Consider the following 115,343-nt stretch of genomic DNA (forward strand, 5'->3'; position numbering starts at 1 on the left):
CCTACATGTGGATGGAACATTCTCTTTCACCCAAGGTGCAGGGTGACGCCGCCGCCTGGTTCGGTGCCGTCCCGTCGGTCCCCGCCGCCTGCAAGGGCAACGCGCTTCTGACCGACGAAGGATGCGCGACCAACGGCTTCGACAACTTTGAGAAGATCAGGTTCTGGAAGACGCCGATTTCCAAGTGCGAGACCCAAGGCGAATGCGTTCCCTACCATCGCTGGGTTTCCGACTACATCGGCGTCATCGGCGGACGCTGAGCCTTACCTCCCCTCGAGGGGGAGGAGGTCGCGCGAAAGCGCGGGTGTGAGCGACCACAAAAACGAATGAATTGTCGCCCCACCCCGGCCCTTCGGGGCCGACCCTCCCCTCTGGGACGGGTATCGATCCGGCACGCCCGGACGCAAGCAAAGAACCACCTTTGGAGCTACCATGACTTCCGCCGTTCTGTTCGAAAAAGTCTCCCGCCATTTCGGCGCTGTCAGAGCCGTGGACTCGGTCGATCTGGCTGTCACGGAAGGGGAATTCTTTGCCATGCTCGGCCCATCCGGTTCAGGCAAGACGACCTGCCTGCGTCTTATGGCCGGTTTCGAACAGCCAACCTCCGGACACATCGAGATTTTCGGCGAAACAGCGGAGGGCGTGCCGCCCTATCGGCGCAGCGTCAACACCGTGTTTCAGGACTATGCGCTCTTCCCGCATCTCTCCATCCTGGAGAATGTCGCTTACGGGCTCATGGTCAAGGGCGTGGAGAAGACCGCGCGGCTGAAGGCGGCCGAGGACGCGCTCGCCATGGTCAAGCTTCCCGGTTACGGCACGCGTCGTCCGGGCCAGCTGTCCGGCGGCCAGCGTCAGCGCGTGGCGCTCGCCCGTGCGCTCGTCAATCGGCCGAAAGTCCTGCTCCTCGACGAACCCCTCGGGGCGCTCGACCTCAAGCTTCGCGAACAGATGCAGGAGGAACTGAAAAGCCTTCAGAAGGAGCTCGGCATCACCTTCGTCTTCGTGACCCACGATCAAGGCGAGGCGCTGTCGATGGCCGATCGCATCGCGGTCTTCAACGACGGAAAGATCCAGCAGCTCGGCACACCGGAAGAGGTCTACAAGCGGCCGAAGACGCGTTTCGTTGCCGATTTCGTCGGCTCGTCCAACGTATTGCCGCCGGACTTCGTCTCGCGGCTCGGCTACGCCCATAGCTATGCGAGCCTTAGGCCCGAATCCGTCTCCCTCGGCCAGGGGGCAGCCGGCCACAAGGAATTCACCGGGCGGGTCACCGCCGCGAGCTTCCTCGGGGCTGCCAACAGGATCACCGTCGAAGCCTCCGGCGCACGCATCGCGGCCATGGTCCCTGCTTCAACCAGTGTTCCGGCGCAGGGCAGTGCCGTAGTCCTGAGCTTCCTGCCGTCCGATCTGCACATGATGGATGACGCATCATGAGCACGCTTGCCGAAACCACCGTCTTGCCGCGCTCCGAGAGCACCACCCGGCGCCTCTCCGATTTCCTCTGGCGCAGCCCGAAGCTGTTCCTGTTTCTTATGCTGGCGCCACCGCTTTTGTGGCTCGGCATCGTCTATCTCGGATCCCTCTTCGCGCTCCTGTTGCAGAGCTTTTTCTCGATCGACGAGTTTTCGGGCCTCGTGAACTACGAGTTCACGCTGGATACCTATCGCCAACTGCTGATCCCGTCGAACTTCGACATCATCTTGCGCACCATCGTCATGGCAGCGCTCGTGACCCTCGGTTCCGCGGTGATCGCCTTCCCGATCGCCTACTATGCCGCACGCTATGCCCGCGGCAAATGGAAGGTGCTCTTCTACCTCGGCGTCATGCTGCCGCTCTGGTCGAGCTACCTGGTGAAGATCTACGCCTGGAAGCTGATCCTGGCGAAGGAAGGGATCGTCACCTGGTTCGTCGCCAAGCTCCACCTGACCTGGCTGCTCGATGCCTGGCTGTCGCTGCCTGTCGTTGGCGGAAACTCGCTGTCCGTCAGCTACACCGGCACGTTCATCGTCTTCATCTACGTCTGGATGCCGTTCATGATCTTGCCGATACAGGCGTCGCTTGAGCGTGTGCCCGGCAATCTCATCGAGGCTTCCGCCGATCTCGGCGGCAACCCGGCGCAGACCTTCCGCTACGTCCTCTTTCCGCTGGCGCTTCCGGGCATCATCGCGGGGTCGATCTTCACCTTCTCGCTGACGCTCGGCGACTACATCATCCCGCAGATCATCGGCTCGTCTCGCCTGTTCATCGGGCAGGCCGTTTATGCCCAGCAGGGTACTGCAGGCAACATTCCGCTCGCGGCAGCCTTCACCGTCGTGCCGATCGTGATCATGGGCTTCTATCTCTGGATGGCCAAGAAACAGGGAGCCTTCGATGCGCTCTGACCGCAACAACTCGGCCCCCCTGGGCCTCAAGATCGCAGCCGGCGGCGGGCTCCTGTTTCTGCATGTGCCGATCCTGCTGATCTTCCTCTACGCCTTCACGACGGAGGAGAAGAGCTACCAGTTCCCGCCCCCGGGCTACACGCTGCAATGGCTGGCGGTAACTTGGAACCGCCCGGATGTCTGGGACGCGCTGGGGCTCTCCGTTCGCGTGGCCTCCATCTCGACGGCGATCGCACTGGTGCTCGGAACACTCTGCGCCGCCGCCGTCAGCCAGACGAAATTCTTCGGCCGCGAGACGATCTCCCTGTTGGTGATCCTCCCGATCGCCCTGCCCGGCATCATCACAGGCATCGCGCTGCGTTCGGCCTTTTCCTTTGCCGAGATCCCATTCTCGTTCTGGACGATCGTGCTCGGACACGCGACGTTCTGCATCGTCGTGGTCTACAACAATGCGGTTGCCCGCTTCCGTCGGATCTCCGGCTCGCTGATCGAAGCCTCGATGGACCTCGGCGCCGATGGCTTCCAGACTTTCCGCCACATCATCCTGCCCAACATCGGCACCGCCCTTCTGGCGGGTGGCATGCTGGCGTTCGCACTGTCCTTCGACGAAGTGATCGTCACCACCTTTACTGCCGGCCAGCAGTCGACCCTGCCGATCTGGATGCTTGAGGAACTGGTACGCCCGCGCCAGCGCCCCGTGACGAACGTCGTCGCCATGGTCGTGGTGCTCGTGACGTTCCTGCCGATCCTCGCCGCCTACTATCTCACGCGCGATGGCGACCAGGTCGCCGGCGCAGGCAAATGAAAACAGAAAAATGACCAAGGGAGAACGTCATATGGATACTCAAATGCTGATCGGTTCGCGCTTCGAAGCGGGCACGGAAGCGGAGGAGCATATCCTCAATCCCCGGACCGGAGCGAAGGTCATCGATCTCGCCGAGGCGTCGCACGCGCAGATCGACGCAGCTGTCGATGCGGCTGAGCGAGCCTTTGCCTCGTGGTCGATGACGACTCCCGGCGAACGCTCGAACTATCTCCTGAAGATTGCCGATGCGATCGAGCGCAATGCCGACGAATTCGCGACGCTCGAGGCGCTTAACTGCGGCAAGCCGATCAACGCCGTGCGCAATGACGAACTTCCCGCAATCGTCGATTGCTGGCGCTTCTTCGCGGGCGCCATCCGCTCAATGCACGCGCCGGTCGCCGGGGAATATCTGCCCGGCCTCACCTCGATGATCCGCCGCGACCCGGTCGGCATCATCGGCTCGATCGCGCCCTGGAACTATCCGTTGATGATGATGGCCTGGAAGCTCGCGCCCGCGATCGCGGGAGGCAACACGGTCGTCTTCAAGCCGTCCGAGCAGACGCCGCTCACGGCGCTCAAGCTTGCCCGGCTCATGGCGGATATCCTGCCCGAAGGCGTCGTGAACATCATTCTCGGCCGCGGAGAAACGGTCGGCAACGCCCTGATCAACCATGCGAAGATCAACATGGTCTCCATCACCGGCGACGTGGCGACCGGCAAGAAGGTGCTTGCCGCAGCCTCCAAGACCGTGAAGCGCACCCATCTCGAACTCGGTGGAAAGGCCCCGGTCATCGTCTATGACGACGCCGACCTGGAGGCCGTCGTCAATGGCATCCGGACCTTCGGCTACTACAACGCGGGACAGGACTGCACCGCCGCGTGCCGCATCTACGCCCAGGATGGCATCTACGAAAAGCTGGTAGCCGATCTTTCGGCCGCCGTCTCCACGATCCGCTACAACCAGGCCGACGACACCGAGAACGAGATCGGCCCGCTGATCTCGAAGCGCCAGCGCGATCGCGTCGCGAGCTTCGTGGAACGCGCAGCCGACGTGAAGCACATAGAGATCACCACCGGCGGACAGGTCGGCAGCGAACAGGGCTTCTTCTTCCAGCCGACGGTCGTCGCGGGCGCTACTCAGGAGGACGAGATCGTGCGGCGCGAGGTCTTCGGTCCTGTTGTCTCCGTCACCCGCTTCTCGGACAACGACCAGGCGCTTTCCTGGGCGAACGACAGCGACTATGGCCTCGCGTCCTCCGTCTGGACGAAGGATATCTCAAAGGCCATGAAAGCTGCTGCCCGCCTTCAGTATGGCTGCACATGGATCAACACCCACTTCATGCTGGCGAACGAAATGCCGCACGGCGGCGTCAAGCAATCGGGTTACGGCAAGGACATGTCGATCTATGCGCTCGAGGACTACACCGCAGTCCGGCACATCATGATCAACCACGGCTGATAAAGCTCGGAACATTCCTGCCCTCGGCTGATCCGGGGGCGGGAAAAGGACTCTAATTCAAGAGGGTGCAGGAGCCTGCTGCCATCCTAATTGAGGACGAGGGCCAGCGTACTTGGATGCGCAACATCGGCTGCGAGGCAGTTCCCTCGCCACAATTCCCTCTCCGCCGGGGGAACCTTTTGCCGCGTTCGGCGTCAATACGTCGTCAACTGCAAAGGATAGACCATGCTGAAGTGGGCCCTTATCTTTCTCGTCATCTCGCTCGTCACCGGCTTTCTCGGCTTCTCGGGAGTTTCGGCCGCAACGGCGACGATCGCGCGCGTACTCTTCGCCATCGCGCTGATCATCTTCCTGGTCTTCGTGGTGCTCGCATTCATGGCCGGGAGTGCGGTCGTCTAGAAGCATACCGGACAGGTCACCGGTTCCGGGACCAGGTCACGCGCAAATAGAGAAGGCCACGGAGTGGGCGGCCGATCCGGAGGATCTCGGCTTGCTGCCATGCTGCTGCCGGCAGTCATCGTTTGCCCGGCAGGAGTTGGAGCGCCCGTATGACGGGCGCTCCCTTGCTTCCTACTTTTGGATGCACGTATCGACAGTGTCCTTGGTGCATTCATCGAGGCCCGTGAAGACCGGATCCTCGACCGCCTTGCCGGCGATTAGATCGAGCATCACGCCGGGCGCCTTGTAGCCCATCTCGAACGGCCGCTGGCCGACGAGAGCCGTTACGAGACCTTCGCGGGCGATCGCTACTTCGTCGCCGATCGTGTCGGCGGCCGAAACGACGAAGTCACCGCTTGCGATCCGGTCAGCAAAGGGCTTGAACAGGTCACGGTAGGGCTGCGGTGCACCGAAAAGCGGCCAGCCGCCCTCGATCGCAAAGGCATCAAGCTTCGGATTGGCGGCAAGGATATCGGTCATTGCCTGCACGCCCTTGGCGCCGTCGTCATTGGTAAAGACCGGGCACCCCGCAACTTCGGTCCAGCCGCCCTCTCCCGCGAGCGTGGTCAGTCCCTTCTGGCCGCTGAGGGCGTCACGCGTACCCTGCGCACGACGCAGGATGTTGTCGGCGCCCGGGTTGCCCTGGATCGAGCAGAATGTCCCGCCGTTCGGCTTGTGCTTCTTGATGTACTCGCCGATCCGGAAGCCCATCAGGTAGTTGTCCGTACCAAGATAGGTCTTGCGAAGCGCTGCGTCCTCGGCCGCAAGGTCCGCGTCAAGGGTCATGACCGGTACCGACGGATTGGACGTCTTGAGGGTTTGCGCGATCAGCTTGGCGTTGGACGGAGAAATCGCAATCGCTGCGGTTTCGGCCTTGCCCAGCATGTCCTGGACGATCTGCGCCTCGCCCGCCTCATCGGAGGTCGAAGCCGGACCTGTGTAGAAGCACTCGTATTCGGAGTCCGCGTTCTCCTTGTTCCATTTCTGGCAACCCTGGTTGATCGCCTCGAAGAACGGGTTGTCGAGGCCCTTTACGACGATGACAAGCTGCTTCTTCTGAGCCATGGCCTGTCCGGCGCCGAGCGCCAACACCGCCGCGGCGAGCATTAATGCCTTTCTCATGTTCTCCTCCCTTAGAAAAAAGCGGACACGGCGTGCCCGCCACATGATCAACCCGGATACCAGACGATGCGAGGGTCGTCCTTCGAGCGCTCGTATCCCCATGCCGAGTCGATTAGCATTCCCAGATCGTATTTCGGCTGCCAGTCGAGAAAGTACTTGGCCTTGCTGTTGTCCATCCAGTTCGAGTGAAACCGGCTTGCAATGTCGACGGAGCCAAGGCCGCGTGTACTGGCAAGATAGGCTACAACCTCGCCGTAGTCGACCGGCCGGTCCATGCAGATGTTGAAGAGCTCCCCCGTTGTGCGCGGATTGTCCAAGGCGGCCAGCATCGCGGAGACCAGATCGTCGACATGCACGAAGTTGCGCTTCAGCGGACGTCCGTCGGCATCGCGCAACAGCGGCACAGTACCATCGCGGGCATAGCGTTTCGCGTCTGCCTCGGGCACAAGCGTCTTCCAGTCGGGACCGCCGAAGACGTCGTCGCCGAATGAAAGCGAGAACTTGAAGTCGTCCTTCTCCATGATCCAGGGTGCACGCAGGCAGCAGGCGTTGATGCCGTACTGAATCGTGAACTGGCGAAGCATGACTTCCTCGAGCACCTTCGACAGGGCGTAGCTTCCGGGATAGGCACTGTGAGGCGTATCCTCGGTCACGGGACCTTCGTGACGGTAGAAGAAGTGGCCGACGGCCGCGTCCCCGCCGATGAGAATGAACTGGCGGGCGGAAGCACTCGTGCGAAACTCCTCCAGAAGCCAGAAGAGCCCTTTCACGGATATGTCCATGGCCTCGGCGGGTGTCTCCTTGCACGTTGCCAGATGGACAACATGGGTTACATCCGAAAGCGCCGCAGCGACGGCGGTTCGGTCCGCGACCGATCCCCGCATGACCTCGACGCGGTCGGTCTCGTTGCACAGACGGTTGTGGCACAGCGCTCGAACGCGCGCGTCAGAAAATCGTGGATCGTCAAGCAGCCCAGCGATGAAGTGCTGCCCGACCTTGCCCGTTGCACCGGTGACAAGGATCAGCATACTCTTCCTCCCAGCAACAGCTAATATGCACCCGCGCCTGAGGTCAACGACATTTGTCGTACTAATGGATTTTTGTATCGCTTCTGACGTTTCGCCAGTCACTTGATTGACGCTTTCGCAGGCTTCTGCATTAATGCTTACAATCCTTTGCCCTGGGAGGAGACCGGCAAAGCGAGATCGCAACGCCTGTCCGGCTTTTGGCCGGAGGGGTGGCGAGCCGGCGGGTTTCAGGGAGGCGAGAAGGTCGGTGGCGGTTCTAGAGCTGCACAAGATTTCCAAGCATTTCGGCGCCATTCAGGCTGTCAACGATGTCTCGTTTTCGCTCGAGGCGGGACAGGTCGTCGGCCTGATGGGCGATAACGGCGCCGGCAAGTCGACGCTCGTCAAGATGATCGCCGGCAACTTTAGGCCGAGCCACGGCACGATGCGTCTCGATGGCGAGGAGATCGTCCTTCACCGTCCGATCGAGGCGCGCCAGCACGGCATCGAGATCGTCCACCAGGACCTCGCGCTGTGCGACAACCTGACGGCCGCGGCAAACGTGTTCCTCGGGCGGGAGTTACGACGAGGTCTGGGAGTGGTCCAGATCCTCGACTACAAGTCGATGTACAAGCGCGCGGGCGAGATCTTCAAGGAATTGAAATCCGAAACCCGGCCCCGCGACCTCGTCAAGCAGATGTCCGGCGGCCAGCGTCAGGCCGTGGCGATCGCCCGCACGATGCTTTCCGAAGCAAAGATCGTGCTGATGGACGAGCCGACGGCAGCCATATCGGTCCGCCAGGTGGCGGAAGTCCTGAACCTGATACGCCACCTGCGCGATCGCGGCATCGCCGTCGTCCTGATCAGCCATCGCATGCCGGACGTCTTCTCGGTCGCCGACCGGGTCATCGTGATGCGCAGAGGCCGGAAGGTCGCCGACAAGAACATCGTCATGAGCTCGCCGGAGGAAGTCACGGGCCTGATCACCGGCGCCATCGAGCAGGTATGATCGACACTTGCGCACGTTCCTGCCGAGATCGTCCCGGCACGGGCCAATGCGCCAAATGAATTGCCGTCGAATGCGGTCCGCCACGGCAGAACTGCGACAAAGCGACCGCCGGCATCGGGAGGAAACGAAGTTCGACCATGGCAGTGACCCTTGACCAGACGATAGGACAGAGGCAGCAGAACTGGCTCGCGGCCATCCTTGGCAGCCAGACCTTCTGGGTCCTGATCGCCGTGATAATCGCCTGCCTGTTCCTGTCGTTCGCCACGGACTCCTTCGCCACCGCGACGAACCTCTACAACATCACGCGTAACGTCACCTTCGTCGCGATCATCGCGCTTGGCATGACACTGGTGATCATAACCGGCGGCATCGACCTTTCGGTCGGCTCCGTTCTCTGCCTTTGCAGCATGATCCTCGCGGTCGTCATGCACGCGGGTTACAGCATCGAGGTCGGAATTGTCGCCTCGATCGCCACCGCCCTCGTGATCGGCGCCTTCAACGGCGTCCTGATCGCCTATCTCGGATTTCCGCCATTTGTGGTCACGCTCGGCATGCTGTCGATCGCGCGCAGCCTCGCGATGGTGGCGTCCAACAATACTGTCGTCTTCCAGTTCGGTCCCGACCACGACAAGCTGCTCGCCTTCGGCGGCGGTGCGTGGCTCTTCGGCATCGCCAATCCTGTCCTCTACATGGTCGTGCTGGCGCTCCTGACCGGGTTCGTTCTGCGCTGGACGCGGTTCGGCCGCTATGTCTTCGCAATCGGCGGCAACGAGCACGCGGCGACCCTGACCGGCGTGCCGGTTCGCAAGATCAAGGTCGCCGTCTATATGATCTCGGCGCTGTCGGCAGGCATCGCCGGCATCATCCAGACGGGATGGCTCGGTGCGGTCACCACCAACATCGGAGCAGGCATGGAGCTTCAGGTGATTGCGGCGGCCGTTATCGGCGGGGCCAATCTCGCCGGCGGTGCCGGCACCGCCTTCGGTGCGCTGATCGGTGCTGCACTGATCGAGGTCATCCGAAACAGCCTCGGTCTGCTCGGCATCAACGCGTTCTGGCAGGGTACCTTCATCGGCGGCGCCATCGTGCTCGCCGTACTCTTCGACCGAATTAGAAACTTCCGCCAGAGCGAATAGAGCGGAACCGATGCGCAGCAAATCCGGACCACGATCACCCTCACGATCCGGCCGGGGCAGCAGTCTGCCGCGCTTGTCGGGATCACGCGGGGAAAGAGACGGAAGTTGAAGCTCTCCTGCCAACCCACTATTCCGATTGAGGGAAAGCATGGCTATATGACCATGAGGGAGGATCCTGATGGTCTGGATTTTTGCAATCGCCGCGATCGCCATTCTCTATCTCGCGATACGGTTCCGACGATTTCAAAGCTGGGTCGAGCCCGTATTGACGATCGTATTTGCCTTTGGACTCGGCTCCGCAATCCTCATCTGGCTTTCGGATTCCCGCCCGCCGGTCCCCTCCTCAAGTGGCACGTCGGAGAATTCGGCGACCATTGCCCCGGATGAAATCGAGCTCGGTAACCTGCAATACGTCCAGGGGAAGCCCTCGACCAGCTACAAGGTAACGGGCACCGTCACCAATCGCTCACGCGTCACGATTCAGTCCTTCAGACTGACGGTGAGGCTCGCCGACTGCCCGGACGGCGCCTGCCATGCGATCGGCGAGGACACCGCCCTCATCATTGTGCGCGTGCTGCCCGGAGCAACGCACGATTTCACCACCTACGCGGTCTTCACCGGCAGCGATCTCACGCCCGTGGGCACACCGAAATGGGAGTGGGAAATCCGCGACATCCGTCCCTATCGTCCGTGACCCGTCACCTCTCGGCGACGGGCCGAACGATTGAAGTCAGGGGCGACTGATCTCGTCCAGATACCAGTTGATGTAGCGCAGTTCGTTCTGCTCCATCGGCGCGATCGGGCCAGGCACGAAGTAGTGCGAGCGAACGCCGCGCGACGTGTGCTCGATGATCGCCTTGTCCTCGTCCGTCGTCACCGTCCAGAGCCATGTCAGCTTGGCGAGGTCGTAGTCCTTCCCCTCCTCGGCCTCGCCATTGACGAGCCAGATGAGCTCCATCTCACAGCTCTGTGCCGACTTCGGTATGAAGCGGTAGATCATGCCGTGGTCGGGATAGCAGACGAGGAAGCTGGTGCCACCGAGATGGATGGAGGTGACGCCGCCGTCGAAATCCGAGAACCGGCCCATGAGCGGGGCCAGCGGCGATCCATCCTGGCTACCGGTTTTTACGCCGTCGTAGAGTGCGTAGCGGAAGGCATGGATGGTCTCGCGCCCCTCGCGCGAGGTCTGCCAGTGATTGCCGGAACCTACCTCGATGCCGAGCGCGCAGGTGCGCTCCTCCATCGCCGCGTTCAGCGCCTCGATCATGTGCAGCGGCTGCTCCAGCGCATGGGTCTGCGAGTATTCCGGATGGGCCGGTCCGCAATGATAGCATTCGACATAGTTCTCGACCGCCAGCTTCCAGTTGGCGTCGACCGGATAGCTCTGGCGATGCGCCACCTTGGCTTGCCCCCAGCCATACTGTCCGCAGGTGGCGTGCAACAGGTTCTCGACCTCGGAGAAATCGAGCGGCTCGTCGGCGAAGCTGATGAAGACCAGCCCCTCGACCACCCGTACATGCAGCTTCTTCAGGCCATGGTCCTCGCGCTTGAAGTCCTTCGGCATCAGCCGCGCAGCCTTGAGCGACCCGTCGTTGCCGTAGGTCCAGGCATGATAGGGACAGACGAATACGCGGGCATTGCCCTTGTCCTTCGTGCAAACCTCGGCGCCCCGGTGCCTGCAGACGTTCAGCAGCGCGTGGATCGAGCCGTCGGCATGCCGCGTCAGGATGACCTGCTCCGACGCCATCCTGAAGATCTCGAAGTCATTGGCATTCGGGATCACGCTCTCGTGCGCGATGCAATGCCAGTGGCGGCGGAACACACGATCGAGATCGCGCTCGTAGATGTCCTCGTCGAGATAGAAAGGCCGCGCCAATCCATGCCCGGGCGTATGGGCCGCAACGAGCCGGTCGATACGGTCCCCCGCCGGGGCGTTCAATTCCTTGAGGTCAGAAACGATCACCTGTCAGCTCCTTGGCATGGAAGAATGGATGACGACCTGCGCGGTCAGTCCTGTTTGAAGTAGGGCTTCGATTTCAGATGCAGCATGACCACCGGATAGGCCATCAGCAGCGCGCCGCCGGCGAGAGCCGCGAGCGCCGTCCGCATATCCAGCAGCCCGTCCTGCGCTGCTTTCATGAAGATCGCGGTGCCGAGCGGCAGAAACAGCACCACCGCCGTGGCGAGCCCCGGCGAATACCGCCCCTTCGTCCACAGAACCGGCAGGATGTGGAAGAACACGGCGTTGATCAGCATCAGCGAAGCGAAGATCAGCGGGATCAGAGGCACGCTCGGCGCCAGTTGCGCCTGCGCGATGCCGAGCGCGACAACCACCGCGTTGGTAACGTAGAAGTCCGCCCATTCGACAGGCAGCCCGACGACCGTCCTCGCCCAGTTCCTCCAGTCGAACGTATGCTCTTCCATGACGTGGACGGCGTAAGCCGCCATCGCGAGCCATGCGAGGTCCTGCAAGCTCATCGCCCCCTCCAACCGGGCGATCAGCCAGCCCGAGATACGATCCAGGAATGTCGGTCTGCTGTCCGTTCACATGCGCACCCGCGCCGATTTAGGGTCGTACATCGGTACGAGCGATGCTTCCGCCTTTACACGTACCCCGGCGATCTCGATTTCGTAGTTGGAAGCGAGCACGTCCGCCTCGCTTTCGTCGCGGCACGGCACGTATCCCATGCCGATAGCTCCACCGAGGTGGTGGCCGTAGTTTCCGGACGTGATCGTCGAGACGATCTTGCCGTCACGCACGAGCGCCTCGTTGTGGAAGAGCAGCGGCTCGGGGTCGGTGAGCCGGAACTGGACCATCCGGCGCTTCAGCCCCTTGTCCTGCGCACGCAGAACGGCCTCGCGCCCGATGAACTCGCCCTTGCCTGTCCGGACGGCAAAGCCAAGGCCGGCCTCCAGCACGTGATCTTCGTCGGTGATGTCATGGCCGAAGTGCCGGAAGGCCTTCTCGATGCGGCACGAATCGAGCGTGTGCAGCCCGCACAGCTTGAGACCGACGTCAGCGCCGGCCTCTTCGAGAGCCTCGAATACGTGCGCCGTCTGGTCGGTCGATACGTAGAGCTCCCAGCCGAGCTCGCCGACATAGGTGACACGATGCGCCCGGGCGAGGCCCATGCCGATCTCGATCTCCCGCGCCGCCCCGAAAGGATGGGCGACGTTGGAGAAGTCGTTCGGGCTCACCTTCTGCATCAGGTCCCTCGCCTTCGGACCCATCACGCAAAGCACGCTTTCGCCGGCCGTGACGTCCGTAATGACGACGAATTCGTCCTCGACGTGCTTTCTGAGCCATGCGAGGTCGCGCTGCAGCGTTGCGCCCGGCACGATGAGGAAGAAGGCCGTTTCGGAAAGACGCGTCACGGTCAGATCACTCTCGATGCCACCGCGGGCGTTGAGCATCTGCGTGTAGACGATCCTACCGGGCGCGACGTCCATCTGGTTGGCGCAAAGCTTCTGCAGGAAAGCAAGCGCGTCTCGACCCTCCACACGGATCTTGCCGAAGGAGGTCATGTCGAAAAGCCCGACGCCGTTGCGGACGGCCAGATGCTCCTGTCGCTGGTTTTCGAACCAGTTCTGGCGCTTCCAGCTGTAGCGGTACTCCCGCTCCTGCCCTTCGTTCGCGAACCAGTTGGCCCGCTCCCAGCCGGCCACCTCGCCGAACACGGCCCCGCGTGCCTTCAGATGTTCATGGATGGGCGAACGGCGAACGCCGCGTGCGGTCGCCATCTGGCGGTAGGGGAAATGGTCGGCATAGAGCAGCCCGAGCGTCTCGGACACGCGGTCCTTCAGATACGTCCGGTTTTTCTGGAACGGCTGTGCCCGCCGGATATCGACCTCCCACAGATCGAAGGGCGGCTCGCCGTCGTTCATCCACTGCGCCAGTGCCATGCCGGCGCCACCGGAAGACACGATGCCGATGGAATTGTAGCCGGCAGCGACCCAGTATCCCTTCAGCTCCGGCGCCTCGCCGAGATAGTAGCGATCGTCGGGCGTGAAGCTTTCCGGGCCGTTGAAGAACGTGTGGATGCCGGCCGTCTCCAGCATCGGCAAGCGGTTGATGGCGTTTTCAAGGATCGGCTGGAAGTGATCGAAATCCTCCGGCAACTGATCGAAGCAGAAATCCTCCGAGATACCATCCATGCCCCAGGGCTTGGCCTTCAACTCGAAGGCACCGATCAGCATCTTCCCCGCATCTTCCTTGTAATAGGTGCATTCGTCCGGCACGCGCAGCACCGGCAGGCGCTGGAGGTTCGGGATCGGCTCGGTGACGATGTAGAAATGCTCGCAAGCATGCAGCGGCAGCGTGACCCCCGACATATCCGCCAGCGTGCGGCCCCACATGCCGGCGGCGTTGACGACGTTTTCCGTCTCGATGGTGAAGGTCTCGCCGTTCTGCTCGCAGGTGACGCCCGACACGCGACCGTCCTTGGTCAGAACGGATGTGACCTTGACCCCCTCGATGACGGTCGCACCGTTCTGCCGCGCGCCCTTGGCCAATGCCATGGCGATGTTTGCCGGGTCGCACTGGCCATCGAGCGGCAGATTCACGGCAGCCTTCACATCCGCCGTGTTGAGGTGTGGATACATCGCCTTCACCTCGTCGACGGTGATCTCGCGCACGTCGATGTCAAAGGCGCGGGCGAGCGAGGCCTGACGGTAGATTTCCTCCTTGCGCTCCTCTGTCAGCGCCACCGTGATGGAGCCGCACTGGCGCATGCCGGTGCCGATGCCGGTCTCGGCTTCAAGCTTGACGTACAGGTCTGCCGAATACTTCGCCAAACGCGTCATGTTCTGGGAGGCGCGCAGCTGGCCGATGAGACCCGCCGCGTGCCAGGTCGTACCGGAGGTGAGCTGCTTGCGCTCAAGCAGCAGCACGTCCGTCCATCCGAGCTTGGCGAGATGATAGGCGATCGAGCATCCTGAAACGCCGCCGCCGATGATGACCACGCGGGCCTTGGAAGGAATGGTCTTCATCGTCATGCCCTCAGACGTTCATTGGCAGGATCGTAGAGTGACCCGTCCGGCTGGACGATCGCCTTGAAGCGGTCGCCAAAGATCTCGACCTCCACTTCCGTGCCGGCTACGGCGAGGTCCGCGCGCAGCATGCCGAGCGCGATCGACTTGCCGACGCGATAGCCCCAGTTGCCGGAGGTCGTCTCGCCGACGACCTTGCCGTCGTGCCACAGTGTCGACATGTACGGCGCGTCGCATTCCCCGGCATCGACCGTGAGCGTGACGAAGCGCTTGGTCACACCCTCCTGCTTTTCCCGCTCGAGTGCAGCTTTCCCCTTGAAGTCCGGCTTGGTCCAGTCGACGAAGCGCTCCAGCCCGCCCTGAAGGACGGTGTAGTCGGTCGAAAGATCGCCCTTCCAGGCACGGTAGCCCTTCTCGATGCGCAGGCTGTCCAGCGCCTCCATGCCAAAGGGTTTCAGCCCGTGTTTCTGGCCCGCTTCCCACACAGCATCGAAGATCGCCGCCGTATCCTCCACCTTGGTGTGGATCTCCCAGCCGAGCTCGCCGGCGAAGGAGACACGCACCAGCTGGCACCAGCGCTCTGCGATCTGAACGCTCTGGTGCGTCAGCCACCCCTTCTCGAGGTCGGCGTCGCAGACCTCGGAGAGAATTGCGCGCGAGTGCGGGCCGGAAAGAATCTGGCAGGAGAAATTGTCGGTGACGTCGTCCACGGTGAACGCGGCATCCTTCGGCAGGTGCTTGCGCAGCCATTCGAGGTCATGCCACTGCGCAGTTGCTGCAGTGATCAGGAAGAAGAAGTCTTCGTCGATCATCATCACCGACATTTCGGTGATGATGCGCCCCTTGTCATCGGAGAAATAGGCAAGTCCGATCCGCCCCGGCTTCGGCACGCGGCCGGTGATCAGGCCCGAGAGCCACGCTGTGGCGCCCTCGCCCTTCACGCGGTAACGCGAGAATCCCGGAAGGTCGAGAATTCCGGCGGCCTCGTGCACGGCGCGACATTCCTCTTCGATGCGCGGCTGCCACGGACCGGCGCGATTCCAGGTCTGGGTTGCCTCTTCGGAAAGATCGTCGCCGGGCTTGGCATACCAGTTGGCACGCTCCCAGCCATTGTAGGGCTTGAACTGGGCACCGAGTGCCGCGATCCGGTCGTGGATCGGCGAAAGCTTGCGGTTGCGCCCCGCGGGCCAGGCATGCTTCGGAAAATGCATCGCATACTCATGGCCGTAGATTTCCATGCCCTTGGCGATGCAATAGTCCTTGTCGGAGGCGAAGCTCGTGTAGCGGCGCGGGTCGCACGACCACATGTCCCACTCGGTCTCGCCCTCGGTAATCCATTCCGCGAGCACCTTTCCGGCGCCGCCCGCCTGACAGATACCAAATGTGAAGACGCAGGCCTCGAAGGCATTCGGCACGCCGGGCATCGGGCCGATCAGCGGATTGCCGTCCGGCGCATAGGGGATGGGACCGTTGATCATCCGCGAAAGGCCTGCCGTGCCGAGGATCGGCACACGCTCCACCGCATCGTTCAGGTACCATTCCAGCCGGTCGAGATCATCGGGGAAGAGCTGGAAGGAGAAATCGTCCGGCATCGGATCGTCCGGCGTCGTCCAGTGCGCGCGGCAATTCTTCTCGTACGGACCGAGATTCATGCCGTTCTTTTCCTGCCTGAGATAGTAGGAAGAGTCGACGTCACGCATCAGTGGCAGCTTGTGACCGACCTCGCGCGACCATGCGGCGAGCTCGGGGATCTCCTCGAACAGGATGTACTGGTGGCTCATCACCATCATCGGCACGTCGCGGCCGAACATCTTGCCGACTTCCTTGGCGTAGTAGCCGGCGGCATTCACCACGTATTCGCAGCGAATGTCGCCCTGAGACGTCGAGATCACCCATTCCTCGTTCTCGCGGCGCGCGCCCGTGACGGGACAGAAGCGAATGACCTTGGCGCCCATGTCGCGCGCACCCTTGGCAAGCGCCTGGGTCAGCTGCGCAGGATCGATATCGCCGTCATAGGGATCGTAGAGCGCGCCGGTGAGATCATGCGTTTCGAGGAACGGGTACCTGGTCCGTATCTCGTCCGGCGAGAGAATGTCGAGATCCATGCCCTGGTAGCGCCCCATGCCGACGACGCGCTTGAACTCCTGCAGCCGCTCCTTGGAATGCCCAAGGCGGACCGAACCGGTGACGTGATAGTTCATGGGATAGTCGACCAGCGCGCCGAGGTCGCGATACAGCGAAGCCGAGTATCGCTGCATGTTCATGATGGACCAGGAGGATGAAAAGGTAGGGACGTTTCCGGCCGCGTGCCAGGTCGAACCGGCGGTCAACTCGTTCTTCTCGAGCAACACGCAGTCGGTCCAGCCGGCCTTGGCCAAGTGATAGAGCGCGGAAGCGCCGACGGCGCCGCCCCGATGATGACAACACGTGCGTGCGACGGCAGTTCGGACATGCTTCTCCCTTTCATTGCAGAGGATTTGTCGCAGTCAATTTGACCATCATCAAGCGACGGGAATTCGCTTTATTGATCGAAAAATTCGATTAGAGTGCTGAGGAACTTCTCGTGCGCCGGGAAGACCTCGGGATATGGAACCGCATGCAGATCGAATTGGTCGAGACCTATCTGGACCTCATGGAGACCCGCAGCTTCAATCGCACGGCGGAGCGGCTCAACCTGACCCAGTCCACCGTCTCCCATCGCGTCAAATCGCTTGAATCGGTACTCGGGCGACCGCTCTTCACCCGCAACAAGGGCGGTACCCAGCCGACCGTCGCGGGGCTCCGGTTCCACGACCACGCCAAGGCCCTGCAGCACCAGTGGCACGAGGCCGCACGCGCAGTGGAAACGGCGGGTGCTTACGAGCGCTCCATGCGGCTCGGCCTGCAGCACGACCTTGCCGCCCACTTTGCAGGAGATTGGCTCGCCGCCGTCAGGCGCGAGCTCCCGGCCACCTCCATCTATGTCGAGGTCGACTACTCGATCCAGATGAACCGCGATCTGGCCGCGGGCGATCTCGATCTCGCGATCCTCTACACGCCGCACTACCTGCCTGATCTCTACTACGAGCAGATCGGGGAGGTTCGCTACGTGCTGGTCAGCAACAAGGTCGACACGGTGGCGGAGATCCGCCCCGAAGACTACATACAGGCAGTCTACTCTCCCGCTTTCGACCGGTTGCATCGCCAGGCCTATCCCCAGCTGTCCTCGGCCCCGATCGCCAGCGGTGAGACGACGGCGATCCTGGCGTTGATGACAAAGCTCGGCGGCTCCGCCTTCATCATGGAACAGGACGCCCAACGGCTCATCGACGCGGGCACGGTCCGCCGCGTGCAAGACGCCTCCCCCCTTCTGCAGGCGGTCTACGCGGCAGTGAACGTGCGAACGCGACACGCCCATCAGCATCGCAAGATCATCACCGGTCTCCAGAGCCTGCTCGCGGCGGCAGCCAATCAGCAGTCGGATTGACTGACCGGCGGCTGCCCACGAAAAGCCTTTCGATCAGTCGATGCGAGGGACGCCGGAACAGATTGGGGGCAATTCTGCGGCAATGCAAAGCCGGATGCATTCCGCCACCCGTTGCGTTAGAGTGAACCAGAGGGACGGGTTCTGCGAATGAACTCCACCCGGGCTCAGCGTCATGGCGGAAGGATAGCCGAGCCCATGCCTCGCTCGATGCCAGCAGTTGCGATCCAGACTTCAAGCTACATGAGGTTTCGATGCCGACGCACAGGGGACGAATGACGGGCGAGGCAAGACGGCAGCAGTACTGCCTCTGCGGTCCCGTGCCTAACCTGCGATTGATCTCACAGCAGTCGCCACTGCTTGAAAACCGTTTCCGGACATCTGCGCATGCGTGATCAGTCGGGTTGGAGCAGCGCCAGTTTCGCCAACATTCTGCGTGTCACACTCGGCCTCGTTGCCGGTGTCACCTTCATCTACCTCGTCATGCGCAATGTGCATATTGCCGAGGTCGGGACCCTTCTCGCCGATGCGGCCATCGCCCCCCTGGTGATCGCCATCCTCGCTTATGTCGCGGACTTCCTGCTTCGGGCCGCCCGCTTCTGGGCGATGCTGCTCGCCACCACCGGACGACGGATCCCGTTGCGTCCCACCATTGGGCCTTTCATCGCCAGTTTCGGGGTGAGCGACGTCCTACCCTTGCGCGTTGGCGACGGCTTCCGGGTGCTCTGGTTCAATCGCCAGTTCGGCATTCCCGCCGGCACCGTCATCGGCACTATGATCGTCGAGCGCATCCTCGACCTGGTCACGATCGTTATCCTTGGCGGCATTTCGCTGGCTTTCGTCGTCTCGTCGGCGCCTCCCGCGCTCGTCTGGAATTTCCAGCTCGTGCTCGGCATCGCGATCGCCGGCGGGCTCGTGCTGCTTTTTGCTCCCGCTCTGCTGTGCCGGGTGATGGACCGGCTCTTCGGCCACATCAAGCTCGCACCCGTCGTCATGGTGATCTCGGCGCTCCATGCCACGTCGGAGGCCGTCATCAAGATCGGCTCCTGGCATCGGGTCGTCTGGCTGACTGCCCTTTCCCTGGCGCTGTGGCTTCTGGAGAGCGTCGTGCTGATCGGCGCCTGGGTCAGCCTCGGCGGATCGCTTGACGAGCTCCTGAAGCCGTTTCTTGCCTTCGTTTTCAGCACCCTGGGCACGCTGGTACCCAGTCTCCCCGGTCACTTCGGCTCTTTCGAGTTCTTCGGAATACAGGCCTTCGCACTGAGCGGGGTAGACACCACGACCGCGGCCGCCGTCATCCTCCTCGCACACATCATCCTGTGGGCGCCGACGGCGCTGTTCGGTATATTGTGGCTGCTGGCGGGCGCTGCGAGCAAAGTGCACCACACCGCGTGAAGCATCCTCACGACAGACGCTTGACCACCTTCAGCACGCGCTGCTTCAGCGGCGAGCGGTGTGGCGATCCTTCCGGAGACTGCCCGCCCGCGGCATGCACGCAATACCAGTCGTAGCTCTCGCTCAGCATGTCGGCGTTCGACCATCGTGGCTTCCACCCCATTTCCAGAAGCGGAGCGACGTCGAAATGACACTCGCGGTGATAGGTCAGGTAGTGCCAGGGAACGAGCGGCGAAAGCCGCATGTGATAGAGCAGACGCAGGGCGTTGACCGCGAGGATCGGCGGAAGGCCGACCACCCGTGACGTGCTTCCCGCATGGACGATCAGTTCCTCGAGGTCCCCGGCAAGCGTTCCGAAGCGATCTGTACCGACGTTGTAGGTACCCGGGCGCTTCGCATCGAGGGCGAGCATGTAGAAATCCATCAGATCATAGGCGTGCACGAACTGCATGCGATGGTGGCCGTCGCCGATAACATAGACGTTGCGGTTTTCCCGTATCCATTCGAAGAGCACCTGGAAGATGCCAAGCCGTCCCGCACCGAGTGTCGCGCGCGGCCTGATCGTCGTTAGCGGAAGACCGGCGTCGTCGCAGACGCGCTTCATCAGTTCCTCGCCCGCGAGCTTCGATCGCCCATAGGGCTCGACGGGTCGCAAGGGGGTGGAAGCGGTGATCGCTCCGCGTGGCGGGATGCCGTAGACCGCTGTCGTGCTGAGATGGACCACTGCGCCGACCCTCGCCCTCGCCGCCTCCTCGGCGACGATGCGCGTGCCTTCGACATTGACCTCCCAGTAGCGTCTGCCCGCCCCTGTCTGCGCGACCAGTGCGGCGTTGTGGTGGACGACGTCCACCTCCCGCATGGCGCGAGCAACTCCTTCGCGGTCGAGAACGCTGCTTTCGACGAACTCGATATCGGGCGGGCGCGAAGGATCGGACCAAACGTCGAGGAGCCGTACCTCTTCTCCCCGCTCGCGCAGGCGGCGGGCGATCAGGTTGCCGATAAATCCGGAGCCGCCGGTGATGAGATGTCGCATAGGCAGAACGTCCTGGGGTAAATTACGCCGCGGCCGGTCAGAGAAAGCGCTTCTCGATGGCATGAGACACGTTGCGATGCGTAATCGCCATGACCGTACCCTGAGGGTTCACGGTGGTCGGTCCGCACAGCACCGAGGCATCGGCGATGTAGAGGCCTTCGACGCCGCGGAGCCGGCCATAGGAGTCCGTCGCGCACTTCGCCTCGTCCTCTCCCATGGGGCAGGACGAGAAGACATGGACCGACGTCACGCTGCCGTCGTCTCCGCGGAAAACATCAGGAAGCCTTCGCACGTCGTCGACAGAGCGAAGCACGGGATATCCCGCAACGCTCGGATAGACGGCCACGGCCCCGGCCGCAAGGAGCGCCTCCGCCAGCAGTTTCAGCCCCCTCGCGAAGAGCCTCAGATCCGCGTCGCTGTGGTGCACGCGCACAAGCGGATCATGGAAGAAAGGCAGGTTCCGGACGCTTGCCGTCCCGCCCGTCGTCTGCACGTAGTAGATTCCCATGCGCCGCCAGTGGCTCTCCACGCGCCCGATGTGATCCGGGTGATTTGCCAAAGCGAGTTTCAGCATCGGCCGCTTGCTGATCGAGCAGCCCATCCCGATCTCGGGCTCGAACTCCTTGATCTGGTGAACGGGATCGAGGTCGGCGGGGTCGTTCACGTCCTCCGCGAACTCGGCGACCAGCTTCAGCATGGGATGGAAGCGCAGCGAATTGCCGATGTTCCTGGTGAAGCCGGAGCGCCTGAGCAATGCCGGGGTCTGGACCGCTCCGCAGGAGACGAAGACCTGGTCGGCGACGATCTCGACCGGCCGTGCCGCGCCCCATTCGCCGCGTACCGTCCGAAGACATGCCATTTGCCCCCATCCGGCGGATACGGCTGACGAAGGTGTTGACCATCAACCGGCCGCCCATGCCGAGATAGTGCGGCACGAAGGTTTCGGACATGGACTGCTTTCCGCCCTGCGTGGTGCTGTCACCATAGTGGTAGAGCCTTGGGGCCTCGATCGCCCGCCAGCCGAGATTTTCGGCACCGTCCCGCAACTTGGTGGAAACGAGTGGCGCCTCGCCCGGCAGGTACTCGACGCGGGCTATCTTTTCGCAGGCCTCGAAGTGCGGGATCAGCCGGTCATGGCTCAAGTTGCGGACCCCGAAGTTGTCCCGCCATTTTTCCAGGATGAATTCCGGAGTGCGGTGGTAGAGCCCCCGGTTGATCTCGCTGCCGCCCCCCACGCATCGCCCCTCGACATAGGCAACTTTCGTCGAGCCGAGCGCCAGGCAGATGCCGGCGTTCCGGTACTTCTGCAGGATCTCGTCCTTCGAGAAATGGGGCGCCGAATGGATCGGCAGGTGTCGCCCTTCTTCGAGCATAAGCACGGACTTCCCGGCCTCAGCACAGAGTCCGGCCGTCACTGCGCCTCCGGGGCCCGATCCGATCACGACGATGTCGGCCGAGAGCTTTCCGGCCGCAGGCTCAGTGCTGTTCATCACGGCTGCCAAGATCATAGTCCTGTTCATAGAGTTCGGAATAGAGCCCGAAGATCGTGAAGGTCTTGTAGAACCCCGCGAAGGATTGCCGAAACTTCAGCCGCGATGCCTGCCAGCGGGCAATCTGGTCGGTGCGGCGCTGGAGACTAAGCCGGTGAAACGGCTGGCCGGCCGTCGGATAGGACCATGCATCGAAAGCCAGTGTGAGGACATGGAACGCCACGCGCAGGTAGTCCGGCATCTTTGCCTGCGTCTCGATGAGGAATTTCGAAACCGTGGCGGTGTGATCCCGCCATTCCGGCGGGCCCCCTTCCTGGCTGATAATGGCCTCGGCGATGGCGCCGACACATTTCTCGAAATCTGCGAGCATGGACTTCCAATGAACTTGATGCCGCCCGCGCTCTCGTCAGCGCACGACAGGCTGGAAAAGGGCCTCGTGATAGGAACGAAATGTGTTGCACCGGGGATCGGGATGGCGGGACCGGATGAGCGCCGGCATGCCAATGCGGTTTGCCGCCGCCCAGTCCCTGTCGAAACGGTCACCGATCATGAGCCCGCGACCAGCCTCGAGGCCGGTCGCGGACAGTATCTTGCGAAGCCCCGTCGGATCGGGTTTCAGGCGGCGCACGTCGTCGTCGGCCGCCGTCACCACCAGGTCCGCCTCAAGCGCCAGCGCTCTGAGCTTGTCGACAGCCGCGTAGTCGGAGAAGACTGCAATCGTTCGCCCGGACCGCCTCAATGCCTCGAACAGTCCGGAGACGCCGGCATAACGGCATGCCCCGAGATACTCGAGCGGCCGCTGCTCGATCCACTCCCGCACCAGCCCCCGGACCTCGTCGGTCGAACAGCCGCAACGCAATGCCGTTTCCTCGAACTGCCGGTTTATGAAATCCGTGGCAGTCCCTGCCATCTCCTCCCGGCACTGCCGGAAGACACGCAGGATGTTAAGCGTCCTGAGAGTCCTCGAGCGGACGGCACCGTGCAGCAGGCTCATCGCCATGCGGGCGCGAAGGCGCTTTTGATCATAGAGCGTGCCATCGAGATCGAACACCACAAGGGCGATGTCATTCCATGCGAGAGGCTGCATCAGTTGTTCGGCTTCATCATATCGGCTGGCACGAAGCTTGGTTCGAAGATCACGTAGAGCAGTGGAAGATCCACGAAGGACAGGAACAGCAGCGAGACCACGACCATGACAAGGGACGCGATCAGCCGCTTCGACCTGAACATCCTCTCGGGCCGCTGAGCGATGGAATTCTTCAGCAGAGACAACCAGAGATAGGACGAGAACAGGATCGCGATGAAGGGCAGCGCCAGAATGTACTCGAAGCGGTACCGCGTCAGGAACACGGCGATGAAGAACGCCGACATCATCGCATAGAGGAAGCAGGAAACCGTCAGGCTCTCCGCGGTATAGTAGCGGAAGGAGCGGCGGTAACGGTGGAGCAGGTCGGCGCCGCCGGCACCGGTGATATCGCGGTATTCGGAAAGCCGCTTGGCGGCCATCAGGAATGCGCCGCCCGTCCAGTATGCGAGCAGCAGGCTCGACGGCGGCAGTGTCGTGGGATCGACCATCGTCCAGCCGAGCGTCAACCGGATCGGATTGTTCACGGATTCCGAGATCACGTCCAGGTAGGGCCGGTCCTTCGAACGCAGGGGCTGGACGTTGTAGACCAGCCCGGACAGCAGAAACAGAACCGACGTGTAGAAGAACAGCGTTCCCACGCTGTAGGCGAGAACGAGGCCAACCACCGCGAAGATCGCATATTCGAGATAGACGAGTTGCGGCGAGAAGGACCATTGGACGGCGCTTCGCTTCGATTTGGTGGGGTGGAAGGCGTCGAATTCGCGGTCGAGCCACTCGTTGATCACGTAGTTGGCAGAGGCGATCGCGATCGCGCTCATGAAGCCGATGAAGACAAGCGCGGCCGTGAACTCCACGGACGGCTCGCGCACGGCATAGGCGATGACGATGCCCGGTATGATGAACACATGCTTGGTCATGTGATCGAGCCGGGCTATGGCCAGGTATTCTTTAAAGGACGCGCGGTGCGTGGTCATTGTGGCAGCCGGCTGATATCCATTGTCAAGCATGTTCCTGCTTTCCTTTCATCCGACAATCGCGGCATCGTCTCAGTTTCCGGGCAATGTCTTCCCGTAAATTCGGCCATCCTTCTCCGAGACCAGTTCGTTCAGGAAGAGGCGCTGTTTCAGATCGTCCTCCGTCGCCAGGTAGAAGCGCCAGTTCACCGCGTCGAAGAAGACGACGTAGGCGGTACCCGCCGTCAGGCCGGCACGCAGCTCCTCAACCTGAACTTCGAACGGCTTGTTCGGATCTTTTTCGCCCGTTCGGAGGTCGACGTATTTGGGTATGTAAAAGACCGGGCGCTCGAGCCTGAAGGCAATGACATCGGCGCCGTTGCTATATATGACGGCTTCGGCCGGCAATTTCTTCACGGCCTCGAGCGTCGGCGAGTTGGACCATAGGACACTGGCATAGCCGATGCCGCTTTCGTAGGCCGCATAGCTGCGGACCGAGGTGCGCAGCAGCGAGCTCGCTGCAACGACCACGGCCAGTGCCACAAGCCCATGGTGGAGCAACTTCCAGATCCCCGAACTCTTGCTGAAGTGAGCCAGGACGATCGTCGCGAGAAGCAAGGTCATCACGAAGATCGGGAAAGCATAGCGACCGTTCAGCGAAAGGTTGGCCTCGATCGATGTCGAGAGAACCATGAAGCCGAGATAGAAGAAGAAGAACAGGCCGAGGATGAGCGGCAGGAGGGCATCGATGACCTTGGCCCCCGCCTTCCGGCGCAGCGTTTCGCGCACCTGCGCAACGGTAAGGACGGCGAGCGTGCCGAGAAAACCGGTTAGAACGACGATGCGCAGCGCGAACGGGACATCGTCGGGCAACAGCCAGGCCGTCAGCGCCTCGAGGCTTCTCAGCCACTGCCTAAGGCCCATGTTGCCATGGAAGGCGAGTTCACGACCGATCGACTGCCCTGCCGTCAGCTGGCTCAGCAGTACCCATCCCATGAAGATGACCGCGCTGACAAATCCGAAGAGAATGACGTCTTCCAGGCGTCGCTTGAAGCCGTGCCGGCGGTTCAGCAACAGGGCGATGGCGATCGCAGCCCCGAGCGGCGGCGCGGTGAAGCGCGTCAGAGCCGCAAGCCCGAGTGCGACGGCACTCACGACGAGCCACGTCCTCTTCTCGGTTTCGAGATAGCAAAGCAATGCGAGCAGTGTCGAAAGGAGCATCAGTATGAACAGCGGCTCCGACATGGCCGTCGAGTGCAGCATGACGAATTGCGGGGAAATCACCAGAAGAGCGGTACCCGCGAGAGCATATCCGTACCGACCCGTCGCCCGTACCAGGATGTGCCATACGAGCGCCGTGTTCGCGCAAACGAACACGATGCCGAGCAGCTTGGCGGCGAGCGCCATGCCGAGCCCCGTCGCGGCCAGCCCTTGCAGCATCCACGCATAGAGGGGCGCATCATATGGATTTTGGTCCAGCCCCATGTAGCGCGTGCTGTCGGGAAGCACGCCGATGCCTTGGTATGTGTTGAACAGGAAGAGAGCCAACGAGAAGAGCACCAGGGCCGTTCCACAGCTCCAGTACAATCGTCCTCTCAATGCCTCACTCCAAAAGGCGCGATCGTGTGCGGATTCCGTCACTGCATCGTACTGCATCGTTACCCCCCTCAGGGCAGCATTCGGTGCTCCAGAGCAATGGATCGTCGAATGCTCTAGGTCTTGTCGCCAAAGACGCGCTTGATGTTCTTCGCCACGAAGCGGACGGTCGCATCCGTGATCCCGCGCGTCAGAATATCGTCCAGCGCGGATATCAGTTTGTCGATCTGGTGCTCCTGAACGATGAACGGAGGCATGAAATGCAGGATGTCGCGGGCACCTGGCTGGAAGTGCACGAGAATGTCGTGGCGCTCATACAGGTCCCTCGTCATCGCGCCGATCAACACCGTCTGATAGGTCTGGAAGAGCGGATTTTTCGAGATGTCGACCAGCTTGGCTGCCAGATCCTGATGGAAGTTCAGGCGCATCCCCTGGAACATCCCTCGTCCCCTCACGTCGAGGACCTGTCTCGGATGCTTTTCCTTCAGTTCATTGAGCCGGCGGGAAAGATACTTGCCCATGCGCTCGGCATTCTCGATAAGCCTCTCGTCCTGCAGGATGTTGAGCGTCTCGATTGCCGCCGCGCAGCTCTCGCCGAGACCGCTGAAGCTGGAGCTGTGCAGGTTGCAGTCCTGCTTGTTGCCGTAGGCGCGGTCAAAGAGGGCCTGCGAGGTGACCATTGCCGCCACTTCGCGTTTGCCGCCGCCGAGCGTCTTCGCCAGCGTCACGATATCGGGAACCACGTCCTCGTGCTGGAAGGCGCAGAAGCGTCCGCTGCGTCCCATTCCGACCTTCACCTCGTCGAAGATCGACAGGATGTCGTTTGCTCGGCAGAGCGCGACGAATTCGGTCAGATAGCCAGGAGGCGGCACTTCACAGGAGGTGCCACGGATCGTCTCCACGATCCCCGCAATGATGTCATTGCCCCCGCGGCCGTCGTTGGCGGCATTGATCGCCTGACGAACGGATTCGATGTCGCCGTAGGTGGCGTAGATCACGTTCTCCTTCGGCACGCCCAGGAGGAAGCCGGACTGGACGTCGGTGGCCGTGGTCAGCGACAGCGCACCGTGCGTCTTGCCGTGGAAGGCGCCCTGCATGCACAGGAACTTCTTCTTGCCCTTCGGCGTCTGCACGCGCTCGCTGAGCTTCATCGCCGCTTCGTTCGCTTCCGCCCCGGAAACGGCGAAGAACGAGACGTTCAGAGGATCGGGCAGGAACTGCGCGAGATTATAGGCAAGAGCGCCCTGCAGCTTGTGTGGCGCGACCTTGATGCAGTCGATGATCTTTCGATCGTGGCACTTGCGCTCGGCTGCGATGATGCGCGGGTGGTTGTGCCCCAGGCCGAGAACGCCGAGCCCGGCCGAAAAATCGAGCAGGGTCCGACCGTCATTGAGCCAGATCTCAAGGCCCTGTGCCCCACGAATGTCCATATCCTTGAGACCAAGGATATCGAAAATCTGGAGCATGTAGCGGTTGAGGTGTTGCGCGTAAAACTTGTTTGCGGTGGCACTGTCGAGATCAAGTGATTGATCCAGCGAAAGCAATGGAAGACCATCGATCCTATTGCTTCCGAGCGCTTCTGCTGTCGATAAAACTGTCAACTAACATACTCCTTACCGATCGGCAGTTGAAGTAGTCGATATCATAACTAAAGGCGCATGGAAATTTATCGTAGGATATACTCTGTCAGCAACTACTTCCGTAGTAAAGCGCAAACTTTGGGAGGATCATCAGGTTGGCGATGATTTTCACGCCGCTGTATTGCTTTCAGGCAATGCGCGCGCGACGTCTGGAACGAGCACCCTGCTCTCGATACCGTGCCATCGACATTCCAGCGTATAGCGTCGAACAAGCGACGATCCGCAAGGCTCATCCCCGGCCCGCAGCCCCTCGCCGACGCAACGGAAGTCAAGTTGACGCAAGGAATCTATATGTTATCTTAAGTATTAACCGGCCGGTTCATAGCGATAGAATTAAAATCATCATGAAACCTTGTGTGGGGTAGTTTAGTATGACTAAGCCACGGAAAGATTTTCTTTACCGTAGGTCTGCGGTCCCGCCTCACCCTGCCACGAATACGGCAAGCTATACACACCCGGAGCTTGCGGATACGCAGCACGGAATACCATACGGCGTATCAGCTTTTTCTGCGGAAGAGCGAGGGCACTGCTCAGGGACCGGTTCCATCGATCTGATATCGGCCGATCAGCAGCGCAAGCGTCTGGCGCGCGACATTCACGACATTTCCGGCCAGTACATCGTCGCCGCATTATTCCGGCTTTCTGCCATCGAGCAAAATTTCGCCGACGAGGAATTGCGTCCGCACCTGCAGGACCTGCGCTCGCTGTTGACGCAGCTGAGCGAGGAACTCCACGACATCGTGGCAGAAACCCGTCAGGGTCCCGCACGCGGGGCGACCCTGGTCGCGCAGCTCGCCCAGTTGATCGCCCTCTGGGAGCAGCGGATCGGGATTTCGACACTGTTCCGGCACGAAGGCCTTGGGTTCGCTCCACTGGAAGAACAGGTGGCCGAAGCGCTTTACCGAACGGTTCATGAGGCGCTCACCAACGTTGCGAAACACGCCTTCACTGCGTCGCTTGTAACGATAGAAATCAAACAGATACCCGGCTTTATCACGCTCACTGTCGCAGATGACGCGACCCTTCCCCTCACCTCGCCAGAGGTCCCGGGTTGCGATGCGCGGATCGGCTTCGGGCTCGACATGATGCGCGAACGCCTTGCCGAGATCGGAGGGACGCTCGTCCTCGAGCGGTCCGCAACTGCCGGAACGCGCCTGCTTGCAACGCTTCCAATGGCGACCATTCCTGCTGGCGATGCTGCCGGAGGCCGGCAATGACAGAGCCGATCCGAACCGTCATCGTTGACGATCATCCTCTTGTCGTGGCTGGCGCGCGCGCCCTGATGGACGCCTGCACCGACATCGTTTGCGTCGGAGAGGCCAACAACGCTACCGACGCGCTGGCGGTGATCGAGGACACCAGGCCGGACGTGGCAATCGTCGATGTGTCGCTACCGGACATTAATGGGTTGATTCTCGCCGAACAGGTCATTCGGCGCGGATTGGTGGCCCATGTGGTGATCATGACACTCTATCACGACCGCAGTTACGTCCAGCAAGCGCTGCAGACCGGAGCGAAGGGTTTCGTGCAGAAATGCTCGGCCGGCGAAAACCTTCTTCTTGCAGTGCGTTCGGTCATGCTCGGCGGCCTGTTCTTCGATCCGCCCACGGCACGGGAAATGACCGCAGCACAGAGCGGCCCAACGGTTTCGCCGGTGAAGTCGGCCGGCGTGCTGGGGCTGACGGCGCGCGAACAGGACGTGCTCAGGCTGGTCGCCCTCGGTTATTCCAACAAGGAGATCGGAGCCCGCGCCAACATAAGCATAAAGTCGATAGAGACCTACAAGGCGCGAGCAACGGAGAAACTTAAACTTCATTCCCGCGCGCAGATCGTCCATTTTGCTTTGACGCACGGCTGGTTGAACGCGAATTGAAGAATTCAATTCTTTGAGCCTCGTGCCTCCGGCACCGTTTTTCCCGATCTTTTCCCGAACAATTGAGGATCCAGCGTGCCGAGCCTGCTATCGAAATGGACACGAGACGGTCATTGTTTCGGATTGGCACCGCTCTCTCTCCCCGGCCGGAGTTCAGGCAAGAAACGATGGAGTTCCCTGTGCGGATAGCTTTCGTCCTTTCGGGGCTCGGTACCGGTGGTGCGGAGAAGATCGTAAACCTTCTCGCACACCATCGCTTGTCACGCGGCGATGCAGTCAGCGTGATTGCGGTCAACGCCGGGACGCCTGACTCCTATTTTCCCTACGACCGGGCAATCGAGATCCATGCGCTGGCAAAAGGCGCATCGGGCCCTCTTGGAGTTTTGCTTCGGACGCTTGCGCTGCGCCGGCGTCTGCGTCGGTTCAAGCCGGACATCGTGATTTCCTTCCTGACCAAGATCAATGTCCAGACGGGCCTTGCCGCGACGGGTCTCGGCGTTCCCTTTGTCCTTTCCGAGCGCAACAACTTCCTGACCCAGGAGATGAGCCCGTTCTGGCGGCGCGCAAGCCCGATTGTCGCCCGCCGCGCCAAATGCCTGGTCATGCAGACCCGCGAGGCATGCCGCTCACTGCCGGAGGATCTGTGGCCGAAGGTGACGATCATCCCCAATCCCGTGGCGCTGCCGGAAAACTGGTCCCGCACGCCAGGCGACGGATCGAGGATCGTCGCCGTCGGTCGGCTCGACAGGCAGAAGGGCTTCGATCTCCTGCTCCAGGCGTTCGCCAACATCGCCGGATCGTTGCCTGCCGTCACGCTCACGATCTTCGGAGAGGGTGCGCAACGCACCGCGCTCGAGCGGCAGGTGCAGGACCTCGGCCTTGGCGACCGAGTGCGCCTGCCGGGCGTCACGAAATCCCCGGTCGACTGGATCTCCGCCGGCGATATCTTCGTGCTCAGTTCACGTTTCGAAGGATTTCCGAACGCCGTTCTGGAGGCGATGACTGCGGGCCTTGCAACGATCGCTTTCGATTGCCCGTGGGGACCTTCGGAGATCCTGGATGGTCCGGATGCCGGCCTGCTCGTGCCTGCCGGCGACGTCCTGCGCCTCGGCGAGGCCATCCGGAACGTGGCGACGGATCCGGCCCTCAGGCACCTGCTCGCCGACGCTGGTGCCCGGACAGCCGCATCCCGCTATGCCACGGCACCGGTCCTCGCCCGGTGGGATGCGGTTATCGCCCAGGCGCTCGGCCAGACCACGCGCCCGGATGCCGCCCCTTCCCTGCATGCGGGTGCACGCAAGGCACGGTAGCGCCACCCGCGGCGATCTTCCCAGGTCGCTTCTGCTTGCTTCAGCCTCACGATGCCATCAGGGCGTAGTCGTTTGCACCGGGGTCGTTTGCACCGGGGCACTGGGCCTCAGGTAGAGCACAGGCACGCCATAACGGTCCTTGATGCCGAGATCCTCGATTTTTACGTACCGGTTGCGCTCGGCATAGTCGAGCAACGGCCGCTCGAGAGCCTCGTCGAACCCGAGCAGCAGCGCCGCAGGCGGGTCGCTGTCGAGGAGTGCGCCGACAGTGGTCGGGGAGGTCATCCGGTACTGCGCGGCGAGATCGGGATCGGTGATGTCTCCGGTTCTGTAGGCGAACGGCCCGGTGGCGAGTTCGGGATAGACCTCGAGGTTCCCCTCTAGAGGATAGACAGGCCACAAGGTCGCTACCTTGCCGCTGGCGCCCTCCTGCGACATGCGCTGCGCAAGGGAAACACCCGCGTCATGCACGCGCATCACCGTCCACTTCTGAGGGTCGAGAATGGTGGGCAGGTATTGGACGAGACGCGGCGCGGCAATCAGCAGGACCACCGCCGTCGCCGCAACGATCACTGGCTTCAGCCGCTGCCCCGCCTCGCTTTCGAGGCTGCCGTAAAGCAATGCCAGCCCCAGCGGCAGGCATATCAGCGGCGGAGCGAAATACTGCGGGAAGCTCGGCGTCGGAAGCAGGCTCAGCCCCGCGCTGAAGACCAAGGCCCCGAGCACCACCAGCAACGCGCTCACCGGCAAATGCGGCCTCGCTGCCCGCCCTTCCGGCGATTTCCAAACGGTGGTCAGAAGGAAGGCGAGCAAGACCGACAGTGCCACCGCCACGGTCGCCCCGAACCAGATCTCCTGCGCGAGCAGCAATTTGGCCCCAAGCGACATGACAGCGTCCTCCCCTGCGTCACCGCCAGAACTCCAATAGGCGAGATGAGGACCGGTATGATAGCGCACCACATGCGCGAGAAAGCGCGCGGGATCCGTGACGAGCGGGACCACCAGCACAAGGCCGCCAATCACCCCGCCGATGGCAAGCGGCAGAACGACGTGCGTCAGGCGCTGGCCCAGACCATAGGCGCGCGGAAGAAAGAATGCTGCAAGCGCAACCGGAGGAATGAAGGCGACGGCGCTGACCTTGAAGCCGGCAGCAAACGACAACAGGCACCCGGCAAGGAAAGCGAGCAGCGGCCGCGCCCGATCATCCTTGACAGCCAGCACGAATACCCCAAGCCCCAGAAAGGAAAGGGGCAACGGGAGGAGGTTGTTGGTGGCCGACATGCCCGTCTGCATGAGGAAGAGCTGATTGGCTGTCGACAGCACGACGATGCACCAGCTCACCAGGGCCGAGCGCGTCAGGATATAGGAGATCGCACCGATACCCGCGATCAGCAGGATCCACCCCAGCAGCACGCCAAGTCTTCCACTCAGCAGAAGGTGGTCCGAGCCCGTGATCGTGCCGATCCAATGGAACAGCCACGCAGATCCGGGCGGATGATTATAGAAGAAATCGGCATAAAGACTGTGATTGTCGAGAAGACGAACGGGCGGGACGTAAAGTTGTTCGTCCTTCCGCATCTCGTAATTCATGACCCTGGCCAGAAGACCCAAGAATAACAAGACCGAAAGAACGGATAGCGCGATAGCGGCGAGAATTGATCTCGAAGTCTCCGATTTATGCACAGTCCCAAGGGCCGAAGTTTCTTCAAAAGAAGCCATCCAGTTACTCCGAACAAAAACCATACCGGAAAGGAAGCGAGATACGGGAAGTCGGGCAAAACCCGCTCCATCGGACCTCAAGACCGATCTCGGACCCCGGCAAATCCGATGAAAAGCCCCTCTGTCCTGGCTGGCGGGCCGGTCCGAACGGCAACTGGGGTTATTCCCGACAATGAGGAAAGGTTTATCCTGACACTCTAAAAGCTTGCTGTTTTACCTTACGTAAGTTAATCTACTTTCAATGGATGAGATCTACGACCAGTTTTTGGGAGTATATCTCAAATAAAGCTCCGTTGATAGACACTCCGCGATGTAAAATTGCGGCCTATCTTTCACGATTTCGCATTTCAACTTGCATCACTGACTGAAACATTCTGTGCGCGCATCTGCCGATGCGCATGATGACGTCTGTCGGATGGTCGACGGACGCTCAATTTCCTTCACGTTTGGGGGGTCGACATGAAAGTCGTACTGTTCGCCGGAGGCCTTGGCTCTCGTCTTGCCGAGGAAACCACCCGCATCCCGAAACCCATGGTCGAAGTCGGCGGCAAGCCTATCATCCTCCATGTGATGGACATCTACAGCCACTGGGGCTACCGCGACTTTGTCATCGCCGGCGGCTACAAGTGCATGGCGATCAAGAATTTCTTCCACAACTTCCACCTCTCCACCGCCGATTTCACCGTGGCCCTCGGAAACGGTTCCATGGTGCTTCATCCCAACCGGCCTCTCGACTGGAACGTGTCGGTCGTCGATACCGGTCTCTCCACGATGACCGGCGGACGTCTCCTGCGGCTACGCGAGTGGCTCGACAATGAGACGTTTATGGTCACCTATTCCGATGGCGTCGGAAACATCGATCTTGAGGCGCTTCTTGCCTTCCACCGCTCCCATGGCCGCCTTGCGACGGTTACGGCGGTGCAGCCACCGGCACGTTTCGGCAATCTCGAGATCGAAGGAGACCAGGTCGTAGAGTTCACCGAGAAGGTGCAGAAAAAGGAAACCTGGATCAACGGCGGCTTCTTCGTGTTCGAACCGGGCGTCCTTGATTACATTCCCGGGCTGGCCGAGCCGCTCGAAATGTCGCCACTCACCAATCTCGCCCGCGACGGCGAACTCTTCGCCTACAAGCATTCGGGCTTCTGGCATCCCATGGATACCGTCCGCGACCGCGACTACCTCAACGGCCTTGCCGAAAGTGACGATCCGCCGTGGCTCCAGTTCGAGCGGGAGCCTGTCTCCCCGCCAGCCGCTGCGATCCGTACCGAAGTGAGGATGTAGGCGTGACTGCAACCATGGACGAGTCCTATCTCTCCGAGGTGCTGCGCGGTCGCCGCGTGCTCGTGACCGGCCACACCGGTTTCAAGGGTGGCTGGCTCGCGCTCTGGCTGAGACGCCTGGGCGCGACCGTGGTCGGCGTGGCACTGCCGCCCACCACCCCGTCATTTTGCAGGGCCGTCGACCTCGACGGCATCGTCGATGGACGTATCGGGGACATTCGCACGGAAACCGACTTTGGTCGGAGTATCGCGGGAGAGGATTTCGACCTCGTCATTCACATGGCCGCGCAGGCCGTGGTGCGGGCCTCGTTTGAAGCTCCAGTCGATACCTACCTCACAAACGTGGTGGGAACCGCCGTCGTCCTCGACGCTGCCCGCCGCATGCCGTCGTTGCGCGGCGTCATCGTGGTTACCAGCGATAAGTGCTACGAGAACCGCGAGTGGGTCTGGGGCTATCGGGAAAACGACCCGATGGGCGGCAAGGATCCGTACAGCTCCTCGAAGGGCTGCACCGAGCTTGTTGCCGCGGCCTATCGATCCTCCTTCTTCAGCGATCCCGACGGGCCGCAGCTTGCTTCCGTCAGGGCCGGCAACGTCATCGGCGGAGGCGATTGGGGGGCTGACAGGCTGGTGCCAGACCTGGTCCGCTCCACGGAGACGGGCCAGCCCGCCCGCATTCGCAATCCGCGCAACATCCGTCCCTGGCAGTATGTTCTCGAACCGGTTCGAGGCTACCTCATGCTCGCGGCACGCCTTCTCGACGTTGGCGCCCGCTACGCCGGCGGCTGGAATTTCGGACCGGAGAAGGACGCGACTGTCGACGTGGGCACGCTTGCCGACATGGTCGTCTCCAAGTGGAAAAGGCGCCCGCCGGAATATGTGGTCGAGCGCCGGGCCGACGAGCCCAAGGAGTCCATCGTCCTTCGCCTCGACAGCACCAAATCGCATGTCGAGCTCGGCTGGAAGCCACTGCTCGACCTGGACGAGACGGTCGCCATGACCGTCGCCTGGTACGAGGAGTATCGGGAAAACACGGAAAGAATACGCCAGTTCTCGCTCGGCCAGCTGGAGCAGTACGCTGCAGCCTGGGGCCGCGGCGCGTGAAGCATCGACGTAACGAACCACCTATGGGGGATTTGTAAAATGCGTGTGAACTACGGTCAGTCCGTTTACGGCGAAGAAGAGATCGCAGCGGTAGTCGACGTGATGCGTTCGTCCACCCAGATGGGTCGGTCGGTGCGCGCCTTCGAGCAGCGCGTCTCCGCACTTTTCGCCAAGCGGTATGGGATCATGGTCAATTCCGGTTCCTCCGCAAACTATCTCGCGATCGAGGTCTTGAACCTCCCGCGCGGTTCGGAGGTAATCACCCCTGCCCTCACCTTTGCCACGACCGTGGCGCCCATCGTGCGTGCGGGCCTCGTCCCAGCATTCGTCGATGTGACGGAAGGCACCTACAACATCGACGCGGACGCCATCGAGCGCATGATCACGCCAAAGACTCGCGCAGTGATGATCCCCTCGCTCATCGGCAATCTCCCCGATTGGGACCGAATCCGTGCCATCGCTGACGCTCACGGCCTGTTCGTCATAGAAGACAGCGCCGATACGCTCGGCGCCACGCTCAACGGAACGAGTACGGGCAAGCGCTCCGACATCAGCACAACCAGCTTCTACGGTTCGCATGTAATCACCGCCGGCGGCAACGGCGGCATGATCTGCATCAACGACGACACGCTTGCGCGCCAGGCCACACTTCTTCGCTCCTGGGGGCGGACGTCCTCGCTGTTCGTGGACTCCGAGACCATCGAGAACCGCTTCAGCGTCGAACTGGATGGTTTCTCCTACGATGCGAAATTCCTGTTCGAGGTGCTGGGCTTCAATGTCGAACCGTCCGAGATGGGTGCAGCATTCGGCCTGGTGCAGCTGGACAAGCTGGAACAGAACATTGCCGCCCGCGAAAGAAACTTCGCGGCCCAGTTCGCCTTCTTCAAGGAGTACGAGGACTGGTTCGTCATGCCGCGGCAGATGCCTGGCTCGCGCACAGGCTGGCTCGCCTTCCCGCTCACCGTCAGGGCGGATGCGCCCTTCACCCGGCGCGAGATGCAGATCTTCCTGGAGAAGCAGGATATCCAGACACGGCCGGTCTTCACCGGAAACATCCTTCGCCAGCCCGCAATGAAGGGCGTCGAAAGCCGGACTGCGCCCGGCGGATATCCGATCGCCGACGACGTGATGCGTGGAGGAATCCTGCTTGCCTGCCACCATGGCCTCGTGGCCGAGCAGCTTGATCACATTCACGCCTCGTTCCGCGAATTCGCAAAAGGGTTCTCGACGGCACGCGCATCCTCGAAACGTCCTGTTGAAACCACCATCGCGACCAAGGCCACGGGGACGTGAGAGCAGAACACGGGGCCCGACCGCCGTGTCATTGTCGATCCGGGCAGACCGAAACGGGGCACGGACACGGCCGGTGTCTGGTCGCATGAGGAGTTCGACGGACGAAGGTCCGCCGAACCGCCGCTGCCGGGAATGCCGTCGGACTGGAGCAATCGAGGAATTGGAAGCACGCGCATGTCACGAGTCCTGATTACCGGCGGCGCTGGGTTCATCGGTTCGCATCTGGTCGGCGCCTGCCTTGCGGCCGGCGACGAAGTGCACGTCATCGCACGGAAGGAAACGGGCGGGGAACGTCTGCGCCAGTATGGTGATGCCTTCGTTCTCCACTCCTTCGATCTCGTGTCGGAACTCGACCTCAAGCGTTGCATCGCCGAAGTAGAACCTGAGCGGATTTTCCATCTCGCCGCTCGCCCCCGCCGCAAGCCGGATGCCGACCTTGGCGACGTCAAGGACGGCTTTCGCGAGCAGTTCCAGGCGCTCTTGGGGCTTCTCGCCGCCGCGGCCCAGGCCCGCCGTCCACCGCGGATAGTCATCCGCACCGGATCGCTGGCCGAGTACGGCGTTGCGCCCGCCCCCTATCTGGAGGACGGCAGGGAGCAGCCGGTGAACGCCTACGGCGCGGAATTGACGGCGGCCGCCCATCTCGTCGCCGGTCTCCAGTCCCGGATGCCCTTTCCCGTCGTGACAGCCAGGCTTGCACTCGTCTATGGCGCCTGGCAGTCGACCGAATACTTCCTGCCCTGGCTGATCCGACAGTGCCTGGCAGGCAAGCCCTCGCTCGTGCGCCATCCCGAAGACCGCCGTGACCTTCTCTACGTCGACGACGTTGTCGAGGGTCTCGTCCGGCTGAGCATGGCGCCGTTCCCGGTTCCCCCATTGATCAACATCGCCACCGGCATCGCACCGCCGATGCGCGACCTGGCGCGGCTCGTCCTCAAGCTGACTGGCGCCGATCCCAGGCTGATTACCTACGACGAGAGCGGCCAGTCGTCCGGAATTCCTGATTTCCGCGCCTCGCCCGAACTGGCGCGTAAGACCTTGAACTGGGTTGCGTCGACGCCGTTCGAAGAGGGACTGGTCGGAACGGTCGATTGGTACCGCGCACGCGCGCGTTCGGAAGAAACAGGCGAGCCGGCCGCAAGCCCCACCTCGGCAAAGAGGGAAACAACGGAGGTCCGATGATGGGCGACAGAAAGTCGTTAATTTCTGTGCTGGTGCCCGCCTTCAACGAGGAGGACAACGTACGCCAGGTCTACGCGGCGGTGCTGGATGTATTCCGCGACCTGCCCGGATACGACTACGAGATAATCTTCACCGACAACCACTCCACCGACCGGACGTTCGAACTTCTCCGGGAGATTGCCCGCGACGATCACCGCGTCCGGGTCATACGGTTCAGCCGCAATGTCGGCTATCAGCGCTCGCTGCTGGTGGCCTACAAGGCGGCAAGCGGAGATTGCTCAGTTCAGATCGATTGCGACCTCCAGGACCCTCCCCACCTCATTCCGGGGATGCTCGATCTCTGGCGCCAGGGAAATCAGGTCGTCTACGGTATTCGCCGCACGCTCAAGGACGATTGGCTGACAACCCGGCTGAGGCGCGGCTTCTACTGGTGCATCAATGCACTGAGCGAAGACGAACTGCCGCTGAATGCCGGTGAGTTCCGGCTGGTGGACCGCCGGATCCTGGACGAGTTGCGCCAGGTCGACGACACCTCGCCCTATATCAGGGGTCTCATCAGCGCCATGGGCTTCTCCCAGGTCGGGTTCGAATACGACAGGCAGGCGCGCGTTGCAGGTGAAAGCAAGTTTCCGCTGCGCGCGATGCTGTCGCTCGCCGTTGACGGGATACTGAACCATTCGCTGACGCCGCTGAGGCTCGCCTCCATGGCAAGCCTTCTCATGGGAACCGCCACCTTCTTGCTGCTGATGGGCTACATCATCGGCAAGCTGCTCTTCGGTCAGGACTGGCCGGCAGGTTTCGCAACCACGACCATTCTCATCCTCCTGTCGATTACGCTGAACGCGATCTTCCTCGGTATCGTCGGCGAGTATGTCGGCCGGATCTTCATGCAGTCCAAGCGCCGGCCGACGCCAATCATAGAGGCGTCGCTCAACGGTGAGCCCCGGCTCGTGCATGACCGGACGCGACCGGAGGTACGGACGCGATGAAGCGCCTGATCGGCGGTGGCGCGGGTACGGGCGGCGGAAGCGACACGCTGATGCGCTTTGCCGTCGTCGGCGCGATCACCACCACGCTGGACTTCGTGCTTTTCAACGCACTCGTTCTTGTCGGTGCGATCCCCGCACTCGCCAATATCTTCTCCTACTCCTGCGGGATCGCCGTCAGCTATGCTCTTAACCGCGCGTGGACCTTCCGCGCCCGGCGGAGCAACGTTCAGGCCCTCAAGTTCGTCCTCTCCACGCTGACCGGCCTGCTCATTTCGACTTGCCTGGTGGCAACCCTCGTCATCGTGATGCCTCCGCCCATCGCAAAAATCCTGAGCGTCCCCGTGGTCTTCGCCTGGAACTATCTCTCGGCCCGACTATGGGTCTTCCGGACATGAGGGCTTGATCGCCGTCTTAGACGCAACGCACCTCATCCGGTTTCCGACGATCGAGCTTGGAACCTCAGGCGCCGGCTCTCGCGCCCTGTCCCGCAGCCGTCAGCCAGCCACTCTCGGCCGGGCGACGTCGTTTACGCCTTCGGCATCAGGCGCGTAGCCGTAGCTCATCTTGCGCATCTGCTCGATGACCCGCTCCATCTCGTCGTCGGGCAGCACCGGCGGCTCCCCGAGCGTGAGCGCCTGCACGTACATGCGCGAAAGCGTCTCGATCTCGATGCCCAGCCATAGCGCGGATTCCAGCGTCTTGCCGAGCGAGATCTGGCCATGCTGCCCGAGCAGGCAGGCGAGACGGTCCTTCAGCGCCACCAGCGCATTGTCCGACAGCGCCTGCGTCCCGAAGGTTGCGTATTCGGCGCAGCGTATCGTCGTGCCGCCGGCAATACCCGTCATGTAGTGGAAGCTCGGAATTGTCTTGTGGTGGCAGGCAAGCGTGGTGGCATAGATCGAATGGCAATGCAGGACCACGTTGATGTCGGTTCTAGCCTTCAGGATATCCCGGTGAAAGCGCCATTCGGACGAGGGGCGATGTCCGGAATAGGTGCCGTCGAAATCCATCTCGACCAGATCGTCCGGCGTCATCGCCTCGTAGGGCATGGAAGAAGGTGTGATGAGGAACCCGTCGGCCGTGCGCACGGAGAGGTTACCTGCCGTACCCTGATTGATGCCGCTGGAATTCATCCGCCGGCAGATGTCGACCATTTCGCGCCGTAGTGCAGTCTTCTCGTTTTCAGCCATGGGAGGCTCCTTTCGTTTCCGTGGTTGTGGGAGGCGCCACCGCCGCGCGGGCAAGCGTGCGCCATCGAATGGCATATTCGGCAAGCATCGGGGCCATACCGCCGAGGCGTCTCGCCTCGCTGAGGGCGACCGGCGCTGGCCCGCTCCTGGTTTCATGGCCAGCAAGCAAGGCCGCGCCGGAGGCGACGCCGTAGGCATCAAGGCTGAAGAGCACCTTGCGATGGGAGGAAAATGCGGCCACGAGGGACGCGTAGGCAGGATCGCGCAGGAAGCTCCCGTCGAGGACGACGGATTCCGCTTCGCCGAGGGCATCGAGGCATTCCGTGGTCAGAAGGGCGCAGTAAATGAGGGCCAGCGCCTTTCGTTCCTCCGGCGTCTCCGGCATCTCACCCACGATGCGGCCACGGCCGGCACTACCGGGGAACAATCCGGCATCGTCCCCGAAAGACGGCAGCGCCATGGTCCCGCGGGCGGCAAGCCTCTCTATTGTGCCGAGACCGACATCGGCTTCCGGCGGCTCGGGACCGGCGATCGCCGTGAACTCGCGCCCGCCCATGGTCAGGACTCCACCAAGCGCCTTGCCGAAGACATCGCTGTTGCAGGTCATCCCGCGGTGCTCATCGAGCCGCTCGACCGGGGTTCGATCCGAGAAGCCGACGATCCATGTTCCCGTGGACACCACCGCCAGATCCGCAAGACCCGCCGCCTGATAACGATAGTAGTTGAGGCTGCTGTCATGTCCGCCGGCAAGAACACGCAGGCCGGCCGGCAGACCATGTCTATGGGCAATCGAGGATCTTACCCTGCCAATCGTCTGCCAGGCGCTGGCGAAGGGCGGCATCAGCCGCGTCCACCCTTGCTGCCTGACGATCGATGTCCACTGCTGCGCCGCGACGTTCCACAGATGCGATTGCGCTCCAAGCAGGGTCGCCTCCGACACGGCAACACCACTGAGAACCCAGGCCCAGAATTGCGGCACTCCGAGGAACCATCGCGCACGCGCGACGGCTTCCGGTTCGGCCATCTCCATCCAATAGAGCTGCCTGGCTTGATGGGTCGCGCCGTGCATGACCGCACTCCCGCGGTCGAGAAAGCTTCCGCTCAGCGGCGCATAGCCCGCGCGGATCGCTTCCGGCAGCGGCTGTTCGTAGTCGATCATCGGCAGGGCGGTGCCGTCGCCATCCTGCGGATCGGCTCCGACCAGCACCCCACCGGAGCCGTGGCCGGACGTGACGAATGCTTCGAGGGGATGGCGGCGGGAGAGAGCCGCCAGCCCTTCGAGCACCCAGCCGCGCAGCGCGGCAAGATCATGATGGCGCCAGGGTGGCCCCTCCCGCACGGGATTGCGTATGCTCAGCGTTTCAAGAAGGGCGCCGTGCGCCGTCGCAACATTCAGTTTGACGTTGGTCTTGCCAATGTCGAGCACCGCAACAGTGCCGCTCTCCCCGTCGTGCATGTCGCCCTTCCTCACCGCCGCGGCGTCAGATAAGCCCGTACTGCCTTGCCTTGTTGCGCAGGAATGGCAGGCCGTTGCCCATAACCTCGGCCTCGTCCTTGGCGACCGGACGCCAGACGGCGAGCCCGTAGGCCACCTGCGGCGGCATGTTGATGAAGCTCTCCATGGCGAGCCCGCCCTTGAAGCCGATTGCCGCAAGCGCCCCGTAGATCGCGTCCCACGGGCAGTTGCCGTAGCCCGGCGTGCCGCGATCGCTTTCGGAAAGATGGATGTATTTCAGGTGGTCGCGCGCATCGAGAATGCCGTTTACGGCGCCCTTCTCCTCGATGTTCATGTGATAGGTGTCGAGGTGGACGAACATGTTGTCGGCACCGACCCGCTCGATCATCTCGACGGCCTGCTTGCCGGTGTTGATGAGATGGTTCTCGTAGCGGTTGACGGCCTCGACCCCGAGCTCGATGCCCCGCGTCTTGGCATGTTTTGCGGCAACCGTGAGAGCCTTGGCAATGTTGTCGTATTCCTTCTCGGTCGGCGGCACGCCTGTGCGTTCACCGATACCGCCGAAGATGACGCCCGAGAGCGCCGTCGCCCCCATATCCGCGGTCTTGTCGATGGCAACCTTCAGGTGCTCGATCGCCGCCTCGGGCCGGACCGACGCCCAGGCGCTTTCCGGCAGGCCGAGCGAGCAGACGGCAGGCAGGTTGTGCTTCTCGAGCAGGGCGCGCGTATGGGCGGCATCCACCGCAGGCGCATCCAGAAGAGCGATTTCGATGAAGTCCATCTTGTAGCCGACGGCCGCGGCAACTGCCTTTTCCGCCCCGGCGCGATCCCAGTTCATGGTCCACATGCTGGTATGAACACCAAATCCGTGCATGGTCTATTCCTTTCCGACAAAGAGGGTTTTGAAGCGGCTGGCGAACCACCTCAGGATCATGACCGTCACGAGCAGGATGCCCCAGACGGCCGTCGCAAGGTGCTGGTTTGCGCCGAGAAGGTTGAGCCCGGACGAGAGCAGCTGAAGAACGATAAGCGCCACGAAGACCGGAATGACGCGTCCGAATCCGCCGAACGGATTGACGCCGCCCAGGAAGCAGGCGAGCACGGTGATCAGCAGGTAGGACTCGCCATGCCCGACGCGAACCGAATTGAAGCGCGCCAGCATGATGATGCCTGCGATCGCGCACATCGCACCGGAAAGGGTGTAGACGAGCACGATCACCTTTCGCGTGTTCACGCCCGAGTACCGCGCCGCCTCGATGTTCGAGCCGATCATGTAGGTGTTGAATCCAAGTTTCGTTCGCGACAGCAGCACATGCCATAGCCCGACACATAGGATGAAGATCAGAAGCGGCACAGGAATGCCGAGGATAAGGCCATGCCCCAGCGGCCGGACAAAGGACGGAAAGCCGGACACGTCTCCGCCGCGGGTCAAGAACTCGCCCAGGCCGCGCAGGAAGATCATCATCGACAGCGAGACGAGGATCGGGTGGGCACGCGTGAATGCGATGACGAGGCCCATGACCACACCGCTTGCCGCCCCGGCGGCAACGGCGAGCGCGACGCCGAGCGCAAAGGCAGCAGGACCGGCGTCGGCGCCGCCATTCGCCTGCAACACCCAGGCGACCGTGAGCCCGGCTATGTTCGCAGTGAAGGTGATCGCCAGATTAAGCCCGCCGGTCAGGATCGGCAGCAGCATGGCAAGTGTCAGCAGCCCGAGCTCGGGAACCTGGAAGGCCACGGAGCCAAAGGTGGCGGACGACAGGAAATGCGGCGATGCGAGACCGAAGACGAGCATCACTGCGATGAAGGCGAATGCCGGTCCGGCCATTTCGGTACCGAACATTTCACGGCTGCGCGCGACAAGAGTGGTCATCCCTGCTTCCTCCCGCTGTTGCCGAGGAACGGCAGAAGCTTCTCGATGCTGGTGTTGGAGAGCGTGATCGCGACGAGGATGATCGCGCCGATGATCATCTTGAAGGCGAAGGGGGAGACGCCCATCAGGTTCAGCCCGTTCTGCGTCATGGAGATCAGGAGCACGCCGAGCACGCATCCGAGGACTGACCCCTTGCCTCCACCGAGCCGGGCCCCGCCGAGGACCACCGCGGCAAGCACATCGAGTTCGCGTCCGTAGAGAGCGTTGGGCACGATTTCCTGGGCATAGTGGGCCTGGATGATGCCGGCTATTCCCGCCATCAGCCCGAGCCATCCGAAGGCGATGAACTGCATGGCGCCGATGCTGATGCCGAAGCGACGTGCACCTTCCGGATTGTCGCCGAAAGCATAGAGCTGCCGGCCTGTCGTCGTGTGACGGATGAGAAACCAGGTGGCGGCGACGCAGAGCACCATGACGAGAACCGGCAGGCGGATCTCCGCCCAGGTGCCGTCAGCCATCTCGCGCTCGAAGAGCACGATGCGGCTGGTCCACCAGTCCGGCAGATTGTAGATCGAGACGCCCCGCGTGAAGAACATCAGCAGGCCGAAGTAGATGTTGAAGGTCGCGATCGTGACGACGATCGAAATGATCTTGAATTTGTGGATGAGGAAGGCGTTGAAGGCGCCGAGCAGCACGCCGAGGGTGCCGGCGATCAAAATGCCGCTTACCCAGCCGCCTCCGCCAATCTGGCCGAGGATAAGTGCGGTCACATATTGCACCACTGAGGCAGCCACGGCGAACGAGATGTCGATGCCGCCGGAGATCAGGACGACGAGCAGCCCGACGGCGAAGATGATGTTGACCGAGCTGGTATTCAGAAGGTCGAGGGCGTTGCCCAGCGTGAAGAAGCGGTCCGTCACTGCCGTCAGAAACAGTCCGATCACCAGCATGACCGCCAGCAGAGCGAATTCCGTCGCCTGGGTATGAAGTAGCCTACGCATAGACGGCCGCCTCCACTTGCGAAAGCGAACTGTCGCGCGGGTCGTAGGTCCCGGCGATTTGGCCCTGCACCATGTGGAGGACCCGGTCCGCGTTGAAATAGACTTCAGGGACTTCGTCGGAAATCAGCACGATCGCCAGGCCCGCCTCGGCGAGCCGCGCCACGATGTCGAAGATGCCCGCGCGCGCACCGACGTCGACCCCGACCGTGGGAGCATCGAGAATCAGGACCTTCGGATCGGTTGCCAGCCACTTGGCGATCGCGATGCGTTGCTGGTTGCCGCCCGAAAGTGTCGATATGGCATCCTCCTGCAGACCGATCTTGACGCCGAGATCGGCGATCCAGCCGGCGACGAGATCGCGCTTCTTGCCCTCCGATATGAGCCCGTTCACCAGAATCTTGCCCATCGAGGCAATGACCAGGTTGTCGGCGATCGATTGTGGCTGGATGAGCCCCAGAGACAGCCGATCCTCGGAGAGATAGGCAATGCCTGCGCGGATCGCCTCGCGGTTCGACGCGAACCTGACCTGCTTGCCCTCGAGACTGACCGAACCCGCATGCGGCTGGCGCATGCCAAACAGCGTCAGCGCCAGTTCCGTCCGGCCGGCACCGAGAAGCCCGGTGATGCCCACCGTCTCGCCTCGGCGAACTGTAAAGGAGATGTTTTCGAATTCGCCTCGTCTCGTGAGACCGCGGACCTCCAGGACCGGTGGCGCGCCATCGTGGCTTCGTGCGCGGACCGCGTGATCGAAGGTCTTGCCGGTCATCAACTCGGTAATGCGCGACTGCGTCATCCCTTCGGCGGGATAGACACCGACGAGCCTCCCGTCGCGCAGGACCGTTATGCGGTTCGATATCTCGATCACCTCCGCCAGGCGATGGCTGACGAAGACGACGGCCACGCCCGAAGCGGACAATGTTCGGACGATATCGAGCAGATGGTCTGTTTCCGACTGGGTGAGAGAGGCGGTCGGCTCGTCCATGAAGACGATCTTGGCCTCACCCACCAACGCCCGCGCGATCGCCACGATCTGGCGCTGCGCGATCGCGTACTCGCGCAATGGGAGATCGACGTCGAGCGAAACGCCCAGACGGCCAAGCACCTGCTCCGCGATACGTCTCATGGCCGAATGGTCGGCGCGCCGCGGCCAGCCGCCGAGCACGGTGTGAAAGGCGATGTTTTCTGCGACTGACATTTCCGGGAAGAGAGCGAGGTCCTGCCAGATCACCTGGATTCCGGCCGCCTGAGCGGTCACGGGCGACATGTGGCTGTAGGTCTGGCCGTCATACTCGATTTCGGCCCCCTGCTTCGGACGATAGACCCCGGTGATGACCTTGATGAGCGTACTCTTGCCCGACCCGTTCTCTCCGGCCAGACAATGCACCTCGCCGGGCCGTACCTCGAAGGACACATCCTTCAGTGCCTGGACCCCACCGAAGGTCATGTTGATGTTCTTCAACGACAGCAGAGGTCGTTCAGCGCCTGAAGCGTCCGCAGGGTGAGTCATGGCCATGCCTTGTCAGTTAGCGTAACCCGCCGGGTCCGGATAACCTGCCGGGCCAGCCGAAGCCGGCCCAGCAGTCGGGAGGAACCCGTTTACATCGTCACAGGCCCATGGCCGCCAGTTCGTCCACCGTGTCCTTGTTGATGGTCACGAGCTGGTCGACGATGATGTTGTGGTCCGCGTCCGGATGGATGACCCCGAGGCCTTCGATTTCCTCGCCGTCCTTGATCTGCTCACCCTTCATCAGCTTGTCGGCAAGCGTGACAAAGACTTCGCCGGCCTGCTTCGGATTCCACATGAACCCGCCGGAGATCGCGTCGGACTTGATCAGCTTCTGCCCCTGCCCCGGAGAGAACGGGCCGAGCACGAAGATTTCTCCCGTCTTGCGGCGTTCCTCGACCGCACGGCCTGCGCCGATCGGTCCCTGGCTGCCGAAGGCGAGGAAGCCCTTGAGATCCGGGTTCGCCGAGATCAGGTCAAGCGCGGTCGAACGGCTCTTGTCGACATCCTCGGCAACGCCGTAACGCTCACCGACCAGCTCCATGTCGGGATATTTTTCCTTGAGGTAGGCGATCGCGGCATCGGCCCAGGCATTGTGCAGCGGCACGGTCAGCGATCCGACGAAGACCGCATATTTGCCCTTGCCGCCCGTCTTCTGGGCTAGCAGCTCGGCATGCGCCTCACCGAACCCCGTCGCCGAAGCGAGTTCGAAATTCCAGTCCGCACCCTTCTGGCCGGGCGACTCGTGGGTGATGACGATGATCCCGGCTTCATGTGCCTTGGTCAGCACCGGCTCGAGAACCTTGGAGTCATTCGGAACGACGCCGATAACCTTGACGCCCTGCGCGATGAGGTCCTCGATCGCGCGGACCTGCAAGGCAGGATCGGCGCTGGTCGGCCCGATCATGAAGGCATCGACACCGAGCTTTGCGCCGCGTTCCTTGATGCCGGCTTCCATTGCGTTGAACCACGGAATGCCGCCAATCTTCACGACGACGCCAACCTTGCCGGCTTCCTGGGCAAGAGCGCCGAACGCCGTGGCCAAAGACAATGATGCTGCGAACGCAGCCACAAGCAATTTCTTCATCGTTTCCTCCTCCATAGCTCCCTTTTCGGGAACACCCGGGCCCGCCGAAGACCGCCGGCCTCCAGTTGTAAATCACTGGCGAAGAATGAGAATTCCCGCCTCCCTTTGAACTGCCTCCTCAAGCAGCCACCATAGATGCACAATCGATATTTCTCACTTGCACAATCGATGGTGCAAGAACTATCATCCAGACGTTTTCATTCGTCAAGCGGGAATATCTTTCGTCTGCGCGAATTCGGAACTAAGAGGAAAACGAACGCGGGGAACCCGAGACGGATTCGGATTCGGGCGAAATCCTCGCATCTCTACGCAGTGATGCTGCGCGGCCTTTCGCCATCGCCGGCACGCTGCGCAGTCGGGGGTAGTCATGAGGGACAGCGGCAGGAAAAAGGCGACGATCTACGATCTCTCCGTGTTGTCGGGAAGCTCGCCGTCTACTGTCAGCGCCGTGCTTAACGGCACTTGGCGCAAGCGCCGGATCAAGGAAAGCACTGCCAAGCTCATCCGCCAGCTGGCGGATGAGCATCAGTACACCGCCAATCGGCAAGCACAGGGATTGCGAAGCTCCCGGTCTGGGCTCGTCGGACTGCTCTTGCCGGTCCACGACAACCGCTACTTCTCCTCCATGGCGCAGACATTCGAGGCCTACGCCCGCAGCAGGGGCCAATGCCCCATCGTTGTCAGCGCCAGCCGCGATCCGCAGGAAGAGCGCGAAACAGTCGAGACGCTGATTTCCTATTCGATCGACGAACTGTTCATCTGCGGCGCGACGGATCCCGACGGACTGCACGGCATCTGCGAGAAGGCTGGCCTCAGGCATATCAACATTGACCTGCCAGGGACGAAGGCTCCCTCGGTCATCAGCGACAACTACGAGGGCGCGCGCATGCTGACGGAGGCGATCATCCGACAGGTGCCGGCGCACAGCCCCTTGGCGCCGGACGACCTCTACCTGTTCGGTGGCCGCGACGATCACGCGAGCCGCGAGCGCATCAACGGATTTCGCGCAGTCAAGAAGGAGCTGCTGGGGGGCGATCCCGACGCCTGCATCCAGCCGACAGGATACTCTCCGAACAACACGCGCATGGCATTCGAGACCTTCTACGAGCGTGAGGGCCGCCTGCCGCGAGCACTCTTCGTCAACTCCTCGATCAACCTTGAAGGCTTCCTCCGGTTCATGGCGGGCCACCCCCACGAGACCTTTTCCGACATCGTGCTCGGCTGCTACGACTACGACCCCTTCGCGTCATTCCTGCCGTTCCCCGTTCTGATGATCCGGCAGGACATCGAGGCCATGTTGACCAAGGCATTCCAGGTAATGGAAGAGCACCGCCCTGCCCCGGGCATCTATCTCATTCGCCCTGAACTGGTTTCGCCGCGCACAGCCCTGACAGGACCACTCGATGCGCTGAAGGACGTGGATGTGCCCACGGAATATGGGGAAGCCCAAATGCGCTTCGAGGAGAAGACCGCGGATTCCGTTTGAGGCGCATTGCTCCGAGCAATCGGATTGGCGGGATACTCGGGGTGCCCGCGGCGAAACTGGCACGTCGCGCCCCACTACTCCTCAGGCGCGCAGGGCTTCACCATCGAGCGCGAACACCGTGCTGGCGTCGCTGACGATCGACACATGGGAAAAGGCGGCGCGGGCGGCGGCGACAGAATCCGCGCGCAGGATCGCCGAGACGATCTCTTCATGTTCGGCAAAAGACTTGGCGAGGCGGCCGACGATGCGGAACTGCGCGCGCCTGAAGGGGGCAAGTCTCGCCCGTGTCTGCGTGACCAGCTCGAAGATGTGATCGTTGTGCGCGCCGCGATAGAGCCGCGTGTGGAACTCGACGTTGTGGAGCGCATATTCTTCGTCCGCGCCGGCCTGGACGAGCTTGGTCGAGGCACGATGCATCATTTCGAGCGCCCGCCGTTCCTCCACCGTCATGCGCTGCGCGGCCAGCCGCGCGCAGATCCGCTCCAGTTCCGCCATGGCCTCGAACATCGAGGAAAGATAACCGCCCGTCACGTTGGTCACGACGGCGCTGCGATTGGGCTGCCTATCCACGAGACCCATCGCCCCGAGTTCGCGCAGCGCCTCCCTCACCGGTGTGCGCGAGACGTCGAAGCGGGACGCGAGCGAATTCTCGTCCAGCTTCTCGCCCGGCTGGATCTGGCCGGTGACGATCATGTCGGCAATTGCACGCACCATCTGCTCGACGGTGGTCCCTGCCCTGACGACCTCTCTGCGCCTTGTCTGTTTCACACCCGTCACTTGCTCCGAATCTTGCATACAGATTGCAACGCACGACAACAATGTCAGATCACGACGGCAAAGTCATGCTTTCTCTGGACTATTTTTAATTTCGACCTGCACCTCGGCGTGACTCTCATGCTTGTATCCCGATAACGTCACGCGTAAAAGACCACAATTTAGTCACTGCATCAATATTCATCAAAAATCGACGAAAACTGCATGCACTTTACACATGCGCCGCATACGACGGAATGTCTGTTTCATATTTTTCAATAAGTTACAATATGGCACGGCCATTGCATACACTTTCTGTGTACCCGTTTCGAACCCGGCCTCTGCCGCTGTAAGGAGCATTCCAATGACCAAACTCCTTTTGAATCGCCGTTCATTCCTTCAAACCTCGATTGCAGGCGCTGCCTTTGCCGGCATTGCGCCGGGACCATTTTCCTCTCCCGCCGTCGCGCAGGCTGCGCTGACCGTCGGCTTCATCTATGTCGGCCCAAAGGATGACTACGGCTATAACCAGGCTCACGCCGAAGGCGCGACCGTCATCAAGGCCATTCCAGGCGTCACCGTCGTCGAGGAAGAGAACGTTCCCGAGACCGTCGACGTCCAGAAGACGATGGAATCGATGATCAATCTCGACGGCGCGACACTCGTCTTCCCGACCTCCTTCGGCTACTTCGACCCGCACATGCTCGAAATGGCGAAGAAGTATCCCGAGGTTCAGTTCCGCCACTGCGGTGGACTTTGGAAGGAAGGCACGCATCCGGAAAACACCGGGTCATATTTCGGCTACATCGGCCAGGGTCAGTACCTGAATGGCATCGCCGCCGGGTCCGCGACCAAGAGCAAGAAAATCGGCTTCGTTGCCGCAAAGCCCATCCCGCAGGTGCTTCAGAACATCAATTCGTTCCTGCTCGGCGCGCGGTCGGTCGATCCCTCGATCACCTGCCAGGTCATCTTCACGGGCGAGTGGTCCCTCGCGGTCAAGGAGGCAGAGGCCACAAATGCGCTGATCGACCAGGGCGCCGACGTCATAACCTGCCACGTCGACAGCCCGAAGGTCATGGTGGAAACGGCCGCCGGTCGCGGTGCCTTCGTCTGCGGCTATCATGCCAACCAGAGCCCGCTGGCCCCGGAAAAGTATCTCACAGGCGCCGAATGGGCCTGGGGCAACGTCTACACCGACTTCATCAAGAAGGCGCAGGCCGGCGAGAAGCTTGGGAATTTCGTGCGCGGCGGCCTCAAGGACGGTTTCGTCAAGATGAGCCCGCTCGGCCCCGGCGTTTCGGAGGAAGGGCGCAAGAAATTCGAAGCGACCCAGACGGAAATGATGGGCGGCAACTTCTCCGTCTTCAAGGGCGGCATCAAGGACAACAAGGGCAATGTCGTGGTGCCCGAGGGCCAGGCCCTTGCCGAGGATGCGATCGAACTCGAGAGCATGGCCTACTTGGTCGAGGGCGTCGTCGGTTCGACCTCGTGATGTTGGGAGCGGCGGCGTCATGACCATCGAAGCCAACATGCCTACTCTCTCTCCGCGACTGGAGCGGGCCGGAAGCCTCCGGCCCCTGCTCGAATGGCTGGCCCGCCGCACCGAACCGCTGGCGATCGCGCTCTTCGCGGTTATCGTCGGGCTTGCTCTCTTCTCGCTGTTCATAGCGGCGATCGGCAAGTCGCCGCTGCAGCTCTTCCAGATCATGTATGCAGGCGGATTCGGCAGCTGGTTCTCGATCCAGAACTCGCTGAGCCGCGCCGCGCCACTGCTTCTGACGGCACTTTGCGTGGCGCTTCCGGCCCGTCTCGGGCTGGTGATCATCGGTGGAGAAGGCGCCATCGTGCTGGGCGGGCTGGCATCGGCCGCGATCGCCCTGCCGCTCGTGGGCATGATGCCGCCCCTCCTTGTCTGGCTCCTGATGGCGCTTGCCGGCATGGTTGTCGGAGGTATCTGGATCGGACTATCCGGCCTGCTGCGCCATTATCGCGGTGTCAACGAGACCATCGCATCGCTGTTGCTCGCCTACATCGCCATCGCCCTGATGAACCATCTCATCGAAGGACCGCTTCGCGATCCGGCAAGCCTCAACAAGCCTTCCACGACGCCTTTGCCACCGGAATATATGCTCGGCAACATCCCGGGCATGGACGTCCACTGGGGCCTCGTCGTCGGGGTGATCGCCTGCATCGTCTCGTGGATCCTGATCGAAGCGACGAGCTTCGGCTTCGCCGCGCGCATCGCCGGCGGTAATGTCCGCGCAGCCCAGATCCAGGGGCTGCCTGTTGGCAGGCTCATCGTGGGCTTCACCGCCCTGGCGGGCAGCTTCGCGGGTCTCGCGGGAACGATGGAGATCGCGGCCGTCCAGGGCAGCGCCAACGGGGCACTGGCCGCAGGCTACGGCTACACCGGCATCCTCGTAGCGTTTCTTGCCCGCCACAATCCGCTCGCCATCATACCCGTCGCCTTCCTTCTCGGCGGCATCGAAGCGTCGGGCGGGCTGATCCAGCGGCGCATGGGGCTGCCGGACGCAACCGTTCTCGTGCTGCAGGGGACCCTCTTCATGGTGATCCTCTTCTGCGAAACGCTCTACGGCCGCTTCAAGATCTTCAATCCCGACCTCTGGAAAAGGAGCGCGTGATGGACGAGACAGGCATTGGCATCTGGGGCGTTCCCCTCGCGGTCTTCGCAGGCGCGATCCGGGTCTCCACGCCCTTCATCTTCGTCAGCCTCGGCGAGGCGATCACCGAGCGCTCGGGACGCATCAATCTGGGGCTGGAGGGCACGCTCGTATTCGGCGCGATGACGGCCTACGCCGTCGCGGTCATGACGCAATCGCCCTGGCTCGGCGTAGCCGCAGCTATGGGAACCGGTGCGTTGTTCGGCATGCTGCACGGCTGGATCTGCAAGTTTCCGAAGGTCAACGACATCGCCATCGGAATTGCCATGATGCAGTTCGGACTGGGCCTCGCCTTCTTCCTCGGCAAGCCGTTCATCCAGCCCGCGGCACCGAAATTGCCGTCGCTACCGCTCGGCGCCTGGTCCGACGTGCCGCAGGTGCAGGCGGCGCTCAACATCAACGTGCTGTTCCTTGTCGGCGCTGCCCTTGCGGTCTTCCTGTGGTGGGCGTTTAGCAACACGAGGATCGGCCTCATCCTGCGCGTGGTCGGCGACAGCTCAGATGCGGCGCGGGCAATGGGGCTCAACCCGGATACGGTACGCCTGCTTGCGACGGCGGTCGGCGGATCGCTTGCCGCAATCGGAGGCGCCTATCTGTCGCTCTTCTACCCCGGTTCCTGGAACGAAGGCATTTCTTCCGGCCAGGGGTTGATGGCGGTGGCGCTCGTCATCTTCGCGCGCTGGAATCCGATCGGCTGCTTCCTCGCGGCCCTGCTCTTCGGTGGCGCCGGCGCCCTCGGACCGGCTCTGCAGTCGGTCGGAGTGACCCAGGGCTACTACCTCTTCTACGCGGCACCCTACGTGCTGACGCTCGTGATCATGATTGCGACTTCTTCCCCCACCCGTTCGCTTGCCGGCGCGCCCGGCGCCCTTTCCATCACCAAATAGGAGCGACCCGTCATGAACAGTCTCGCCCCCCTTGCCGCCGCAGACCAGGCGCTCCGCTACGTCGACGCCGACCCCTACCCCTGGCCCTACAACGGCAATCTCAGACCTGACAACACGGCCCTGATCATCATCGACATGCAGACGGATTTCTGTGGCAAGGGCGGCTATGTCGATCACATGGGCTACGACCTCTCACTGGTACAGGCGCCGATCGAGCCGATCAGGAAGGTCCTGGCCGCCATGCGCACCAAGGGCTACCATATCATCCACACCCGCGAGGGTCATCGGCCCGATCTTGCGGACCTGCCCGCCAACAAGCGCTGGCGCTCGCGACGCATCAATGCTGGCATCGGCGACCCAGGCCCCTGCGGACGCATCCTTGTTCGCGGTGAGCCCGGCTGGGACATCATCCCCGAGCTTTACCCGATCGAGGGCGAGACGATCATCGACAAGCCCGGCAAGGGTTCCTTCTGCGCCACCGATCTCGAGCTGATCCTGAACCAGAAGCGCATCGAGAACATAATCCTCACAGGTATCACCACCGATGTCTGCGTATCGACAACCATGCGCGAGGCCAATGACCGCGGCTTCGAGTGCCTGCTTTTGGAGGATTGCTGCGGAGCCACCGACTACGGCAACCACCTCGCGGCGATCAAGATGGTGAAGATGCAGGGCGGCGTCTTCGGCTCGGTTTCCAACTCCACGTCCCTCGTGAGTGCACTGCCATGATCGTCGGCGAGATCCCTTCCTCGAAATCCATTCCCGCAGTCGGTATCGAGACGGTCGACATGACCATGCGCTTCGGCTCCTTCACGGCGCTGGACCACGTTTCGATCAAGGTGCCGGCCGGCTCGTTCCATGCACTTCTCGGCGAAAACGGCGCCGGCAAGTCGACCCTCGTCAAGTGCATCATGGGCTTCTACCACCAGACGTCCGGCCAGCTCCAGGTCGATGACAGGGAGGTGGCGATCGCCTCGCCGCGCGATGCCGCGGGCCACGGTCTCGGCATGGTCTATCAGCATTTCACCCTTGTTCCCTCCCTGACCGGAGCCGAGAACCTGGTGATAAGCCGGGCGAAGGTCCCGGCGGTCATCAATTGGGCAAGGGAAAAGAAGGCGCTTGCTGCCTTCATGGAGACGATGCCCTTTGACATCCCGCTGAACCGGCCGGTCAGCGAACTTGCAGCCGGCGAGAAGCAGAAGCTCGAAATCGTCAAGCAGCTGTATCTCGGCCGGCGCTTCCTCGTTCTCGACGAACCGACCTCGGTGCTTACCCCGGCGGAAGCGGACGACATGCTTGGCCTCGTTCGCGGCCTGACGGAGCGCGGTGAACTGACCGTGCTGATGATCAGCCACAAGTTCCATGAGGTGACGAAGTTCGCGGACGCCGTCTCGGTCCTTCGCAGGGGCAAGCTCACCGGCACCGGAAAGGTCGCCGAGCTCTCGACCAAGGACATGGCAGCGATGATGATCGGAGACGTGAAGCTCGCCGAGCTCGACACCCGCCTCCCCGTTTCCCATGAAGCCTCGCCGGTACTCGCGGTGCAGAACGTGCGAGCGCCCGATCGTTCCGGTCTGAAGTCGATCGACATCTCCGAACTCGTCGTGCGCTCGGGGAAATCGTCGGCATTGCCGGAATTTCCGGCAATGGCCAGAAGGAGCTTGCCGAGATCTTGGCCGGGCAGCGCCAGACGCTGTCCGGAGAGGTTTCGGTCAAAGGCAGGCCCTATGGCGCGACACGGCCGGAAACGCGCTCGAACAACGTCCGCTTCATCCCGGAAGAACCGCTGAACAATGCCTGCGCCCCGCGAATGAGCGTCACGGAGAACCTCGCCTTTCGCACCTTCGATGTGGCCAAAACCGGCGGCGACGCCATCTGGCTCGACGGCCGGTCGATGCGAAAGCGCGCCGCCGCGCTCATCTCCGATTTCAAGGTGAAGACCGCATCATCATCCTCCCCCATCGCCGCTCTTTCCGGCGGGAACGTCCAGAGGGCCGTGCTGGCGCGCGAACTGACGGGCGAGGTCGATCTGCTGATCGTCTCCAACCCCTGCTTCGGCCTCGATTTCTCCGCAGTCGCCGAGATCCGGGCGCGCATCATGAAGGCCCGCAATGCAGGAACCGCGGTATTGCTGCTTTCGGAGGATCTCGACGAACTGATGGAGATGTCGGATCGCATCATGGTGATGTCCGACGGCAGGCTCGTTTACGAAACGCCGATCCGAGATGCCGACATCTCGGTTATCGGCGCGCATATGGCGGGTCACCACTGATGGAGCATATCAAGGCACAACCTTTCGCGTTCCCGCTGAAACGTGACTCCATCGCACTCGTCGTCATCGACATGCAGCGCGATTTCGCCGAAGAGGGCGGTTTCGGCGCGAGCCTCGGCAACGATGTCAGCCGCGTGGCGAAGATCGTCCCCGACGTCAAGCGGCTGATCGACGGGTTCCGCAGTGCCGGGCTGCCGGTAATCCACACGATGGAATGCCACAGGCCGGACCTCTCGGACCTTCCGCCCGCCAAGCGCGACCGCGGATCGCCTTCGCTTCGCATCGGCGACGACGGGCCGATGGGGCGCATCCTCATCGCCGGCGAGCCGGGTACGGCCATCCTGCCGGAGCTCGCCCCCGTCGATGGCGAGGTGGTCATCGAGAAGCCGGGCAAGGGAGCGTTCTATGCAACCCCGCTCGGCGAAATACTGAAGGAGCGCGGCATCGGTCAGCTCGTCTTTGCAGGCGTCACGACGGAAGTCTGCGTACAGACGACCATGCGCGAGGCGAACGATCGGGGCTACGAGTGCATTCTGGTCGAGGAGGCGACCGAAAGCTATTTTCCGGAGTTCAAGGCGGCTGCGATCGAGATGATCCGCGCACAGGGCGCGATCGTCGGCTGGACCGCCTCGCTTGACGACCTGCTCGAGGGGCTTCACCGTGCCTGAAACAACGCGAGAAAGACTGACGAACGGCGGCTGGCGCGAACTCGAATTCGAAGGTTTTCGAGACGGCGTGACGATCCACTGGATCAAGCACTTTTCGGAGGACCGGCCGGGCGTGGCCCTCCTGAAATACGAAGCTGGTGCCTCCGTGCCCCGGCATCGTCACGAGGGACTCGAGACCATTTTCGTGCTGCACGGCACGCAATCCGACGAGGCGGGCGACTACGGCGTCGGATCCTATGTCGTCAATGACGAGGGCACGGAACATTCCGTCTGGAGCGATACCGGATGCGTGGTGTTGATCCAATGGGATCGGCCGGTCAGAATATTGCAAGGAGAAGACTGACGCATGACACAGGAACAGGCTTTCGACATTGCCTCGCTGCACCGTGCATACAAAGCGGGATGGAGCGTCGGCGAGATGGTCGACATCGTGTTTGCGCGCATCGCCGCCGTCGATGACGCCGGCATCTTCCTGCATCTCGCCGACCGGCAGCAACTGATGGACGATGCGTCCGCACTCGGTCCATTTGACACGACCTCTCGGCCGCTCTGGGGCATCCCTTTCGCCGTCAAGGACAACATCGACGTCGCAGGCATGCCGACCACGGCCGCCTGCCCGAACTATGCCTATGTACCCGACACCGACGCGACGGTCGTCCGGTTTCTGAAGGAGGCCGGCGCCCTGGTGATCGGCAAGACCAATCTCGACCAGTTCGCGACAGGGCTCGTCGGCGTACGCACCCCCTACCCCGTTCCTCGCAACGCGATCGACGCACGGCTCGTGCCCGGCGGTTCGAGCTCGGGCTCGGCAGTTGCGACGGCACACGGCATAGTGAGCTTTGCGCTGGGCACGGACACGGCCGGCTCCGGCCGCATACCCGCCGGGCTCAACAACATCGTCGGCCTGAAGCCGAGCGCCGGTGCGATCTCCACCGCGGGCGTCATCCCCGCCTGCCGCACCCTCGACTGCGTCTCGATCTTCGCGCTGACGGTGGACGATGCCTGGAGCGTCTTCTCGATAGCGGCAAAGCCGGATACATCGGATCCCTACTCCCGGGAATTCGCACCATTTTACCGCGACCCCGTCCCGCCAGTCCTTGCCATCGGCGTTCCGGCGAAGACCGACTGGCACTTTTTCGGCGACGCTGCGATGGAAGCGGCCTACGAAAGCGCGCTCTCGCGCCTGCGGGCGATGGGCCATCGACTTGTCGAACTTCCGTTCACCGATTTCTATGCCGCCGCCAACTTGCTCTATGAAGGCGCCTGGGTCGCCGAGCGCTACGCGGCTGTGAAGGACTTCTTCGACATGAGCGAGTCGAGCTTTCATCCGGTGACGCGAAAGATCTATGGCGCAGCGAAGACGCTCTCCGCCGCGGATGCCTTCAACGGCTTCTATGCGTTGCAGGCGCTAAGGCGAAAGGTCGCCCCGCTCATTGCATCCGTGGACCTGATCTGCGTGCCGACGGCACCGACCCACTACACACTCGCCGATCTCGAGGCGGAGCCGATCCGGGAAAACTCGAGGCTTGGGACCTATACCAACTTCGTGAACCTGCTCGACATGTGCGGAATAGCGGTCCCCACCGGGGCCCGCACAGATGGCCTGCCCGCGAGTGTCACGCTACTTGCGCCTGCCGGAAAGGACGACCTTTCGGCTTCTCTCGCCGCGGAACTGCACCGCGCGAGTGAACTCGCCCTCGGGGCGACCGTTTGGCCGCAGCCCGAGAAACCGAAGGCGGCCGCACCGCGATCCGGGGATCTGGTCGACGTCGTTGTCGTCGGCGCCCATCTCTCAGGCATGCCGCTGAACGCCGAACTGCGCGGCCTCGGCGCCCGCTTTTCGCGCGTCGCACAGACCGCCAAGGCATACAGGCTCTACGCCCTTGCCGGCACGAGCCCGCCAAAGCCCGGCCTCATCCGCTCCGCCGGCGCCGATGGTGCGATGATCGACGTAGAGGTCTGGCAACTGACGGCCGAGGCCTTCGGCCGGTTCGTTGCCGCCATTCCCTCTCCGCTTGGCATCGGAACCATCTCGCTTGCCGACGGCACTTCGGCCAAGGGTTTCCTGGTGGAGGCGGCAGCTTTGAATGGCGCCAAGGACATCACGGCCTATGGCGGCTGGCGCGCATATGTCAGGAGCTCCGCAGCATAGGCGGTCCGGCTGGTCGCGGGAGCCCTCTCCGGGGGACTATGACCGCGAACTTGCGACCTTCTCGCGAAGCCGATCTTCCAGCGCCGCCACCTCCGGTGTCAGGGCGTCGCCAAAGTCGGCCGCCTCGAATACACGGCGAATTTCGAGCTCGCTCGGACCGGGCATCGGATTGGGGCAGCGCTTGGCCCAGGCAACCGCTTCTTCCATGTCCTTGACCTCCCACAGCCAGAAGCCGGCAACCAACTCACCGACCTGCGCGAAGGGACCGTCGATGACCGTGCGGTTCGGTCCGTCGAAGGCGATCCGTTTTCCCCTGGAAGAAGGATGCAGACCCTCGCCGGCAAGAAGAATACCGGCATTGACCAGTTCCTCGTTGTACCTGCCCATGGCCTCGAGAAGCTCGGTCGTGGGCATAATTCCGTCTTCGCTTTCCTTCGACGCCTTTACCAGAACCATAACGCGCATCGTCTCTTCTCCCTTGATTGCGGAGGCGTGAGCGCCTCGCTGTCCATATGACGCAGCAGGATCGGCTGGACAGACATTCGCCCGGATTATTTTTCGCTTCTTGGCAGCTCGCCGAATTTCGGGGAGTGAAAGGACCGTTGCGGCGCACAAACGTCGGAAAGCTAATTGATGCGCTGCCGCGACGAACTTGCATTGACTCATCATGCCTTTGCCAATTCAATCGCAACTGATCTGGTGGACCAACCAGTGGGTCAGTTAGGGGCGAGCTGTGATCGACGGAAGTCCGATACTCACGCAGATGCCAAAGGTCGGGCACAGCCTCGACCGACGCACGGCCCGTGACTTGATCGCTGAAAAGCTGATGGTGCTCATTGCCACCAACATGCTGCGGCCCGGCGATGAATTGCCCGGCGAGCGGGAGCTCGCAAATGTTCTGCATGTCAGCCGGGAAACGGTTCGTGGAGCGATCCAGACGCTCTCCGCCCGCGGAATAGTGGAGGTGTCGCAGGGCAGCCGCACACGGGTGGCCAATGTCGATCTGAGCCACGTGACGGTGACGATCGCGACCCCCAACGCCATCGACAGCTACGACCTCGATTCCGTTCATGCCGCCCGCCTCCATATCGAACTCAAGATCGTGGGCGACGCGGCGGAGAGAATCGACGAGGAAACGCTCGCCAAGCTCGACAGCCTGCTCGAAGCGCAAAGACTGGGCGGCGACGATTCCATGCGCTTCCTGATCTGCGACAGGGAGTTCCATCTCGCCATCTACCGGGCCTGCGGGAACCCCCTTCTCTCCGATTTCGTGACAGACCTCTACACCTACATGATGGACCACCGTCGCAGCGCCATGTCGCGCCCGGGTGCGATCGCCGCCAGCTATCGTGACCACAGCGAAATCGTGGATTCCCTTCGAAGGCGGGACCGCGAAGCGGTCGTGGCCGCATTCCGGCATCACCTGATGCGCATCTACGAGACGACGCGCGAATTGCTCGCGGAGGACGGGCAAAACCGGGCGAAGGTGAAGGAAATCAACTCGACACGCTGATCCGCTCTTGCGGACTTACAACTGGGAGGTTGGCCGCGCATGCATGTTATGGTGATAGGTGCCGCGGGAATGGTAGGCCGCAAGCTGGTCGAAGCGTTTGCCGCCGGGCCCGACTCATTCGGTAAGCCGATTGATCGGCTGACGTTGGTGGATGTGATCCCGCCAACCATCCCGCCTGCCCTTTCAGGCGTTTCCGCCGCCTTGGCGATCGACCTTTCCGACGCCGATGCGGCAGCGCGCCTTATCGCAACCCGTCCCGACGTGATCTTCCACCTCGCTGCCATCGTATCCGGCGAGGCCGAGGCCGATTTCGACAAAGGCTATCGCGTCAACCTCGACGGCACGCGTGCGCTGTTCGAGGCGATCCGCCACGAGGGGCGGAGAGAGCCCTACAAGCCGCGCGTTATTTTCGCCTCGTCGATCGCCGTCTTCGGCGAGCCCTTCCCCGAGAAGATCGGCGACGAGTTCTTCACCACACCGCTCACGAGCTACGGCACGCAAAAGGCGATCTGCGAACTGCTGCTCTCGGACTATACCCGGCGCGGGTTCTTCGACGGCATCGGCATTCGCCTGCCGACGATCTGCATCCGGCCGGGCACGCCAAACAAGGCAGCCTCCGGATTTTTCTCGAACATCCTGAGAGAGCCGCTGGCAGGTCAGGAAGCGGTGCTGCCGGTCGATGAGAGCGTGCGTCACTGGTTTGCCAGCCCACGCTCCGCCGTGGGGTTCTTCCTGCACGCGGCCCTCATCGACACGGCGAAGATTGGCCCCCGGCGCAACCTCACCATGCCCGGTCTCTCCGCGCTCGTCGGCGAGGAGATTGAGGCACTCCGGCGCGTTGCCGGCGAAAAGGCAGTACGCCTGATCCGGCGCGAACCCGATCCCGTGATCCGCAGGATTGTTTCCGGCTGGGCGACCGATTTCGATGCGCGGCGCGCGAGGGAACTGGGATTTACGGCGGAGTCGAATTTCGACGAGATCATTCGAATCCACATAGACGACGAACTTGGAGGAAATTTCTGAGATGGCAACGGCGACAGGCAAGGGCGTTGGCAGTATCGCGCTGGTTACCGGCGGCGGCACCGGCGTCGGACGCGGCATTGCGGAAGCGCTGAGCGCGGAAGGCTATGTCGTCGTCATAACCGGACGGCGGCGCGAAGTACTGGAAACGGCTGCGGCCGAAATGGCGAAGGGGAGCGGCAGTACCGTTCGCGCGATCGCATGCGATATCGGCAACCCGGACCAGGTCGCGGCCCTGTTCGACGAGATCCACAAGGAGTTCGGGCGCCTCGACCTTCTTGTCAACAATGCCGGCTCCAACGCTCCGGCGATCCCGATGGAGGAGCTGAGCTTCGAGCAGTGGAGCAGCGTGATCGCCGCGAACCTCACCGGCGCCTTCCTGTGCACGCAACAGGCCTTCAAGCTCATGAAGACGCAGTCGCCTCGCGGCGGGCGCATCATCAACAACGGCTCCATTTCGGCGACGACACCACGGCCGAACTCCGCGCCCTATACGGCAACCAAGCACGCGATCACCGGGCTGACCAAGTCGACCGCGCTGGACGGCCGCCCGTTTGACATCGCCTGCGGGCAGATCGACATCGGCAACGCCTCCACAGACATGACGTCGAAGATGAGCTCTGGCGTGCTGCAGGCCAATGGCGAGACCGCGACCGAACCAACCATCCCGGTGAAATACATCGCCGAGGCGGTGGTCTACATGGCCGGACTGCCGTTGGAAGCCAACGTTCTGACCATGACTGTCATGGCGACGAAGATGCCGCTGGTCGGCCGCGGCTAGCGGCACCGGCAGGAATTGAACCCGGATCGGGTTCGCGCGGGCAGAAAGCGCTGGAGGAGGCGCGCCGGCGCGAACACGGACCGGACAGGGACAAGGTTCTGGGAGGAACTCACATGGCAGCAGTCGACTTTGCTGATGTTCGGAAATCGTTCGGTGCGTTTCCCGTCATCAAGGGCGTGAACATCGAAATCGAGGATGGCGAATTCGTTATTCTCGTCGGTCCTTCGGGATGCGGAAAGTCAACGCTGCTGCGTATGCTGGCCGGCCTCGAGAACATCTCGGCAGGCGAGATCCGCATCGGCGGTCGCGTCGTCAACACGCTGCCGCCGAAGGATCGCGACATCGCGATGGTGTTTCAGAACTATGCGCTCTATCCGCACATGACGGTGGCCAACAACATGGCGTTCTCGCTGATGTTGAACGGCTCGTCGAAGGAGGAGATGGACAAGCGCGTCAATGCGGCGGCCGAGATCCTCGGGCTTACCAAGCTGCTTGACCGCTACCCGCGCCAGCTCTCCGGCGGTCAGCGCCAGCGCGTCGCCATGGGCCGCGCGATCGTACGCGACCCCCAGGTGTTTCTCTTCGACGAACCGCTGTCGAACCTCGACGCCAAGCTCCGGGTCGCCATGCGCGCCGAAATCAAGGAACTCCACCAGCGGCTGAAGACGACGACCGTCTATGTCACGCACGACCAGATCGAAGCGATGACCATGGCCGACAAGATCGTCGTCATGCACGACGGCGTGGTGGAGCAGATCGGTGCGCCGCTCGACCTCTATGACAGACCGGCCAACCTTTTTGTCGCCGGATTCATCGGCTCGCCCGCCATGAACATGATCAAGGGACGCCTCGATTCGGAGAACCCGAACCGCTTCGTCGCTACGGATGGCACGGTCCTGCCGGTCGCGCGCCCATCAGCCGAAGCACGCGGGCGCGAGCTCGTCTACGGCCTCAGGCCCGAATACATGACGATCGCCGCGGACGGCCTTCCCGCCGAGGTGGTTGTAATCGAACCCACGGGCTACGAGACCCAGATGATCGTGCGGTTCGGAGGCACGGACGTCACGTGCATCTTCCGCGAACGCATCAACGCGCGCCCCGGCGACACCATTCGCCTCGCCATCGATGCGGACCATGTGCACCTGTTCGACGCAGACAGCGGAAGACGACTGTTCGAGTGATTACCGCCTCTCCGGTCCCCTTGCGCGAAGGAAGAGGAGCCTTTCGCGTGCTGGGCCGCCGAGGTGGCCGTTTCCGGCGTAGCCGGGAGCCACTGCCCCGCATCCGCCAAACGGGACGGTAGATGCCGGAACGACATGTTCCCGTAATTTCAAGGAGGAGCATAATGACCATCAAGAGACGTGATTTTCTTGCAGCTTCCGCGGCCGCGGCCGGCCTTGTCGGCTTCGGCGTTCGCCCGACCTTTGCCCAGGCCGCCGAGCCCGTCTACAAGCCGGAAGAGGGCGCGAGCCTTCGTCTGCTGCGCTGGACGCCGTTCGTGAAGGGCGACGAGGACGCCTGGCTCGCCAATACCGCCAAGTTCACCGAGGCCACCGGGGTCGAAGTCCGCATCGACAAGGAAAGCTGGGAGGACATTCGTCCGAAGGCAGCCGTGGCCGCGAACGTGGGCTCGGGCCCGGACCTGGTCATGTGCTGGTTCGACGATGCGCACCAGTATCCGGACAAGCTCGTGGACCTCACCGAGCTCGCCAACTATCTCGGCGGCAAGTATGGCGGCTGGTATGACGGCATGAAGGGCTATGCCTCGAGAGACGACAAGTTCATCGCCATGCCGCTGACCGCAATCGGCAACGCCGTCGTCTATCGCGACAGCCACGTGAAGGCAGCCGGCTTCAGCGAGTTTCCGAAGGACACGGATGGCTTGCTCGAACTTTGCAAGGCCATGAAGGCGAAGGGCACGCCCGCCGGCTTCCCGCACGGCAAGGCGGTCGGTGATGGCAACAACTACGCTCACTGGCTGCTGTGGAGCCACGGCGGGAAGATGGTGGACGAAGGCGGTGCTGTCGTCATCAACAGCCCGGAGACGCTGAAGGCGATCAACTACGCCAAGGCCCTCTACGAAACCTTCATCCCCGGCACGGAGAGCTGGCAGGACATCAACAACAACCGCGCCTTCCTCGCGGGCCAGGTCTCGCTGATCGCAAACGGCGTTTCGGTCTACTACGCCGCGAAGAAGGATCCGGCCCTTGCCGAGATCGCGGCTGACATCCGCACGACCAACTTCCCGATCGGACCTGTCGGTCAAAGCGTCGAACTGCATCAGACCAGCTCGCTGCTCCTGTTCAGCCACACCAAGTATCCCGAAGCGGCCAAGGCATACATCAAGTTCATGATGGAAGCCGACCAGATGAACGCGTGGATCACCGGGGCAAGCGCCTATTGCTGCCAGCCTCTCAAGGCCTTCGCCGACAACCCCGTCTGGACGTCCGACCCGATCCACGCGCCCTATGCGCGCGCCTCGGAAACGTTGCGGCCGAACGGCTATGCTGGTCCGCTCGGCTACGCTTCCGCGGGCGTCATGGCCGACTACGTGCTGGTCGACATGTTCGCCGCCGCGGTTACCGGCCAGATGTCGCCGGAAGACGCCATGGCAGAAGCCGAACGCAGGGCGAACCGCTACTACCGCGTCTAGTGGCCACACGCATCGTAAGGCGGGCAAAACATCCGCCCGCCTTCCCCGTCACGCCGGACAATGCCTTTGGTGACAGGTGGAATCCCTGCCACCCCGAGCACCCGGCGCACCGTCCAGCTGGAGATCTCCGATGACCACCGTGCCATCCGCGAAGCCCCCGTCCGCCGCGGCCTCGATCATGCAGAACAGTAACATGCTCGGCTTCCTCTTCATGCTGCCGGCGGCCGTTTTCCTGATCTGCTTCCTGACCTATCCGCTCGGCCTCGGCGTCTGGCTGGGGTTTACCGATACGCGCATCGGGCGCGAGGGCATCTTCATCGGCCTGGAGAACTATCAGTTCCTTGCCCGCGACTCGGTCTTCTGGCTCGCTGTGTTCAACACCCTGCTCTACACGATCGTCGCCTCGATCCTGAAGTTCGCGCTCGGTCTCTGGCTTGCGCTGCTGCTCAACGAGAACCTGCCGTTCAAATCCTTCTTCCGGGCCATCGTGCTTCTGCCCTGGGTCGTGCCGACGGTTCTTTCGGCGCTTGCCTTCTGGTGGATCTATGACAGCCAGTTCTCGATCATATCGTGGTCGCTCATGCGGCTCGGCCTGATTGACGGTCCGATCAACTTCCTCGGCGATCCGACCAACGCCCGCATGTCGGTCATCGCCGCGAACGTCTGGCGCGGTATTCCGTTCGTCGCGATCTCGCTGCTCGCCGGCCTGCAGACCATCCCCGCATCGCTCCAGGAAGCAGCTTCGCTGGACGGCGCCACGAGCTGGCAGCGCTTCCGCTTCGTGACGCTGCCCATGCTGACGCCGATCATCGCCGTCGTCATGACCTTCTCGGTACTCTTCACCTTCACCGATTTCCAGCTGATCTACGTGCTGACCAAGGGCGGTCCGGTCAACGCGACCCATCTGATGGCGACGCTTTCATTCCAGCGCGGCATTCCGGGCGGCCAGCTCGGCGAAGGCGCGGCAATCGCCGTCGCCATGATCCCCTTCCTGCTCGCCGCCATCATGTTCAGCTTCTTTGGTTTGCAGCGCCGCAAATGGCAGCAGGGCGGCCAGGATTGATACCGGGAGAATGACGATGACCACGACCGCAAAAATCCAGCCCGACACGCTGACCGACGATGCGGAGGGAATGAGCTATCTCAATCGCCTCCCCCGCCGGATCATGGTGCTCTACCTGCCCATGGCCGTCTTCGTCTTCGTGCTGCTCTTCCCCTTCTACTGGATGGCGATCACGGCGGTGAAGCCGAACGCGCAGCTGACGGATTACAACAACTTCAGCCCGTTCTGGGTCGTGGAACCGACTCTCGACCACATCAAGTATCTGCTCTTCGAAACCTCCTATCCGGGATGGCTGTGGAACACGATGCTGGTTGCCGTCTGCTCGACCTTCCTGTCGCTTGCGGCCTCCGTGTTCGGTGCCTATGCAATCGAGCGCGTGCGCTTTACGGGATCGCGGCCGGTGGGGCTGCTGATCTTCCTTGCCTATCTCGTGCCGCCGTCGATCCTCTTCATCCCGCTTGCCTTCATCGTCTTCAAGCTCGGCATGTATGATTCCAAGCTTGCGCTGATCTTCACCTATCCGACCTTCCTCATACCCTTCTGCACCTGGCTGCTGATGGGCTATTTCCGATCGATTCCGTTCGAACTGGAGGAAAGCGCACTCGTCGACGGCGCGACCCGCTGGCAGATCCTGATCAGGATCATCCTTCCGCTCGCCGTACCGGGCCTGATATCGGCAGGCATCTTCGCCTTCACGCTCTCGTGGAACGAATTCATCTACGCGCTGACCTTCATCCAATCCTCGGAGAACAAGACAGTGCCGGTCGGCGTGTTGACCGAGCTCGTGCGTGGCGACGTGTTCGAATGGGGGTCCCTGATGGCGGGTGCGTTGTTCGGCTCGCTCCCCGTCGTGATCCTCTACTCCTTCTTCGTCGACTACTATGTGTCCTCGATGACCGGCGCCGTGAAAGAATAGCAATAACCATCTGTTTTTGATCAGGATATTAAGAAGATGAATCAACATGTGAACAGCATCGACCTAGCTGGACAGCACGCCGTTGTCACCGGCGGGGCACAGGGGCTGGGCTTCGCGATGGCCAAGCGCATGATCGCGTCCGGAGCCAAGGTAACGCTCTGGGACATGGACGCACCGCTTCTGGAAAAGGCGACAGGGGAACTCGGGTCGGCATCTCGGAGCGTCACGGTCGATGTCTCCGACTGGGATCAGGTAGAGTCCGCATTGGCTGCGACGGAAGCGGGGTTTGGGCCGATATCGGTCGTCGTCAATTCCGCAGGCATCGCCGGCCCCGCCGCGCCGCTCGACAGCTACGACATCGCCATTTGGAAGAAGATCATCGACATCAACCTCCACGGCAGCTTCCTCGTCTGCCGTGCCATCGTACCCGGCATGAAGGAACGAAACTACGGACGCATCGTCAACATCGCCTCGATCGCCGGCAAGGAAGGCAATCCCAACGCCGCCGCCTACTCGGCCTCAAAGGCAGGCGTGATCGGCATGACGAAGTCGCTCGGCAAGGAGCTTGCGGGCTACGATATCGCGGTCAACTGCATCACGCCGGCAACCGCCGAGACCCGGATCCTCGAGCAGCTGACGCCGCAATTCATCGAATACATGCGCTCGCGCATTCCGCGTGGCCGCTTTCTTGAGGTCGAGGAGGCCGCGGCGATGGTCGCCTGGCTGGTATCGAAGGAAAACAGCTTCACCACCGCTGCCGTCTTCGATCTGTCCGGTGGACGGGCGACCTATTGATCCGCTTTCGTGGCGGTCGCCGCCATCGCCCGGCAGGTCAGAAGTAGATGCGGTAGGTATCGGCGAGCATCTTCACCGAAGTGATCGCCAGAAAGACGCCAAACAGCATCCGCAATGTGCGCGGCTCGATCGTATGCGCCGTACGCGCGCCTAGGGGTGCGAACCACATGCTTGTGAATACGATGGCGACCAGTCCCCCGAGATTGACGTAGCCGAAAGAGAAAGCTGGTAGCCCTGCCTTGCCCCAGCCGTTGATTACATAGCCAATGGCACCCGGCAGGGCGATGATCAGGCCGATCACCGACGCGGTGCCGACGGCGCGGCGAACCGGATAGCTGCAGATGCTCAGTGTGGGTACCGTCAGCGTGCCGCCGCCGATGCCCATGAGCGTGGAAATCGTCCCGATCGTAGTTGCCATCGCCGCCTGCCCGGGACGCCCCGGCAGGCCCGCGATCGGGTGCCAGCCTTCCGGCGTGAAGAGCATGTAGAGGGCGACACACGCAGCCACGGCACCGAAGATCGCCGTCAGGATCCCTCCGGATGCATAGGCGGCGATGAGAACGCCCACCACGACGCCGACGGCAACGAACGGCGCCCATAGTTTCAGCAGGTCGCGATCGACGGCACCCCGTGCATTGTGCGCCCGGATCGATTGGAAGGAAGTCGGGATGATGGTCGCGAGCGATGTGCCGACCGCGATGTGCGCGCGCAGCGCCGGATCGACATCGAATGCCGCCAGCACATGATAGAGCACCGGCACCACGACGATGCCGCCGCCGACCCCAAGGAGGCCTGCCAGGAAACCGGACACGCAGCCGACAAGGCCGAGCACCAGGGCGAAAGTGGTGAGGAGCGTGAGGGAGGCTGGCATGACGGATCCAGAGCGGACAGGAATGATCGAAACGGCCGAGGGTGGCCGCGGGTGACCTCTCGAATTTGGAGGGGCGCGCGGATCGCGCGCCCCTGCCTGCTCAGGCGACCGAAACCTTGATATCGCCGACGCCCGCCACGTGGCCGACCATCTCGTCGCCCTTGACGATCGCGCCGACGCCGGCCGGCGTGCCCGCGAAGATCAGGTCGCCGGCCTTGAGTTCGAACAGCTGCGAGAGGTAGGCGATCATCTCCGGAACCTTCCAGATCATCTGGTTGAGATCGCCGCTCTGGCGGGTCTCGCCGTTCACCTTGATCCAGATCGCGCCTTCGGTCGGATGCCCGACTTCGGAGACAGTGTGCAGGGCGCTGCAGGGGGCCGATGCCTCGAACGCCTTGGCAGTTTCCCAGGGACGTCCAAGCTTCTTCGCCTCTCCCTGAAGGTCACGGCGCGTCATGTCGAGGCCGACACCATAGCCGAAGACGTAATCCAGTGCCTCGTCGACCGGAATGTTCGTTCCGCCCTTGTGCAGCGCCACGACCAGCTCGATTTCGAAGTGAACGTCCTTGCTTGCGCTCGGATAGGGGAAGTCCTTGCCCGGCAGAACCAGTGTGTCCGGATTTTTCTGGAAGAAGAAAGGCGGTTCCTTGTTCGGGTCGTGCCCCATTTCGATGGCGTGATCCGCGAAGTTCCGTCCGACGCAATAGATGCGGTGAACGGGGAAGAGCGCTTCGCTTCCAGCAATCGGCAATGTCGGCACCGGTGCCGGGGTGAAGACATAGTTTTTCAGATGAGGCATCTCGTTCATCAACGTGCTCCTGCATAATATTCGATGCGTTTTTCGAAGAGTTCCACTGTCGCGGAAAGCACCATTGCCGCCGCGAACAGAAGGAGGGTGAGAGCCCAGAAGCGTTCCATGTCGAAGCTTCGGGAGTACAGTTCAAAGAGTTCCCCGTAGCCGATGACGGAAACGAGGATCTGGCCGATGACAACGCCTTTCACGCCGCGGATCAGGCCGATGCGTATACCGGCAAGGATCTCGGGGAGTGCGGAGAGAAGGATGATCTTCCTGAAGATCGTCCATTGCGAGGCGCCGTAGCTTCGGCCCATCTCGATGAGAGAGGCCGGAACCTGCATGACCCCTGCCCTGGCGTCGAGCACGATGATCCACACGGCAAAGAGGAAGACCGTCACGACGACGGTGGTCTCGCCGAGGCCGAACAGGATCATCAGGATCGGCACGAGTGCGGAGAGCGGGGCACTGACGAACATGTTCACCCAAAGGCCGAAGATGTTGTCGACGACCCGGATACGCCCCATGAGAACACCGAGCGGTATGCCGACTGCGATCGCCAGAGCCATGCCCATGACGAAGGAGCGCAGCGTGACCAGAGTCGCGCTTTGCCACGATGCGGTGCGGACGAGGTCGATACCTGCAGCGACAACGGATGTCAGCGGCGGGATGAGAAAGATGACGTCGAGCCTGCCGACGAGCTCCCATGCGAGTGCCCAGACAATCAGGGACGCCATCATGGGGATGCGTATACCGTAGAGGATCATCGATCGTTACTCCGCATACTGCCGCAGCCCCTGCCAGATCTCCTCCACGACGTCGAGGTAACCGGCGTCGCGGCGGATCTCGTCCGGCGAGGCTGAACGATCGATCGTCGGATCGATGATCTGGGAGATGCGGCCCGGCCGCGGCGAGAGCAGGACGATGCGATCCGAAACGTAGACCGCCTCCTCGATCGAATGCGTGACGAAGATGAAGGTCTTCTTCTCCAGCTCGACCAGCCGCAGAAGATCCTCCTGGAATTTGCGACGGTTCTGCTCGTCGACGGCGGAAAACGGCTCATCGAGCAGCAGCACGTCGGCGTTGACAGCGAAGGCCCGGGCGATGCCCACCCGCTGGCGCATGCCGCCGGACAGTTCGTGCGGATACTTGTCTTCGAATCCGGCGAGACCGACCTGCTCGATGTAACGCCGGGCGACGCGGTTGCGCTCAGTGAAATCCACTCCCTTGAGCTCAAGCCCGAACGCGACATTGCGCAGGACAGTGGCCCAGGGCATGAGCGCGAAATCCTGGAATACGAAGGCCCTCTCCGGCCCGGGTCCCGTCACTGCCCGCCCGTTGATGCGGATTTCGCCCAAGCTTGCCGGAACAAGCCCGGCGATGATCTTGAGCAGGGTCGTCTTGCCACAACCGGACGGACCGAGAAGCGTGGTGAGCTTGCCGCGCTCGAACTCGAGGTTGATGCCACGCAACGCCTCCAGGTCGCCATAGTTCTTGCAGATCTCCCGAACCTCGACGATCGAGTTGTTGCTCGTCGAGGACTTAAGGTTGCCTGTGCGTGCCAGAGCAGCATTCGCCATGTCACCTTCTCCTCTTTTCAGGACGCAGGAAGTGCGTTTCGACGTATTGCAGGCCGGCGAGCGTCAGCGTCGAGACTGCGATGATGGAAGCGACCGCCGCGTACATGTGTGCATAATTGGCGACCGAGCGGTGGTAGGTAATGAGATCGCCGATGCCGGTCGGCGTGATCAGCAACTCCGCAAGCATCACCCCGATGAAGCCCGCGGCGATGCCGAGTCTCAGCCCGGCGAACAGGACCGGCGACGCATCCGGAATGATGATCTTGAAAATCTGCTGCAGGCGCGTGCCCTGGAAGGAGCGGCACATGTCGACCAGGGACGGATTGACGTGACGAACGGCCTTGTAGGAGTTGAGTACGATCACCGGCAGGGCAAGCATGATCACCGCGAGCGTCTTCGCCGTCAGCCCAATGCCGTAGATGAAGGTGACGAGCGGTACCAGCGCGGCCATCGGCGCCGCCTGCAACACGATAAAGACCGGTGCCAGCAACCATTCGGCCTTGTCGGAAAGCCCCATCACGATGCCGAGCGCGATGCCGAAGAACGCCGAGATTGCGACACCGAGAAGCAGCGGCTGGAGCGTCAGGAAGTAGGCCCAGCCCATGCTTCCGTCCATGACCATCTCGCCGAACGCCGCGACCGTCTCCAGAAAGGTCGGAAAGGCGAAGCTGATCGGGATTCGCCCGGCAACCTCCCAGGCACCGAACAGGATTGCGAGCGAGAGCACGACCCAAAAGGATCGCCGCTCGGCGGCAATCCTCCGGATAGTCTCTCCGACGGTGGCTGGAGCCGGCTTGCGGGCTCCGAGCGCGTCGTCGAGTTTTGCAGGTGATGCGGTCATCTGCATGTCACTTCGTGCCTGCCTTGGCGAGGACGGCGTTGAGTGCCGTGAGGTCCCAGAAGTCCTCGACCTTGAGATCCTTGGCCTCACCCGTCAGAGCACCCGAGACGGTGTAGAACTCGAAATCGTCCCGAGCCGCGTCCTCTCCCCCGCCGTTCAGAGGGATGTTGGGTGCCGCCTCGGTGAAGTAAGGCTCGATGTCCGCGACCATTTCAGGTGTCGCATCCGGCAGAAGCTTGTACTTTTCGCGAAGGGCGATGACCGACTTCGGGTCGGCTGCAACTTCGCGCCATGTCTCCACGATGCTTTGCACGAGCGTCTCCACGTCCTTCGGATTGGCCGCAAGATAGTCCGTATTGGCAAACAGCGCCTCGTCTGTCGCGCTCACCTCGCCGAGCGGCAGGAAGGCAAACTTGCCCGGCGCCTGATCCTCGAGGACGCGCTTGCCGGAGGAATCGACGATCGTCGCCTTGACGTTGCCCTGCAGCAGCGCGCCGGTGCGCACTTCGGCACCCGGAACGTAGGCGATGTTCGAATATTTGATGCCGTTTTTGTCGGCCATGAGCTGCATGATGGCTTCGGTACCCGATCCACGCGAATGGACGGCGATCTCCTGCCCGTCGAGATCCTTCCACTCCTTGTAGAACTCGCTGTTGACCACGGGATAGAACTGCAGCTTGCTGAGCTGCATGAAAATGCGGATTGGCGCCTTGACCTTCTGCAAGAGCGCGTAGGGACCGCCGATCCCGATGTCGGCCTGCCCGCTGACGACGGCCTGCGCCGCGATGTCCTCGCTCTTGAGGTAAGTCACCTCTATGTCGACGCCCTTCTCCTTCGCGCGCTCGAGCGCGACGAGCAGGTGCAGGGATTCAACCGTGGCAATGTCTCCGAATGCAATGCGCATCGGGTCCGCATGAGCAACCCCCGGCAATGCGAAGGCAACACAAAGGGCGACGGCGGATGCCGACGCCCGAATTCTACTTGCAAGCTTCTCCATGTTCATTTCCTCCCATCAATGGGCCCTCCTCAGAACCCAATTGAAAACCAATCTTCTATTAATTCAAATATGTGTCAACCAATTTCTCTACTGCATGTGCGAGATGGACGCGCGAGAAAGATCTAGAAACAGCCACAACAAGAGAATAATACAACGTATTATCAGAATGATAGCCGGTTAACTGATGCGTTCTCGGCCAAACCAAAGGACTCTATTGACAGCGGCAACTCGCCAACATATACCTAAACCAATTCGAAATTGGTTTTGGAAACTGATGGAAGAGAACCAAGACGCACTCGTACTGGCAAAGCTGAAGGACTTCCTCGCCAGCGCCGAATTGCCGGAAGATGGACGCCTCCCCCGGAACGGGAATTGGCGCAGTCGCTCGACATTGGGCGCGCGGTGCTGCGCAAGGCGCTGGCAACCCTCCAGGCGGAAGGCGTGGTGTGGCGACATGTCGGCAAGGGTACCTTTACCGGCGACCGGCCGATCGACACGGTCGCGGACATCAACGCCATGGTGCAGCGGACGAATCCGATCGAGGTCATGGGCGCCCGCATCGCCTTCGAGCCGGAAGTTGCGCGCTGTGCGGCACTCAATGCCACCGCCGGGCAGATTGCCGAGTTGCGCAATTGCATGCTGAAGGCTCAGCAAGCTCCCACCTGGCGGCAATACGAGCAGTGGGATAATAGATTGCACCGCACGATCGCCGAAGCCTCCCAGAACTCGCTTCTTCTCGGACTTCTGGATACGCTGAACGCTGTGCGCCGCGCGGTCACGTGGGGAAGGCTTCGCGACACTCCCGTGCGCCCGCCGCCGGATCACCACAGCTTCGCGGAACACGCGCAGATCGTCGAGGCAATCGCCCAGCGTGACGGAACAGCGGCGGCTGACGCCATGCGGCGACACCTGCGCAGCGTCGAAAGCCACATGAGAGACGTGCGATAGTGCATCCTCCGGAAAAGGCCACCGGTTTCCAGAAAAGGCCAGACGTCAAGACATTGACCTGAAGCGCGCGAGGCGAATGCCCTTGATCGCGGCGCTATATCGCGATGCGAATGCCCGGCATGCTCGCAGGGCATAGTGCCTGCGCCGCCCGCTCGGCTGAGGGGCAGCGCAGCCTAAGTCCGCGATCAGACGACCGATACGAACTTCGTCACGAGGTAGGCTTCAATCGCCTCCGAGCCGCCCTCGTTGCCATAGCCCGAATCCTTGATGCCGCCGAAGGGGACTTCCGGAAGCGCCAGACCGTTGTGATTGATCGTGGTCATGCCGGACTCGACGCGTGTCGCAAGGGCCTGCGCGCTCTCGATCGAGGACGTGAAGGCATAGGAAGCCAGGCCGAACGGCAGGCGGTTCGCCTCCTCGATGGCAGCCTCGAGATTGGCGACCGGATTGATGATCGCAAGCGGCCCGAAAGGCTCTTCGTTCATTACCCGCGCATCCGTCGGCACGTTGGCGAGGACGGTCGCCTCGAAGAAGTTCCCCTTGTTGCCGATCCGGCGGCCGCCAGTGACAAGCTTACCCCCGCGCTCGACGGCGTCTGCGATCAGGCCTTCCAGGGCGGGAATGCGGCGCTCGTTGGCGAGCGGTCCCATGGTAACCCCTTCCTCCAGACCGTTGCCGATCTTGATCGCTTTCGCTGCCTGAACGAAGCCGTCAAGAAACCGGTCGAACACATTGTCCTGAATCAGGAAACGGGTCGGAGACACGCAGACCTGGCCGGCATTGCGGAACTTCGAGAAGGCAAGGACCTTCACGGCCTTCGCGACATCCGCGTCATCAAGCACGATGGCCGGTGCGTGGCCGCCGAGTTCCATCGTCGCGCGCTTCATGTGAAGGCCGGCGAGCGAGGCAAGCTGCTTGCCGACGGGCGTGGAGCCGGTGAAGGAGATCTTGCGGATGACCGGATGGGCGATCAGGTATTCCGAGATTTCCGCTGGCACACCGAAGACGAGCCCGATCACGCCCGCGGGCACGCCCGCATCGACGAAGGCACGGATCAGTTCCGCAGGCGACGCCGGCGTCTCTTCCGGCGCCTTCACGATAATGGAGCAGCCGGCAGCAAGGGCTGCGGAGAGCTTGCGGACGATCTGGTTGATCGGAAAGTTCCAGGGGGTGAAGGCGGCAGCCGGCCCCACTGGCAGCTTGATCGCGGTCTGCGAGACGTTGGTGCTGCGGCCCGGAATGACCTGGCCGTAGGTGCGCCGGCCCTCTTCCGCAAACCATTCGATCAAGTCGCTCGCCGCAGCGATCTCGCCCGCAGCCTCGGCGAGCGGCTTGCCCTGCTCGCGCGTCATGAGCACAGCGATGCGGTCCCTGCGCTCACGCAGGATATCGGCGGCGCGGCGCATGATCTTCGAACGTTCGTAGGCCGAGATCGCGCTCCAGACCTTGAAGCCGGCATCAGCAGCGGCAACCGCAGCGTCGAGGTCGGTGCGGGTAGCCTTCGCCACCTTGCCGATTTCCTCGCCCGTTGCCGGATCGATGACCGGGATCGCCTGTCCGTCGGAGGAGGCCCGCCATTCGCCGTTGATCAAAAGGTTCGTGTCGCCATAGGCGTGCGAGGTGTTGGTCATGAAAATACTCCGGATTTCAGGAAATGTGCGCACGATCGGCGCTGGAAAGGAGATCCGGGAAGCTTGTACGCCATTTCGGCATGGAAGCAACCGGCAAGCCGGTATACTCGCTATGCGGAGAGCGCAGCGCTGGTGACCGCCTCTCGACGCCCGCGTGGCACCACGAGAGGCGTGCCGCAGACCGGGTCCTCGATGATGACTGCGGAAAGCCCGAACACCCTTTCGACCATTTCGGCAGTAACGATGTCGCTCGGCTTTCCCTCGGCGACGATTGCGCCATCGCGCATGGCGATCATGTGGGACGCGTAGCGACAGGCCTGGTTGAGGTCGTGCAGAACGGCAACGACCGTGCGTCCGCCTCCGCGGTTGAGGTCATGGCAGAGGTCGAGCAATTCGATCTGATGCGCGATGTCGAGGAAGGTCGTAGGCTCGTCGAGGAGCAGGAGCGGCGTCTCCTGCGCAAGCACCATCGCTACCCAGACCCGCTGGCGCTGGCCGCCAGAAAGCTCGTCGACGGATCGTGCAGCAAGATCGCTGATACCCGTCGCCTCCATCGCACGAGCGACCGCCTCCTCATCGGCCCTCGACCACTGCCGAAAGAAGGACTGGTGGGGAAAACGCCCGCGCGCGACGAGGTCCGAAACCAGGATACCATCAGGCGCGATCGCCGATTGCGGCAGCAGCCCGAGACGACGCGCAACCTCCGTCGCCGGATAAGCTGCAATGTCCCTGCCATCGAGCAGGACGGCACCGGCAGACGGCGAAAGCAGACGCGAGAGAGCGCGCAGCAGCGTGGACTTGCCGCAGGCGTTCGGACCGATGATCACCGTGAAGGAATTGTCGGGAATGGTAACCGAGAGTTCCGCGAGGATAGGCCGTACGTGATAACCGGCCGTGATGCCTCGCGCATGGAGGCGGTGGACGTACTCGCTCATGTTCTCACCTCCCGCAGGAGCAACCAAAGGAAATAGATCCCGCCGATCGATACCGTCATGATACCGACCGGCAACTGGACGCCGAAAGCGTGCAAGGCGGCCCAGTCGGCGGCGGCGAGCAGCAATGCGCCCGTCAACGCGGAGGATAGCAGCGTCACGCCGGCCGCCCCCGTCAGGCGTCTTGCGATCTGCGGGGCCGCGAGGGCAATGAAGGCTATGGGGCCTGCCGCCGCGGTCGCCGTCGCCGTCAACGCCACGCCGACAAACATGAGCGCGATCCGTGTGCGGTCCGCGTCGACGCCCGATGCGCGGGCGAGCGCATCGCCGAGCTCCAGCTGGCGCATCTTGCGCCCGAGCGGGATCGTGACCGGCAGCAGAATGAGAAGGGTGGCGGCGACCGGGCGCAGCTGGTCGAGACCGAGACCGTTCAGCGAACCCGCGGCCCAGAAGGCCGCACCCAATGCGATCTGCAGATCTGCCTGGCGGATCATCCAGAGATTCGCGGCCCCGAGCATGGCGGAAACACCGATGCCGGTGACAATCAACCGGAACCCGTGAATGCCTCCCCTCCACGCCAGGAGATAGACCGCAATGGCGGCAACGATGCCACCGGCAATCGCGCCTGCCGCGGTCTCGTAGTAACCGCCGGCAAAGAGCAGCATGACGACCAGCGCTCCGGTGTGTGAGCCCGCGGAAAAGCCGATGATGTCGGGGCTCCCCAGGGGATTGCCGGTCAGCGACTGAAAGATCGCGCCGCTCGTCCCGAGCGCCATGCCGAGCAGGATCGACAGCAGCACGCGCGGGAGCCGCCATTCGACGACGACCATTCGGATCCTTTCGTCGCTGCCACCGAGAAGTGCGCCGAAGACATCGTCAACCGGAATGGAAAGCGAACCGCTGGCAAGAGCGACCGCGCCAACCGCCGCAATCAGGACCAGCAGAAACGCACCGGCAAGGAAGCTTCGTATGTCGATGCGGGCGGAAATATCCGCCACGGGAAGGCGGAGAACGAATGTCTTACGCCCGCAGGCGCCTCCTGGGCTGCCCTGCAAGGATGCGCCCGCACTTTGCTCGAGACCGGTCATAAGCTTCGCGCCTTCCGGCTGCGGACAAGGGCGATCAGGACCGGTGCACCGACGAAGGCCGCAACGATGCCTGCCTCCAGCTCGTTCGTCGAAACCACCAGTCGGCCGGCCACATCGGCAACGAGTAGGAAGATCGAGGAAAAGACTACCGAGTACAAAACGATCCAGCGCTGGTCCGGCCCGGTAAACCACCGGACGGCGTGCGGGACCATGAGCCCGATGAAGGCGATTGGCCCGGCGGCGGCCGTTGCGGCTCCGGCCAGGAGGGTTACGGCAATGACGGTGAGAACACGCGCCCGGACGAGCCGGGCACCGAGCGCGCGCGAGAGATCGTCACCGAGCGCCATCGCGTTGAGGGATCGGGCGACGACGAATGCCAGGACCAGTCCGGCCGCGATGAACGGAGCGACCGCGGTGACCACACCGATATCGCGTCCGGCGAGCGACCCGATCGACCAATGGCGCATGCTGTCGAACGCCTGGGGATCGAGCAGCGTGATCGCCGAGCCGATGCCGCCAAGCATTGCGGAGATCGCAACCCCGGCCAGGAGCAGGCGAACAGGCGTGGCCCCCTCCCTTCCCGACGATCCGACCGCATAGACGAGCATCGTCACCACGAATGCTCCCAGCAAAGCGAACCAGATATAGGCCTCGATCGAGCGAAGACCGAGAAGGCCGACCGCGATCGTCACGAAGAATGCGGCGCCGGAATTGACGCCCAGAATACCGGGATCGGCAAGCGGGTTGCGCGCCGCGGCCTGAATCAGCGCGCCCGAGACGCCGAAGGCCGAGCCGGCAAGCAACCCGAGCAGCGTGCGCGGCAAGCGGTAGTCACGAATGACCACGTGCTCCACCAGATCGGCATCAAAGGCGGTCAATGATTGAAGCGCGGTGGCTGGCGCGATCTGTTTTGCGCCGACGAGGATGCTTGTTGCAGCCACCACGCCAAGTGCAAGAAGGCCGGCAAGCAATCCGGCAAGCCGAAGGCCATGGCCGCGCCCCGCCCCGCTGTGCGCAGGTGCCGCCATTTTTGATATCGGGCGGCTGCCAGACACGGATTTGCACTCCCTCCCCGCCGTCACACCCGTGCCTGCCCTTCGATCCAGTAGCCGACCGCGTCGATGCGTCTCTTGTCGAATCCAAGCGTATCGCGGAAGTGCTTGCGCGCCGCGGACGCGCACCGCGCCTCGCCGGCGATGTAGATGTAGCCCGGCCCGTCGGGCAAAGCCTCGATGCTGCGGGCGATTGCAGCAAGCTGGCTCGGCCCGTCGCGCCCCTCGGCATGACCATGGTGGCAGTGCCACGTCAGCGATAGGTTCGCGGCGCTTGAAAGAACTTGCCGGTCGGCGTCCATCGAAACCTCGACGTGAACGATGGCAGTCATATCGGATCGCATTTCCTCGACGATCCGCCCGACTGCCGGCAACCCCGTGATGTCGGCCAGGAGCAGCACCCATTCCGCATCCTGCGGCGGTTCGTAACGCCCCTCCGGATTGCAGAGACCGATGACGTCTCCTGCCTTTGCCGTGGCGGCCCAGCTTGCCCCGACGCCGCCCTCATGCGCCACTAGGTCGACGACCATCGCGCCGGTCTCCGGGTCCCATCGCCGCACCGTGTAGGGTCGATTGGGACAGGAAGGCGAACCATCGAAACGCCCCCATTTTCCGTCGCGCAGTTCCGGCAGCGTGACCGGCTCGCCATCCGCAGGCGAAAAGGCGAGCCGCACCCACTCGTCCGCGTGGTCGGTCGCGATATAGCGCTCGTGCCCCTCGACCTTGAGTTTGACGCGGGTCATCGATGGCGTCAGCCGCAGCGCGCAGGTGACCTCGGCCAGAAAGTAGTCCTCGTGATAGGCTTCACACATGTTCATCGCTCCGGGGAGATTTTTGCCGCCTGCGCCAGGCGCGGGAGAATTCGCGGGAAGCCGTAGGGAATGGAAAGGACGCTCGGCCAGGATGCGGACCATACCGACACCGCATCCTCGAGCGCCACATAGGCTCCCCTTCGCACGGGAGAGAACAGTCGGAAAAGCGGCTGGCGTTCGATCGCCTCGCGCGAGCCGGCCTCGAACCACATGACCAGGATATCGGCATCGACGCCTTCCAGCTGCTCGAGGCTGACGTCGAGCGACGACCGGCCGGGGTGGGCTTGCGCCAGCGCATTCACCCCCGGGGAGATCCGCATGCCGAGTTCGACAAGCCAGTCGACCCGGGTCTCGCCCGGTAGATAGACCACCATGGAGCCAGATCCGGCGAAGTAGGTCCCGAAGGTGAAGGATTTGCCGACAAGCGACGGAAACTGCTCGCGAAAGCCGGAAAGCGAAGCCTTCGTTCCGTCGATCAGCCGTTCCGCTGCCTCCGCCCTCCCCAGCGCCAGCCCGATCTGCCGGGTCTGTTCGCGCCAGCCCGCGCGCCAGGGACCGCTCCTGTAGGCGATCGTCGGGGCGATGGACGACAGGCGGTCGTAGGCGAGCGCGTCCATGCCCGAGAAGACATTGATGATGAGATCGGGCTCGAGGCCCAGGATGGTTTCATAATCCGTGGTCACCCCATCGAGCAGAACCGGGTTCTGCCCCGCCAGAAGCGGTTCGCACCAGGGAGCTATTCCGCTCTCGAACATGCCGCGCCGAACCATCGCAACTGGTACGCAGCCAAGAGCGAGCAGACTGTCGTCATCGCAGAACCCTGCGGACACGATCCGCAGCGGCGGACGCGGCACCACGGTTCTCCCGAACGCGTGGTCGACGGAAGCAGGAAAATCGCCGCCGGCGGCATTGGCCACGTGCACACCGGAGCCGGCGGCAAACGCCGCCGCCGCCGAGCCGCCAATGAACCCGCGCCGCGTGACGCCCGCGCGCCGGATGTTCTCCCCGGCAAGCCATGTGCGTTCCTCGGTCAATCCGTCAACCTATCCTTTCCGGCACCGCGCACGTCGCGGTGCCGGAATGCCTGCTAGAACTTGAACTTCGTCGAGACGTTGAAGCTGCGCGGCTCGCCGTAGAAGCCGGTGTCGAAGTTTCCAAGCGTCGTGAAATACTTCTCGTTGAGAGCGTTCTTGACGTTGAACGTCACGTCCACCTTCTCGTTGAAGGAGTACCGCGCCATCAGGTCGACGAGGAACACATTCTTCTGCGTGAAGTCCTCGTAGACGTTCGCCGGGCTCCAGACGTAGCCGTAGATCTTGTCCTGCCACCTGACGCCGCCACCGATCGTCAGCTTCTCCCACTCGCCCGGCAGCCGGTATGTCGTGAAAAGCTTGACGACGTTTTCGGGTGCCGCCGTCTGGACGAAGGAATAGACGCGGTCGCCGTTCTTCTTGCGCGCGTGGGAATAGGTGTAGCCGGCATAGATGTTCCAGTCGGGCCGGATCTCACCCGAGGCCTCGATTTCGAAGCCCTTGGTCGTCACGCCATCGGCTGCGGTGTAGTAGTAGGTGCCCGTGACCGGATCGTAGCCGGCCTGCTCGGCGAGATTGTCCTGCTTGGTCAGGAACAGGGCGGCGGTCGTGTTGAGCGCGCCGTCGAAAAACGATCCCTTCACGCCGGTCTCGAAGCTGTGCCCCTGTTCGGGATCGAGATAGTTGCCGCTGGCATCCTGGTTGCCTTGCGGCTTGAAGATGCTCGTGTAGCTGCCATAGACCGAATAGACGTCGGTCACGTCGTAGACCACGCCGAAATAAGGGGTAACCTCGCCCTTTACCGAGTAGCTGGCAGCCCCCGCCCAGGTGTTCGTTGCGTTGTCATACGTCCCCTTGTCGTCGAAGTCCCACCAGCTGATCCGGCTTCCCAGGATGACCGAGAGGTCATCGGTCGGCTTGAGCCGCACGGCGGCATAGGTGCCGTACTGCACGAGCTTGGTCTCGTATCTGCCGAGGACGTCGAAATCGGGCTCCTCCGTATCCCCGTCCCATTCGAAGAAGTTGGGGACCGAGGGGTCATATCCCACGCCGCCATAGCTGTACCACGGCCCCTTGTCGGTGCTGCGCGATGCCGTCGCGCCGACCATCAAATCGTGTTCGCGCCCAAACAGTTCGATCGGACCGGAAGCCTTCACGTCGAAGGTGTTCTGGATGACGCGCCCCTCGTATTTGCCGACATACTGGAAGACGCCCGCACCGGTTACCGGATCTGGCCAGCCGCCGCCGGCCGAGCCCAGCACGCTGTCATGGCCGTCGCGGCGATGGTTGAAGGTCAGGTCGAGGTTCCAGCCGTTGTCGAACTCGTGCGCGAGCGTTGCGAAATAGTTGTTCGTATAGGTATCGCGCCGGCTCCAGTCGGTTGCCGGGTTGGTCGACACGTCCCAGTCGGTTGTCGTACCGTCGCTGTAGAACATCGGCAGGCCTGTCCAGCTGGTTCCGCGCGGGAGATTGCGCTGGTAGTCGGAGCCGACCGTCAGGGTCGTGTTGTCGGTGATGTCGGCCTCGAGCACGCCATAGAGGGTGAACTTCTCCTTCTTGTAGTGATCCAGGTAGGATTCGCCGTTCTCGTAGGATCCGGCAAAGCGCCCGCGCAGCGAACCGTCGGCATTGAGGGGACCGGACACGTCCATTTCGGTGCGATAGGTCTGCCAGGAGCCGACACCACCGGTCAGTGAAGCCTGGAACTCGTCGGTCGGGCGCTTGCGAACCAGGTTGACCGCGGCACCCGGGCTCCCTGCGCCCTGAAGCAGGCCGTTTGCACCCTTCACGATCTCGATCCGATCGTAGATCGTCATATCCGCGTTGCTGAGACCGTAGTCGTAGACGCCGTCGGTCTGCACCACGACGCCGTCATACTGGAACTCGGTCAGCGCAAAGCCGCGTGCGAAGAACTCGGTGCGGTCACTGTCATACTGCTGCAGCGTGATGCCGGTCGCCGACGTGAGCGCGTCACTGATGGTGGTGGCCTCCTGATCCTGCATCAGCTGGCTGGTCACGACCGTCACCGATTGCGGCGTCTCCCGGATCGGGAGCGGAAGGCCGGTCGCCGTGCTCATCTGGCCGGTGGTGTAGGAGCCCGTATTCTCGGTGGTCTGGCCGAGCCCTTCGACCTGGATCGGATCGAGCGGCGTCGACCCGTCGATAAGCCCGCTGACGCCGGCCGGCGTCAGGCGCGGATCGGAAATCGTCACTGTGTTGGCGCTGGTGAAGCGGTAAGTGAGGCCCGTGTTGGCCAGTAGCTGCGCCAGGGCCGCCTCCGGGGTATAGCTTCCGGAAAGGCCGGCCGTCTGCTTCCCACGCACCAGATCGGCCGGATAGAGAACCTGGAGGTTGGACCGGTCGCCGAAGCGCGTGATCGCCGCGCCGAGCGGGCCGGCGGGAATGGTGTACTGTGTTTTGCCTGCGCGTTCACCCTTTTCCGCCTGCTGCTGTGCAAGCGCCGGCACGGCAACCGACGCCATGAGCGCCGTCGCCAGCCCGGCAATCAATGCCCCCGCACCCAACGATGCGCCACCCCGAAAGCCTCTTGTCATGCCCCGAATTCACTCCGTTCCTGCAATGCATCCAGGCGCTTGAAGCACCCGTTCGCATCCAAGACGGATCTGGGGACGAAGCCCCTCACCCCATAAGTTGAAAATTTTCATCAAGAATTTACGATCGCGCCTGCATGGCGAGATTTGCGGGTCAGGCGGGACGCACGAGCACCAGGAAATCGGTCAGTCGCGTCACCCGCACCGGCAGCGCTTCCGCGATCGCATCCAGCACGCCGTCGGGGTTGCGGATATCGAAAATGCCGCTGACGCGGAGATTGAGCAGACGGCTGTCCGTGATGCGGATTGTTCCCGAGCGGTAGCGGTTGACGTCCGCGATCACCTGGCGCAACGGCCGGTCCTCGAAGATGAGCTTGCCGCGGCGCCAGGCGGATACCAGCTCCACATCGATGCCGCCGACCGCGCCGAGTCCATCCTCGCCGTAGGATACGTTCTGTCCGACGTGAAGGCTGGCGATCGTCCGGTTCGGTGCCATGACGGAGACCGCGCTTTCCTCGACGGAAACGGTGACCATGTCGAACCACTGGTGCACGACGAAACGCGTTCCGAGCGCGGTGGTGGTGCCGTTGGCCGCTTCCACCACGAAGGGACGATCATTCTTCGCCACATCGAAGAAGGCGCGCCCGTGCAACAGGCTGATACGTCGCGAGCTGTCCGTGAACTCCACGGCAATCGCAGTGTCCGCATCGAGCCCCACCGTGGAACCGTCCGAAAGCGCAATGCTCTGCTGTTGCCCCGTGCCGGTCGCATAGTCGCTGAGCCAGAAATCCGGCAATCCGGCACCTGCAACCAGGCCGGCGACGCCGAGAGCGGCTGCACCCCCAACAAGAAAAGCGCGCCGCCCCATCCCGCGCGTTGAACGTGCGGGCAGACAGATCGCCTGCGTTCGCCGATCCGTCACGCCATCGAGGTCGGTCCATAGGCTTGTCAGCCGCGCATAGGCCGCCCGGTTTTCCGCCGATTGCGCCATCCATGCGGCATGGCCGGCGCGATCGGCGTCCGTCGCGTCGCCGGACTGCATCCGGACGAACCACGCGAGTGCCTGCTCCCTCTGCTCTTCCAACGATTGGTTTCTGGCGTCAGCCATCAGTGCCACCGGCGTTCTGGGCGACCGGAGCATGCCGCAACGCGGAGCTCCGAATCGGTTGTTGCTTTATAGACGGATTTCGCTTGCAGGTTCCTCACCCTCACCGCTTCAAATTGCACCTTCAATCGAGAAGCCCGTCCAGCCGATCGCGGCATGTGGCAAGCGCCTTCATGATGAGTTTCTCGACCGCGCTTCTCGTGATGCCGAGTTCTTCAGCGATTTCCGAATGGCTGAGCCCGTCGAACTTGTGCATGAGGAAGGCTTCGCGTTGCCGCGGCGGCAGGTCGGAGATCGCAATCTCCAGGATCTTGATGCGCTGGCGGTAGTCCACGCTGCGCTCCGCCGAAGCCTCGTCGGACTGGACGTCGTGCCAATCCCCCGAAACCACATGGCGCGTGCGCGCGGCGCGGCTGCGCAGGTGGTCCATGGCAACGTTGTCGGCCATGCGGAAGAGATAGGATCGCGGGTTCTGTATGTCCGTATCCGCGGGGATCCTCTGGATGCGCAAATACGTATCCTGGATGACATCGTCCGCGTCCACCGGTCCGCCCAAACGCCGCGTCACATGCTTGACGAGATCGCCGTAGCTTTCCGTCAGTAGCTGGATCATGGACTTCGTCTTGTTGGCGACCATAAAGGCTGGAACCGGAGAAGGGTGTACCGCCTGGCCCGTCTGGATGCCAATGCTGCACGATCAGAACTGTTTCCACGATGCGGGCGCACCGATGGATATTTAAGTGGACTAATAAAGTCATATTTGACGCTCGTGAAGACCCGTTCGATAGAAAGACACAGGGTCGTTCCGTCCAGTCCCTCAATGAGCCTGCTTCGAGAGGCAGTTGTTCAACTCACAATCGGCGCAAGCATCCGCATCGGACTTGTCAAGTTTCTGTGAGCAGATGTAACCTTCCCGCTGAGGAGAAGGTCGACCCCGAGGAGGAACGGGGCGGCCGATGATATGATGTTCGCAGGACACGATCCATTGCTCGTGGCGCTTTCGGTCGCGATAGCGATTCTGGGCGGTTACACAGGATTCGGCCTTGCGGCGCGCATTCGCCGTTTTCCGGGTGCGAACCGAAGGCTGCTGCTTGCGGGTGCTGCCGCATTTCTAGCGGTCGGCATCTGGACGATGCACTTCATCGGCATGCTCGCCGCTCCCATACCCCCGGATGCTCTCTATCTGGTCCTTCCCACGGTCGTCTCGTTCCTCATCTGCGCTCTTGTCGTTGGCATTTCGCTCTTTTTCGTCAGCATTGGCGACTGTTCCAACAGCCGCGTGCTGGCGGCAGCCCTTCTTCTCGGGCTCGGAATTGCCTCGATGCACTATGTCGGCATCCACGCGCTTGTCGGAAATTTCACCATCGAGCACGACTACGGCATGGTCCTCCTCTCCCTGTTTGTCGCCATGGGGACGGCCTACGGAGGATTGCGCATTTATCTCGCAAGGCATGGCGGCCTCAGGTTCGCGTTCAGCGCCATAGCCTTCGGCTTTGCTGTTTCGGGCATGCACTACACGGCGATGTACGGCATGCACTTCCGCCCGGGCATGGACATGACGCATGCCATGGCGATGGACGGACTGCTCGCATCGAGACAGGTCCTCGCACTCGTCGTAGCGCTCCTCTGTTTCCTGGTCGCAGGCGGTTTCCTGCTGTTTCTCGTGCCTGAACCGCGCGTTCGCCTGAGGTCCCGGTCAGCCTCCGAGGACTTCGGTGACCCCGCCGATGAGGACCAGACCGATCCCGCCGGCATCGCAGCGCCTTCCCCAGCCTCATCGGTGTCGCTTGCAAAGCTCGGCGAGCCGTCGCAGAGGCTGCCCGTCGGGAGACTGCCCCTCGAAGGAGCGAACGGAACGCTCTTCATCGAAACCGGCGACATCCGCAGCATTCGTGCCGACGCCCATTACACTCTGGTTCACGACGGCTCGCGCGAGCGGATGTGTCCTTGGGCTATTTCCGAAGTTGAATCAAAGCTCTGTCCCACCACCTTCATGCGCATTCACCGAAGCCATATCGCGGCGATCCCCCACATCGTCCTGGTGCGGAAGGAAGGCGACGGAGCGGTCGTGGAACTCGACGGTCCTGCTTCGCACCTCGTCCCCGTCAGCCGTGCCAAGGTTGCGGAACTGAAGGTTCGACTCGGCCTTGCAAGGCGGGACTCTGCCTCCGGACGCCACAAAATAGGGCAGAATACCTGACGCAAATCGTGCGCGAAAAACCGCATTTCGTGCGAAACTTTGCTCTTGGTGCGACATCGCTTCCTCCATTCTTGCCAGCACCATTCAGCCGGTTGAGCCTCTGACCGACATCGTATGCCGATCGGTTGGGAGGAGACCATGATACCGGGCGCATTCAACTACCATCGGCCGGGAACGGTGGCCGATGCGGTGAAGTTATTATCCACGCTGGGCGACGAGGCCCGCCCCCTCGCGGGGGGCCACAGCCTGATCCCCATGATGAAGCTAAGGCTCGCGACGCCGGAGCATCTGGTCGATCTGCACGGCATCGCCAGCCTCAAGGGTCTCCGCCGCGAGGGGGACGACATCGTCATCGGCGCGATGACGACGCAGAACGAGCTCGTAAAGGCGCCCGAGATCACGGCGCATCTTCCGATCATCGCCGAGACGGCGCTCCAGATCGCAGACCCCCAGGTGCGCTATCTCGGAACCATCGGCGGCAACGTCGCGAATGGCGATCCGGGCAATGACATGCCGGCGCTGATGTTGACGCTCGGCGCCCGCTACCGCCTCGACGGGCCGGACGGCAGGCGCGAGGTCGCCGCTGTCGACTTCTATCAGGGAGCCTACTTCACGGCGCTCGAACCAGGTGAAATCCTCACCGAAATCGTCATTCCCGTGCCTGCGGCAGGTCACGGCTATGCCTATGAGAAGCTCAAGCGGAAGATCGGCGACTATGCCACTGCTGCTGCCGCAGTCGTACTCACGGTGTCCAACGGCAAGGTCGAGACCTGTCAGATCGGCCTCACCAATCTCTCGGATACGCCGTTGCTTGCCGAGGACGCCGCACAGGCCGTGATCGGAACGAGCCTCGACGAGGTGGCATTGAAGGAGGCGGTCCGACGCGCGCAGTCGATCATGCGGCCGGCGGCGGACGGGCGCGGGCCCGCGGAATACAGAACGCATGTCGGCGGCATCATGGTCATGCGGGCGCTGACGCGCGCCGCCAGCCGCGTGTCCTGACGGGAGGGGAACAATGACAAAGACACATGTGACGATGACGGTGAATGGCACGCAGGTCGAGGGGCTGGTCGAGCCGCGCACGCTGCTCGTGCACTTTCTCAGGGAAAACCTGCAACTGACCGGGACGCATATCGGCTGCGAGACCACGCACTGCGGTGTGTGCACGATCGATATAGACGGCATGTCCGCAAAGAGCTGCACCATGTTCGCGGTGCAGGCGGAAGGGTCGGAGATTACCACGGTTGAAGGCATGGCCAATGCCGACGGCACGCTGTCCGCCCTTCAGGAAGGCTTCCGCCAGATGCACGGTCTCCAGTGCGGCTTCTGCACGCCGGGCATGATCATGCGCGCGCACCGCCTTCTCAAGGAAAATCCTCACCCCACCGAGGAGGAAATCCGCTTCGGCATCGCTGGCAATCTCTGTCGCTGCACCGGCTACCAGAACATCGTCAAGGCAATCCAGTATGCCGCCGCCAAGATCAATGGCGAAGAGTTCAAGGAGGCAGCGGAATGAACGACATGACCATTACGCGCGCCGAGCGCGAAGCCAAGCTCGAGGGCATGGGCTGCAAACGCAAGCGGGTGGAGGACATCCGCTTCACGCAGGGCAAGGGCAACTACGTGGACGATGTGAAACTGCCGGGCATGCTGCACGGCGACTTCGTCCGTTCGCAGTATCCGCATGCGCGCATCAAGTCGATCAACAAGGACAAGGCGCTGAAGGTGCCGGGCGTCCTTGCCGTCCTGACTGCCGAAGACCTCAAGGGCGTGAACCTCGCCTGGATGCCGACGCTGGCTGGCGACGTGCAGATGGTGCTTGCCGATGGCAAGGTGCTTTTCCAGAACCAGGAGGTAGCGTTTGTCGTCGCAACCGACCGCTATGCGGCCGATGATGGCATCAATGCCGTCGAGGTCGAGTACGAGGCGCTCCCCGTCCTCGTCGATCCCTTTCATTCTATGGATGCGGACGCGCCGGTTCTCCGCGAGGATCTGGCTGGCAAGACCGAGGGCGCCCACGGGTTACGCAAGCACCACAATCACATCTTCGAATGGACCGTCGGCGACAAGGACCTGACGGATGCCGCGTTCCGCAAGGCGGAGGTCTCCATCAAGGAGATGATCTCCTACCACCGCACCCACCCCTCGCCGCTTGAGACGTGCCAATGCGTCTGTTCGTTCGACAAGATAAAGGGCGAGCTGACGATCTGGGGTACGTTCCAGGCGCCCCATGTCATCCGCACGGTTGTGGCGCTGATCGCCAAGATTCCGGAGCATAAGATCCACGTGATCGCGCCGGATATCGGCGGTGGTTTCGGCAACAAGGTCGGCGCCTATCCGGGCTACATCTGTGCGGCGGTCGCCTCGATCGTCACCGGCAGACCGGTCAAGTGGGTCGAGGACCGCATCGAGAACCTGACCAGCACCTCGTTTGCCCGCGACTACCACATGACCACCGAGATCGCCGCGACCAGGGAAGGCAAGGTCACTGGCCTGCGCGTGCACGTTCTCGCCGATCACGGCGCCTTCGATGCCTGCGCCGATCCCTCCAAGTGGCCGGCTGGCTTCTTCAACATCGTCACGGGCTCCTACGATTTCCCGACGGCACATCTGGCGGTCGACGGGGTCTATACGAACAAGGCGCCGGGCGGTGTGGCCTACCGATGCTCGTTCCGCGTCACGGAAGCGGCCTACTGCATCGAGCGGGCGATGGACATCCTTGCCCAGAAGCTCGGCATGGATCCCGCGGAACTGAGGCTCAAGAACTTCGTCCGGCCGGAGCAGTTCCCCTACCACTCGGCATTGGGGTGGGAATACGATTCCGGCGATTACCACACCGCCATGAAGAAGATGATGGAGACGGTTGACTATGCCAGCCTTCGTCGCGAACAGGCGGAAAAACGTGAGGCCTTCAAGCGCGGCGAGACGCGCGAGATCATGGGTCTCGGCGTCTCCTTTTTCACCGAGATCGTCGGCGCCGGGCCATCGAAGAACTGCGACATCCTCGGCATTGCCATGTTCGACAGCTGCGAGATTCGGCTGCATCCGACCGGCGCCGGCATCGCCCGTGTCGGATCGAAGAGCCAGGGCCAGGGCCACGAGACGACCTGGGCGCAGATCATCGCAACCGAGATCGGCATTCCGGCCGATGACATCATGGTCGAGGAAGGCAATACCGACACCGCGCCCTACGGCCTCGGAACCTATGGGTCCCGGTCGACGCCGGTCGCCGGTGCGGCGATCGCCATGGCCGCGCGCAAGATCAAGGCCAAGGCGCAGATGATCGCGGCCTACAAGCTGGAAGTCCACGAAGACGATCTCGAATTCGACATCGACGGCTTCCGGGTGAAGGGTCTGCCGGAGAGGTACCTGTCGATGAAGGACATCTGCTGGGCGGCCTACAATTCGCCACCGCCCGGCATGGAACCGGGACTGGAGGCGGTGAGCTACTACGACCCGCCGAACATGACATATCCCTTCGGCGCCTACCTCTGCGTCATGGACATCGACGTCGATACCGGCGTCTACAAGGTGCGGCGCTTCTACGCGCTCGATGACTGCGGCACCCGCATCAACCCCATGATCATCGAGGGCCAGGTGCACGGCGGGCTCACCGAAGCCTTCGCGATCGCGATGGGCCAGGAGATCCGGTACGACGACGCCGGCAACGTGGTGACGGGATCCTTCATGGACTTCTTCATGCCGACCGCCGTCGAAACACCGCATTGGGAAACGGACTTCACCGTCACGCCGTCGCCGCATCACCCGATCGGCGCGAAGGGGGTCGGAGAAAGCCCCAACGTGGGCGGCGTTCCGGCCTTCTCCAATGCAGTCAATGATGCGTTCTCGTTCCTGGGCTCCACCCATATCCAGATGCCCCACGATTTCTGGCGCAACTGGCAGGCGGCGAAGAGCCTCGGCGTGGTTTGATGAAGGGGCAAGGGCCGATGTCGCGCGACGTTTCCGGCCCGGCAGAGGGGGCTTCTCTCCCGAACGAGGGAACGAGGAGAGAAGCCCCCCGTTGTCGCGCACCGAAATCGGCGAGCGGCTGACGAATGCCGGCTACATCGCCGACCGGGAGCTCGTCACTGCGATCTCCCTGATGCAGATGCTTCGCCGGCCGCTGCTTCTCGAAGGAGAGGCCGGTGTCGGGAAGACGGCTGTCGCCTATGGCCTTGCCTCCGTCCACGCGACGGAAGTGATCCGGCTGCAATGCTATGAGGGGCTGGATCAGTCCGCGGCCCTCTACGAGTGGAACTACCAGCGCCAGCTTCTGGCCATTCAGTCACACCAGGGCGCGGACGCTGGTGTGATCGAGGACCAGGTTTTCTCCGAGAAGTATCTTCTCGAGCGCCCGCTCCTGGCTGCGATACGCAGACAGAAGCCGCCGGTCCTGCTGATCGACGAGATCGACCGGGCGGACGAGGAGTTCGAGGCATTCCTGCTCGAAATCCTGTCCGATTTCCAGGTCTCGATTCCCGAACTCGGAACGATCGCCGCCACGTCCATCCCGCACGTCGTCCTGACCTCGAACGGCACGCGTGAGCTGTCCGATGCGCTCCGGCGGCGCTGCCTCTATCATTACGTCGACTATCCGGACGTCGAACGCGAAACGCGCATCATTCTCGCGCGTGTTGAAGGTGCCGGGACGGACCTGGCCCTGCAGATCGCGCGGATGATGGAAGCCATTCGCAAGGAGGATTTGCGCAAGTTGCCGGGTGTCGCCGAAACACTCGACTGGGCGGCGGTGCTCGTCGGTCTGGACATCTCGGATCTGAAGGCGGATCCGGAGGCCGTGTACGAAACGCTCTCGTGCCTTCTCAAGACGCGCGAGGATAAGGCCCGCTTCCGCCGGGAGGTCACGGAACGCCTGCTTGGGAGGGTCGCATGAGCTGTTGCGGCGCGCAGATGACGGCGGAAGAGGCCGATGCAGTCGCCGGCCTCGTAACCGCGAAGCTCTCGGCCTTTCTGAAGACACTGCGCGACAACAGCTTCGCAGTGGGCCTCGGTGAGGGCCGCGACGCGGCCGCACTGATGGCGACGGGTTATGCCCAAAAGCCGGATCTCCTGCGTTCCGCCTTCAAGCATCTCTTCTGCGCGCGAAAGACCGACTGGGAAAAATTCGATGGGCTGTTCGACGCGTTCTGGCTCGGCCGCAGGGTGCGCAATCGCTCCACGGTCGCCGGCAGCACGGACCCCGGGAAGAACCCGGCGCTGAAATCGCTGAAGGACAAGACCTCTAAGGGCGACGGCGCGACAGACCAGGTTCCCTCGGACGGCAGCGATGACCGCGAAGGCGATGGAGAAGGCCGGATGGAAGGCGCTTCTCGCATCGAGTCGATCTCGAGTACCGATTTCCGCAAACTTTCCGACCCCGCCGAGCTTGAACTGGCGCATGCGATCGCGGCGGATCTTGCACGGGCGATGCGATCGCGGCTCACCCGGAGGGAACGGGCCAGGTCGCGCGGCTATCGCCTCGATCTGCGCCGGACCATTCATGGCAATATCTGCCATGGCGGCGTGCCTCTGAGGCTGGTGCATCGGCGACGGCTGGAAAAACCGCTGCGCCTCGTCATGCTCCTCGACGTCTCCGGTTCGATGAGCATGTATACCGGAATGTTCCTGCGCTTCATGCACGGGGCGCTCGATGAGTTCCGCGAAGCCGAGGCCTTCCTGTTTCACACGCGGCTGGCCCACGTCTCCGACGCCATGAAGGATCGCGATCCGGCGCGTGCGCTGGATCGGCTGTCAATGATGGCGCAAGGTGCAGGCGGCGGCACGCGGATCGGTGAATGCCTGTCGGATTTCAATCGCTATCATGCCGCGCGCATCATCCATTCGCGCACCTGCGTGATGATCGTGTCGGACGGATACGAGACCGGCAATGCGGATCAGCTTGAACGTGAAATGGCGGCGCTCCGTCGCCGGTGCCGTCGCATCGCCTGGCTCAATCCGATGATGGGTTGGGACGGCTACGCGCCGGTATCCTCAGGGATAAAGGTCGCCCTTCCCTACGTCGATCTGCACGCACCCGCTCATACGCTGCAAAGCCTTGCCGCGTTAGAACCCTACCTTGCCAGGCTGTGACGGAGGTTGCCATGAACGCCCATGTCGATGTTATGGAGCTGGCTTCCAGGCTGAAATCGGAAGATGAAGCCTTCGTGCTGGCAACGGTGGTGCGCACGGTTTCGGTCACCGCGGCCAAGGCAGGCGCCAAGGCCGTCATCCGCTCCGATGGCACAATCGTCGCGGGCTGGATCGGTGGCGGATGTGCACGCGGTGCAGTGTTGAAAGCGGCCCGCCGGGCGCTCGCCGACGGTCAGGCGCGACTGATCTCGGTGCAGCCGGCGGACATGCTGGCCGAGCACGGCGTCAAGGCGGGGGAAAGTCGCGAAGGCATAGAATTCTCCACCAACATGTGCCCCAGCAAGGGCACGATGGACATTTTCATAGAGCCAGTTCTGCCCCGTCCATCGCTGCTCGTCTTCGGTGCGAGCCCGGTGGCGCTTGCGATTGCGGAACAGGCACGCCCGCTCGGTTTCCACACCACGGTGGCTGCACCGGGCGCCGACTTCGCCGAAACGCCCAACGCCGACCTGCTGGTCGACGGATTCACGATCTCCGGACCACAGGCTCGCCCGTGTTTCGTGATTGTCGCCACACAGGGAAAGGGTGATCAGGCGGCCCTCAAGGCAGCGCTCGCTCTCGATGCCAGCTACTATGGCTTTGTCGGAAGCCACCGCAAGATGGCGGCTCTGAGGCTGGCGCTCGCGGCCGAAGGGGTACCGGCCGAACGCCTGGGCAGCGTGAAGGGCCCGGCTGGCCTCGACATCGGCGCCATCACGCCCGAAGAAATAGCGCTGTCGATCCTTGCGGAAATTCTCCAGGTGAGGCGGCGCGGCCAGCGGACTGATCCGGGAAAGGCAAGCAGCCCGTCTTGAGATTAACCATGGGTGAAAGCTCGACCGGATCCTTGGGGCGCCCTCAGGTGAGAGACAATCTACGCGCCAAGGTATGCCGCCAGGGCCAACGCGAGCGAGATGGTGATTGCTCCGCCCGTGCGTGTCACGATCTGCGCGAATGCCATGAGATCCATACGGCGCGCGGCGTTCAGAATGGCGATATCGCCCGTCCCTCCCATTGCCGCCCGCGCGGTCGTCAGGAGCGCGCAATCCACCGGGGCGAGCCCAACATGGCGAGAGCATAGGTATCCCGTGGCAGTCACTGCGGAAACAACGGCTGCGGTTGTCACGATGTTTGTCGCGGTAAGGCTCTCAATCAGCGTCGGCCAGGGGGCCAGCAACATCCCTGCGGCAAAAAGCACGGGCCAGGTAAGGGCCGCGACGAGAGAGCGGTGCAGGGAGAGTAGCGCCACCCGCAGTCGGGTGGGCAGGAAATCGAAAACGTGCAGGACGGCCGCGATAAGGACGACCGTCAGGGGAATCGGAATCGCCAAGCCTGCAGCCGCAAGCCTCGCCACGCAGTAGATCACGAACAGCAGGAAAGCCGAACTCACGACTGCACCGGCATCCACAGGGCGTGCGCTCGCGTCGACGGCCTTGAACGCCCCATGGTCCCAATTGGTCTGCCGGTGCGTCCCCTCCCTCAAAGAGGGCCCATAGTGGCTGAGCAGTGCCGCCGCCATTACCGCCATGACATTGCCGAGCATGACGGGCGGCAAGATCCGGGAAAACGCTTCCGGCTGGGAAATCCCGAACGTGTTGGCGTAGCCGAGCGATAGCGGCAACGCACCGGCATTGATGCCGCCGCCGAGGACCGGAACGACCGTGTAGAAGAAGGTTGCCGACGGAGCCAGTCCGGTCGCGACACCGGCCAAAGTTCCGGCCAGGACCGCGACAAGGCTCGCGACGACCACCGGAAGTACGAGCTTCACTGAACCCGCGACAAGGGCTCTGCGGTCGATCCCCACCATGCTCCCGACGATCAGAACGGTGACGAAGACCGTGATCAGGTCGGTCGACTGCACGAGTGTTCCCGCCTGCTCGACGGTTGCGGGGGCGATGACCTTCCTGTGGACGAGATATGCCGGGACAAAAACGACTGCGATCGTTTCGAAGCCGATGGCCCTGAGGCCGGGGAGCTGACGGCAGGCATGTCCCAGCGAGAATGCCCCGACAGTCAGCAGAAGGCAGGCGCCGGCGGTGGGGCCGAGCATGCCTTGCTGCGCCGAAAGGAGCAGCACGACCGCCAGGAAGGCCAAGTGAGCCCATCTTGGCAGTCCTGCGAATTGGCCGATGATTTCGATCGCACGGACCATACAACCAAACTCCCCCTGGCGAAGATACAGAGAAACAGTCCCGGCGTGCAGTGCCAAGTTGCAGCCGCGTGAAGTGGCTCAGCTCCAAAAAGAAACGGCATGCTTTCGCAGGGGAGCCAAGAATTTCTCCCAACTTACACAAATTCCGTCTAGTATTGAGAGGTATGCAACTCGACGTTCAAGTCCAGCGTTTCTTCCGGATTATCGCCAGATGCAGCTGCGCCACCTGCGCTATTTCGTCAAGATCGTGGAGGCTGGCAGTTTTTCGCGTGCGGCGGCGGTCATTCATGTCGCCCAACCGGCGCTGAGCCAGCAGATCGCGGAACTCGAAGCACAACTCGGCCTCCAGCTCCTGCTGCGTAGCGCGCGCGGCGTGCGCCCGACCGCTGCAGGCGAGGTACTCTATCGCGAGGCGTCGTCGATCCTGCGCCAGATGGATCAACTCCCCGGGATCGTGCGCTCCAGTGCCGGCGAGGTCGAAGGGGTCGTGAGCCTCGGCATGTCCTCCACTCTCGCCGCCACGGTGGCTGGACGCTTCATAGAGACTTGCAGGACGACGCTGCCGAAGGTCACCCTCAAGTTTTCCGTCTCCGACAGCGAGACCCTGAAGGCACGGCTGGAAGCCCGCACCCTGGATCTCGCCCTGGTCTTCGAGGACGAACTCGTCCCTGCCTTTCGTCGCACGCCGCTTTTCAGGCAAAGGCTCTACCTGATCGGCAGGCCACCGGTCGCCGGCAATGCCTCGTCCGTGTCACTTGCCGAACTCGCCGCCCTGCCCCTCATCCTGCCGAGCCTTCCGAACGTGGTCCGCAGCGTTCTCGACCGTGCCTTCGCCGCAGCCGGGATTTCGGCCACCGTCGTTGCGGAAGCGGATGTGCTGTCCAGCATCCTGTCGGCAGTACTGAGCGGCGTCGGCCAGACCGTGCTCCCCAAAGGCGACCTGTCCGACCTTCCTGACAGCGGTCTCGCGAAGCCTGTCCTGGTAGAGCCGCCCCTCTTCCTCACTGCATCCGTCCTGTCATCCGGGGATTTTCCGCTCACCCATGCGGGTGAGGCCGTCCGCCGCGTTCTCGGCGAATTTGCAGTCGATCACCTGCGCACTGCGCAGGAAGGCGCGGAATGGATCGAGCAGGACCAGCTATAACTCCTGCCGATAGCCGCATATCGAAGCAGTATTTGTTCTTTCTGCCTTCGGGGAACAGTATCCCGCCAAGTCAACCGGGCGGCTCAAGACTATCCGCCCTTTTTACTGAGGGAGTTCTGAGATGCCGAACCTCGTCTACCGTGTCATTTCCGCCTGCGGTGCCCTTGGATACGGATATCCCAAGGAATCGCTCGAAGCCGCATTACAGGGTCGCATCGATGCGATCATCTGCGATGGCGGTTCTATGGATGCCGGCCCCTACTATCTTGGAACGGGCACCGAATACTTCGAGACCGAGGCCGTAAAGGCGGACTTCCGCCACATGGTCGAGGCGGGCCAGAAAATCGGCTGCCCTGTCATTCTCGGAAGCAGCGGCATGGCGGGCGGCAACCGGAATCTCGACTGGATGATCGGCGTCGCCAAGGAGATCTTCGCAGAGCTCCACGTAGCCGATGCAAAAGTCGCCGTGGTCGGTGCCGAGCTCGATCCGGAGATCGTCATCAAGGAATTCCGCAAGGGCGCGCTGCGCTCGACGGGTCGAGGTCCGGAGCTCAGCGAACAGGCGCTGCGCGATAGCACCATCGTCGGGCAGATGGGAATCCACCCTCTGATGACCGCCCTTGAGAGCGGCGCCCAGTATGTCATCGCGGGCAGATCCTGTGATATCGCGCTCTTCGCTTCCGACATGATCCGTCGCGGCATCGCCCCCGGCCTCGCTTACCACGTCGGCCATGTGCTCGAATGCGGCGCCCTCGCCTGCGATCCGGGCTCCCCATCCGATTGCCTCGTCGCCGAGATCTACGACGACGGTTCTGCGCTCTTCATCGCCCCGAATCCGACGCGCCGCTGCACGGCCTATTCCATCGCCGCGCACTCGCTCTACGAGGAGAGCCACCCGCAGCTGCAATTCTATCCCGAAGGCATTCTCGCCATGGAGAAGACCGAGTTCTTTTCCAGGGACTCCCGTGTTGCCGGCATCCGCAACAGCCGCTTCGTCCGTTCGGCGAAACCGTGGCCATGGAGCATCAAGCTCGAGGGCGCCCGCCGGCTTGGTGGCCGGAAGGTCTCGCTTCTCTACATAGACCCATCGGATCTCGGGAAGGTCCCGCCGGACGTCCTCGTCTACGGCCGCAACGGCGTGCAGCCCATCCCGGTCGAGGGATCCGAACGCGAGCTCGGCATCATCATCGAGACTACCGCGAAGAGCGAGCAGGCCGCCGTGCTGCTGGCGAGCGTGCTCACCCACTATCTCATCCACTACGGTTACCCGGGTCGCAAGGCGACCGCCGGCAACATCGCCTATCCGCTTTCGCCCAACCTCGTGAGCTTCCGGCGTGAGGACGGCTCCTATGGGGCCATCGTCCCGAGCGGCACGCGCGATCCGGTGTTCTTCGAAAACTACGCTGCGATCAAGGCGGCCGTGATTAAACTCGTGGAGCAGGAATTTCCGGACGCGCTCGCCAATGCGCACTACACGATCACGGATGCCGATGCCTCCGCCCCGGCAGTCCTCTTGAGGACGGTCGACAGTGATCCGGAGAGGCTCGCCGAGCGACACGCGCGAGAGATCGAAGAAATTACCCGTCTCATCACGTCGAAAACGTCCTCACTCTTCAATCTCGACGCACCGGACGCCTATGCCTGGTCGCTCTATCATCTTCTGCAGAATGAAGACGTGATAAAGAACGTCATGTTTCCGATAACCTACTACCACGCGAACGGGAGCGAGTGGACAATCACGGGCAACGATCGGCCAAAGTACTTCGACATCGGCGAGACGGGTTACAAGGGCGACCTCAACGACCGCACCCTTTCGCTCATCTCCGACATTCCGCCAGATGGAGCGGAGATCGGCACCCACCGTCTGCTCGACATGGCGGTCGTCATTCGCAGCAAGGATGCGGGCGTCAATCGCCTCACCTTCGATGTCATTTTCACCTCGGGGGAAAACTATGAGGCAGCCCTTCGATCGAATGTCTTCAGCAGGGAAAGTATCGCCGGCATACTGAGGCTGCCGGCGGAGAGCATCGTCGGGACATTCTTCGTCGATACCTGCAATGCCATCAAGATTTCGGTCGAGAGGCCGAACATCTCCGCCTCACCCGACGAGCGGGACGTCTTCGGGGCGCAGCAGCAGGCCCGCCTGGAGCGCCTCAGCATACCGATCCATGCCGCAGCCCTTGCGCGGGCGTCGGCCTTCTGAACGAGCGAGGCAGACCGGAGGCGGCCCGCCACGCGGCCATTCATGCGAGCATTGCCGAAGGCGCCCGGTCTTCGGCCCTTCCAACACCATGGAGTTTGTCATGACCAAGACCGTGATCCAGCATGTCCTCTCCCGCCTGCACGATATCGGGATCGATGACGTTTTCGGCGTGCCGGGCGACTACTCCTTCCCGGTCAATGACGCGATCTGCACCGATCCGAACGTCCGCTGGGTCGGATGCTCCAACGAACTGAATGCGGCCTACGCCGCCGATGGCTATGCCCGCATCAAGGGTGCCGCCGCGCTTTGCACCACCTACGGCGTCGGCGAGCTTAGTGCGATCAACGGTGTCGCCGGTTCGTACGCCGAGTATCTGCCGGTGTTCCACCTCGTCGGCATGCCGAACATGGCGACACAGACCGGTCGCAAGCTGATGCATCACACGCTGGGCAATGGCGAGTACGACCTCTTTCGCCGCATGACCGAGCCGGTTGTCGTCGCACATGCGGTCATGACCCCGCAGAACGCCGCCTATGAGACGGAGCGGCTGATCTTCGAGGCTCTCTACCATCGCCGCCCGGTGTACATGGCCTTCCCCGCCGATCTCGCCGGTCTGCCGGTGCTGGGCGAAGCTGCGCCGATCCCGATGCCACGGAGCAATCCGGAAAGTCTCGCCGCGGCGGCCGAGGCGATAACCGCTCTCCTGCACAAGGCCGGCACGGCCTGCGTCCTTGTCGGCATCCTGGTTGCGCGCGCAGGGCTTCGCAACGACCTGCAGCACCTTCTCGATGCCTCCGGGCTCCCTTTCTCCACGATGTTCATGGGGAAGTCGGTACTCGACGAGCAGCATCCGGGATACATCGGAATGTACGACGGTGCCCTCATGAACGAGGAGGTTCGCAGTTTCGTCGAAGGCTGCGACGTGATCCTCAACGTCGGAGCCGCGATGACGGATTTCAACAGCGGCGCCTTTACCGCAAGACTGGATCCGGCAAGAACGATCACGGTTGGCCACCATGTCACCCACGTGAATGGGAAGGTCTATCCGGGAGTCGAGATGGGCGACCTTCTCGTCGAACTCGCACGGCGCCTGCCTAAAGGCGACTGGAAGAAACTGGCGCCATCCTCGCTCGGCCCGGTCACAGGGGCCGGCGACGATGCGATCGATGCCGCCACGCTCTATCCGCGCTGGGCGGATTTCCTGAAGCCGGACGACATCCTGATCGCCGAGACCGGAACCGCGTCGATGGGTCTCGGCTTCGCCCTCATGCCGAAGGGGGCGACTTTCCACAACCAGACGCTCTGGGGCTCGATCGGCTGGGCCACGCCGGCTGCCTTCGGTGCTGCCGTCGCGGCTCCTGGCAGTCGCGTCGTTCTCCTGACCGGCGACGGCTCGCATCAGCTCACGGTCCAGGAGATCAGCCAGTTCGCGCGGCTTGGACTGAAGCCGATCGTCTTCGTCCTCAACAACAACGGCTATCTGATCGAGCGCCTGCTCTGCAAGGACCCCGCAATCGCCTACAACGACATCGCGCAGTGGCACTATGCCGAGCTGCCGCATGCCTTCGGCTGCGACGACTGGATATCGATGCAGGTCGCCACTTGCCGCGAGTTCGACAGTGCGCTGGAGCTTGCTTCCAACGCCGACACGGGCGTCTACATCGAAGTCGTCACCGATGCCTACGCGGCCTCCCCCTGTCGCTGCAGCTGCATCAAGCGATGCAGGCCATCTATCGCGCCTAGCAGCGGCATGGCCCCCACGCCCCGCTCTACCCGCGGCCGTTGATTTCAGGGCAAACCTAGATACTGTGGCCAGGGCGATCTGGGGACGGAAAGCGCATCATGGACAAGAGTGCTGCCGAGGCATCCGGGAAACGCGATCTCAGCGCCCTGACCGCGCAAGAGTGGTTTTTCGCCGTCAGCGCGATAACCGTCCTGATATTCTCGCTTTGGGGAAACCGGCTGCTCGAAGGTTTTTCGAACTTCGCATGGCTCGCGTTCGTGTTCCTGTGGCTGTTTGCGGTCGTGCTTGGATCCGCGCTTGCGGTCGTCCGTCATGCCGACCATCTCGCCACCAAGCTCGGCGAGCCCTATGGCACCATGGTGCTGACCCTGTCGGTCACCACGATCGAGGTGCTCAGCATCACGGCGGTGGTCATGCACGGCAGCAACAACGTCACGCTCGTCCGCGATACGCTCTTTGCCGTGATCATGATCATTCTCAACGGCATGGTCGGCCTTTCGCTGTTGATCGGCGGCTGGCGGCATCACGAACAGCAATACAACCTGCAGGGTGCCAATGCCTATCTGGGCGTGATAATTCCGCTTGCGGTGCTCAGCCTCGTGCTCCCCGAAATGTCCCAGTCCTCGGCAGGGCCGACGCTCGCCCGCGACGAGAAGATCTTCCTCGTGATCATCGCAAGCGGCCTCTATGTCGCCTTCCTAGCGCTCCAGACCGGCCGTCATCGCACCTATTTCATGCATGGCGACGATGTCGAGGAGAACGGTCATCAAGTTCGCCCTGCAGGCCCCACATGGTGGCACGCTCTCATGATCCCCGCCTATATGGCGCCGGTGGTGTTTCTGGCCGAACAGCTTGCCCATCCGGTCGACTATCTGATCGAAACGCTCGGTGTTCCCGTCGCACTCGGCGGCGTGCTCATGGCGCTCCTCGTCGCCACGCCAGAAGCGATCGGCGCCGTGAGGGCCGCCAGCGCAAACCATCTCCAGCGGTCGGTCAACATCTTCCTCGGCTCGGTTCTTTCGACGATCGGCCTCACCATTCCGGCGATGGTCGTAATCACGCATATGAACGGCATGGACATGGACCTGGGCGTCGAGAAGACCGACCTTTTGATGCTCCTGCTCACGCTCACCGTCAGTGTCGTCACGTTCTCGAGCGGGCGGACCAATGTTCTGCAGGGTGCGGTCCACCTCATTCTCTTTGCGGCCTTCCTCCTGCTCATTTTCCAGAAATGACGCGAGCCGCCGATTAACGGCGGCTGATCGTTCGGCCCGGGAGGGCTTGATTCTTCCTGCTCCCCTTGCGTCTCCGCACGAAAACGGGCAATCGCCGTTGCATGGAACGGCGACCCAGGTCGCCAAATAGCTGGAAGCGCGACGACCCCGTGGCATGAGGGCGCCGCCGCCAACCTCTCGGAGCCGCATCCGCATATGATACGCATCGAAAACATCAGCAAGCAGAACAGCCATCGCATCCTCTTCATCGAGGCGACCGCGGCGCTCAACAGGGGTGAGAAGATCGGTCTGGTCGGTCCCAATGGGGCGGGCAAGACCACCCTCTTCCGTATGATCACGCAGGAGGAACTCCCCGACGAGGGACAGGTGTCCGTCGATAAGGGCGTAACCATAGGCTACTTCAATCAGGACGTCGGCGAGATGGAAGGCCGCAGTGCGGTCGCCGAAGTGATGGACGGCGCGGGCCCCGTGAGCATCGTTGCCGCCGAGCTTCGCGAGCTCGAGGCCGCCATGTCCGACCCGGACCAGGCCGACAGCATGGACGAGATCATCGAACGCTACGGTGAGGTGCAGGCACGCTTCGAGGAGTTGGACGGATATGCTCTCGATGGACGGGCACGCGAGGTTCTGGCAGGCCTGAGCTTCAGCCAGGCGATGATGGACGGCGACGTTGGCGCGCTTTCCGGCGGCTGGAAGATGCGGGTGGCACTTGCTCGCATCCTCCTCATGCGCCCCGACGTGATGCTGCTCGACGAACCGAGCAACCACCTCGATCTGGAGAGCCTGATCTGGCTGGAGGAGTTCCTGAAGGGCTACGAGGGAGCACTGCTGATGACCTCGCACGACCGCGAGTTCATGAACCGCATTGTCGGCAAGGTGATCGAAATCGACGGCGGATCACTCACCACCTATTCCGGCGACTACGAGTTCTACGAGCAGCAGCGCGCCCAGAACGAGAAGCAGCAGCAGGCGCAGTTCGAACGCCAGCAAGCCATGCTCGCAAAGGAGATCAAGTTCATCGAGCGGTTCAAGGCGCGCGCTTCGCATGCGGCGCAGGTGCAGAGCCGGGTGAAGAAGCTGGAGAAGATCGATCGGGTGGAGCCACCCAAGCGCCGCCAATCGGTGGCGTTCGAGTTCCGGCCGGCGCCACGATCCGGCGAAGACGTCATCAGCCTGAAGAACGTGCACAAGAGCTATGGCGAGCGCAGCATATACGAGGGGTTCGACTTCATGGTGCGCCGCCGAGAGCGCTGGTGCATCATGGGCATCAACGGTGCAGGCAAGTCCACGCTTCTGAAACTGGTGGCCGGTTCCGCCGAACCTGATCTGGGCAGCGTGGCGCTCGGCGCAAGCGTGAAGATGGGGTATTTCGCTCAACACGCGATGGATCTGCTCGACGGCGAACGCACCGTGTTCCAGACACTGGAAGACAAATTCCCCCAGGCAGGACAGGGTCCGCTTCGCGCCCTTGCGGGATGTTTCGGCTTCTCCGGCGACGACGTGGAGAAGAAGTGCCGGGTGTTGTCGGGCGGCGAAAAGGCCCGGCTCGTCATGGCGATCATGCTTTTCGACCCGCCGAACCTTCTGGTTCTGGACGAACCGACGAACCACCTGGACCTGGACACGAAGGAAATGCTCATCAAGGCGCTCTCCGAATACGAGGGCACGATGCTGTTCGTTTCGCACGATCGGCATTTCCTCGCGGCGCTATCCAATCGGGTGCTCGAACTGACACCCGAAGGCGTTCACCAATACGGCGGGGGCTATACCGAGTATGTCGCTCGCACTGGCCAGGAAGCCCCCGGCCTGCGGAGCTGACGGAGACTACCGGACGAGCTCGGGGGTGAACCCCAACTGACACATGTCGACTCGCGCCACAACGGCGCGGGTGGCTATCCGGAACCGATCGCTGCCGTTGGTGTACGACGCGAAGATCTTTCCATCCGAGTCGCAGGACGCCGCTCGGCATCGCAATTCCCACTTTTCGAAATCTGGTCGCGGCACGAACCCCGTGTCGCTGGCTGCAATCATGGCAGTTCAGATATCGACGGGCGAGACGACAAGCCAGTGCTCGGTAACGCGAAAGACTCCGCGAACGCCGAAATCTGAAGTGAATCGCAGCAAGCTGGCACACACCGCTCGCCCCGATCTTCGTCTGGATACGAAGCTCCTGCTGCTTGCAGCCCCACTCCCACGGCAATCCTGAAAAGAAAACGACAGGCAGAAACGGCAGTCCCGGCTCACCGTCACAGATTTTTTCGGCCAAACGGTCCGGACAGAAAGTCCGTTTCTGCTCAAAGGCTTGCGTGCCACTGGCGACCGCGTCCGAACACGCGGCGACACCGAAATCGGCCTGTCAACGAAAATCAAAGTTGACAGCCGTCAGATTACGAGTCCAATATAAACATACAACGTCTTCTAATGTTGGACAAGAGGGAGGTCAAGCAAAAAATGGCGGTGCGCCCACTCACATCGGTGTTGAAGACCCTTGCCGCCTTCGATTGCGTTGCCGCAGCTGCGGAGCCGCTTCGTCTGGCCGACATTGCCCGCCAGCTCGGCGAGGCGCGTGGCGCAGCCCATCAGCGGCTCGTCACCCTCATCGAAGCGGGCTGGCTGGAACAGACGCAGGACGGTCGTTACCGCCTGAGCCTGCGCGTCGTCAGCCATGCGGCGATGGCGCTCGAGCAGTCCAATCTCGGCGCCCGGTTTGCCGGGGTGCTGGAGGAGATGGTCACGCAGAGCGGCGAGACCGCTTCTCTTGCGATCCTGGACGGCAAGGACGCCGTCATCGTCCGCCGCGTCGAATCGCGCGGCGTGCTCAGAGCAGATCTCAAGGTGGGAGCGCACCTGCGTCTCGATCGCACCGCCTTCGGCCGTGTCCTCGTGTCCTATGCCCGTCCCGAGATCTACGATCGGCTGAAGGCGCAGGGCGTCAGCCTGCCCGATGAAGACACCATCGCGCACGTGCGAGAGCGGGGCTTTGCGATTTCCGAAGTCGAGGGACCGCGCACGGTATCGGCCGTCGCCGCGCCGCTCCTGGATGCCCAGGGCGAATGCATCGGTGCGCTCGCCCTTTCCGGCCCATTCACAGGTTTTGACACTGACAAGTGCGCCCAGATCGTCGTCGCTGCCGCGGCGGAGAGTTCGGGTCGTCTGCGAGGAGAACAATAGGATGACCGCCCTGAAGAAACCCGCTCCGGAATCGGACGCATACCGCATCGCGCGGCTGATGCGCTCGCCCGGCGAGATGATGGAGCCCGCGCGGCTTGCCGCGATCCAGCCGTCCCGCATCAGCGCCTCGCGCGCCCTGATGAGCCGTGCAATTCGCCAGCGCTGGCAGATCCTGTGCAAGCGTTTCGACATCGATGAAAACGGCAACGGCGTCGCCGAATACCGTATCGAGATCGGCGGCTGGCGCTTCTCGTTTCCCGTCTATTCCTTCCAGCCCTCGCCGCACGGCCGGACCGGCCGCATCATCGGCCGCAGCTGGGACATGATGGGCGCGCTCGTCGAAGGCGACATGAGCCAGGAAGACTTCGAAACGACCCGCACGGAACTGCCCAAGCTCTACGAGGGCCGTGCGACGCCGGGCACCCTGATCTGGTGCCGCTCGAACCGCAGCGGCCGCTTCTTCGAAAGCGCGAAGCAGGCCTTGCAGGCGGGGCGGCAACCCGATGTCGCCGAACTGGCGCAGACCTGCTACCTCATGCGCAATACCGGCCTCGACGGCAACGGCACGTTCGGCACGAAGACCTTCCTTGCCTACGAAGGCAACCACCCGCTCCGCTGGTCGCTCGCAGCCCAGATGCTGTGCGCCTACATGATGCGTGTCTTCGCGCAGGATCTCCTGCAGCATCTCGCCCGCCTCGGCGCACCGCAGGCCCCCGCAATGGCGATGGAGCTTCGCCGCTTTCTCGGCGTCGGAAATGGCTCCGCCCTCGGGCTTATGCTGTTCGTCAACAACCATCCACGGCTCATCGAGCGTTGGCTTTTCATTCGCGAAGAGGCAATCGCCCGCGCCAAGACGCTGACACCCGACGCAGACGGGTCCGAGATCGCCAGGCTGCTGGCACTCGTGGAAAAAGCGATCACCTTCCGCTCGCAGGACCGCGCCGCCTATGAAAACGTCACGCGATCCGACCTTCTGGCAGAGGAACTTCAGGTTGTTCGCCAAGCAGTGGCGAGCCTTCTTGAGCGCTGGCGGGCGGGTAGCCGCTTCGAAGCCGAACCGTTTGCCGAACTCGCAACTTCCCTCGAGGGTCGCATCCATGCCGAAGCGATGGAGACCCTCCATTCGCTGCTGATCGAGCTCGTTCCCGAAGAAGCGGATGCACTCGTGGAAGGGCTGACCATCGACGAGGAACTGACCGGCCGCCCGGAAATGCCGGTGGGCCGCCTGCGCGAGGTCCTGCGCAACGACTATAGCTGGGCCTTCAAGCTCGATCTCGATGTCGAGCCGAGCAAGCGCTACGTCTGGTACAAGTCGATGACTGCCGAGGAGCCGCGTCGCGGCCCGGCCGCAGAGGTCGGCGAAGACGTCGTCAATCTCGGCCTCGACCTGCCGCGGCTGGTGGTCGCCCTCGATCGCGACCTTGCCGCCGCCGACCCGGAGCTCAGCACGGCGCGCTTCCTGATCGCCCATCCCCAGCACCGGGCGATCGTCACCCGCGTCCAGGCGCTTGCCGGCACCAGCCTGCATTCGCCGCACGCCGACATCATGAGCGAGGCGTTCACGCCCGCCCACATCACCCGTCTCCTCAATGTCGGCATCCACGGCATCGACAAGACACGCGATTTCCTCGACCGCAATTTGCGCGGCGTCCTGTTCCACGGCGCTCCCACACCGGAAGACATCGCCACCGGAAACGCCGACGACCTGTGGTTCTATCCTGCGGAGCCGAGCCTATGAGTTCATGCCAGACCAACCTCCCCTCGACCCTGACCGTCAGCCTGCGCGAGATGCGCATGGTTCTTGAGCGGCTCATGCAGGTCACGCGCGTCGAGCCGGGGCTTGTCCCGTCGCTTCGGGATTGCGCGCTGTTCTCGGCAGCGCTCGGCCTTGGCGGCTTCGCGCGGCTGTCGGACAACCTCGAGGCGGTGAAGGTTGCCGATCCTCATGCGATAAAGCTGGCCGCCACCGATCGGCCGGTTATCGACTGCGCCCGCCAGCACGCCTGGATAGCCGTGGATGCAGCCCTCGAACTGGCAATCGAAACCCTGCGCACCGGGGGCAATGGGGCCGTCGAGGTCAAGAACGCCACCGCGATAGGCGAACTGAAGGTCGCCGAAGCTTTGGCGCAACGCTTCGGGCTCAAGGCCACCGTCACGATCGACGAAACGGCCGGCACGGCCTTGATCGTCGTCGCGCCGGCGACCGATGCCGCCGACATCGGCATTCTCGGCCGAATTCGCCGCGAAGGGCTCGTGGTCGATGCCGGATTGTGGTGGCAGCTGTTCCACCAGTCCGCGGAAGCGCTCGCACCGGACTCCTACATGTCTCGTCGTCACGCCGGCCCGATCATCGTGGAGGCCGACGGCAAGGTCATTGGCCGGCAGGATGAGGACGAGACCGACCTGTCGTTGCTCCTAGCCGACGCCCCCAGGGGCGAGACCGCGTCAACAAATCACTGAACGGAACGACCATGATCATCGATGCTCTTCAATGCGGCCACTTCAACCGGGAGTCTTTCGAAGCGCTCAAGCGCGGCGGCTACAGCGCCGTCACGCCGACCCTCGGTTTCTGGGAAGGAACCATGGAATCGCTGGATTCCCTGGCCCGCTGGCGCGACATGGAGCGTGACAACGCCGACCTCATCCTGATCGCCAAGACCGCCGCGGACATCGAGCGTGCCGAACGCGAAGGCAAGCTTGCCATCGTGTTGGGTTACCAGAACTCCAACCTCTTCGAGGACCGCATAGCCTTCATCGAGTTCTTCGCCGAGCTCGGCGTCCGCGTAGTCCAGCTCACCTACAACAACCAGAACGAACTCGGCGGCTCCTGCTACGAGGAAAACGACAGCGGTCTCGCCCGTTTCGGAAAGGATGTCGTGCGCGAGATGAACCGCGTGGGCATGCTTGTCGACCTTTCGCATGTCGGCGACAGGACGACGCTCGATGCGATCGAGTGGTCGGAAAAGCCGGTCGCGATCACTCACGCCAACGCTGCTTCGCTGTTCGAGCACAAGCGCAACAAGTCGGACCGGGTGATCCGCGCGCTGGCTGAGCGCGGTGGTGTCATCGGCTGCGTCGCCTACCGTAACATCACTCCCGACAGCGCCTGCGCCACCGTCGACGGATGGTGCGAAATGGTCGCCCGGACCGTAGACATCGCCGGCATCGATCATGTCGGCATCGGCACCGACATCTCGCACAACCACACCCAGCGCGACTACGACTGGATGCGCAAGGGCCGCTGGACGCGCTCGGTTCAGTACGGCGCCGGCTCGGCGGCAACGCCGGGCGCGGTTCCGAAGCCTGCCTGGCTGACCAAGCCGGACAGTCTCAAGGACGTGGCGCCGGCGCTGCTGCGTGTGGGCTTCAACCAGGCAGAGGCCAACAAGATCCTCCGCGACAACTGGCTTCGCCTCTATTCGGAGGTCTTCCGGACCGCCTGACTGATCCCGGAAATGCCGGAATCCAACGACAAGAAGGGCTGCCGTCATGACGACGAGCGGCCCCGGGAATAGCAAACAACCGACCGTTCGAGTGTAAGGAGAAAGACGGATGGAAGAGTTTAAGAATGCATCGGCGACCCCCGTATCAAGGCGCGCCGTTCTGGGTGCCGGCCTGTTCGGAGCCGCGATGCTTGCATCCCCCTTCGTTCGGCGTGCAAGCGCCGAGGAAAATGTACTTTATGTCAATACATGGGGCGGCGACTGGGAGGCTTCGGTCAAGAAGTTCCTGTTCGACCCCTTTACCGCCGATACCGGGATTGAGATCCGCACCGTCTCTCCGATTTCCTTCGCCAAGCTTGCCGCCCAGAAGACCACCGGAGTGTACGAGTTCGACGTGACGACGCTTGGCGTTGCGGACGTTGCGCGGGCAAATGCCGCCGGCCTCCTCGAGGCGCTCGACGGCAAGGTCGACGCCTCCGTTCTCTGGGATGGCGCGATCTACGAGAACGGACTTGCCACGCACGGTTTCGCCACGCAGATGGCCTACAACAAGACGAAGTATCCTGACGGGCTCAACACCTGGGCAGACTTCTTCAACGTCGAGAAATTCCCGGGCAACCGGAGCCTGCAGCGCCATGCGGCACGCGTCCTCGCGATCGCGCTGCTGGCAGACGGCGTTGCCGCGGATCAGCTCTTCCCCTACGACCTCGACCGCGCCTTCGCCTCGCTCGACAAGATCAAGGCCGACGTCCGCGTCTGGTGGACCGCCGGACCGCAGGCTCGCCAGATCCTGACCGACGGCGAAGTCGACATGGCCGGCCTCTGGGACAGCGACGCGGCCGGGGCACGGGATGCGTCCAAGGAACCGATCGAAGTCGTCTGGGATCAGGCCGTCGTGGACAAGGCCTGCTGGATCGTTGCGAAGGATAGCCCGCGCGCGGAGAACGGCTTCAAGCTGATCAGCCATATCGGCCAGAACGCCGAGGGGCTCGCACAGTTCTGCATGGCAGACCAGAACGGGCCGCTGAACCCGAAGTCGTTCGAGTTCATCCCTGCCGAAGTCGCCAGCAACATGCCGACCTATCCCGATCACCTCGCACGCGCCGTGATGCTGGATGGTGCGAAGCTGCTGCCCCAGCTCGACGAGCTGACAAGCCGCTTCGAAAGCTGGGTCGGCATCTGACATTCGCCCTTCCGGTCCCGGACGCCGTTCCGGGACCGGTGAACCAAACGCGTCGGATGAACTGTTCCGCCAATGGCGGATCCGGTTCGATCGGCCCTCCGGGAGGGCCGCATCCGAGGGGTAGAGGAGCAATACCATGAAACTCCGGGCGTCTCCGGTCCTGACGGATGGACCGATACCGCTGATGGCTCCGGCGGCCATCTTCCTTTCAATCTTCTTTCTCGTGCCGCTCGGCTATGTCGGCTGGATGAGCCTGTCGCAGCCCGTGTTCGGCCTGCAGAACTTCGGAAGGCTGCTGCATTCGAGCCTCTTTGCGTCGGTCCTCTACCAGACGTTCAAGACCGCGTTCCTGGTGACGGTGCTGAGCCTCGTGTTCGCCTATCCCCTCGCCTATGCGGCCGCCAACGGTTCGAAGCGCTTTGCGACCTTCCTGCTCACCGTCGTGGCGCTCTCCTTCTGGACCAGCTATCTCGTGCGCACCTATGCCTGGATGGTCATCCTGGGCAACCAGGGGCCGGTGACGGCGCTGCTTGCCTGGTTGGGCTGGGATCCGGCACCGAAGCTTCTCTACACCACCTTCAGCGCCACGCTCGCCATGACCCATGCCCTGATCCCGTTCATGACCATGTCGCTGTTTTCGGTGATGAAGCGGATCGACCCGCTCTATGTCCGCGCAGCAGAAAGCCTCGGCGCCAACCCGCTGCGAGCCTTTGCAACGGTCTACCTGCCGCTGAGCGCCCCCGGTATCGTCAACGGCTGCACGCTCGTCTTCATCTCCTGCCTCGGTTTCTATGTCATGCCCGTCCTCCTCGGCAGCCCGCGCGATCAGATGATCGCCGGCATTATCGGCGACCAGATCGAGCAGACACTCGACTTCGGCCTGGGTTCAGCCATCTCGATCGTCCTGCTTGCACTGACGCTTGCGATCTACGCTCTCTACAATCGCTTCTTCGGCCTCGATCGGCTGTGGGCAGGAGGCGACCGATGAACCCCTGGATTCGCGCTCTGGCGCTTTTGATCGCCGTCTTCGTGGCTGCCCCGATGTTCATCGTTATCCCGATGTCCTTCAGCTCCGCCGCCTCGCTGGCCTTCCCTCCACCCGGCTATACGCTCGGAAACTACATCAACTTCTTCTCGGATCCGAACTGGACGCAGCCGCTGATGAACAGCCTGGTGATCGGCGTCGGGACGGTCCTGGTGACGATGCTGGTTGCGGTCCCCGCCTCGTTCGCGCTGGTGCGGCACATCTTCGTCGGCCGCGGCCTGTTCAACCTGCTGATCATGCTGCCTATGATCGTCCCGACGATCGTCATGGCGCTCGGCTACTACATGTATTTCGGGCAGTTGCGGCTGGTGCAGAGCTATCTCGGGTCATTCTCGCCCATAGCTGCATCGCCATGCCGATGTCGACCCTGATCCTGACAGCGGCGCTCAAGGGCTTCGACCGCTCGGTCGAGAGAGCGGCCATGAGCCTCGGCGCATCGCCCTTGCGCACCTTCCGACTGATTACATTTCCGATGCTACGTCCCGCCTTTACCGTCGCTGGGCTGTTCGCCTTCATCGCGTCCTTCGACGAGGCCGTGATCGCCCTCTTCATATCCGGCCGCGACAAGGCGACCCTTCCGCGCCAGATGTTCAACGCCGTCCGCCAGGAGGCGGATCCGACAATCTCCGCCGCCTCCTCCTTCCTGTTCCTGCTGGTCCTTGCCGGCATCTGCATCTGGCTTGCGCCGCAGCTCGTACGCCGCCGCACCCGCACCGCAGATCAGTCACAAGGCAACGGTGCCACCCAGACCGCAGCCGCGGCATCCTGATACAAGGAGCATAGAAATGAACGCCCGTTCCCTCACGCTTCGCAACGTCAACAAGTCCTATGACGGCGTGCACATGGCCGCCGACGACGTTTCCCTCGACATCAAGGCCGGCGAATTCGTCTCCTTCCTCGGGCCGTCGGGTTCGGGCAAGACCACGACGCTGATGATGATCGCCGGCTTCCAGCATCCGACGAGCGGCGAGATCCGTCTCGGCGAGCGCGCCATCGACAACCTGCCACCCCACAAGCGCAACATCGGCATGGTGTTCCAGAACTACGCGCTCTTCCCGCACATGACGATTGCCGACAACGTCGCCTTTCCCTTGCGCATGCGCGGCGTGTCGAAGCCGGAAAAGGAACGCCGCTCCCGCGAGGCGCTGGCGAAGGTTGGACTTCAGGGTTTCGAGAAGCGCATCCCTTCCGAGCTGTCCGGCGGCCAGCAGCAGCGGGTGGCGCTTGCGCGTGCCCTCGTCTTCGAGCCCGACATCATCCTGCTCGACGAGCCGCTCGGCGCCCTCGACAAGGCGCTGCGTGAGCACATGCAGGTGGAACTCAAGCGCATCCACAAGGATCTCGGCGTCACCATGGTCTACGTCACCCACGACCAGACCGAGGCGATGACCATGTCCGACCGCATCGCAGTCTTCAACCAGGGCCGTATCGAGCAGATCGGCACGCCGGACGAGATCTACTTCGCGCCAAAGACCCGCTTCGTCGCCTCCTTCATCGGAGACAGTAACATCATCGAGGCTTCAGCCCTTGGCGATGGCCGCTTCGAAACCGCAGTCGGCGTCGTCGAAGCGCGGGCAACCGGTGCCGAGCGCAACAGCCGCGCCGATCTTCTGCTGCGTCCGGAGATGATACGGATCGCCGATGCGGCTCAGCCCGATCGCCGGCCATTCAAGATCGACACCACCATCAACTATGGCGACAATCTCCTCGTCATCGGCAAGCTCGGCACGCAGGCGATCCGCATGCGCGTTCCGGGCGTCGATGCGCGCAGGCTCACGGGCTCTTCGGAGTGCCACGTGACCTGGCGCAGCGAAGATATCCACGTCATCGCCTGATCGCCCATTTCCGTTTCTACGAGTGCATTCCTGATGGAGCCTGCCATGAACGATCGTCCAAATTCCCTGCACGCCCTGGACAAGCAAACCCTGGTTCATCCCTACACGAACCTGGCGGTACACCAGGAGGTCGGGCCGCATGTGATTACCGGCGGCGAAGGCATCTACGTCATCGACGACGAGGGCAAGCGTTACATCGAGGGCTTGGCCGGGCTCTTCTGCGCCGGCCTCGGCTTCAGCGAACCCCGTCTCGTGGAAGCGGCGACCCGGCAGCTCAAGACGATGCCGTTCTACCATTCCTTCGCCCACAAATCGACGGAACCCGGTATCCGGCTCGCCGAGACACTGCTCTCCATGGCACCCGTACCGATGTCGAAGGTCTTCTTCGCCGGCTCCGGCTCGGAGGCCAACGACACGGCGATCAAGCTGATCTGGTACTACAACAACGCGCTTGAGCGGCCGAAGAAGAAGAAGATAATTTCCCGGCGCAAGGCCTATCACGGCGTCACGGTCGCGACGGCGAGCCTCACCGGCCTGCCCTTCAACCACCGCGACTTCGATCTTCCGATCGCGAACATCCTCCACACTGACTGCCCGCACTATTGGCGCTTCGCCGAACCCGGCGAAAGCGAGGAGGACTTTGCCACCCGGCTTGCCGACAACCTCGAAGCGTTGATTCTGGAGGAAGGTCCGGACACGATCGCCGCATTCTTCGCCGAACCGGTCATGGTGTCGGGCGGCGTCATCACACCGCCGAAGACCTATTTCGAGAAGATCCAGGCGATCCTCAGGAAATACGACATCCTCCTGGTTGCCGACGAGGTCATTTGCGGTTTCGGCCGCACCGGCAACATGTTCGGCTCCGAGACCTACGGCATGAAGCCCGACATGATCAGTTGCGCCAAGCAGCTTTCGGCGGCCTACATGCCGATCTCCGCACTGATGATCAACGAGAAGATTGCCGAAGCGCTCGTTGACCAGAGCCGCAAGATCGGAACGTTCTCGCACGGCTACACCTATGGCGGACATCCGGTCGCGGCCGCCGTCGCGCTCGAGGCGCTGAGGATCTACCAGGAGATTGACATCGTCTCCCACGTCCGCGCCGTGGCGCCCCGCTTCCAGAAAGGCATTGCCAGGCTCGGTGAGCATCCGCTGATCGGCGAGGCGCGAGGCGTCGGGCTCGTCGCCGGCCTTGAGTTCGTCAAGGACAAGGCGACCAAGGAGAATTTTCCGCCTGCCTGGCAGGTCGCCAACCACGCCGGAAAGTTCGCCACCGAGCGTGGCGTCCTGACCCGCGGTCTCGGCGACATGGTGAGCCTCTGCCCCGCCATGATCATCAACGAGGAACAGATCGACGACCTCATGAGCCGCATGCAGCTCGCGCTCGACGACACCCTCGCCTGGGCGCGCGCCCAGGGCTACATGTCCTGAGAAGAGGCCGACCATGACCTCAGACAACACATCCTTCGCCTACGAGCGGCTCGGCATGCTGATCGGTGGCCGCTGGATCTACGATGCCGAGCGGCGTGGCGAGGTTCTCGACCCCGCGACCGGCCAGGTTATCGGCCATCTGCCGCACGCGACGGATGCCGACCTTGCCGAGGCCGTCGCCTCCGCCCAGCGCGCCTTCGAGAAATGGAAGGATCGTTCCCCGCTCGAGCGGGGCCAGATCCTGCGCCGTTTCGCCGACCTCGCCCGCAAGCACGCCGACGAGATCGGCCGCAGCATGACGCGCGACCAGGGCAAACCGCTCGCCGAAGCAATCGGCGAGATCCGTTTTGCCGCAGACCATGCCGACTGGCACGCTGAAGAGGCACGCCGCATCTACGGCCGGGTAATTCCCTCGCGCGATCCGCGCGTGCAGCAGCTTGTCGTACGCGAACCGGTCGGGGTCTGCATCGCGTTCACGCCGTGGAACTTCCCCTTCAGCCAGGCACTGCGCAAGGTCGTGGCGGCGCTCGCGAGCGGCTGCACGATTATCCTCAAGGGGCCGGCGGAATCGCCCTCCTCCACGGTCGCAATCGCACGGCTGATGCAGGAATCCGGCTTGCCGGACGGTTGTCTCAACATCGTCTGGGGTTCCTCTACCCACATTTCCGAGACGCTTCTTTCATCTCCCGAGGTGAAGAAGATCTCGTTCACCGGATCCGTGGAGGTCGGCAAACTGCTGGCCTCGCTTGCCGGACGCCACATGAAGCGCTCCACCATGGAGCTCGGCGGGCATGCGCCCGTCATCGTCTACGACGACGCTGATATCGATGCAGCCGCCGAAGCCCTCGCGGCCCAGAAGATCCGCAATGCCGGCCAGGTCTGCATATCCCCGACCCGGTTCTATGTGCAGGCGAAGGCATATGACCGCTTCGTGGCACGCTTCGCGGAGAAGGTCGCCGAGACGAAGGTCGGCAACGGATTTGACGATGGCGTGCAAATGGGCCCGCTGTGCCATGCGCGGCGGGTTACTGCCATGGAGAGCTTCGTACAGGACGCGCGCGAACAGGGCGCCGAAATCGTCGCCGGCGGTACACGGATCGGCAACGCCGGTTATTTCTATGCCCCCACCGTGGTTGCCGGCGGCACGGACGCGCTCCGCTTGATGAACGAAGAGCCTTTCGGGCCGATTGCGGTCGCAACACCCTTCGGCGATTTCGACGAGGTGATCCGCCGCGCCAACAGCCTGCCCTTCGGTCTCGCCTCATACGTCTTCACCGGATCGAGCAGCCGTGCCCAAAACACGGCCCGTGCACTTGCTGCCGGCATGGTCAGCATCAACCACTTCGGACTGGCCCTGCCCGAAACGCCGTTTGGCGGCATCAATGACAGCGGCTACGGCAGTGAGGGGGGCGAGGAAACCTTCGACGGTTACTTGAGCACCAAATTCGTCACGCGGTTCGACGCGGTTCCCGCGTAAGCTGGGTGGCGGGGCAGCGCGGAGTGTTGGCGGGCACTCCGCGCGCCGAATTTCGGCTGCATCCTCGGTACGCAACGAAATGAAGCGGCGCGACACCCGCGCCCACAGCAGAAAACGGAGAATGACATGTTTGAAGCCATCGATACCGGCTCGGATCCATCCGATGTTCCGGTCAGCGAAGTCGTCCGCGCCGGCAACCTCGTCTGGTCGGTCCATGTATCCGAAGACCCGGTCAACGGTGGTCTCGTCCTCGGTGACATCGAAACCCAGACGCGCCGCACGCTCGGGAACCTCGACATCGCCATTCGCGCCGCCGGCGGAACGCTTGCCGACGTGGTGCAGGTACAGGTCTTCCTCGTAGAAAAGACGGACTCGGCGGGCATGAACAAGGTCTATGCAGAGTATTTCAAGGAGCCCTATCCGGTGCGCGCGACCGTCGTCGTGAAGGAACTCCTGGCCGAGGGCCTCAGGATCGAAATCCTTGCGCACGCCGTTCTCGGAGAAGCCGCGAAGTGAGCTGCGCGTGCCGCTGGAATGCCCCAGAAGGACCCGGCGCCACTTTCCTCAGGAAAATCGTACATGTTTGAAAAAGTCGAAACCGGCATCTTCGCGTCGAAGGCACCCCTCAGCGGAACGGTCAAGGCCGGCCGCATCGTGCGCTCGGCCCACATCGCCAAGAACCCCGAAACTGGCGAACTCGTCACCGGTGATATCGAAACGCAGGCTCGCCAGGTGTTTGCCAATCTGCGGCAGGCGCTGGCGGCCGCTGGGGGCACACTCGCCGACGTCGTGCAGATACAGGCGTATCTGATCGACAAGGCGGATGCCCCCGGCATGAACCGCGTCTACCGCACGTTCTTCTCCGCGCCCTACCCCGTGCGCGCAACCGTCGTCACAGACCTCCTGTCAGCAGGCATTCGGCTGGAGATCATGGCGACGGCGGTCGTCGAGACCTAGGACGCCGGAAGCGATCTGCGCCGGATGGCATGAAGTGGGGTCTCCCGAGATCCCCAGTTCAGGATCATCTCACCGCAGCGCATTGGAAATACCGCGGGGCGCCTCCGACTTGGCTGGGTAGGCGCCCCTGTCTGCCGGATGTCATGCGGCCGGCAGGAAATCAGTAGAGACGGATACCGGACGCCACGCGGTGAGAATCTCGCCGTCCGACACATGCTTTGCCTCGATCGCGGCGACGGTGTCGCTGCCGAGCGGAAGCCTGATCGGCGGGTTCTCGGCATCGACGAAGGATATCAAGACGTCGACCAACGCGTCTGGATTGCCGGGCTGGTTGTGGCTGATCTCCTGCGCTTTCTGCCGCACGAGCCCTGCTGTCCCGGAATAGTCGTCGATCTGGATCGGGCTTACCGTGAGCGAGGTCGAGTCCAGGAAGTCTGTGCGGAAGTAGCCCGGCTCGATCGCAGTGGCATGGATGCCGAGCGGTCCCAGTTCCTCGGCAAGGGCCTCCGTCAACCCTTCGACCGCGAACTTCGTCGAGCAGTAAACGCCGAATCCAGGCCCGCTTCGATAGCCGCCGATCGAAGAAAAGTTGAGAATGCGCCCGGATCGCTGGCGGCGCATGTGCGGGAGCACCGCGCGGGTAACGGCGAGGAGCCCGAAGACGTTCGTGCGATAGAGGGCCTCGATCTCTGCCCCGCTTGCCTCCTCGACCGCCCCGAGCAATCCGTAGCCCGCATTGTTGACGAGAATGTCGATCCGCCCGAACCGGGCAATGGCTTGCCTTACCGCCTCATACGCCTGTGTTTCGTCGGTGACGTCGAGGGCAACGGCAAGGAGGTTGGGCTGCTCTCCAAAGCGTTCGACGATCCCCTTGGGATTGCGCGCAGTTGCGACGACCCGGTCGCCCTTGGCCAGCGCCTTTTCAACGATTAGGGCACCAAAGCCGCGGGATGCTCCTGTAATGAACCACGTATGCATTTGAACCTCCTAGCTGGTATCGCCGCTCCATCATCTGCGGCTGGGATTGTTTTACCTCGGAGGATCTGATGAGATAATCCACTGGATTATCCACGTGTTAGTGAGTAAATTTCACCAATGCCATCCATATCACCTTCGGACCTGTCCCCGTTCCTGACGCTCGCGCGCCATCGCAGCTTCCGTCGTGCAGCAGATGAGATCGGCTGCACGCCATCGGCGCTGAGCCATGCGATCAAGGCACTGGAGGGGCGCCTTGACCTGCGCCTCTTCAATCGTACCACCCGCAGCGTCGCTTTAACGGAAGCCGGGGAGCGACTGCTTGCACGCATTGCCCCGGCATTTCGCGACATCGAGGATGCGCTCGATGATCTGAACAACCTGCGCGGCACGCCTGTCGGGCGGCTCAGGATCAACGCTGCCCGCACATCATCGAAGATGGTGCTGCTGCCCCTCGTCGCCCGCTTTCTGGAGATCCATCCCAGGGTCAGCATCGAGATCACCGTCGAGAACGATCTGGTCGACATGGTCTCCGAAGGATTCGATGCGGGCGTCCGCTTCGGCGAGGTGATTGCCCAGGACATGATCGCGGTTCCGATCGGCCCGCGCCAGCGAACCGCGATCGTGGCGGCCCCCGCCCTTTTCGAGCGCTATCCGAGGCCGACCGCCCCGGAGCATCTGAAGGCGCTTCCCTGCATCGGCCTGCGCTTCGGCAGCGGCCGGCTCTACGAATGGGAGTTCGAGCGCGGCGGCATGGAAGTTGCCGTCGAGGTGAACGGACCGCTGGTCGTCGGCGACCAGGACATGATGGTCGACGCCGCACTCCTCGGCACCGGCGTCGCCTACGCCTTCGAGGACCAGGTCTCGCCTTACATCGAAGAGAAGCGGCTCGTGCGGGTGCTCGAGGACTGGTGTCCCTACTATGGCGGCTTCTATCTGTACTATCCGAGCCGGCGACAGATGCCTGCCGTACTGCGCGCCTTCGTCGATTTCATGAAGGCGTCGGCTCCCGGCCAGTGACTTCCGCCAGAAGAATTCGATCCCGAGCGAAGCCCATGCGGAGCGGCCATGTCGGCGGGACCGCTCCGACGGGCACGCATCGACGTGACGATGCGTGCCCGTGCGGGCCAATGCGCCTGCGGCCGTGGCCCTCCGGCGGTCCTATTCCGCCGCAGGTTGCGTCCGATCGGGTACCGGGAGCCCGATACGCCGATAGGCTTCAGGCGGAGCATCGTTTTCTTCCATCAGCTCGATCAAACGGGCGATGAGGCGTGCTTCCGTCTCG

The 115,343-nt window shown here is 62.6% G+C and carries 100 protein-coding genes and 4 pseudogenes (2 of these 104 only partly in view); 63 read left to right on the top strand and 41 right to left on the bottom strand.

Annotated features, from left to right (window positions below; all coding sequences use genetic code 11):
* The 6 genes from F3Y30_RS17180 to F3Y30_RS17205 form a co-directional block, all read left to right on the top strand.
* Positions 1-260: the 3' portion of an ABC transporter substrate-binding protein gene (locus F3Y30_RS17180; RefSeq protein WP_203423916.1), read on the top strand. Its footprint begins 901 nt before the window's first position; 260 of the gene's 1,161 nt are visible here — the last part of the coding sequence; its start codon lies off the left edge, out of view; it ends in the stop codon at positions 258-260.
* A gap of 172 nt (positions 261-432) precedes the next feature.
* Complete coding sequence (locus F3Y30_RS17185) at positions 433-1,434, top strand: ABC transporter ATP-binding protein (RefSeq protein WP_203423917.1); 1,002 nt, start codon at positions 433-435, stop codon at positions 1,432-1,434.
* A complete protein-coding gene (locus tag F3Y30_RS17190; RefSeq protein ID WP_203423918.1) occupies positions 1,431-2,381 on the top strand; it encodes an ABC transporter permease in 951 nt (316 codons plus the stop codon). The genes F3Y30_RS17185 and F3Y30_RS17190 overlap by 4 nt, the downstream gene beginning before the upstream one ends.
* Positions 2,371-3,186 carry an ABC transporter permease gene (locus F3Y30_RS17195; RefSeq protein ID WP_203423919.1) on the top strand — a complete coding sequence of 272 codons (816 nt, stop codon included), beginning with the start codon at positions 2,371-2,373 and terminating at the stop codon, positions 3,184-3,186. Before F3Y30_RS17190 ends, F3Y30_RS17195 begins: the two co-directional genes overlap by 11 nt.
* A gap of 31 nt (positions 3,187-3,217) precedes the next feature.
* Entirely contained in the window at positions 3,218-4,645 is a 1,428-nt protein-coding gene (locus F3Y30_RS17200; protein ID WP_203423920.1) for a gamma-aminobutyraldehyde dehydrogenase, read from the top strand.
* Positions 4,646-4,870: 225 nt separating this feature from the next.
* Positions 4,871-5,044 carry a DUF1328 domain-containing protein gene (locus F3Y30_RS17205; protein ID WP_203423921.1) on the top strand — a complete coding sequence of 58 codons (174 nt, stop codon included), beginning with the start codon at positions 4,871-4,873 and terminating at the stop codon, positions 5,042-5,044.
* Positions 5,045-5,215: 171 nt separating this feature from the next.
* Here F3Y30_RS17205 and F3Y30_RS17210 read toward each other — a convergent pair whose 3' ends face one another.
* The gene (locus tag F3Y30_RS17210) at positions 5,216-6,205 is read right to left on the bottom strand and encodes a substrate-binding domain-containing protein (protein WP_203423922.1); all 990 of its coding nucleotides are present in this window, start codon (positions 6,203-6,205) and stop codon (positions 5,216-5,218) included.
* Positions 6,206-6,252: 47 nt separating this feature from the next.
* A complete protein-coding gene (locus F3Y30_RS17215; RefSeq protein WP_203423923.1) occupies positions 6,253-7,233 on the bottom strand; it encodes an NAD(P)-dependent oxidoreductase in 981 nt (326 codons plus the stop codon).
* A gap of 133 nt (positions 7,234-7,366) precedes the next feature.
* Between F3Y30_RS17215 and F3Y30_RS17220 the strand changes: the two genes are divergently transcribed.
* The 3 genes from F3Y30_RS17220 to F3Y30_RS17230 all read left to right on the top strand — a co-directional run bounded on the left by F3Y30_RS17220 (position 7,367) and on the right by F3Y30_RS17230 (position 10,051).
* Positions 7,367-8,221: an ATP-binding cassette domain-containing protein gene (locus F3Y30_RS17220; protein WP_246752774.1), complete on the top strand. Its 855-nt coding sequence runs from the start codon at positions 7,367-7,369 to the stop codon at positions 8,219-8,221.
* Between the two features lie 137 nt (positions 8,222-8,358).
* Positions 8,359-9,357 (top strand): ABC transporter permease, encoded by a 999-nt coding sequence (locus F3Y30_RS17225; RefSeq protein WP_203423925.1) that lies wholly within the window; start codon positions 8,359-8,361, stop codon positions 9,355-9,357.
* 178 nt (positions 9,358-9,535) lie between these two features.
* The gene (locus F3Y30_RS17230) at positions 9,536-10,051 is read left to right on the top strand and encodes a hypothetical protein (RefSeq protein WP_203423926.1); all 516 of its coding nucleotides are present in this window, start codon (positions 9,536-9,538) and stop codon (positions 10,049-10,051) included.
* Between the two features lie 36 nt (positions 10,052-10,087).
* Here F3Y30_RS17230 and F3Y30_RS17235 read toward each other — a convergent pair whose 3' ends face one another.
* The 4 genes and pseudogenes from F3Y30_RS17235 to F3Y30_RS17250 form a co-directional block, all read right to left on the bottom strand.
* Positions 10,088-11,320, bottom strand: a complete 1,233-nt coding sequence (locus tag F3Y30_RS17235; RefSeq protein ID WP_203423927.1) for an aromatic ring-hydroxylating dioxygenase subunit alpha — start codon at positions 11,318-11,320, stop codon at positions 10,088-10,090.
* A 44-nt stretch (positions 11,321-11,364) separates the two neighbouring features.
* The gene (locus F3Y30_RS17240; RefSeq protein ID WP_203423928.1) at positions 11,365-11,835 is read right to left on the bottom strand and encodes an HXXEE domain-containing protein; all 471 of its coding nucleotides are present in this window, start codon (positions 11,833-11,835) and stop codon (positions 11,365-11,367) included.
* Positions 11,836-11,901: 66 nt separating this feature from the next.
* A complete protein-coding gene (locus F3Y30_RS17245) occupies positions 11,902-14,352 on the bottom strand; it encodes an FAD-dependent oxidoreductase (RefSeq protein WP_203423929.1) in 2,451 nt (816 codons plus the stop codon).
* Positions 14,349-16,798, bottom strand: a pseudogene (locus F3Y30_RS17250) (FAD-dependent oxidoreductase). The gene F3Y30_RS17245 and the pseudogene F3Y30_RS17250 overlap by 4 nt, the downstream one beginning before the upstream one ends.
* 144 nt (positions 16,799-16,942) lie before the next feature.
* Here F3Y30_RS17250 and F3Y30_RS17255 point away from each other — a divergent pair.
* Together F3Y30_RS17255 and F3Y30_RS17260 are read left to right on the top strand one after the other, a co-directional pair.
* On the top strand, positions 16,943-17,812 hold the full coding sequence (locus F3Y30_RS17255; RefSeq protein WP_203423930.1) for a LysR family transcriptional regulator: 870 nt from the start codon (positions 16,943-16,945) through the stop codon (positions 17,810-17,812).
* A 384-nt stretch (positions 17,813-18,196) separates the two neighbouring features.
* Positions 18,197-19,204 (top strand): lysylphosphatidylglycerol synthase transmembrane domain-containing protein, encoded by a 1,008-nt coding sequence (locus F3Y30_RS17260; RefSeq protein WP_203423931.1) that lies wholly within the window; start codon positions 18,197-18,199, stop codon positions 19,202-19,204.
* A 7-nt stretch (positions 19,205-19,211) separates the two neighbouring features.
* Here F3Y30_RS17260 and F3Y30_RS17265 read toward each other — a convergent pair whose 3' ends face one another.
* The 7 genes from F3Y30_RS17265 to F3Y30_RS17300 form a co-directional block, all read right to left on the bottom strand.
* Entirely contained in the window at positions 19,212-20,237 is a 1,026-nt protein-coding gene (locus F3Y30_RS17265) for an NAD-dependent epimerase/dehydratase family protein (protein ID WP_203423932.1), read from the bottom strand.
* A 37-nt stretch (positions 20,238-20,274) separates the two neighbouring features.
* Positions 20,275-21,096, bottom strand: coding sequence for a GMC oxidoreductase (locus F3Y30_RS26635; protein ID WP_203423933.1), 822 nt, complete (start codon positions 21,094-21,096; stop codon positions 20,275-20,277).
* Positions 21,097-21,713: 617 nt separating this feature from the next.
* The gene (locus F3Y30_RS17280; protein ID WP_203423934.1) at positions 21,714-22,097 is read right to left on the bottom strand and encodes a hypothetical protein; all 384 of its coding nucleotides are present in this window, start codon (positions 22,095-22,097) and stop codon (positions 21,714-21,716) included.
* A 36-nt stretch (positions 22,098-22,133) separates the two neighbouring features.
* Positions 22,134-22,814, bottom strand: coding sequence for an HAD family hydrolase (locus tag F3Y30_RS17285; protein ID WP_203423935.1), 681 nt, complete (start codon positions 22,812-22,814; stop codon positions 22,134-22,136).
* The gene (locus F3Y30_RS17290; protein ID WP_246752775.1) at positions 22,814-23,821 is read right to left on the bottom strand and encodes a UbiA family prenyltransferase; all 1,008 of its coding nucleotides are present in this window, start codon (positions 23,819-23,821) and stop codon (positions 22,814-22,816) included. The genes F3Y30_RS17285 and F3Y30_RS17290 overlap by 1 nt, the downstream gene beginning before the upstream one ends.
* A 39-nt stretch (positions 23,822-23,860) precedes the next feature.
* On the bottom strand, positions 23,861-25,366 hold the full coding sequence (locus tag F3Y30_RS17295) for a glycosyltransferase family 39 protein (RefSeq protein WP_203423936.1): 1,506 nt from the start codon (positions 25,364-25,366) through the stop codon (positions 23,861-23,863).
* A 113-nt stretch (positions 25,367-25,479) separates the two neighbouring features.
* Complete coding sequence (locus tag F3Y30_RS17300; protein ID WP_203423937.1) at positions 25,480-26,964, bottom strand: aspartate aminotransferase family protein; 1,485 nt, start codon at positions 26,962-26,964, stop codon at positions 25,480-25,482.
* Between the two features lie 410 nt (positions 26,965-27,374).
* On the opposite strand from F3Y30_RS17300, the gene F3Y30_RS17305 reads away from it, so the two are divergent.
* From F3Y30_RS17305 to F3Y30_RS17315, 3 genes are all read left to right on the top strand, one after another.
* On the top strand, positions 27,375-28,220 hold the full coding sequence (locus tag F3Y30_RS17305; protein ID WP_203423938.1) for a histidine kinase: 846 nt from the start codon (positions 27,375-27,377) through the stop codon (positions 28,218-28,220).
* On the top strand, positions 28,217-28,876 hold the full coding sequence (locus F3Y30_RS17310; RefSeq protein WP_203423939.1) for a response regulator transcription factor: 660 nt from the start codon (positions 28,217-28,219) through the stop codon (positions 28,874-28,876). Before F3Y30_RS17305 ends, F3Y30_RS17310 begins: the two co-directional genes overlap by 4 nt.
* A 179-nt stretch (positions 28,877-29,055) precedes the next feature.
* Complete coding sequence (locus F3Y30_RS17315) at positions 29,056-30,186, top strand: glycosyltransferase (RefSeq protein WP_203423940.1); 1,131 nt, start codon at positions 29,056-29,058, stop codon at positions 30,184-30,186.
* Between the two features lie 57 nt (positions 30,187-30,243).
* Here F3Y30_RS17315 and F3Y30_RS17320 read toward each other — a convergent pair whose 3' ends face one another.
* Entirely contained in the window at positions 30,244-31,776 is a 1,533-nt protein-coding gene (locus F3Y30_RS17320) for a hypothetical protein (RefSeq protein WP_203423941.1), read from the bottom strand.
* Between the two features lie 588 nt (positions 31,777-32,364).
* Here F3Y30_RS17320 and rfbF point away from each other — a divergent pair.
* The 6 genes from rfbF to F3Y30_RS17350 all read left to right on the top strand — a co-directional run bounded on the left by rfbF (position 32,365) and on the right by F3Y30_RS17350 (position 38,148).
* Positions 32,365-33,186 (top strand): glucose-1-phosphate cytidylyltransferase, encoded by an 822-nt coding sequence (gene rfbF, locus F3Y30_RS17325; RefSeq protein WP_203423942.1) that lies wholly within the window; start codon positions 32,365-32,367, stop codon positions 33,184-33,186.
* 2 nt (positions 33,187-33,188) lie between these two features.
* Positions 33,189-34,289, top strand: a complete 1,101-nt coding sequence (gene rfbG, locus F3Y30_RS17330) for a CDP-glucose 4,6-dehydratase (RefSeq protein ID WP_203423943.1) — start codon at positions 33,189-33,191, stop codon at positions 34,287-34,289.
* Between the two features lie 39 nt (positions 34,290-34,328).
* Positions 34,329-35,582: an aminotransferase class I/II-fold pyridoxal phosphate-dependent enzyme gene (locus F3Y30_RS17335; RefSeq protein WP_203423944.1), complete on the top strand. Its 1,254-nt coding sequence runs from the start codon at positions 34,329-34,331 to the stop codon at positions 35,580-35,582.
* 174 nt (positions 35,583-35,756) lie between these two features.
* The gene (locus F3Y30_RS17340; RefSeq protein ID WP_203423945.1) at positions 35,757-36,764 is read left to right on the top strand and encodes an NAD(P)-dependent oxidoreductase; all 1,008 of its coding nucleotides are present in this window, start codon (positions 35,757-35,759) and stop codon (positions 36,762-36,764) included.
* Entirely contained in the window at positions 36,761-37,753 is a 993-nt protein-coding gene (locus F3Y30_RS17345; protein WP_246752776.1) for a glycosyltransferase family 2 protein, read from the top strand. The genes F3Y30_RS17340 and F3Y30_RS17345 overlap by 4 nt, the downstream gene beginning before the upstream one ends.
* Complete coding sequence (locus F3Y30_RS17350) at positions 37,750-38,148, top strand: GtrA family protein (protein ID WP_203423946.1); 399 nt, start codon at positions 37,750-37,752, stop codon at positions 38,146-38,148. The genes F3Y30_RS17345 and F3Y30_RS17350 overlap by 4 nt, the downstream gene beginning before the upstream one ends.
* 99 nt (positions 38,149-38,247) lie before the next feature.
* On the opposite strand, the gene F3Y30_RS17355 is transcribed toward F3Y30_RS17350, so the two are convergent.
* The 7 genes from F3Y30_RS17355 to F3Y30_RS17385 form a co-directional block, all read right to left on the bottom strand.
* The gene (locus tag F3Y30_RS17355) at positions 38,248-38,943 is read right to left on the bottom strand and encodes a class II aldolase/adducin family protein (protein WP_203423947.1); all 696 of its coding nucleotides are present in this window, start codon (positions 38,941-38,943) and stop codon (positions 38,248-38,250) included.
* The gene (locus F3Y30_RS17360; RefSeq protein WP_203423948.1) at positions 38,936-40,399 is read right to left on the bottom strand and encodes an FGGY family carbohydrate kinase; all 1,464 of its coding nucleotides are present in this window, start codon (positions 40,397-40,399) and stop codon (positions 38,936-38,938) included. The genes F3Y30_RS17355 and F3Y30_RS17360 overlap by 8 nt, the downstream gene beginning before the upstream one ends.
* Before the next feature lie 25 nt (positions 40,400-40,424).
* Positions 40,425-41,273, bottom strand: a complete 849-nt coding sequence (locus tag F3Y30_RS17365) for a sugar phosphate isomerase/epimerase family protein (protein ID WP_203423949.1) — start codon at positions 41,271-41,273, stop codon at positions 40,425-40,427.
* Positions 41,274-41,276: 3 nt separating this feature from the next.
* Positions 41,277-42,272, bottom strand: coding sequence for an ABC transporter permease (locus F3Y30_RS17370; protein ID WP_203423950.1), 996 nt, complete (start codon positions 42,270-42,272; stop codon positions 41,277-41,279).
* Positions 42,269-43,273, bottom strand: coding sequence for an ABC transporter permease (locus tag F3Y30_RS17375; protein WP_203423951.1), 1,005 nt, complete (start codon positions 43,271-43,273; stop codon positions 42,269-42,271). The genes F3Y30_RS17370 and F3Y30_RS17375 overlap by 4 nt, the downstream gene beginning before the upstream one ends.
* On the bottom strand, positions 43,266-44,780 hold the full coding sequence (locus F3Y30_RS17380) for a sugar ABC transporter ATP-binding protein (protein WP_203423952.1): 1,515 nt from the start codon (positions 44,778-44,780) through the stop codon (positions 43,266-43,268). The genes F3Y30_RS17375 and F3Y30_RS17380 overlap by 8 nt, the downstream gene beginning before the upstream one ends.
* Before the next feature lie 97 nt (positions 44,781-44,877).
* Positions 44,878-45,864, bottom strand: coding sequence for an autoinducer 2 ABC transporter substrate-binding protein (locus F3Y30_RS17385; protein WP_203423953.1), 987 nt, complete (start codon positions 45,862-45,864; stop codon positions 44,878-44,880).
* A 367-nt stretch (positions 45,865-46,231) separates the two neighbouring features.
* On the opposite strand from F3Y30_RS17385, the gene F3Y30_RS17390 reads away from it, so the two are divergent.
* The gene (locus F3Y30_RS17390; protein ID WP_203423954.1) at positions 46,232-47,350 is read left to right on the top strand and encodes a LacI family DNA-binding transcriptional regulator; all 1,119 of its coding nucleotides are present in this window, start codon (positions 46,232-46,234) and stop codon (positions 47,348-47,350) included.
* Positions 47,351-47,431: 81 nt separating this feature from the next.
* On the opposite strand, the gene F3Y30_RS17395 is transcribed toward F3Y30_RS17390, so the two are convergent.
* A complete protein-coding gene (locus tag F3Y30_RS17395) occupies positions 47,432-48,118 on the bottom strand; it encodes a GntR family transcriptional regulator (protein WP_203423955.1) in 687 nt (228 codons plus the stop codon).
* Between the two features lie 349 nt (positions 48,119-48,467).
* Between F3Y30_RS17395 and F3Y30_RS17400 the strand changes: the two genes are divergently transcribed.
* The 8 genes and pseudogenes from F3Y30_RS17400 (at position 48,468) to atzF (ending at position 56,763) form a co-directional block, all read left to right on the top strand.
* The gene (locus F3Y30_RS17400) at positions 48,468-49,595 is read left to right on the top strand and encodes a BMP family ABC transporter substrate-binding protein (RefSeq protein ID WP_203423956.1); all 1,128 of its coding nucleotides are present in this window, start codon (positions 48,468-48,470) and stop codon (positions 49,593-49,595) included.
* A gap of 19 nt (positions 49,596-49,614) precedes the next feature.
* On the top strand, positions 49,615-50,745 hold the full coding sequence (locus F3Y30_RS17405) for an ABC transporter permease (RefSeq protein ID WP_203423957.1): 1,131 nt from the start codon (positions 49,615-49,617) through the stop codon (positions 50,743-50,745).
* Positions 50,745-51,671 (top strand): ABC transporter permease, encoded by a 927-nt coding sequence (locus tag F3Y30_RS17410; RefSeq protein WP_203423958.1) that lies wholly within the window; start codon positions 50,745-50,747, stop codon positions 51,669-51,671. Before F3Y30_RS17405 ends, F3Y30_RS17410 begins: the two co-directional genes overlap by 1 nt.
* A 12-nt stretch (positions 51,672-51,683) precedes the next feature.
* On the top strand, positions 51,684-52,400 hold the full coding sequence (locus F3Y30_RS17415) for an isochorismatase family cysteine hydrolase (protein ID WP_203423959.1): 717 nt from the start codon (positions 51,684-51,686) through the stop codon (positions 52,398-52,400).
* Positions 52,397-53,943, top strand: a pseudogene (locus F3Y30_RS17420) (ABC transporter ATP-binding protein). Before F3Y30_RS17415 ends, F3Y30_RS17420 begins: the two are co-directional and overlap by 4 nt.
* Positions 53,943-54,611 carry a cysteine hydrolase gene (locus F3Y30_RS17425; protein ID WP_203423960.1) on the top strand — a complete coding sequence of 223 codons (669 nt, stop codon included), beginning with the start codon at positions 53,943-53,945 and terminating at the stop codon, positions 54,609-54,611. Before F3Y30_RS17420 ends, F3Y30_RS17425 begins: the two are co-directional and overlap by 1 nt.
* Complete coding sequence (locus F3Y30_RS17430) at positions 54,604-54,954, top strand: cupin domain-containing protein (protein ID WP_203423961.1); 351 nt, start codon at positions 54,604-54,606, stop codon at positions 54,952-54,954. Before F3Y30_RS17425 ends, F3Y30_RS17430 begins: the two co-directional genes overlap by 8 nt.
* Positions 54,955-54,957: 3 nt before the next feature.
* The gene (gene atzF, locus F3Y30_RS17435; RefSeq protein ID WP_203423962.1) at positions 54,958-56,763 is read left to right on the top strand and encodes an allophanate hydrolase; all 1,806 of its coding nucleotides are present in this window, start codon (positions 54,958-54,960) and stop codon (positions 56,761-56,763) included.
* Positions 56,764-56,799: 36 nt separating this feature from the next.
* Here atzF and F3Y30_RS17440 read toward each other — a convergent pair whose 3' ends face one another.
* Positions 56,800-57,228 carry a YciI family protein gene (locus F3Y30_RS17440; protein ID WP_203423963.1) on the bottom strand — a complete coding sequence of 143 codons (429 nt, stop codon included), beginning with the start codon at positions 57,226-57,228 and terminating at the stop codon, positions 56,800-56,802.
* 271 nt (positions 57,229-57,499) lie between these two features.
* Between F3Y30_RS17440 and F3Y30_RS17445 the strand changes: the two genes are divergently transcribed.
* From F3Y30_RS17445 to F3Y30_RS17480, 8 genes are all read left to right on the top strand, one after another.
* Positions 57,500-58,276, top strand: a complete 777-nt coding sequence (locus tag F3Y30_RS17445) for a FadR/GntR family transcriptional regulator (protein ID WP_203426663.1) — start codon at positions 57,500-57,502, stop codon at positions 58,274-58,276.
* A 39-nt stretch (positions 58,277-58,315) separates the two neighbouring features.
* Positions 58,316-59,299, top strand: coding sequence for a D-erythronate dehydrogenase (gene denD / locus F3Y30_RS17450; RefSeq protein ID WP_203423964.1), 984 nt, complete (start codon positions 58,316-58,318; stop codon positions 59,297-59,299).
* A gap of 1 nt (position 59,300) precedes the next feature.
* A complete protein-coding gene (locus tag F3Y30_RS17455) occupies positions 59,301-60,077 on the top strand; it encodes an SDR family oxidoreductase (protein ID WP_203423965.1) in 777 nt (258 codons plus the stop codon).
* Positions 60,078-60,190: 113 nt separating this feature from the next.
* Positions 60,191-61,258 carry a sn-glycerol-3-phosphate ABC transporter ATP-binding protein UgpC gene (ugpC, locus tag F3Y30_RS17460; RefSeq protein ID WP_203423966.1) on the top strand — a complete coding sequence of 356 codons (1,068 nt, stop codon included), beginning with the start codon at positions 60,191-60,193 and terminating at the stop codon, positions 61,256-61,258.
* Positions 61,259-61,422: 164 nt separating this feature from the next.
* Positions 61,423-62,730 carry an ABC transporter substrate-binding protein gene (locus F3Y30_RS17465; protein ID WP_203423967.1) on the top strand — a complete coding sequence of 436 codons (1,308 nt, stop codon included), beginning with the start codon at positions 61,423-61,425 and terminating at the stop codon, positions 62,728-62,730.
* A 130-nt stretch (positions 62,731-62,860) separates the two neighbouring features.
* Positions 62,861-63,793 carry a sugar ABC transporter permease gene (locus F3Y30_RS17470; protein WP_203423968.1) on the top strand — a complete coding sequence of 311 codons (933 nt, stop codon included), beginning with the start codon at positions 62,861-62,863 and terminating at the stop codon, positions 63,791-63,793.
* Positions 63,794-63,809: 16 nt separating this feature from the next.
* A complete protein-coding gene (locus F3Y30_RS17475) occupies positions 63,810-64,709 on the top strand; it encodes a carbohydrate ABC transporter permease (RefSeq protein ID WP_203423969.1) in 900 nt (299 codons plus the stop codon).
* Between the two features lie 48 nt (positions 64,710-64,757).
* Positions 64,758-65,504 carry an SDR family NAD(P)-dependent oxidoreductase gene (locus F3Y30_RS17480; protein ID WP_203426664.1) on the top strand — a complete coding sequence of 249 codons (747 nt, stop codon included), beginning with the start codon at positions 64,758-64,760 and terminating at the stop codon, positions 65,502-65,504.
* 37 nt (positions 65,505-65,541) lie between these two features.
* On the opposite strand, the gene F3Y30_RS17485 is transcribed toward F3Y30_RS17480, so the two are convergent.
* The 6 genes from F3Y30_RS17485 to F3Y30_RS17510 all read right to left on the bottom strand — a co-directional run bounded on the left by F3Y30_RS17485 (position 65,542) and on the right by F3Y30_RS17510 (position 70,586).
* Positions 65,542-66,375: a sulfite exporter TauE/SafE family protein gene (locus F3Y30_RS17485; RefSeq protein WP_203423970.1), complete on the bottom strand. Its 834-nt coding sequence runs from the start codon at positions 66,373-66,375 to the stop codon at positions 65,542-65,544.
* A gap of 100 nt (positions 66,376-66,475) precedes the next feature.
* A complete protein-coding gene (locus F3Y30_RS17490; RefSeq protein ID WP_203423971.1) occupies positions 66,476-67,183 on the bottom strand; it encodes a fumarylacetoacetate hydrolase family protein in 708 nt (235 codons plus the stop codon).
* Complete coding sequence (locus F3Y30_RS17495; RefSeq protein WP_203423972.1) at positions 67,183-67,935, bottom strand: ABC transporter permease subunit; 753 nt, start codon at positions 67,933-67,935, stop codon at positions 67,183-67,185. Before F3Y30_RS17495 ends, F3Y30_RS17490 begins: the two co-directional genes overlap by 1 nt.
* 6 nt (positions 67,936-67,941) lie before the next feature.
* Positions 67,942-68,748 (bottom strand): ABC transporter ATP-binding protein, encoded by an 807-nt coding sequence (locus tag F3Y30_RS17500; protein ID WP_203423973.1) that lies wholly within the window; start codon positions 68,746-68,748, stop codon positions 67,942-67,944.
* 1 nt (position 68,749) lies between these two features.
* Complete coding sequence (locus tag F3Y30_RS17505) at positions 68,750-69,595, bottom strand: ABC transporter permease (protein WP_203423974.1); 846 nt, start codon at positions 69,593-69,595, stop codon at positions 68,750-68,752.
* A gap of 1 nt (position 69,596) precedes the next feature.
* Positions 69,597-70,586 (bottom strand): ABC transporter substrate-binding protein, encoded by a 990-nt coding sequence (locus F3Y30_RS17510; RefSeq protein ID WP_203423975.1) that lies wholly within the window; start codon positions 70,584-70,586, stop codon positions 69,597-69,599.
* Between the two features lie 372 nt (positions 70,587-70,958).
* Here F3Y30_RS17510 and F3Y30_RS17515 point away from each other — a divergent pair, with 372 nt between their 5' ends.
* On the top strand, positions 70,959-71,534 hold the full coding sequence (locus F3Y30_RS17515) for an FCD domain-containing protein (RefSeq protein WP_348649849.1): 576 nt from the start codon (positions 70,959-70,961) through the stop codon (positions 71,532-71,534).
* Positions 71,535-71,719: 185 nt separating this feature from the next.
* Here F3Y30_RS17515 and F3Y30_RS17520 read toward each other — a convergent pair whose 3' ends face one another.
* From F3Y30_RS17520 to F3Y30_RS17560, 9 genes are all read right to left on the bottom strand, one after another.
* Entirely contained in the window at positions 71,720-73,165 is a 1,446-nt protein-coding gene (locus tag F3Y30_RS17520) for an NAD-dependent succinate-semialdehyde dehydrogenase (protein ID WP_203423976.1), read from the bottom strand.
* A 110-nt stretch (positions 73,166-73,275) separates the two neighbouring features.
* Positions 73,276-74,100, bottom strand: coding sequence for an ABC transporter ATP-binding protein (locus tag F3Y30_RS17525; protein WP_203423977.1), 825 nt, complete (start codon positions 74,098-74,100; stop codon positions 73,276-73,278).
* A complete protein-coding gene (locus tag F3Y30_RS17530; protein ID WP_203423978.1) occupies positions 74,097-75,185 on the bottom strand; it encodes an iron chelate uptake ABC transporter family permease subunit in 1,089 nt (362 codons plus the stop codon). The genes F3Y30_RS17525 and F3Y30_RS17530 overlap by 4 nt, the downstream gene beginning before the upstream one ends.
* The gene (locus F3Y30_RS17535; RefSeq protein ID WP_203423979.1) at positions 75,182-76,213 is read right to left on the bottom strand and encodes an iron chelate uptake ABC transporter family permease subunit; all 1,032 of its coding nucleotides are present in this window, start codon (positions 76,211-76,213) and stop codon (positions 75,182-75,184) included. Before F3Y30_RS17535 ends, F3Y30_RS17530 begins: the two co-directional genes overlap by 4 nt.
* A gap of 50 nt (positions 76,214-76,263) precedes the next feature.
* Positions 76,264-77,049, bottom strand: coding sequence for a siderophore-interacting protein (locus F3Y30_RS17540; RefSeq protein ID WP_246752777.1), 786 nt, complete (start codon positions 77,047-77,049; stop codon positions 76,264-76,266).
* A 2-nt stretch (positions 77,050-77,051) separates the two neighbouring features.
* Entirely contained in the window at positions 77,052-78,083 is a 1,032-nt protein-coding gene (locus F3Y30_RS17545) for an iron-siderophore ABC transporter substrate-binding protein (protein WP_203423981.1), read from the bottom strand.
* Between the two features lie 53 nt (positions 78,084-78,136).
* Positions 78,137-80,635 carry a TonB-dependent receptor gene (locus F3Y30_RS17550; RefSeq protein ID WP_203423982.1) on the bottom strand — a complete coding sequence of 833 codons (2,499 nt, stop codon included), beginning with the start codon at positions 80,633-80,635 and terminating at the stop codon, positions 78,137-78,139.
* A 151-nt stretch (positions 80,636-80,786) separates the two neighbouring features.
* Positions 80,787-81,740: a FecR family protein gene (locus F3Y30_RS17555; protein ID WP_203423983.1), complete on the bottom strand. Its 954-nt coding sequence runs from the start codon at positions 81,738-81,740 to the stop codon at positions 80,787-80,789.
* Between the two features lie 121 nt (positions 81,741-81,861).
* A complete protein-coding gene (locus F3Y30_RS17560; RefSeq protein WP_246752778.1) occupies positions 81,862-82,350 on the bottom strand; it encodes an RNA polymerase sigma factor in 489 nt (162 codons plus the stop codon).
* Positions 82,351-82,701: 351 nt separating this feature from the next.
* Here F3Y30_RS17560 and F3Y30_RS17565 point away from each other — a divergent pair, with 351 nt between their 5' ends.
* The 7 genes from F3Y30_RS17565 (at position 82,702) to F3Y30_RS17595 (ending at position 90,878) form a co-directional block, all read left to right on the top strand.
* Positions 82,702-83,937, top strand: coding sequence for an MHYT domain-containing protein (locus F3Y30_RS17565; RefSeq protein WP_203426665.1), 1,236 nt, complete (start codon positions 82,702-82,704; stop codon positions 83,935-83,937).
* A gap of 138 nt (positions 83,938-84,075) precedes the next feature.
* Complete coding sequence (locus F3Y30_RS17570) at positions 84,076-84,939, top strand: xanthine dehydrogenase family protein subunit M (protein WP_203423985.1); 864 nt, start codon at positions 84,076-84,078, stop codon at positions 84,937-84,939.
* A 13-nt stretch (positions 84,940-84,952) separates the two neighbouring features.
* Positions 84,953-85,453, top strand: a complete 501-nt coding sequence (locus tag F3Y30_RS17575) for a (2Fe-2S)-binding protein (protein ID WP_203423986.1) — start codon at positions 84,953-84,955, stop codon at positions 85,451-85,453.
* Positions 85,450-87,867 carry an aerobic carbon-monoxide dehydrogenase large subunit gene (locus tag F3Y30_RS17580; protein ID WP_203423987.1) on the top strand — a complete coding sequence of 806 codons (2,418 nt, stop codon included), beginning with the start codon at positions 85,450-85,452 and terminating at the stop codon, positions 87,865-87,867. The genes F3Y30_RS17575 and F3Y30_RS17580 overlap by 4 nt, the downstream gene beginning before the upstream one ends.
* Before the next feature lie 91 nt (positions 87,868-87,958).
* Positions 87,959-88,828 carry a MoxR family ATPase gene (locus F3Y30_RS17585; RefSeq protein ID WP_203423988.1) on the top strand — a complete coding sequence of 290 codons (870 nt, stop codon included), beginning with the start codon at positions 87,959-87,961 and terminating at the stop codon, positions 88,826-88,828.
* The gene (locus F3Y30_RS17590; protein ID WP_203423989.1) at positions 88,825-90,024 is read left to right on the top strand and encodes a VWA domain-containing protein; all 1,200 of its coding nucleotides are present in this window, start codon (positions 88,825-88,827) and stop codon (positions 90,022-90,024) included. Before F3Y30_RS17585 ends, F3Y30_RS17590 begins: the two co-directional genes overlap by 4 nt.
* An 11-nt stretch (positions 90,025-90,035) precedes the next feature.
* The gene (locus tag F3Y30_RS17595; RefSeq protein WP_203423990.1) at positions 90,036-90,878 is read left to right on the top strand and encodes an XdhC family protein; all 843 of its coding nucleotides are present in this window, start codon (positions 90,036-90,038) and stop codon (positions 90,876-90,878) included.
* Between the two features lie 59 nt (positions 90,879-90,937).
* Here the strand turns inward: F3Y30_RS17595 and F3Y30_RS17600 are convergent, their stop codons facing one another.
* Entirely contained in the window at positions 90,938-92,215 is a 1,278-nt protein-coding gene (locus F3Y30_RS17600) for a 2-hydroxycarboxylate transporter family protein (protein WP_203423991.1), read from the bottom strand.
* 211 nt (positions 92,216-92,426) lie between these two features.
* Here F3Y30_RS17600 and F3Y30_RS17605 point away from each other — a divergent pair, with 211 nt between their 5' ends.
* The 17 genes and pseudogenes from F3Y30_RS17605 (at position 92,427) to F3Y30_RS17685 (ending at position 113,083) form a co-directional block, all read left to right on the top strand.
* On the top strand, positions 92,427-93,359 hold the full coding sequence (locus F3Y30_RS17605) for a LysR substrate-binding domain-containing protein (RefSeq protein WP_203423992.1): 933 nt from the start codon (positions 92,427-92,429) through the stop codon (positions 93,357-93,359).
* 121 nt (positions 93,360-93,480) lie between these two features.
* On the top strand, positions 93,481-95,562 hold the full coding sequence (locus F3Y30_RS17610; protein WP_203423993.1) for a DUF4387 family protein: 2,082 nt from the start codon (positions 93,481-93,483) through the stop codon (positions 95,560-95,562).
* Positions 95,563-95,662: 100 nt separating this feature from the next.
* Positions 95,663-97,348, top strand: a complete 1,686-nt coding sequence (locus F3Y30_RS17615) for a thiamine pyrophosphate-binding protein (protein WP_203423994.1) — start codon at positions 95,663-95,665, stop codon at positions 97,346-97,348.
* A 56-nt stretch (positions 97,349-97,404) separates the two neighbouring features.
* Positions 97,405-98,541 carry a calcium:proton antiporter gene (locus F3Y30_RS17620; RefSeq protein ID WP_203423995.1) on the top strand — a complete coding sequence of 379 codons (1,137 nt, stop codon included), beginning with the start codon at positions 97,405-97,407 and terminating at the stop codon, positions 98,539-98,541.
* Between the two features lie 195 nt (positions 98,542-98,736).
* Entirely contained in the window at positions 98,737-100,359 is a 1,623-nt protein-coding gene (locus F3Y30_RS17625) for an ABC-F family ATP-binding cassette domain-containing protein (protein ID WP_203423996.1), read from the top strand.
* 633 nt (positions 100,360-100,992) lie between these two features.
* A complete protein-coding gene (locus F3Y30_RS17630; protein ID WP_203423997.1) occupies positions 100,993-101,712 on the top strand; it encodes an IclR family transcriptional regulator in 720 nt (239 codons plus the stop codon).
* A gap of 1 nt (position 101,713) precedes the next feature.
* Entirely contained in the window at positions 101,714-103,450 is a 1,737-nt protein-coding gene (locus F3Y30_RS17635) for a hypothetical protein (RefSeq protein ID WP_203423998.1), read from the top strand.
* Positions 103,447-104,172, top strand: a complete 726-nt coding sequence (locus F3Y30_RS17640) for a hypothetical protein (protein ID WP_203423999.1) — start codon at positions 103,447-103,449, stop codon at positions 104,170-104,172. The genes F3Y30_RS17635 and F3Y30_RS17640 overlap by 4 nt, the downstream gene beginning before the upstream one ends.
* Before the next feature lie 11 nt (positions 104,173-104,183).
* Positions 104,184-105,155 carry a dipeptidase gene (locus F3Y30_RS17645; RefSeq protein ID WP_203424000.1) on the top strand — a complete coding sequence of 324 codons (972 nt, stop codon included), beginning with the start codon at positions 104,184-104,186 and terminating at the stop codon, positions 105,153-105,155.
* 109 nt (positions 105,156-105,264) lie between these two features.
* Positions 105,265-106,338 carry an extracellular solute-binding protein gene (locus F3Y30_RS17650; protein WP_203424001.1) on the top strand — a complete coding sequence of 358 codons (1,074 nt, stop codon included), beginning with the start codon at positions 105,265-105,267 and terminating at the stop codon, positions 106,336-106,338.
* 136 nt (positions 106,339-106,474) lie between these two features.
* The gene (locus tag F3Y30_RS17655) at positions 106,475-107,326 is read left to right on the top strand and encodes an ABC transporter permease (protein ID WP_203424002.1); all 852 of its coding nucleotides are present in this window, start codon (positions 106,475-106,477) and stop codon (positions 107,324-107,326) included.
* Positions 107,323-108,152, top strand: a pseudogene (locus tag F3Y30_RS26740) (ABC transporter permease). The gene F3Y30_RS17655 and the pseudogene F3Y30_RS26740 overlap by 4 nt, the downstream one beginning before the upstream one ends.
* Before the next feature lie 16 nt (positions 108,153-108,168).
* Entirely contained in the window at positions 108,169-109,218 is a 1,050-nt protein-coding gene (locus tag F3Y30_RS17665) for an ABC transporter ATP-binding protein (protein WP_203424003.1), read from the top strand.
* Positions 109,219-109,263: 45 nt separating this feature from the next.
* Positions 109,264-110,649 (top strand): aspartate aminotransferase family protein, encoded by a 1,386-nt coding sequence (locus F3Y30_RS17670; protein ID WP_203424004.1) that lies wholly within the window; start codon positions 109,264-109,266, stop codon positions 110,647-110,649.
* A gap of 13 nt (positions 110,650-110,662) precedes the next feature.
* The gene (locus tag F3Y30_RS17675; RefSeq protein ID WP_203424005.1) at positions 110,663-112,126 is read left to right on the top strand and encodes an NAD-dependent succinate-semialdehyde dehydrogenase; all 1,464 of its coding nucleotides are present in this window, start codon (positions 110,663-110,665) and stop codon (positions 112,124-112,126) included.
* 126 nt (positions 112,127-112,252) lie between these two features.
* Positions 112,253-112,642, top strand: a complete 390-nt coding sequence (locus F3Y30_RS17680) for a RidA family protein (RefSeq protein WP_203424006.1) — start codon at positions 112,253-112,255, stop codon at positions 112,640-112,642.
* A gap of 63 nt (positions 112,643-112,705) precedes the next feature.
* Positions 112,706-113,083 carry a RidA family protein gene (locus F3Y30_RS17685; protein WP_203424007.1) on the top strand — a complete coding sequence of 126 codons (378 nt, stop codon included), beginning with the start codon at positions 112,706-112,708 and terminating at the stop codon, positions 113,081-113,083.
* 141 nt (positions 113,084-113,224) lie between these two features.
* On the opposite strand, the gene F3Y30_RS17690 is transcribed toward F3Y30_RS17685, so the two are convergent.
* Complete coding sequence (locus tag F3Y30_RS17690; protein ID WP_203424008.1) at positions 113,225-114,061, bottom strand: oxidoreductase; 837 nt, start codon at positions 114,059-114,061, stop codon at positions 113,225-113,227.
* A gap of 117 nt (positions 114,062-114,178) precedes the next feature.
* On the opposite strand from F3Y30_RS17690, the gene F3Y30_RS17695 reads away from it, so the two are divergent.
* Complete coding sequence (locus F3Y30_RS17695) at positions 114,179-115,078, top strand: LysR family transcriptional regulator (RefSeq protein ID WP_203424009.1); 900 nt, start codon at positions 114,179-114,181, stop codon at positions 115,076-115,078.
* Positions 115,079-115,219: 141 nt separating this feature from the next.
* On the opposite strand, the pseudogene F3Y30_RS17700 reads toward F3Y30_RS17695, so the two are convergent.
* Positions 115,220-115,343 (bottom strand): annotated as a pseudogene (locus F3Y30_RS17700) (sulfatase); it runs 1,396 nt beyond the window's last position.

It is taken from the genome of Sinorhizobium sp. BG8 (genome assembly GCF_016864555.1).
Taxonomy (GTDB): domain Bacteria; phylum Pseudomonadota; class Alphaproteobacteria; order Rhizobiales; family Rhizobiaceae; genus BG8.

Coding starts and splice junctions, on each gene's coding strand:
- F3Y30_RS17635 (WP_203423998.1), top strand. CDS start 101,714: ATGACCGCCCTGAAGAAACCCGCTCCGGAATCGGACGCATACCGCATC.
- F3Y30_RS17205 (WP_203423921.1), top strand. CDS start 4,871: ATGCTGAAGTGGGCCCTTATCTTTCTCGTCATCTCGCTCGTCACCGGC.
- F3Y30_RS17190 (WP_203423918.1), top strand. CDS start 1,431: ATGAGCACGCTTGCCGAAACCACCGTCTTGCCGCGCTCCGAGAGCACC.
- F3Y30_RS17340 (WP_203423945.1), top strand. CDS start 35,757: ATGTCACGAGTCCTGATTACCGGCGGCGCTGGGTTCATCGGTTCGCAT.
- ugpC (WP_203423966.1), top strand. CDS start 60,191: ATGGCAGCAGTCGACTTTGCTGATGTTCGGAAATCGTTCGGTGCGTTT.
- F3Y30_RS17560 (WP_246752778.1), bottom strand. CDS start 82,350: ATGATCCAGCTACTGACGGAAAGCTACGGCGATCTCGTCAAGCATGTG.
- F3Y30_RS17575 (WP_203423986.1), top strand. CDS start 84,953: ATGACAAAGACACATGTGACGATGACGGTGAATGGCACGCAGGTCGAG.
- F3Y30_RS17520 (WP_203423976.1), bottom strand. CDS start 73,165: ATGACCAACACCTCGCACGCCTATGGCGACACGAACCTTTTGATCAAC.
- F3Y30_RS17410 (WP_203423958.1), top strand. CDS start 50,745: ATGGACGAGACAGGCATTGGCATCTGGGGCGTTCCCCTCGCGGTCTTC.
- F3Y30_RS17280 (WP_203423934.1), bottom strand. CDS start 22,097: ATGCTCGCAGATTTCGAGAAATGTGTCGGCGCCATCGCCGAGGCCATT.
- F3Y30_RS17665 (WP_203424003.1), top strand. CDS start 108,169: ATGAACGCCCGTTCCCTCACGCTTCGCAACGTCAACAAGTCCTATGAC.
- F3Y30_RS17320 (WP_203423941.1), bottom strand. CDS start 31,776: ATGAATTACGAGATGCGGAAGGACGAACAACTTTACGTCCCGCCCGTT.
- F3Y30_RS17650 (WP_203424001.1), top strand. CDS start 105,265: ATGGAAGAGTTTAAGAATGCATCGGCGACCCCCGTATCAAGGCGCGCC.
- F3Y30_RS17260 (WP_203423931.1), top strand. CDS start 18,197: ATGCGTGATCAGTCGGGTTGGAGCAGCGCCAGTTTCGCCAACATTCTG.
- F3Y30_RS17580 (WP_203423987.1), top strand. CDS start 85,450: ATGAACGACATGACCATTACGCGCGCCGAGCGCGAAGCCAAGCTCGAG.
- F3Y30_RS17355 (WP_203423947.1), bottom strand. CDS start 38,943: ATGGCTGAAAACGAGAAGACTGCACTACGGCGCGAAATGGTCGACATC.
- F3Y30_RS17390 (WP_203423954.1), top strand. CDS start 46,232: ATGAGGGACAGCGGCAGGAAAAAGGCGACGATCTACGATCTCTCCGTG.
- F3Y30_RS17415 (WP_203423959.1), top strand. CDS start 51,684: ATGAACAGTCTCGCCCCCCTTGCCGCCGCAGACCAGGCGCTCCGCTAC.
- F3Y30_RS17495 (WP_203423972.1), bottom strand. CDS start 67,935: ATGATCCTCTACGGTATACGCATCCCCATGATGGCGTCCCTGATTGTC.
- F3Y30_RS17675 (WP_203424005.1), top strand. CDS start 110,663: ATGACCTCAGACAACACATCCTTCGCCTACGAGCGGCTCGGCATGCTG.
- F3Y30_RS17305 (WP_203423938.1), top strand. CDS start 27,375: ATGACTAAGCCACGGAAAGATTTTCTTTACCGTAGGTCTGCGGTCCCG.
- F3Y30_RS26635 (WP_203423933.1), bottom strand. CDS start 21,096: ATGGCATGTCTTCGGACGGTACGCGGCGAATGGGGCGCGGCACGGCCG.
- F3Y30_RS17490 (WP_203423971.1), bottom strand. CDS start 67,183: ATGAACGAGATGCCTCATCTGAAAAACTATGTCTTCACCCCGGCACCG.
- F3Y30_RS17360 (WP_203423948.1), bottom strand. CDS start 40,399: ATGCACGACGGGGAGAGCGGCACTGTTGCGGTGCTCGACATTGGCAAG.
- F3Y30_RS17695 (WP_203424009.1), top strand. CDS start 114,179: ATGCCATCCATATCACCTTCGGACCTGTCCCCGTTCCTGACGCTCGCG.
- F3Y30_RS17470 (WP_203423968.1), top strand. CDS start 62,861: ATGACCACCGTGCCATCCGCGAAGCCCCCGTCCGCCGCGGCCTCGATC.
- F3Y30_RS17625 (WP_203423996.1), top strand. CDS start 98,737: ATGATACGCATCGAAAACATCAGCAAGCAGAACAGCCATCGCATCCTC.
- F3Y30_RS17505 (WP_203423974.1), bottom strand. CDS start 69,595: ATGCAGATGACCGCATCACCTGCAAAACTCGACGACGCGCTCGGAGCC.
- F3Y30_RS17680 (WP_203424006.1), top strand. CDS start 112,253: ATGTTTGAAGCCATCGATACCGGCTCGGATCCATCCGATGTTCCGGTC.
- F3Y30_RS17350 (WP_203423946.1), top strand. CDS start 37,750: ATGAAGCGCCTGATCGGCGGTGGCGCGGGTACGGGCGGCGGAAGCGAC.
- rfbF (WP_203423942.1), top strand. CDS start 32,365: ATGAAAGTCGTACTGTTCGCCGGAGGCCTTGGCTCTCGTCTTGCCGAG.
- F3Y30_RS17600 (WP_203423991.1), bottom strand. CDS start 92,215: ATGGTCCGTGCGATCGAAATCATCGGCCAATTCGCAGGACTGCCAAGA.
- atzF (WP_203423962.1), top strand. CDS start 54,958: ATGACACAGGAACAGGCTTTCGACATTGCCTCGCTGCACCGTGCATAC.
- F3Y30_RS17590 (WP_203423989.1), top strand. CDS start 88,825: ATGAGCTGTTGCGGCGCGCAGATGACGGCGGAAGAGGCCGATGCAGTC.
- F3Y30_RS17225 (WP_203423925.1), top strand. CDS start 8,359: ATGGCAGTGACCCTTGACCAGACGATAGGACAGAGGCAGCAGAACTGG.
- F3Y30_RS17255 (WP_203423930.1), top strand. CDS start 16,943: ATGCAGATCGAATTGGTCGAGACCTATCTGGACCTCATGGAGACCCGC.
- F3Y30_RS17335 (WP_203423944.1), top strand. CDS start 34,329: ATGCGTGTGAACTACGGTCAGTCCGTTTACGGCGAAGAAGAGATCGCA.
- F3Y30_RS17570 (WP_203423985.1), top strand. CDS start 84,076: ATGATACCGGGCGCATTCAACTACCATCGGCCGGGAACGGTGGCCGAT.
- F3Y30_RS17400 (WP_203423956.1), top strand. CDS start 48,468: ATGACCAAACTCCTTTTGAATCGCCGTTCATTCCTTCAAACCTCGATT.
- F3Y30_RS17540 (WP_246752777.1), bottom strand. CDS start 77,049: ATGTGTGAAGCCTATCACGAGGACTACTTTCTGGCCGAGGTCACCTGC.
- F3Y30_RS17535 (WP_203423979.1), bottom strand. CDS start 76,213: ATGGCGGCACCTGCGCACAGCGGGGCGGGGCGCGGCCATGGCCTTCGG.
- F3Y30_RS17630 (WP_203423997.1), top strand. CDS start 100,993: ATGGCGGTGCGCCCACTCACATCGGTGTTGAAGACCCTTGCCGCCTTC.
- F3Y30_RS17655 (WP_203424002.1), top strand. CDS start 106,475: ATGAAACTCCGGGCGTCTCCGGTCCTGACGGATGGACCGATACCGCTG.
- F3Y30_RS17690 (WP_203424008.1), bottom strand. CDS start 114,061: ATGCATACGTGGTTCATTACAGGAGCATCCCGCGGCTTTGGTGCCCTA.
- F3Y30_RS17290 (WP_246752775.1), bottom strand. CDS start 23,821: ATGCTTGACAATGGATATCAGCCGGCTGCCACAATGACCACGCACCGC.
- F3Y30_RS17465 (WP_203423967.1), top strand. CDS start 61,423: ATGACCATCAAGAGACGTGATTTTCTTGCAGCTTCCGCGGCCGCGGCC.
- F3Y30_RS17245 (WP_203423929.1), bottom strand. CDS start 14,352: ATGACGATGAAGACCATTCCTTCCAAGGCCCGCGTGGTCATCATCGGC.
- F3Y30_RS17530 (WP_203423978.1), bottom strand. CDS start 75,185: ATGACCGGTCTCGAGCAAAGTGCGGGCGCATCCTTGCAGGGCAGCCCA.
- F3Y30_RS17285 (WP_203423935.1), bottom strand. CDS start 22,814: ATGCAGCCTCTCGCATGGAATGACATCGCCCTTGTGGTGTTCGATCTC.
- F3Y30_RS17405 (WP_203423957.1), top strand. CDS start 49,615: ATGACCATCGAAGCCAACATGCCTACTCTCTCTCCGCGACTGGAGCGG.
- F3Y30_RS17620 (WP_203423995.1), top strand. CDS start 97,405: ATGGACAAGAGTGCTGCCGAGGCATCCGGGAAACGCGATCTCAGCGCC.
- F3Y30_RS17365 (WP_203423949.1), bottom strand. CDS start 41,273: ATGCACGGATTTGGTGTTCATACCAGCATGTGGACCATGAACTGGGAT.
- F3Y30_RS17440 (WP_203423963.1), bottom strand. CDS start 57,228: ATGCGCGTTATGGTTCTGGTAAAGGCGTCGAAGGAAAGCGAAGACGGA.
- F3Y30_RS17425 (WP_203423960.1), top strand. CDS start 53,943: ATGGAGCATATCAAGGCACAACCTTTCGCGTTCCCGCTGAAACGTGAC.
- F3Y30_RS17555 (WP_203423983.1), bottom strand. CDS start 81,740: ATGGCTGACGCCAGAAACCAATCGTTGGAAGAGCAGAGGGAGCAGGCA.
- F3Y30_RS17385 (WP_203423953.1), bottom strand. CDS start 45,864: ATGAAGAAATTGCTTGTGGCTGCGTTCGCAGCATCATTGTCTTTGGCC.
- F3Y30_RS17645 (WP_203424000.1), top strand. CDS start 104,184: ATGATCATCGATGCTCTTCAATGCGGCCACTTCAACCGGGAGTCTTTC.
- F3Y30_RS17220 (WP_246752774.1), top strand. CDS start 7,367: ATGCTTACAATCCTTTGCCCTGGGAGGAGACCGGCAAAGCGAGATCGC.
- F3Y30_RS17200 (WP_203423920.1), top strand. CDS start 3,218: ATGGATACTCAAATGCTGATCGGTTCGCGCTTCGAAGCGGGCACGGAA.
- F3Y30_RS17230 (WP_203423926.1), top strand. CDS start 9,536: ATGGTCTGGATTTTTGCAATCGCCGCGATCGCCATTCTCTATCTCGCG.
- F3Y30_RS17345 (WP_246752776.1), top strand. CDS start 36,761: ATGATGGGCGACAGAAAGTCGTTAATTTCTGTGCTGGTGCCCGCCTTC.
- F3Y30_RS17195 (WP_203423919.1), top strand. CDS start 2,371: ATGCGCTCTGACCGCAACAACTCGGCCCCCCTGGGCCTCAAGATCGCA.
- F3Y30_RS17550 (WP_203423982.1), bottom strand. CDS start 80,635: ATGACAAGAGGCTTTCGGGGTGGCGCATCGTTGGGTGCGGGGGCATTG.
- F3Y30_RS17615 (WP_203423994.1), top strand. CDS start 95,663: ATGACCAAGACCGTGATCCAGCATGTCCTCTCCCGCCTGCACGATATC.
- F3Y30_RS17370 (WP_203423950.1), bottom strand. CDS start 42,272: ATGACCACTCTTGTCGCGCGCAGCCGTGAAATGTTCGGTACCGAAATG.
- F3Y30_RS17210 (WP_203423922.1), bottom strand. CDS start 6,205: ATGAGAAAGGCATTAATGCTCGCCGCGGCGGTGTTGGCGCTCGGCGCC.
- F3Y30_RS17240 (WP_203423928.1), bottom strand. CDS start 11,835: ATGAGCTTGCAGGACCTCGCATGGCTCGCGATGGCGGCTTACGCCGTC.
- F3Y30_RS17595 (WP_203423990.1), top strand. CDS start 90,036: ATGAACGCCCATGTCGATGTTATGGAGCTGGCTTCCAGGCTGAAATCG.
- F3Y30_RS17640 (WP_203423999.1), top strand. CDS start 103,447: ATGAGTTCATGCCAGACCAACCTCCCCTCGACCCTGACCGTCAGCCTG.
- F3Y30_RS17605 (WP_203423992.1), top strand. CDS start 92,427: ATGCAGCTGCGCCACCTGCGCTATTTCGTCAAGATCGTGGAGGCTGGC.
- F3Y30_RS17310 (WP_203423939.1), top strand. CDS start 28,217: ATGACAGAGCCGATCCGAACCGTCATCGTTGACGATCATCCTCTTGTC.
- F3Y30_RS17375 (WP_203423951.1), bottom strand. CDS start 43,273: ATGCGTAGGCTACTTCATACCCAGGCGACGGAATTCGCTCTGCTGGCG.
- F3Y30_RS17510 (WP_203423975.1), bottom strand. CDS start 70,586: ATGGAGAAGCTTGCAAGTAGAATTCGGGCGTCGGCATCCGCCGTCGCC.
- F3Y30_RS17670 (WP_203424004.1), top strand. CDS start 109,264: ATGAACGATCGTCCAAATTCCCTGCACGCCCTGGACAAGCAAACCCTG.
- denD (WP_203423964.1), top strand. CDS start 58,316: ATGCATGTTATGGTGATAGGTGCCGCGGGAATGGTAGGCCGCAAGCTG.
- F3Y30_RS17185 (WP_203423917.1), top strand. CDS start 433: ATGACTTCCGCCGTTCTGTTCGAAAAAGTCTCCCGCCATTTCGGCGCT.
- F3Y30_RS17475 (WP_203423969.1), top strand. CDS start 63,810: ATGACCACGACCGCAAAAATCCAGCCCGACACGCTGACCGACGATGCG.
- F3Y30_RS17610 (WP_203423993.1), top strand. CDS start 93,481: ATGCCGAACCTCGTCTACCGTGTCATTTCCGCCTGCGGTGCCCTTGGA.
- F3Y30_RS17380 (WP_203423952.1), bottom strand. CDS start 44,780: ATGACTCACCCTGCGGACGCTTCAGGCGCTGAACGACCTCTGCTGTCG.
- F3Y30_RS17565 (WP_203426665.1), top strand. CDS start 82,702: ATGTTCGCAGGACACGATCCATTGCTCGTGGCGCTTTCGGTCGCGATA.
- F3Y30_RS17485 (WP_203423970.1), bottom strand. CDS start 66,375: ATGCCAGCCTCCCTCACGCTCCTCACCACTTTCGCCCTGGTGCTCGGC.
- F3Y30_RS17455 (WP_203423965.1), top strand. CDS start 59,301: ATGGCAACGGCGACAGGCAAGGGCGTTGGCAGTATCGCGCTGGTTACC.
- F3Y30_RS17500 (WP_203423973.1), bottom strand. CDS start 68,748: ATGGCGAATGCTGCTCTGGCACGCACAGGCAACCTTAAGTCCTCGACG.
- F3Y30_RS17265 (WP_203423932.1), bottom strand. CDS start 20,237: ATGCGACATCTCATCACCGGCGGCTCCGGATTTATCGGCAACCTGATC.
- F3Y30_RS17215 (WP_203423923.1), bottom strand. CDS start 7,233: ATGCTGATCCTTGTCACCGGTGCAACGGGCAAGGTCGGGCAGCACTTC.
- F3Y30_RS17685 (WP_203424007.1), top strand. CDS start 112,706: ATGTTTGAAAAAGTCGAAACCGGCATCTTCGCGTCGAAGGCACCCCTC.
- F3Y30_RS17525 (WP_203423977.1), bottom strand. CDS start 74,100: ATGAGCGAGTACGTCCACCGCCTCCATGCGCGAGGCATCACGGCCGGT.